87 protein-coding genes and 2 pseudogenes (2 of these 89 only partly in view) are annotated in these 115,343 nt (G+C 55.9%); 48 read left to right on the forward strand and 41 right to left on the reverse strand.

Features of this window, described 5'->3' with window-relative positions; translation table 11 throughout:
- The 10 genes from RGU70_RS06985 to pgi all read right to left on the reverse strand — a co-directional run.
- Nucleotides 1-553, reverse strand: partial view of a hypothetical protein gene (locus RGU70_RS06985; protein ID WP_322208671.1) — the 5' portion only. The gene continues 380 nt to the left of window position 1, outside the view; the window shows 553 of its 933 coding nt (coding positions 1-553); its start codon is at nucleotides 551-553; the stop codon falls past the left edge of the window.
- Nucleotides 550-3,273 carry a DNA mismatch repair protein MutS gene (gene mutS, locus RGU70_RS06990; protein ID WP_322208672.1) on the reverse strand — a complete coding sequence of 908 codons (2,724 nt, stop codon included), beginning with the start codon at nucleotides 3,271-3,273 and terminating at the stop codon, nucleotides 550-552. The genes RGU70_RS06985 and mutS overlap by 4 nt, the downstream gene beginning before the upstream one ends.
- Nucleotides 3,274-3,564: 291 nt before the next feature.
- Nucleotides 3,565-5,079, reverse strand: a complete 1,515-nt coding sequence (locus RGU70_RS06995) for an ATP-binding protein (RefSeq protein WP_322208673.1) — start codon at nucleotides 5,077-5,079, stop codon at nucleotides 3,565-3,567.
- A gap of 2 nt (nucleotides 5,080-5,081) precedes the next feature.
- Complete coding sequence (locus RGU70_RS07000; protein ID WP_322208674.1) at nucleotides 5,082-6,029, reverse strand: hypothetical protein; 948 nt, start codon at nucleotides 6,027-6,029, stop codon at nucleotides 5,082-5,084.
- A gap of 225 nt (nucleotides 6,030-6,254) precedes the next feature.
- A complete protein-coding gene (locus RGU70_RS07005; protein ID WP_322208675.1) occupies nucleotides 6,255-7,016 on the reverse strand; it encodes a YdcF family protein in 762 nt (253 codons plus the stop codon).
- A 72-nt stretch (nucleotides 7,017-7,088) separates the two neighbouring features.
- Entirely contained in the window at nucleotides 7,089-7,742 is a 654-nt protein-coding gene (locus RGU70_RS07010) for a response regulator transcription factor (protein WP_322208676.1), read from the reverse strand.
- Nucleotides 7,743-8,660: 918 nt separating this feature from the next.
- A complete protein-coding gene (gene tal / locus RGU70_RS07015; protein ID WP_322208677.1) occupies nucleotides 8,661-9,596 on the reverse strand; it encodes a transaldolase in 936 nt (311 codons plus the stop codon).
- Between the two features lie 71 nt (nucleotides 9,597-9,667).
- On the reverse strand, nucleotides 9,668-10,522 hold the full coding sequence (locus RGU70_RS07020) for an SIS domain-containing protein (protein WP_322208678.1): 855 nt from the start codon (nucleotides 10,520-10,522) through the stop codon (nucleotides 9,668-9,670).
- Entirely contained in the window at nucleotides 10,522-11,994 is a 1,473-nt protein-coding gene (gene zwf / locus RGU70_RS07025) for a glucose-6-phosphate dehydrogenase (RefSeq protein WP_322208679.1), read from the reverse strand. The genes RGU70_RS07020 and zwf overlap by 1 nt, the downstream gene beginning before the upstream one ends.
- Nucleotides 11,995-12,003: 9 nt before the next feature.
- Nucleotides 12,004-13,680 (reverse strand): glucose-6-phosphate isomerase, encoded by a 1,677-nt coding sequence (gene pgi / locus RGU70_RS07030; protein WP_322208680.1) that lies wholly within the window; start codon nucleotides 13,678-13,680, stop codon nucleotides 12,004-12,006.
- A gap of 406 nt (nucleotides 13,681-14,086) precedes the next feature.
- Between pgi and edd the strand changes: the two genes are divergently transcribed.
- Both edd and eda read left to right on the forward strand, forming a co-directional pair.
- Nucleotides 14,087-15,937, forward strand: a complete 1,851-nt coding sequence (edd, locus tag RGU70_RS07035) for a phosphogluconate dehydratase (protein WP_322208681.1) — start codon at nucleotides 14,087-14,089, stop codon at nucleotides 15,935-15,937.
- Between the two features lie 93 nt (nucleotides 15,938-16,030).
- A complete protein-coding gene (gene eda, locus RGU70_RS07040) occupies nucleotides 16,031-16,660 on the forward strand; it encodes a bifunctional 4-hydroxy-2-oxoglutarate aldolase/2-dehydro-3-deoxy-phosphogluconate aldolase (protein WP_322208682.1) in 630 nt (209 codons plus the stop codon).
- Nucleotides 16,661-16,756: 96 nt separating this feature from the next.
- Here eda and RGU70_RS07045 read toward each other — a convergent pair whose 3' ends face one another.
- From RGU70_RS07045 to RGU70_RS07065, 5 genes are all read right to left on the reverse strand, one after another.
- Complete coding sequence (locus tag RGU70_RS07045; RefSeq protein ID WP_322208683.1) at nucleotides 16,757-18,565, reverse strand: hypothetical protein; 1,809 nt, start codon at nucleotides 18,563-18,565, stop codon at nucleotides 16,757-16,759.
- Nucleotides 18,566-18,948: 383 nt separating this feature from the next.
- Nucleotides 18,949-26,838, reverse strand: coding sequence for an ESPR-type extended signal peptide-containing protein (locus RGU70_RS07050; protein WP_322208684.1), 7,890 nt, complete (start codon nucleotides 26,836-26,838; stop codon nucleotides 18,949-18,951).
- A 614-nt stretch (nucleotides 26,839-27,452) separates the two neighbouring features.
- Nucleotides 27,453-28,280 carry a prolipoprotein diacylglyceryl transferase gene (lgt, locus tag RGU70_RS07055; RefSeq protein WP_322208685.1) on the reverse strand — a complete coding sequence of 276 codons (828 nt, stop codon included), beginning with the start codon at nucleotides 28,278-28,280 and terminating at the stop codon, nucleotides 27,453-27,455.
- 41 nt (nucleotides 28,281-28,321) lie between these two features.
- On the reverse strand, nucleotides 28,322-29,272 hold the full coding sequence (locus RGU70_RS07060; RefSeq protein WP_322208686.1) for a LysR family transcriptional regulator: 951 nt from the start codon (nucleotides 29,270-29,272) through the stop codon (nucleotides 28,322-28,324).
- 303 nt (nucleotides 29,273-29,575) lie between these two features.
- The gene (locus RGU70_RS07065; protein ID WP_322208687.1) at nucleotides 29,576-30,781 is read right to left on the reverse strand and encodes a dienelactone hydrolase family protein; all 1,206 of its coding nucleotides are present in this window, start codon (nucleotides 30,779-30,781) and stop codon (nucleotides 29,576-29,578) included.
- A gap of 380 nt (nucleotides 30,782-31,161) precedes the next feature.
- Between RGU70_RS07065 and ilvD the strand changes: the two genes are divergently transcribed.
- Nucleotides 31,162-32,835, forward strand: coding sequence for a dihydroxy-acid dehydratase (ilvD, locus tag RGU70_RS07070; protein ID WP_322208688.1), 1,674 nt, complete (start codon nucleotides 31,162-31,164; stop codon nucleotides 32,833-32,835).
- A 74-nt stretch (nucleotides 32,836-32,909) separates the two neighbouring features.
- Entirely contained in the window at nucleotides 32,910-33,233 is a 324-nt protein-coding gene (locus tag RGU70_RS07075) for a c-type cytochrome (RefSeq protein ID WP_322208689.1), read from the forward strand.
- Nucleotides 33,234-33,332: 99 nt separating this feature from the next.
- Here RGU70_RS07075 and RGU70_RS07080 read toward each other — a convergent pair whose 3' ends face one another.
- A complete protein-coding gene (locus tag RGU70_RS07080) occupies nucleotides 33,333-34,478 on the reverse strand; it encodes a branched-chain amino acid ABC transporter substrate-binding protein (RefSeq protein WP_322208690.1) in 1,146 nt (381 codons plus the stop codon).
- A 495-nt stretch (nucleotides 34,479-34,973) separates the two neighbouring features.
- On the opposite strand from RGU70_RS07080, the gene RGU70_RS07085 reads away from it, so the two are divergent.
- The 11 genes from RGU70_RS07085 (at nucleotide 34,974) to RGU70_RS07135 (ending at nucleotide 48,244) form a co-directional block, all read left to right on the forward strand.
- Complete coding sequence (locus tag RGU70_RS07085) at nucleotides 34,974-36,734, forward strand: cation:proton antiporter (protein ID WP_322208691.1); 1,761 nt, start codon at nucleotides 34,974-34,976, stop codon at nucleotides 36,732-36,734.
- A gap of 30 nt (nucleotides 36,735-36,764) precedes the next feature.
- Nucleotides 36,765-37,439: a ribose-5-phosphate isomerase RpiA gene (gene rpiA / locus RGU70_RS07090; RefSeq protein ID WP_322210730.1), complete on the forward strand. Its 675-nt coding sequence runs from the start codon at nucleotides 36,765-36,767 to the stop codon at nucleotides 37,437-37,439.
- A gap of 1,205 nt (nucleotides 37,440-38,644) precedes the next feature.
- Nucleotides 38,645-39,808 carry a methyl-accepting chemotaxis protein gene (locus tag RGU70_RS07095; protein ID WP_322208692.1) on the forward strand — a complete coding sequence of 388 codons (1,164 nt, stop codon included), beginning with the start codon at nucleotides 38,645-38,647 and terminating at the stop codon, nucleotides 39,806-39,808.
- Nucleotides 39,809-39,834: 26 nt separating this feature from the next.
- The gene (locus tag RGU70_RS07100) at nucleotides 39,835-40,212 is read left to right on the forward strand and encodes a response regulator (RefSeq protein ID WP_322208693.1); all 378 of its coding nucleotides are present in this window, start codon (nucleotides 39,835-39,837) and stop codon (nucleotides 40,210-40,212) included.
- A 20-nt stretch (nucleotides 40,213-40,232) separates the two neighbouring features.
- Entirely contained in the window at nucleotides 40,233-40,526 is a 294-nt protein-coding gene (locus RGU70_RS07105; protein ID WP_322208694.1) for an STAS domain-containing protein, read from the forward strand.
- Entirely contained in the window at nucleotides 40,523-42,784 is a 2,262-nt protein-coding gene (locus RGU70_RS07110; RefSeq protein WP_322208695.1) for a chemotaxis protein CheA, read from the forward strand. Before RGU70_RS07105 ends, RGU70_RS07110 begins: the two co-directional genes overlap by 4 nt.
- Complete coding sequence (locus RGU70_RS07115) at nucleotides 42,784-45,225, forward strand: methyl-accepting chemotaxis protein (RefSeq protein WP_322208696.1); 2,442 nt, start codon at nucleotides 42,784-42,786, stop codon at nucleotides 45,223-45,225. Before RGU70_RS07110 ends, RGU70_RS07115 begins: the two co-directional genes overlap by 1 nt.
- Before the next feature lie 3 nt (nucleotides 45,226-45,228).
- A complete protein-coding gene (locus RGU70_RS07120; protein ID WP_322208697.1) occupies nucleotides 45,229-45,768 on the forward strand; it encodes a chemotaxis protein CheW in 540 nt (179 codons plus the stop codon).
- 96 nt (nucleotides 45,769-45,864) lie between these two features.
- A complete protein-coding gene (locus tag RGU70_RS07125; protein ID WP_322208698.1) occupies nucleotides 45,865-46,686 on the forward strand; it encodes a protein-glutamate O-methyltransferase CheR in 822 nt (273 codons plus the stop codon).
- A complete protein-coding gene (locus RGU70_RS07130; protein ID WP_322208699.1) occupies nucleotides 46,683-47,189 on the forward strand; it encodes a chemotaxis protein CheD in 507 nt (168 codons plus the stop codon). The genes RGU70_RS07125 and RGU70_RS07130 overlap by 4 nt, the downstream gene beginning before the upstream one ends.
- Nucleotides 47,186-48,244 (forward strand): chemotaxis response regulator protein-glutamate methylesterase, encoded by a 1,059-nt coding sequence (locus RGU70_RS07135; RefSeq protein ID WP_322208700.1) that lies wholly within the window; start codon nucleotides 47,186-47,188, stop codon nucleotides 48,242-48,244. Before RGU70_RS07130 ends, RGU70_RS07135 begins: the two co-directional genes overlap by 4 nt.
- Nucleotides 48,245-48,355: 111 nt before the next feature.
- Here RGU70_RS07135 and RGU70_RS07140 read toward each other — a convergent pair whose 3' ends face one another.
- Together RGU70_RS07140 and argA are read right to left on the reverse strand one after the other, a co-directional pair.
- On the reverse strand, nucleotides 48,356-48,628 hold the full coding sequence (locus tag RGU70_RS07140) for an oxidative damage protection protein (protein ID WP_322208701.1): 273 nt from the start codon (nucleotides 48,626-48,628) through the stop codon (nucleotides 48,356-48,358).
- Nucleotides 48,629-48,785: 157 nt separating this feature from the next.
- Nucleotides 48,786-50,096 carry an amino-acid N-acetyltransferase gene (gene argA, locus RGU70_RS07145; protein ID WP_322208702.1) on the reverse strand — a complete coding sequence of 437 codons (1,311 nt, stop codon included), beginning with the start codon at nucleotides 50,094-50,096 and terminating at the stop codon, nucleotides 48,786-48,788.
- 130 nt (nucleotides 50,097-50,226) lie between these two features.
- Here argA and hrpA point away from each other — a divergent pair, with 130 nt between their 5' ends.
- The 4 genes and pseudogenes from hrpA to RGU70_RS07165 form a co-directional block, all read left to right on the forward strand.
- A complete protein-coding gene (hrpA, locus tag RGU70_RS07150; protein WP_416186487.1) occupies nucleotides 50,227-54,366 on the forward strand; it encodes an ATP-dependent RNA helicase HrpA in 4,140 nt (1,379 codons plus the stop codon).
- 148 nt (nucleotides 54,367-54,514) lie between these two features.
- Nucleotides 54,515-56,233, forward strand: coding sequence for a methyl-accepting chemotaxis protein (locus RGU70_RS07155; RefSeq protein ID WP_322208703.1), 1,719 nt, complete (start codon nucleotides 54,515-54,517; stop codon nucleotides 56,231-56,233).
- Nucleotides 56,234-56,489: 256 nt separating this feature from the next.
- A complete protein-coding gene (gene dcd, locus RGU70_RS07160; protein ID WP_322208704.1) occupies nucleotides 56,490-57,056 on the forward strand; it encodes a dCTP deaminase in 567 nt (188 codons plus the stop codon).
- Nucleotides 57,057-57,069: 13 nt separating this feature from the next.
- A pseudogene (locus RGU70_RS07165) lies at nucleotides 57,070-57,819 on the forward strand (YoaK family protein); the annotation flags it as partial.
- A 105-nt stretch (nucleotides 57,820-57,924) separates the two neighbouring features.
- Here the strand turns inward: RGU70_RS07165 and RGU70_RS07170 are convergent.
- Nucleotides 57,925-60,189 (reverse strand): arginine/lysine/ornithine decarboxylase, encoded by a 2,265-nt coding sequence (locus RGU70_RS07170; RefSeq protein ID WP_322208706.1) that lies wholly within the window; start codon nucleotides 60,187-60,189, stop codon nucleotides 57,925-57,927.
- Between the two features lie 44 nt (nucleotides 60,190-60,233).
- Here RGU70_RS07170 and RGU70_RS07175 point away from each other — a divergent pair, with 44 nt between their 5' ends.
- The gene (locus tag RGU70_RS07175; RefSeq protein ID WP_322208707.1) at nucleotides 60,234-60,371 is read left to right on the forward strand and encodes a hypothetical protein; all 138 of its coding nucleotides are present in this window, start codon (nucleotides 60,234-60,236) and stop codon (nucleotides 60,369-60,371) included.
- Here the strand turns inward: RGU70_RS07175 and RGU70_RS07180 are convergent.
- A complete protein-coding gene (locus tag RGU70_RS07180) occupies nucleotides 60,363-60,872 on the reverse strand; it encodes a dihydrofolate reductase (protein WP_322208708.1) in 510 nt (169 codons plus the stop codon). The genes RGU70_RS07175 and RGU70_RS07180 overlap by 9 nt on opposite strands.
- A gap of 222 nt (nucleotides 60,873-61,094) precedes the next feature.
- Between RGU70_RS07180 and RGU70_RS07185 the strand changes: the two genes are divergently transcribed.
- From RGU70_RS07185 to RGU70_RS07240, 12 genes are all read left to right on the forward strand, one after another.
- Nucleotides 61,095-62,678 (forward strand): glucan biosynthesis protein G, encoded by a 1,584-nt coding sequence (locus RGU70_RS07185; protein WP_416186554.1) that lies wholly within the window; start codon nucleotides 61,095-61,097, stop codon nucleotides 62,676-62,678.
- Nucleotides 62,651-65,059 (forward strand): glucans biosynthesis glucosyltransferase MdoH, encoded by a 2,409-nt coding sequence (gene mdoH, locus RGU70_RS07190; RefSeq protein ID WP_322210733.1) that lies wholly within the window; start codon nucleotides 62,651-62,653, stop codon nucleotides 65,057-65,059. Before RGU70_RS07185 ends, mdoH begins: the two co-directional genes overlap by 28 nt.
- Entirely contained in the window at nucleotides 65,028-66,680 is a 1,653-nt protein-coding gene (locus RGU70_RS07195) for a glucan biosynthesis protein D (RefSeq protein WP_323505490.1), read from the forward strand. Before mdoH ends, RGU70_RS07195 begins: the two co-directional genes overlap by 32 nt.
- A 58-nt stretch (nucleotides 66,681-66,738) precedes the next feature.
- The gene (locus RGU70_RS07200; RefSeq protein WP_322208710.1) at nucleotides 66,739-67,881 is read left to right on the forward strand and encodes an efflux RND transporter periplasmic adaptor subunit; all 1,143 of its coding nucleotides are present in this window, start codon (nucleotides 66,739-66,741) and stop codon (nucleotides 67,879-67,881) included.
- Nucleotides 67,878-69,284 carry an efflux transporter outer membrane subunit gene (locus RGU70_RS07205; RefSeq protein ID WP_322208711.1) on the forward strand — a complete coding sequence of 469 codons (1,407 nt, stop codon included), beginning with the start codon at nucleotides 67,878-67,880 and terminating at the stop codon, nucleotides 69,282-69,284. Before RGU70_RS07200 ends, RGU70_RS07205 begins: the two co-directional genes overlap by 4 nt.
- Before the next feature lie 215 nt (nucleotides 69,285-69,499).
- Nucleotides 69,500-70,315, forward strand: coding sequence for a GntR family transcriptional regulator (locus RGU70_RS07210; protein WP_322208712.1), 816 nt, complete (start codon nucleotides 69,500-69,502; stop codon nucleotides 70,313-70,315).
- A complete protein-coding gene (locus tag RGU70_RS07215; RefSeq protein ID WP_322208713.1) occupies nucleotides 70,312-71,094 on the forward strand; it encodes a transporter substrate-binding domain-containing protein in 783 nt (260 codons plus the stop codon). The genes RGU70_RS07210 and RGU70_RS07215 overlap by 4 nt, the downstream gene beginning before the upstream one ends.
- A gap of 60 nt (nucleotides 71,095-71,154) precedes the next feature.
- Nucleotides 71,155-71,826: an amino acid ABC transporter permease gene (locus RGU70_RS07220; RefSeq protein ID WP_322208714.1), complete on the forward strand. Its 672-nt coding sequence runs from the start codon at nucleotides 71,155-71,157 to the stop codon at nucleotides 71,824-71,826.
- Nucleotides 71,823-72,479, forward strand: coding sequence for an amino acid ABC transporter permease (locus tag RGU70_RS07225; RefSeq protein ID WP_322208716.1), 657 nt, complete (start codon nucleotides 71,823-71,825; stop codon nucleotides 72,477-72,479). Before RGU70_RS07220 ends, RGU70_RS07225 begins: the two co-directional genes overlap by 4 nt.
- On the forward strand, nucleotides 72,460-73,191 hold the full coding sequence (locus tag RGU70_RS07230) for an amino acid ABC transporter ATP-binding protein (RefSeq protein WP_322208718.1): 732 nt from the start codon (nucleotides 72,460-72,462) through the stop codon (nucleotides 73,189-73,191). Before RGU70_RS07225 ends, RGU70_RS07230 begins: the two co-directional genes overlap by 20 nt.
- A 96-nt stretch (nucleotides 73,192-73,287) precedes the next feature.
- The gene (gene pgl, locus RGU70_RS07235) at nucleotides 73,288-74,013 is read left to right on the forward strand and encodes a 6-phosphogluconolactonase (RefSeq protein WP_322208719.1); all 726 of its coding nucleotides are present in this window, start codon (nucleotides 73,288-73,290) and stop codon (nucleotides 74,011-74,013) included.
- A complete protein-coding gene (locus RGU70_RS07240) occupies nucleotides 74,004-74,501 on the forward strand; it encodes a nucleoside 2-deoxyribosyltransferase (protein WP_322208720.1) in 498 nt (165 codons plus the stop codon). Before pgl ends, RGU70_RS07240 begins: the two co-directional genes overlap by 10 nt.
- A gap of 107 nt (nucleotides 74,502-74,608) precedes the next feature.
- On the opposite strand, the gene RGU70_RS07245 is transcribed toward RGU70_RS07240, so the two are convergent.
- The gene (locus RGU70_RS07245) at nucleotides 74,609-75,076 is read right to left on the reverse strand and encodes an Lrp/AsnC family transcriptional regulator (RefSeq protein ID WP_322208721.1); all 468 of its coding nucleotides are present in this window, start codon (nucleotides 75,074-75,076) and stop codon (nucleotides 74,609-74,611) included.
- 148 nt (nucleotides 75,077-75,224) lie between these two features.
- On the opposite strand from RGU70_RS07245, the gene RGU70_RS07250 reads away from it, so the two are divergent.
- On the forward strand, nucleotides 75,225-78,788 hold the full coding sequence (locus RGU70_RS07250; RefSeq protein WP_322210734.1) for an indolepyruvate ferredoxin oxidoreductase family protein: 3,564 nt from the start codon (nucleotides 75,225-75,227) through the stop codon (nucleotides 78,786-78,788).
- A gap of 146 nt (nucleotides 78,789-78,934) precedes the next feature.
- Here RGU70_RS07250 and pcaF read toward each other — a convergent pair whose 3' ends face one another.
- The 11 genes from pcaF to paaY all read right to left on the reverse strand — a co-directional run bounded on the left by pcaF (nucleotide 78,935) and on the right by paaY (nucleotide 89,188).
- Nucleotides 78,935-80,137 carry a 3-oxoadipyl-CoA thiolase gene (gene pcaF / locus RGU70_RS07255; protein WP_322208722.1) on the reverse strand — a complete coding sequence of 401 codons (1,203 nt, stop codon included), beginning with the start codon at nucleotides 80,135-80,137 and terminating at the stop codon, nucleotides 78,935-78,937.
- Nucleotides 80,138-80,177: 40 nt separating this feature from the next.
- Nucleotides 80,178-81,527, reverse strand: a complete 1,350-nt coding sequence (paaK, locus tag RGU70_RS07260; protein WP_322208723.1) for a phenylacetate--CoA ligase PaaK — start codon at nucleotides 81,525-81,527, stop codon at nucleotides 80,178-80,180.
- Nucleotides 81,528-81,667: 140 nt separating this feature from the next.
- A complete protein-coding gene (gene paaI / locus RGU70_RS07265; protein WP_322208724.1) occupies nucleotides 81,668-82,174 on the reverse strand; it encodes a hydroxyphenylacetyl-CoA thioesterase PaaI in 507 nt (168 codons plus the stop codon).
- Nucleotides 82,167-83,750 carry a 3-hydroxyacyl-CoA dehydrogenase PaaH gene (gene paaH / locus RGU70_RS07270; RefSeq protein ID WP_322208725.1) on the reverse strand — a complete coding sequence of 528 codons (1,584 nt, stop codon included), beginning with the start codon at nucleotides 83,748-83,750 and terminating at the stop codon, nucleotides 82,167-82,169. The genes paaI and paaH overlap by 8 nt, the downstream gene beginning before the upstream one ends.
- Nucleotides 83,751-83,752: 2 nt before the next feature.
- Nucleotides 83,753-84,544: a 2-(1,2-epoxy-1,2-dihydrophenyl)acetyl-CoA isomerase PaaG gene (paaG, locus tag RGU70_RS07275; protein ID WP_322208726.1), complete on the reverse strand. Its 792-nt coding sequence runs from the start codon at nucleotides 84,542-84,544 to the stop codon at nucleotides 83,753-83,755.
- A 159-nt stretch (nucleotides 84,545-84,703) separates the two neighbouring features.
- Nucleotides 84,704-85,777: a 1,2-phenylacetyl-CoA epoxidase subunit PaaE gene (paaE, locus tag RGU70_RS07280; protein ID WP_322208727.1), complete on the reverse strand. Its 1,074-nt coding sequence runs from the start codon at nucleotides 85,775-85,777 to the stop codon at nucleotides 84,704-84,706.
- A gap of 21 nt (nucleotides 85,778-85,798) precedes the next feature.
- Nucleotides 85,799-86,329, reverse strand: a complete 531-nt coding sequence (gene paaD, locus RGU70_RS07285; protein WP_322208728.1) for a 1,2-phenylacetyl-CoA epoxidase subunit PaaD — start codon at nucleotides 86,327-86,329, stop codon at nucleotides 85,799-85,801.
- On the reverse strand, nucleotides 86,323-87,126 hold the full coding sequence (gene paaC, locus RGU70_RS07290; RefSeq protein WP_416186488.1) for a 1,2-phenylacetyl-CoA epoxidase subunit PaaC: 804 nt from the start codon (nucleotides 87,124-87,126) through the stop codon (nucleotides 86,323-86,325). Before paaC ends, paaD begins: the two co-directional genes overlap by 7 nt.
- A 2-nt stretch (nucleotides 87,127-87,128) precedes the next feature.
- Nucleotides 87,129-87,413, reverse strand: a complete 285-nt coding sequence (gene paaB, locus RGU70_RS07295) for a 1,2-phenylacetyl-CoA epoxidase subunit PaaB (protein WP_322208729.1) — start codon at nucleotides 87,411-87,413, stop codon at nucleotides 87,129-87,131.
- Between the two features lie 74 nt (nucleotides 87,414-87,487).
- The gene (paaA, locus tag RGU70_RS07300; RefSeq protein ID WP_322208730.1) at nucleotides 87,488-88,480 is read right to left on the reverse strand and encodes a 1,2-phenylacetyl-CoA epoxidase subunit PaaA; all 993 of its coding nucleotides are present in this window, start codon (nucleotides 88,478-88,480) and stop codon (nucleotides 87,488-87,490) included.
- Nucleotides 88,481-88,537: 57 nt separating this feature from the next.
- On the reverse strand, nucleotides 88,538-89,188 hold the full coding sequence (gene paaY / locus RGU70_RS07305) for a phenylacetic acid degradation protein PaaY (protein WP_322208731.1): 651 nt from the start codon (nucleotides 89,186-89,188) through the stop codon (nucleotides 88,538-88,540).
- Nucleotides 89,189-89,614: 426 nt separating this feature from the next.
- On the opposite strand from paaY, the gene RGU70_RS07310 reads away from it, so the two are divergent.
- The 6 genes from RGU70_RS07310 to RGU70_RS07335 all read left to right on the forward strand — a co-directional run bounded on the left by RGU70_RS07310 (nucleotide 89,615) and on the right by RGU70_RS07335 (nucleotide 97,518).
- Entirely contained in the window at nucleotides 89,615-90,268 is a 654-nt protein-coding gene (locus RGU70_RS07310) for a TetR/AcrR family transcriptional regulator (protein WP_322208732.1), read from the forward strand.
- 57 nt (nucleotides 90,269-90,325) lie between these two features.
- On the forward strand, nucleotides 90,326-91,471 hold the full coding sequence (locus RGU70_RS07315; protein WP_322208733.1) for an ABC transporter substrate-binding protein: 1,146 nt from the start codon (nucleotides 90,326-90,328) through the stop codon (nucleotides 91,469-91,471).
- Nucleotides 91,472-91,666: 195 nt separating this feature from the next.
- Nucleotides 91,667-93,724: a phenylacetic acid degradation bifunctional protein PaaZ gene (gene paaZ, locus RGU70_RS07320; RefSeq protein ID WP_322208734.1), complete on the forward strand. Its 2,058-nt coding sequence runs from the start codon at nucleotides 91,667-91,669 to the stop codon at nucleotides 93,722-93,724.
- A gap of 179 nt (nucleotides 93,725-93,903) precedes the next feature.
- Entirely contained in the window at nucleotides 93,904-94,956 is a 1,053-nt protein-coding gene (locus RGU70_RS07325) for a branched-chain amino acid ABC transporter permease (RefSeq protein WP_322208735.1), read from the forward strand.
- Between the two features lie 10 nt (nucleotides 94,957-94,966).
- Nucleotides 94,967-96,766 carry a branched-chain amino acid ABC transporter ATP-binding protein/permease gene (locus tag RGU70_RS07330; protein WP_322208736.1) on the forward strand — a complete coding sequence of 600 codons (1,800 nt, stop codon included), beginning with the start codon at nucleotides 94,967-94,969 and terminating at the stop codon, nucleotides 96,764-96,766.
- Nucleotides 96,763-97,518 (forward strand): ABC transporter ATP-binding protein, encoded by a 756-nt coding sequence (locus tag RGU70_RS07335; protein WP_322208737.1) that lies wholly within the window; start codon nucleotides 96,763-96,765, stop codon nucleotides 97,516-97,518. Before RGU70_RS07330 ends, RGU70_RS07335 begins: the two co-directional genes overlap by 4 nt.
- 9 nt (nucleotides 97,519-97,527) lie before the next feature.
- Here the strand turns inward: RGU70_RS07335 and prpR are convergent, their stop codons facing one another.
- Nucleotides 97,528-99,189, reverse strand: coding sequence for a propionate catabolism operon regulatory protein PrpR (prpR, locus tag RGU70_RS07340; protein ID WP_322208738.1), 1,662 nt, complete (start codon nucleotides 99,187-99,189; stop codon nucleotides 97,528-97,530).
- A gap of 307 nt (nucleotides 99,190-99,496) precedes the next feature.
- On the opposite strand from prpR, the gene prpB reads away from it, so the two are divergent.
- From prpB to RGU70_RS07370, 6 genes and pseudogenes are all read left to right on the forward strand, one after another.
- Entirely contained in the window at nucleotides 99,497-100,393 is an 897-nt protein-coding gene (prpB, locus tag RGU70_RS07345; protein ID WP_322208739.1) for a methylisocitrate lyase, read from the forward strand.
- 9 nt (nucleotides 100,394-100,402) lie between these two features.
- Nucleotides 100,403-101,557, forward strand: a complete 1,155-nt coding sequence (gene prpC, locus RGU70_RS07350; protein WP_322208740.1) for a 2-methylcitrate synthase — start codon at nucleotides 100,403-100,405, stop codon at nucleotides 101,555-101,557.
- 119 nt (nucleotides 101,558-101,676) lie between these two features.
- Nucleotides 101,677-102,072 carry a hypothetical protein gene (locus RGU70_RS07355; protein WP_322208741.1) on the forward strand — a complete coding sequence of 132 codons (396 nt, stop codon included), beginning with the start codon at nucleotides 101,677-101,679 and terminating at the stop codon, nucleotides 102,070-102,072.
- Between the two features lie 66 nt (nucleotides 102,073-102,138).
- Nucleotides 102,139-103,590, forward strand: coding sequence for a bifunctional 2-methylcitrate dehydratase/aconitate hydratase (locus RGU70_RS07360; protein WP_322208742.1), 1,452 nt, complete (start codon nucleotides 102,139-102,141; stop codon nucleotides 103,588-103,590).
- A 267-nt stretch (nucleotides 103,591-103,857) separates the two neighbouring features.
- Nucleotides 103,858-105,777: pseudogene (locus RGU70_RS07365) on the forward strand (propionate--CoA ligase); the annotation flags it as partial.
- Between the two features lie 165 nt (nucleotides 105,778-105,942).
- Nucleotides 105,943-106,212, forward strand: coding sequence for a hypothetical protein (locus tag RGU70_RS07370; RefSeq protein WP_322208743.1), 270 nt, complete (start codon nucleotides 105,943-105,945; stop codon nucleotides 106,210-106,212).
- Here RGU70_RS07370 and xth read toward each other — a convergent pair whose 3' ends face one another.
- The 4 genes from xth to RGU70_RS07390 all read right to left on the reverse strand — a co-directional run bounded on the left by xth (nucleotide 106,213) and on the right by RGU70_RS07390 (nucleotide 108,830).
- Nucleotides 106,213-106,986 carry an exodeoxyribonuclease III gene (xth, locus tag RGU70_RS07375; protein ID WP_322208744.1) on the reverse strand — a complete coding sequence of 258 codons (774 nt, stop codon included), beginning with the start codon at nucleotides 106,984-106,986 and terminating at the stop codon, nucleotides 106,213-106,215. It abuts the gene before it with no gap.
- Between the two features lie 297 nt (nucleotides 106,987-107,283).
- A complete protein-coding gene (locus RGU70_RS07380; protein WP_322208745.1) occupies nucleotides 107,284-107,538 on the reverse strand; it encodes a helix-turn-helix transcriptional regulator in 255 nt (84 codons plus the stop codon).
- Nucleotides 107,539-107,638: 100 nt separating this feature from the next.
- A complete protein-coding gene (locus tag RGU70_RS07385) occupies nucleotides 107,639-108,241 on the reverse strand; it encodes a nucleotidyl transferase AbiEii/AbiGii toxin family protein (RefSeq protein WP_322208746.1) in 603 nt (200 codons plus the stop codon).
- Nucleotides 108,234-108,830: a DUF6088 family protein gene (locus RGU70_RS07390; RefSeq protein WP_322210736.1), complete on the reverse strand. Its 597-nt coding sequence runs from the start codon at nucleotides 108,828-108,830 to the stop codon at nucleotides 108,234-108,236. Before RGU70_RS07390 ends, RGU70_RS07385 begins: the two co-directional genes overlap by 8 nt.
- Before the next feature lie 406 nt (nucleotides 108,831-109,236).
- Between RGU70_RS07390 and RGU70_RS07395 the strand changes: the two genes are divergently transcribed.
- Both RGU70_RS07395 and RGU70_RS07400 read left to right on the forward strand, forming a co-directional pair.
- Entirely contained in the window at nucleotides 109,237-109,581 is a 345-nt protein-coding gene (locus RGU70_RS07395) for a type II toxin-antitoxin system RelE/ParE family toxin (RefSeq protein WP_322208747.1), read from the forward strand.
- Complete coding sequence (locus tag RGU70_RS07400) at nucleotides 109,578-109,910, forward strand: helix-turn-helix domain-containing protein (protein WP_322208748.1); 333 nt, start codon at nucleotides 109,578-109,580, stop codon at nucleotides 109,908-109,910. Before RGU70_RS07395 ends, RGU70_RS07400 begins: the two co-directional genes overlap by 4 nt.
- A 422-nt stretch (nucleotides 109,911-110,332) precedes the next feature.
- On the opposite strand, the gene RGU70_RS07405 is transcribed toward RGU70_RS07400, so the two are convergent.
- The 4 genes from RGU70_RS07405 to RGU70_RS07420 form a co-directional block, all read right to left on the reverse strand.
- Nucleotides 110,333-111,187 carry a tyrosine-type recombinase/integrase gene (locus RGU70_RS07405; protein WP_416186555.1) on the reverse strand — a complete coding sequence of 285 codons (855 nt, stop codon included), beginning with the start codon at nucleotides 111,185-111,187 and terminating at the stop codon, nucleotides 110,333-110,335.
- Between the two features lie 289 nt (nucleotides 111,188-111,476).
- Nucleotides 111,477-111,818 carry a hypothetical protein gene (locus tag RGU70_RS07410; RefSeq protein WP_322208750.1) on the reverse strand — a complete coding sequence of 114 codons (342 nt, stop codon included), beginning with the start codon at nucleotides 111,816-111,818 and terminating at the stop codon, nucleotides 111,477-111,479.
- A 249-nt stretch (nucleotides 111,819-112,067) separates the two neighbouring features.
- A complete protein-coding gene (gene argE, locus RGU70_RS07415; protein ID WP_322208751.1) occupies nucleotides 112,068-113,258 on the reverse strand; it encodes an acetylornithine deacetylase in 1,191 nt (396 codons plus the stop codon).
- Between the two features lie 156 nt (nucleotides 113,259-113,414).
- Nucleotides 113,415-114,707, reverse strand: a complete 1,293-nt coding sequence (locus tag RGU70_RS07420) for an MFS transporter (protein ID WP_322208752.1) — start codon at nucleotides 114,705-114,707, stop codon at nucleotides 113,415-113,417.
- 174 nt (nucleotides 114,708-114,881) lie between these two features.
- Here RGU70_RS07420 and RGU70_RS07425 point away from each other — a divergent pair, with 174 nt between their 5' ends.
- On the forward strand, nucleotides 114,882-115,343 hold the beginning of the coding sequence (locus RGU70_RS07425) for a LysR family transcriptional regulator (protein WP_322208753.1). 465 nt of this gene lie beyond the right edge of the window; the window shows 462 of its 927 coding nt (coding positions 1-462); the start codon lies at nucleotides 114,882-114,884; its stop codon lies off the right edge, out of view.

The following is a 115,343-nucleotide window of genomic DNA, read 5'->3' on the forward strand; positions in this document are numbered from 1 at the left end:
ATTCGCTGTTGCGTCCACCAGCGGAAAGGTAATGGTTATTGTCGGAGGGCAAATGAATCGTTGCAAACAGGACTCCACCGACTTCCCATCGGGCATTTTCCGCATAGGCCCGGAATTTCGGGGTGGCCGACTGCCGAATGAGCGGCAACCTGCTTGCTCCCAGCGAAAACGAATCGGCAAATAATAATTCGCGCAACTGGTTCAGACGCTCAATCGCCGCCGGTTTTCCTTCGCTGTTTTTGCAAGTGGTCCAATCGCTTGCGGCAATCGACACAATTAAACCGTTCTGCGCTTCTTGCAGCAGAGCGAGTCGCTGCTGGTACAGGGCATCGCTGCAGTCTTCGCTACGCGCCTTGATGCCATTGACGACGACGAAAGCCAGATTGGCGGCATCGCTTGCTGCGATCGCGTTGCGCAACACGATTTCTCCCTTGGCGGAGGAGGCATGGCCGATGACGCCGAAGCGGAATGCCTCTGCCTGTGCTGCCGTCATGATGGTTGCCGTTATCGCTGCCAGCAGGCCAGCAGCGAGGCTATGCTGCCAGCGTCTCATACAATACTCGCGCGTTCGCTCAACTGTTTCAGGTGATACAGCGCCTCCAGTGCCTGGCGCGGCGAGAGGGCGTCAGGATCGAGCTCTTCCAATGCCTGTTGCAGCGCCGGCGAGAGGGTCTTGCTGTCCTCTGCAAAAACAGGTGATGGATTTTCTGCGTGTGCTGCGAATAAATCGAATTGCGGTGTCGCTTGCAGCGATTGGGTTTCAAGCATGGTCAGATGCTTGCGTGCGGCGCGGATCACGGAAGGCGGCACACCGGCCAGCTGCGCTACTTGCAAGCCGTAGCTTTGCGAGGCCGGTCCCGGTTGCACGGCATGCAAAAAGACAATGCTGTCCTTATGCTCGACTGCCGACAAGTGCACATTGCGCGCGCTGGGCGTCGATTCCGGCAATTGCGTGAGTTCAAAATAATGGGTGGCAAACAGCGTGAAGCTGCGCGTATTGTCGAGCAGATGACGGGCGATTGCCCACGCCAGTGCCAGGCCGTCGAAAGTCGAGGTGCCACGCCCGACTTCATCCATCAATACCAGGGAATGTTCGGTGGCATTGTTGAGGATGGCGGCCGATTCGGTCATTTCCACCATGAAGGTCGAGCGGCCGCCGGCCAGATCGTCGGCCGCACCGATACGCGTAAAGATACGGTCGATTGGCCCGATGACGGCGCGGGCAGCGGGGACATAACTGCCGATATACGCCAGCAAGGTAATGAGCGCCACTTGCCGCATGAACGTCGATTTACCGCCCATGTTGGGGCCGGTGATCAGCAGTAGTTTGTGTTCAGCGTCCAGTTCGCAATCGTTGGCGATGAAACGCTCTATCTGATTTTCAACGACCGGATGACGGCCTTGCTCGATCAGAATGCTCGGCTCGCTGACCAGTTGTGGCGCGCACCAGTTATGACGCGCCGCATGGGCCGCCAGTGCCGTTAGCGTATCGATCTGCGCCAGCGCGCCGGCAATGGTTTGCAGCGTTCCTATATGCGCAGCCAGTTCCAGTAGCAACAAATCGTACAGGCGTCTTTCGCGTGACAGAGCGCGGTCTTGCGCGGACAAGGCTTTGTCTTCGAAGGCCTTGAGTTCCGGTGTGATGTAACGCTCAGCATTTTTCAGCGTCTGGCGGCGTCGATAATCGTCCGGTACTTTATCGGTCTGACCATGCGTGACTTCGATGTAAAAGCCATGCACCTTGTTGTATTCGACGCGCAGGTTGGCGATGCCGGTACGTGCGCGTTCGCGCAATTCGAGGTCGCTGAGATACTGCCCGGCGTTTTCCGATAAGCCGCGCAATTCATCCAGCTCGGCGTCATAGCCGCGTGCAATCACGCCGCCATCGCGTGCCAGTGCTGCCGGTTCCAGTTGCACCGCCCGTTCCAGCAGGTCCAGACAATCGGTCGGTGTGGCCAGCATCTGTTGCAGACTTGCCAGCAGCGGCGCGCGATCATCGTGTGCATCGTGTGCATCGTGTGCATCGCGCGCGGCGACCGCGACATATTCTCGCAAGGAACCGAGCTGTTGCAAACCGCCGCGCAATCCTGCCAAATCACGCGGACGTGCCGATTGCAGTGCGATGCGGGTGGCGATGCGTTCGATGTCGGGTACGGCGGCTAAGGTAATCGCCAGTCCTGCGCAAACATCATTGCGTAACAGCGCGTCAATTGCGGCATGACGTTGCCGTGCGATATTTTGGTCACGACGCGCATGGTGCAGCCAGTGGCGCAATAGTCGGGAGCCCATTGACGTGCGGCAATGGTCGAGCAGCGAAAACAGGGTCGGCGCGTTGGTGGACGAATCCTGTGCGCGCAGCGTTTCTGTTAACTCAAGATTGCGGCGGGTGGAAGCGTCGAGGCCGATGAATTCATTTTCTGATTCGACTGTCAGCATCCTGACATGCTGCAATCCCTTGCCCTGCGTCGCTTGGGCATAACGTAGTAGTGCTCCGGCGGCACCTAATGCGGCGCTCAGGCCGTCGGCACCGAAACCGCTTAATGTTGCTACCGACAATTGCTCCAGCAAGGTTTTTTTGCCGTGGGCAAGATCGAAGTGCCAGTCAGGTAACGCAGTGGGGGAGGGCGTTGTCAGCGGTATGCGGTCGCGCGTTTCGCTTTGCAATATTTCAGCAGGAGCGATTCTTTCGAGTTCCTGTTTCAGGCGCGTATCGAGGTCGGCAGCGTCGACCGTAAACTCCATCAGCTTCAGTGCGCCGCTGGCCATCGATAACCACGCCAGACCGACCGTCACGTTTTTACGATGGCTGACTGCATGGAGGGCCAGCAGCGGGCGTTCCGATTTTTCCGGTAACAGATCGGTATCGGTCAGCGTACCCGGTGTAATGACGCGGACTACTTTGCGTTCTACCGGCCCTTTGCTGGTGGCAGGATCGCCGATCTGTTCGCAGATGGCGACCGATTCACCCAGCTTGATGAGTTTCGCCAGGTAAGTTTCCAGCGAGTGGAATGGCACGCCGGCCATCTTGATCGGCGTGCCGTTGGAAGTGCCGCGTTGCGTCAGGGTGATGCCTAATTGCCGCGATGCCTGTTCGGCATCCTCGAAAAAAAGTTCGTAAAAATCTCCCATCCGGTAAAACACGAGTGTGTCAGGATGATCGGCTTTGATGCCGAGATATTGCTGCATCATCGGCGTGTGACCAGCTGGTGCTGCAATGGCGCGCGTCGGTTTTTCTGCGGATGATTTGATAGGCTTGATATTGTTCGGGGGCATGATCGACTAGATTGTTGCAGGCGTGTCGTGCATAGGCACGATGGCGCACTGGAGGTGTTGGTGCGATGGCGGGAGATTGCTCTGCGCCGGATCGAGTGGAATGGTGACTAGTCTACCAGTGTAGAGGGCGATCCCATTACTGAGGTCGATTGAATTTGAGTTTCATTTAAGTTGCCATCGTCGCCTGGGGTTGTTGCGACTCCTTGGGGGAACCTACGCGACGACGCATCGCTGCGCGAGGTAGTCAAGGTCTGCTGCGCATTGGTGCTTGCAATGGAAGGTCAACAGCTACTAGGAGCATTGACGGTCGATTGTTGACGTTAGTGGGACTTCTCGATGCGATTTGGGTAAATCGATGATGATTCTGGTGCCGTGCTTTTTATCGCTTTCGATATGTAATTGCCCCCCTGCGCCATGTACGCGCTCTTTCATGCCGATCAGGCCGATGCCTGAGCCGGTCTGATCGGGGTTGAAACCTTGTCCGTTATCGCCGATATGGATACGTACTTTGCTGACCTCAGGCAAGCATTCAATATGGATGAGGCAGAGGGTGGCGCCGGCGTGCTTCACGATATTGGATAAGCCCTCCTGAATCAGTCGGTAGATGGTGATTAATATATCGCCTGCACAAGCTGAAAAATCTCCCTCGGATGTCAAGCTGAAATGGCATTCCGGATGGAGGGCATCATAGTTTTGCACCATCTCTTCAACCGCCGCCTGCAATCCCAGTGTGTCGATAATTTCCGGACGCAGGCGTCTGACGATGTTGCGACCCATGACATATAAATCGGCGGTTAAGCGAATGATGGCGTGGGCTTTTTCCTGGATTGCTTGCTTTGCTGCGCCGGCTTGTTCGGCCAGACTGAGGATGTATTGTGACTCTAGCCGTACGACTATGAGAGAGGCGTTGATATGGTCGTGCAATTCGATAGCGATGCTTTTTCTTTCTTCTTCCACAACGGAGTTCAGTTTTTTAATTAATTTCTTTTTTTCTTCATTGGATTTTTCGGACTCTTTTTTGGCAATCTCGAGGTCTTGCGTGCGTGCGGATACTTTGGCTTCCAGATTGATTTTCGCCTGTTGCAGGCTGTCGACCATTTGTCTGATCGAGGCCTGTAGTTCGCCAATCTCCCCGCCCGTAGTGACGTCCAGCTTGACGCCATAGTTACCTGCCCGGATCTGACGCAAATTCCCAATTGCCTGTGCCAGTGGTTTGGTAAAGGTCAGTGCCATCATCAATCCCAGTGCCACGCTGAGGAATAAGACCACTGCAGAAATAACCGAGCCGAGAATGATGCGTTGATATTCCTTGCGAATGGCGACCGACGGTGACATTTCAATCAGGATGTAGCCGATGACGTCGATGCCTGACTCAAGTGCAGGATGTGCTGAACTAGGCTGTTTTTTATTATCAGAATAATCGTAGTAATCAATGGGTATGCGTTCCTGCTGAATAGCTTTTTCAAAAATAATTATATTTTTTTCGGGTGCGTTCTTTTCCTCTGTATCAACCAGAACTTTTCTTGTTTTATCCAATATGATGATTCTGTGTATGCTTTTATCCAAATGCAAAAACTCCCGGGCAGTACGCTCCATATATCCGGTGTTTCCGGAAATGACCCCGTAGAGACTACTTTCAGCCAGGGTGTGTACCAGGAAATCTCCGCGTTCTTTCAGCTCTCTTTGTACTTCTGCATCGCGTGAGTAACAGGAATAGAAAATTTCAGAGAAAAACATCAGTATGACGGGGATCACCGCCATAAAAATAAGGCGATATTTAATGTCCCACTTTTTCCAGGTCAGCATGTTTACGACTCGTCAGAAGGGGGCGGATAGCTAAATTTTCTGACATCGTTTTCGATGGTGATGTTGAACGATCTGGCGACGTCCTCATTAACGACAACATGAAAATATTTGGGGAATTGGGGTGCTGGCCATTTTCCTGTCTTATCGTACTCAGTCAATTGCTCATCCATTTGCGTAATGATTTCGGAAATGTCTGAATGTATGGAGGCCAGGGCCCCCGCTTTTACTAGCGCACTGGAGTAGCCAATCATTGGCTGATTATGTCTGTAAGTTGTTATCAGTATGTTTTTTATTGATTCCGGGCTGTAAATATTCTCATCGGGAATGGCTAATAAAAAAGGGATATATTTTATGTTATTAAGTGCATAGTTAATATTATTTCTTCCGGAAATATTTTCCAAAATAAGAGATAGAGAATTCTTTTCCGCAGCCTGAATCAGCGCCGGACGTAAATATTCTGTTTCATCGCTGATCAGAACGGCAGCGCTCAGTATTTTTTTATGGAGAATTGAAATCAGTTTGAATTGATTTTCTGGTGCTGGATCAGCGTAGATGGCGGTAATAGACGATATATTTTTTTCATTTTCATTATGGATAATTCTTCTAAAATTATCGCTAGTAATGTAAATGGAAAAGATAGGCGCGCTTACATTTTTTTCATACAAAAATTTTAGCGCGAAAGGGCCTATGGCCAGATAAATTGGTTTCAGTTTTTCCGTTGGTGGGAGGTTGGTACTATCGATTGTTTTTGCAGATGGAAAATAAAACTGTATTTTTTTTATTATATTTTTGGTGAAGTCATTATCGTCTGTTGCCACGATGTAGACGTCATGATTTTTCAAGTCTGAGGCAAGACAATTCACCATGCCTAAGGTGTAGCAGGTGGTTGCTACAACTACGATCAGATAAAAGATTAAATTAATTTTTATTGAACAAGAATGGGGAGGCATGGGACTCGAGGAACAATTTCACAGCCAGAAAAACTACAGCAAGTTGTTATAGATGCGATCTCCGGGACTGTTGGTAGAACTGAACCAGTGAATCAATTTTTTTACCTGAGTATGAGGTGATGAAGTGATGCAACTCCGCTTGGTTGCTATCAAGTAACTGGCGATCTGATGTTATTTTATTTATTAAAGGAAATTCGCCAATCTATGGCGAAAGTGAGTATTTTTTTAAATGTCACCTGGATTCGCGGAATTGTTATTCAGTCCAAGCTGGTGATAAAGCCAATACCGTCCAATCCCTGCGTATTCATGAAGTGCCAGATCGGTTACCAGGAAATTATAGGAAATGGGTACCCACGACATGATTGCCGATATATAGTCGGCGCGTACCGGAATAGGTGTTTTTCCGTAATGAGAAAAATACAGAAGACTGCGTCGCAAGTGAAGGCCGGAAGTCACCAGCCAGAGATTGTTCCAATCGTCGCGGGGAAGCATTCTGGCAATGTTTTTTGCGTTTTGCCAAGTGTTCATGCTTTCGGTGTCGAGTATCAGGTCACTTTGTTTGATACCCAGATTTTGCAGGTATTTCCCATATACAGCAGCTTCCGATATGCCGTGATGCTGTGGATCTCCCCCGGAAATAAAGATGCTGCAATCGCCCCCACTTTTTTTGCAGGACGTATAAAGTGCGGCAGTTTTGGCGATGCGTCCATATCCGAATGTACCTGCCTCAACTTTGCCCGTACTCAATAATTTTTCCGTGCCTCCACCCAGCAGAATAATGTTACTCACGCTGCCCCATCGGATGGGTGGCATTTCTTCAATGGGAGATTGGAGCTCTTCGAGCAGCCACTGTGGCACGATGCCACAGCCGATCCCCATGAATAAAATGAAGATGCTGGCGAAGAGAGTCCGACTGACAAATCGCCATTTCATGGTATGGAATATCGTGGCAAAAAATGTGAGCAGGAGAAAAAAAATAGTGGTCATGTTGTCGGATCGGCTTGTCGGTCGGGAGTGGCTTGTGCGCTCATTTTTTCTGGAAGCATTATTTTTATTGGCCTATGGCTCAACCAGTCCATATCTGACCGCGAGTTTAGTGATGTCGGCTGATCGGTAAATATCGAGTTTCTCTTTGATTGTTTGGCTGATATGGCTGATCGTTCTTGGCGATAAACTGAGTCTGTCTGCCATTTCGGCGTTGGTAAGTCCTTCTGCCATCAGCGTAAAAATATCGATTTCCCTCGCATCGAGCAGAGTTTGTGGCGCCTTGTCTCCTTTGATCGCGATTGTTGCCAGGCGCTCTGCAATCTCCGGGAGGAAGTAAGAGGCACCTTTGGCGGCTGCTTTTATTGCGTTCGCCAGATCGACTGCATCACAATCTTTAGTGATGAACGCTTTTGCTCCGATTTTGTAGCATTCTTTCACCAGTGAATTTTGATCGAACTGCGATAGAAAAATAATCCTGGCATCCGGGTATTGACTGAGCAATTCTCTTGCCACATCCAGGCCGGTCAGTTTCCCGCCAAACCGGATATCGAGAATAACAACCTGTGGATTACATTTTTCGTATTCGGGCAGGACGGATTCCGCTGTCTTAACTTGTGCAGCAATACTGATGTGATGTTTTTCCAGGGAGGCAGAAAATCCTTGCATGACAATGGGGTGATCGTCTGCCATCAATATACGAATTTTCTCTGTCTCGTCTGTCTGCATGTTCCTGCTCCCAAAGCATCTCGTTGTTACTTTCACCACTGCACTAAAAATTCGTTTTCTTGCCCGTAGTCAATAAGGACTATTAAGGAAATTGCAGGGAGCGTTCGTTTTTTCTTTCCAATACATCGGACGAACGTATCCAGCGTATTTCCTGTCAGCGATGCGGATGGAATTTTACATTCCATTAAGTAGTTAAAACAACGTATATATATGTGTAATTAAAAGTGTTATTCACAATGTCGTTCTTGTACCAAATAAATACATAATTTCTCAGACTGTGAAATTGCATTTTTATGATGCACGCCACATTTATTTATCTATTTATTTTTATAGTTTTAATTTAATTTAATTTATAAAAATAATTGCATTGGATCATTATTAATGAATAAGCATTGTCGCCAAATTGATGTGATTGGCTCATGTACTTAGTCAGTAAAGAGGGCAGGTTTTGATTGTGAATGTCAATCATTGATGGGGTGATGGAGAAATGCTGGGAATGCGGTCGTCCGATAATGTTTTCGGATGGATGCGTTATCTAGCGATCACGGTGATTGATGCGCACAAGCGTCGCGATAATGCCTCTCGGTGAAAGGGAATTATGGCTCGCGAATGGCATTATTTTTCAGATCGGGGGGACGTCTGTGAAACCAGATCGCAAAGAACGGCAGGTTTTGGCGAACATGGCTTTCCGGCAGGTCGCTGATGCGTTGAATCTTGAGTTGATATGCGATGGCGAACAGTCAACTGCCGGTCCATAAAATGAAGGCTGGTGCGAAAGGGCTTTGCATTGGATCTAAGAACGCGCTGACTTTTTTTATTTTGAGTCTGCGAGTTGTTCTGCATGCAGTGAGTCTGAAGCTGGATCAGGTGCGGTGTGCCGCACCCAATCCCTGGGGACTATCGACTATCGACTATCGCCTAGCGGGCAGCATCAATCAACTGTTCCAATTTAACTGAATCAGCACAAAACAGGCGTATGCCCTCCGCCAGTTTTTCAGTTGCCATTGCATCGGTGTTCAGCTGAAAGCGAAACTGTTTTTCGTCCAGCGTGATTTGTTGGATGTCGGCTGCTTGCGCATGCTCCTGGCTGAGTTTGCGTTCTACCGTTGCATCGCTTTGCGCGAGCTTTTGTAACAAATCAGGGCTGATGGTCAGCAGGTCACAGCCCGCCAGTTCAAGGATTTGCGAAGTATTGCGGAAACTCGCGCCCATCACTTCAGTGGAATGCCCGAACTTGCGGTAATAGTTGTAGATAGCTTTGACTGATTGCACGCCAGGATCGTCCGGGCCGGTATAGTCCAGGCCGCTGGATTTTTTATGCCAGTCGTAGATGCGACCGACAAATGGCGAGATCAGTTGCACCCTGGCTTGCGCGCAGGCAATCGCCTGGGGCAGCGAAAACAGCAGAGTCATGTTGCAGCGTATCCCTTCCTGTTGCAGCACCTCCGCTGCGCATATGCCTTCCCAAGTGGCGGCGATTTTGATCAAAATACGCTCGCGCGCAACGCCGGCCGCTTCATACAGTGCAATCAAGGTGCGACCCTTGGCGATCGTACCTGCGGTGTCGAATGACAGTCGGGCATCCGTTTCAGTAGAGACCCGTCCCGGCACCAGCTTGAGGATTTCCAGCCCGAACGCGACCAGGATGCGGTCGGTAATATCAGCAGTCGTCGACTGGCGATGATCGCGCACGGCTTGTTCCAGCAGGGGCTTGTATTCGTCTTTTTGCACCGCCTTCAGGATCAGCGAAGGATTGGTAGTCGCATCGCGCGGAGTAAATGCCTTCATCGTCTGGAAATCGCCGGTGTCGGCGACGATGGTGGTGTATTGCTTTAATTGATCCAGCTGGTTCATAGGAAAACCTCGACAGTGGTGGAAGGGGATAGCCAAAGCGACAGGGGAAAATGTCTGTCCGGGAAAAATTTTTAGCGAAAGAAAGAATCGAACTGCATATCGAATTTTTGCAGCGCTTTTTGTGCTTTTTGCATTTTCTTGCGGAATTCAGGTCCACGCTTGAGTGCCAGTCCGACCGCCAGAATATCGATCACAACCAGGTGCGCCAGACGAGCCGAAATCGGCGTATAGGGGTCAATATTAAAACTGAGATCGATAGGCACCAGCACCGTCGCCAATTCGGCCAGCGGTGTGCCGCTGGGACCCAGCACGATGATATCCGCGCCGCTCTTGCGCGCCAGTTGCACACTGCGCAACAGCGCCGCATTGCCGCCGCGCTGAGAAATGGCGACAACAGCATCTCCCGGTTGCAGCAACGTGGCCGCAATACTGTGGATATGCGGATCGGAATAGGCCACCGTCGGCACGCCGGAACGGAAAAATTTATGTTGCGCATCAATGGCGACGATGCCAGACGTGCCTTGTCCATAAAACTCGATCTTCTTAGCCAGGGTCAGCACTTCCAGCGCTTTCTGGATTGCTTCCGGTTTCAAATGATTGCGCAGTTCAAGCAGCGTATTGATGGAGCGGCCGCAAATCTTCCCGATCAATTCCTCCGCCAGATCATCCTGATCGGGCGACTGGTCGGCACCGGTCATGGCCAGCGCCAGACTTTGCGCCAGTTTCATCTTGAAATCCTGCCAGCCTTCGTAACCCAGTGCGCGGCAGAAACGAATGACAGTCGGTTCAGAGACCTGCGAGTTGCGGGCCAGCGTCGCAATATTTTCCGATAAGGTGAGTTGCGGATTGGCAAGGATGGTAACGGCCACTTTTTTCTCGGATTTCGAGAGCGAACCGAGATTGGCGCGGAGCGAATCGATCAACATTACAGCTCCGGCAGCGCTTCTTCGCGCCATTGCAAACCGTCGCGTCCGATCAGGGCGTTGGCGGCGGCAGGGCCCCAGGTGCCGGCGTTATAGGGGAAGGGATCGCTGTCTTGATGGTCCCAATGATCAAGCACCGGCTCTATCCACTCCCACGCGGCTTCCAGTTCATCGCTGCGCATGAAGAGCGTCAGTTGTCCGCGCAGCACATCGAGTAACAGTCGCTCGTAGGCATCCATGCGCGCCGCCTTGAATTTTTCGCGGAAGTCCAGTTCCAGTTCGACCGGTTTGAGACGCATGCCATCGCCCGGCATTTTGGCCATCAGATTCATGTGCAGGCCTTCGTCCGGTTGCAAGCGAATCACCACGCAGTTAGGCGCAGAGTGGCTGTTATTTTGCGCGAAAATCGAATGCGGCACCGATTTGAAACGCACCACGATTTCGGCTAGAGAGTCCGCCATGCGCTTACCTGTGCGCAGATAAAACGGCACACCGGCCCAGCGCCAGGTATCGATTTCCGCTTTCAGTGCGACGAAAGTTTCGGTGCGCGACTCTGGATTGGCGTCAGCTTCCTTGCGATAGCCGGGAACGGCAACGCCATCGACGTGGCCGCCGCGATACTGACCGCGCACTACATTGAGGCCTAATGTCGTGGGCGTGAAGCGTTTGAGCGAACGCAATACCTTGAGTTTTTCATCGCGCACCGCATCGCCGGAATTGGAGACGGGCGGTTCCATCGCCACGATGCATAGCAGTTGCAGCAAGTGGTTTTGCAGCATGTCGCGCAGCGCGCCGGAGTTGTCGTAATAACCGAAGCGGCCGCCTACACCGAGTTCTTCGGCAATGGTGATTTGCACATCTGAAATCCATTCGCGCCGCCACAGTGGTTCAAACAGGATATTGCCAAAGCGCAGTGCCAGCAGGTTTTGCACTGCTTCCTTGCCCAGGTAATGATCGATGCGAAAAATTTGCGATTCCGTAAACACCCTGCCAACTTGCGCATTGATTTCTTTGGCGCTGGCCAGATCGCGGCCCAGCGGTTTTTCCAGTACCACGCGGGAATGCGGCGTGGCCAGACCATTGGCTTGCAAATTTTTGCAGATGGTGGAAAACAGGCTGGGCGGTGTCGCCAGATAAAAAATATGGTTGATTTCACCGCTGCCGCGCAAGGCCGCCTTCAGAGCCTGATAGCTGTCGGCCTGACTCGCATCCAGCGTGACATAAGCAATGCGTGCGCAAAACCGTACCCAGGCAGCCGATTCCAGCGAGTTTGCCGTGATATGCGGACGCGCTTTTTCTTCGATCAGAGCGCGAAAGTCTTCCTGACTTTTCTTATCCCGACCCAGGCATAGAATGCGTGCTGTGTCGGGCAGATCGCCAGCGCGGTCGCGCGCGTACAGCGCCGGCAGTAGCTTGCGCATTGCCAGGTCGCCGGTGCCACCGAATAAAACCAGATCGAAATCGGTAATCGTCATTGCATCTCCTTATGGGATGGCGGGACCTGCCGCCAGAGCCTTGCGTGCGCGCGCGATCAGCGCATTGGTCGAGGCGTCGTGATCTGCCGGGCGAGCGCCGGTTAGTAGTTCCGATTCAATATTTTTAGCCAGTACTTTGCCAAACTCCACGCCCCACTGATCGAAGCTATTGACGTTCCAGATCACGCCTTGTACGAAGGTCTTGTGCTCGTAGAGCGCGATCAGCGCGCCCAGCGTGGCTGGCGTCATCGCTTCCATCGCAATGGTATTGCTGGGGCGATTGCCGGTAAAAGTCTTGTGCGGCAGAAGGGCTTTCAGTTCGGCGTCGCTGATTCCTTGTGCTTGCAGTTCGGTACGCGCTTCGTCGGGCTGTTTGCCGCGCATGAACGCTTCTGACTGGGCGAAACAATTGGCCAGCAGGATGGCCTGATGTCCCGGTAGCGCATGTGTTGGTCGCAGCACGGCGATGAAATCGATGGGCGTGATATCCGAACCCTGATGCAGTAACTGAAAAAAAGCATGTTGACCATTGGTGCCGACTTCGCCCCAGATGAAGGGGCAAGTTACCACCGACACGACCTCACCGTCTTTGGTGATGCGCTTGCCGTTGCTTTCCATTTCCAGCTGTTGCAGGTAAGCAGTGAAGTGGCGCAGGTCCTGATGATAGGGGGCGATTGACAAGGATTCACTGTTGAAGAAATTACGGTTCCAGATGCCGATCAGGGCTTGAATAACCGGCATGTTACGTTCCAGCGGAGTGTCGCGGAAATGCGTATCCATGGCATGTGCGCCGGCCAGGAAATCACTGAAGTGGTCGAAACCGACGGCCAGCGCGATGGGCAGCCCGATGGCCGACCAGACCGAATAACGGCCGCCGACCCAGTCCCAGAAGGGAAACATATTGTCGGTATCGATGCCGAAGGCGCTCACCGCTTCCTTATTCGTCGAGACCGCGACGAAGTGTCGCGCCAGATCGGGCACGGTGCCTTGTTGCAGGAACCAGTTGCGCGCCGATTGCGCGTTCATCATCGTTTCGCGCGTGGTGAATGTTTTGGAGGCAACGATGAACAAGGTGGTGGCCGGATTGAGTCCGTGCAGCGCTTCTTGCAGATCGTGGCCATCGACATTCGAGACAAAATGCATGTGCAGACGCGGATGCAAAAAGCTGCGCAGCGCCGTGCAGACCATTTGCGGCCCGAGATGGGAGCCGCCTATACCCAGGTTGACGATATCGGTAATCGGCAGGCCGGTATAGCCTAGCCAGCGACCATCGCGCACACGGTCGACGAAATCTTTCATCTGGTCCAGCACCGCATGCACGTCATGGCCGACATCCTGTCCATCTAGCAACAGTGCCGGAGCGCCAGGTGACTTAGGAGGGGCGCGCAAGGCAGTGTGTAATACCGCACGATGTTCTGTGGAGTTGATTTTTTCACCGCGAAACATGGCGTCGCGCTGGGCTTCGACGCCGCGTTCACGGGCCAGATTCAGTAGCAGCGCCACACTGTCGCTGGTAATGCGGTTCTTTGAATAGTCGAAAAGCAGACCGGCAGCTTCGAGCGAAAAAGCATCGAAGCGCTGTGGATTGGCCGCGAACAGATCGCGCATGTGCCAGTTTTTTGCAGCGGCGTGATGATGTTGCAAGGCGCGATAAGCGGCAGTGTCGTTGAGAGCAGTCAAAGGCATGGGCGATCGGTAAGTTGAACGTAAGCAGAAAAGGCGGGGAGGCAGCCTTGGCGCGGCAAATGGACCAGCAGATTCAAAATAAAACTATACAGTATTTATAAACATTTAACGTAGTTTAACTACAAATTGCTAATGAGGCAGTCTGCAATTTGTCCGGACTTCTCCCCTCTGTATTTTCGCCTTAGCCATTGAAAAACAAAGAAAACGTGTTCTTTTGCGATTGAAAACAAGCCGTTTCGATAGCGGTTAATTGTTCCTTTTTTTTATTGCTCTTTCAGAATAGGTAGTAAAATTACATTTTGGAGGGCGAAAGCTTGTTCGGTCACGCTCTCAAATCCAACTGGCAAGCGCTATGTGCCCTGGTTAGCGGCACCGACACGCATTCCCTATCACTCAGGATTTCACTATGTCTATTCACCCCACCGTGGACGCTGTCACGCGTCGCATCATTTCCCGCAGCCAAGCTTATCGCCACGCCTATCTGACCCGACTGGAGCGCGCACGTCATGCCGGGGTACAGCGCACAGCCCTGTCCTGCACGAATCTGGCGCACGGTTTCGCGGCATTTCCTGCCAATGACAAATTAAAACTCAAACAGGACCGCGCCCCCTCGATAGCGATCGTTTCCGCCTATAACGACATGCTGTCGGCGCATCAGCCGTTTCAGGGATTTCCCGACATCATTCGCAAAGCGGTGCGCGACGCAGGCGGCGTGGCTCAGTTTGCCGGCGGCGTGCCGGCCATGTGCGACGGGGTCACGCAAGGTCAGCCGGGCATGGAGTTGTCGCTTTTCTCCCGCGATACCATCGCCATGGCGACCGCGGTCGCCTTGTCGCATAACATGTTCGACGCCGGGCTTTATCTGGGTGTGTGCGACAAAATCGTGCCGGGTCTGTTGATCGGGGCGCTGCATTTTGGCCATCTGCCCGCCGTGTTTGTGCCGGCCGGACCGATGACCAGCGGCATGAGTAATGGCGAAAAAGTCAGAATTCGCCAGTTGTACGCCGAAGGCAAGCTGAGTCGCGCCGATCTGTTGGAAGCTGAATCGCAGTCCTACCACGGTGCAGGCACCTGCACGTTTTACGGCACAGCCAACAGCAATCAGATGCTGATGGAAGCGATGGGACTCCATCTTCCCGGCGCGGCCTTCATTACTCCCGGCACACCGCTGCGTGATGCACTGACCGCAGCCGCCGCGCGGCAAGCGCTGAAAATAGCCAGTGGCGAGGACTACACCCCGGTCGGTCGTCTGGTCGATGAAAAAACCATCGTCAACGCCATCGTTGCACTGCTGTCCACCGGCGGCTCCACCAATCACACGCTGCATCTTGTGGCAATTGCCAAAGCGGCCGGGATCGTCATCGACTGGGATGATTTTTCCGCGCTGTCTTCTGCCGTGCCACTGATTGCCCGCATTTATCCCAATGGCGGCGCTGACGTCAATCATTTCCACGCCGCCGGCGGCACCGGGCTGGTGCTGCGCGAATTGCTCGACGCCGGATTTATGCACGACGATGTGGCGACCATCCTCGGTCGCGGTTTGCGCGCCCATTGCGCCGAGCCTTTTCTGGAAAACGGCGCAGCGGCATGGCGTCCTGCGCCTGCGGTCAGCGGCGATGCCGCAGTGTTGTCGACCGTGGCGGCTCCTTTTTCCATTGATGGCGGATTGAAACTGCTGCAAGGTAATCTGGGCCGGGCAGTGATCAAGACTTCGGCGGTCAAGCCGGAACATCGCAAGGTACAGGCACCGGCGCTGGTATTCCATTCGCAGGAAGCGTTCATGCAGGCGTTCAAGGCAGGAGAGCTGGAACGCGACTTTATTGCGGTCCTGATGCATCAGGGTCCCCGCGCTAACGGTATGCCGGAGTTGCATGCGCTGACACCGGCGTTGGGCGTCCTGCAGGATCAGGGGCATCATGTGGCCTTGGTCACCGATGGACGCATGTCGGGCGCATCGGGCAAAGTCCCGGCAGCGATCCATGTGACGCCGGAAGTGCTGGCAGGTGGCCCGCTAGGATTGCTGCGTGACGGCGACATGATGCTGCTCGATGCCGAGGCCGGTATTCTGGAAGCGCAAGTGCCTGCCGAAGAATGGGCGTTGCGTCAGCCTTTGCCAGTCGTTCTCCCGGTACAGACCGGTATGGGACGCGAATTGTTTGCGATGTTCCGTGCCACGACTGGACCGGCAGAGGAGGGCGCCGCCACGTTCAGCTTGCCGCCGTTGCTGCAAGAGCATGAAGTGCAGCACGCGCCATGAGCGACAATAGTGCTGATAGCGACAATAGCGGCACCTCTAAAAACGACAACTGAACACCTATCTCATCGAAGCAAACCAAAAGCGAATCGCCCAATGAAAACTATTTTAGAAATCATGCGTACCTCCGCAGTCATCCCTGTCATTGCCATTGAGGACATCGACCATGCCGTGCCATTGGCCAGGGCGCTGGTCGCCGGCGGCATTCGGGTACTGGAAGTCACTTTGCGCACGCGCCACGGGCTGGCCGCGATTCGCGCGATGGCAGAGCAGGTGCCGGAAGCGATTGTGGGTGTCGGTACGCTGACGGCACCGGAAGAATTCAAGGCGGCGCGTGATGCCGGTGCCGTATTCGGCGTCTCGCCCGGATTGACTGCGGCGCTGATCGAGGCCGCCAGAAGCAGCGGTTTGCCCTTGCTGCCCGGCGTCATGACACCGTCCGAAGTGATGGTGGCGCGCGAGGCGGGCTTTCGTCAACTGAAACTGTTTCCGGCTGTGCCGGCCGGCGGCGTCGGCATGCTCAATGCGCTGGCAGGGCCTTTGGCCGACGTGATGTTTTGTCCGACTGGCGGGATTTCACTGGCGACCGCACCGCAGTTCCTTGCCTGCAAAAACGTGGCTTGCGTGGGCGGTTCCTGGCTGACGCCGGCGGACGCGCTGCAAAGCGGCGACTGGGCGCGGATTACTGCGCTGGCTACTGCTGCCAGCGCATTGCGCAATAGTTGAGCAGAGGATGAAATGAGAGGGTGAAACCAGATGGCGAAACCAGAGGATGAAGTGAGACAGTAAAACGCGACGAAGCCGTCGCGTTATCTGTTCTTTTTATAGCAGGGTGACTGTCATCCCGGTCTCGACCAGCAACTGCGCCGACAGGCTGCCGAAGTCGTAAACCTGATAATTCACGCCATCGATATGCAGGAGATCATCCTGCGATTGCCAATGTTCCATACCGATTTCATTACCCTTGTCATCCAGCAAGCCTTGCAAACACACCGTGTCATCGCCATCGCCGTGCACAGCGATTTGTAGCTTGCCATCGTTGCTGAACGCGTTGCGGGAGCCGATGCTTAGCACGTCGTTGGCCGACAGCGTGAGCTGGTTCGCTCCCTGTCCCTGCATCTCGACTATTTCGATTGAATGCAGGACATTGCCGTAAGTCGATTCATCAGTCCGTGTGCTCAGATCGAGCTGCATACCGGCAGCATTGAATTTCAGCGTGTCTATTCCCTCTCCTCCGTAAATGCCGGCGCTCGACTCGGTAAAGTAATAAGGATCCGACAAGGTGAAGACATCGTCGCCGGCGGTGCCCGCTATCGTGTGGAATTGCGCTATGCCGATATCCAGATCCGGTGCTGCGACGGGCAAATGCGGTGAGTTGTCGGTGAAGGTCAGGTTATCTAGCGCCACGCCGGAGGTGAATACGCGCAGCTCCATTGCGGTAAAACCTTTCATCTCGGCGGGCAGGGTGTATTCATAATGTGACACAGCGTAGGCGGCTCCGTGATCGTTCAGGGTGTGGCTTTCCTTCATGATGTGTTGACCTGCATCGAGGTAGGAATAATTGACCTCGATTGTTGTGGCAATCGTGTCCTTTCCATGGGGCCGCAGGTTGATGAGATCGAAATTAAACTGATTTTCCGTCCCGGATAGCTGCATGCTCATGAGGACTCCGCCATCGTCCATCTGGGCACTGGGTTCGGAGGTCGCAGTGGCAATGTTGTTTTCAACACGGCTAGCTGGTACCGCCATGGTCTGGTCGCTGAAATAGAGTTTGCTATCTCCATCATCCCAGAGCATTACTTTGGGTAAGTAGCTTGCGGGATTGGTGTTAGCGGTGGTCAAGGTAATCCACTCCGGGATTTTCTCATCGTCGAAAGTGACTACACGTTGCGGCAGGCGCACATCCTTGTACTGCGGTGCCGAGACATTCCCTTCGGTATCAATGTGTTGCGCACTCAGCGATATGCTGCTGGCGTTCGCATAGCTGCTGGTGGCCAGAGGAACGATCATCGTAGTTTCGCCGGCATTGTCGGCCATGACGATGCGCTCGAAGGTCTTGGTTTCACCCTCCTTGAGTACGGTGACGCGCACGATATCGCCCTCAAGCGCGACCTCTTTGGACCCCAGCGTGACGAGGGCTTCAGCGCTACCGTCTGCCGGGTTGACGCACAAGCTCACGCTGGAAGGTGCCGCCAAGGCTTTCTTCAGCCTCACTTCTTGCATCGCGATGAAGGCGCCAATGTCGCCTGCGCTATTGACTGTGCGCGCCAGGATGAGCCAGTCGCTGGTATGTTCCAACTGATCGAGCGCGACCCATTTTCCATCCTTGCTAGTGGCATCAATCCAACTGATGCCGCCATCGCAGCTGCATTGCAATTGCTCGCCCGGAGGTAGCGGCTCGACAAAACTGCCGTACACCAGCCGTCCTGATGCGCCGTCTGCGGTGAAAAAATCGGCCGGCGAGCCGGTGTTTCTCGACATGCTGTCTATTGTTTGCGAGGCGTTCGACAAACTGACTGAGGAAAGAGATGAGAGGGGAAGAGCGTCGCGAGAGGCGGACGACATTGTCGCCAGTTCTGAGTAAAAAAAATGAGGGGTAGTTTTTTCAATGCGGGAAGCAGGAGTTGTCATGGGAAGCTTTCTGAAAGGAAAACACAGATTGAGGAACCGCCCGGGTGCCGCAAAAAACGCCATGAGAAAACGGCACCAGGGCAAGGGCGTGTTGACGTTTGATTTGGGAAATGGGTTCGACCCGGAAAGCACGCCCTGGTACGATAATCTGGGAGATTGATTCCGCTGGCAACGAAATTAAAGCTTCGCTTGTTAAAACGGAAGTCCTTCTATCGCGATGTCGTCAATAGTGTGGAGTCCACATTTTCTGTGCTGATGTGCAGACTTTAAAATTGACATGGGGAAGCCGCAATTGAGGCTTGCGCTGTCGTGCAGGGATATTAAAAATCACATCGATTTGACCGGTGCCATCCTGTTTTTGTCCTGTTTTTATGCTGTCCATGTCATGGAGAATTCAAGTCATTACTGATAATAATCACTTCATCCTGTACGGAAAAAAGCCGATTACCGTCTCCGCCACGGCCTTCTGCTACCGAATTTTTGAGTAAGGAAGGCGACGTCATGCCGTCGCTTATTTTAATGACCAGCAGATTGACATCTCCCGCTAATTTTGTCGTCAGCGCATCCGTATTCGTCCGCGTAATTCCCTCAAATCCTTGTTGTATAGACAGCCCAATTACCTCCCCGATTGCCACGCTGCTGAGGGTAGTCGCCGGGGCGGTGCCAATAACCGGAGGGGCATTAATGAAACTCGCAACAGTAAGCTCCTGAGGTGTCGCCATCACGGTGACGGTGTCGTTCTGCATATTGATGACGAGGTTATCGGCACCATTCACAATCGCTACGCCGTTGGCGCTGACATTGACCGTAGTCAGACCTGCCAAATAGTTAGTCAAGCCCGGTAAATTGACCCCGCCTTGCATCGCGTTGAGATTGCTATTGCCGGTCACCATCAAACTACTGCCAAGCGACCCCGTAATATTTCCTGTCGTGCTGTTGAGCACTAACTGTCCGGCGCTCAAATTTCCATTGAGCGCCACGCTACCGTTCGCAGACAAGGTCGCGTTGCCGGCCACCTGCGCATTGCCGATCATGTTCAAAGCTTTGTTCGTCACCACGTTGAGGTCGAGGGTACTGACATTGCCGATCGTCAGGTTGCTCACCGCATTGAACGCGGCCGAACCGCTGTTACTGGTGCAAAGATTGACGGTGCCATTAAGTAGGTTGCCGCCGAGCAGATTAAGGCTGCCATTTGGTGCCATCGCATCCAGCACAGCAGCGATGTTCAGCGTGCCGTTTGCCAGTTGCGTGACATTCGCAAAGATACTGAGAAGCGACAGGTTGCCCGCGCTAAGATTACCGCCCAGGCTCAAATTCCCGCCGGCAATCAGACTGGTGTTGCCACTGCTGGTCAGGTTCCCCGCAGTGACCAGAGTCCCGTTGGAAGAAATCGTCAGATTGCCAGTGCTGATATTGGCGACCGTCAAATTACCGTTACTCGCCAGAGTCAGCTGATTCGCTGCGCTGAAATTGCCGTTGAAATTGAGTGATCCGTTACTCGAATGCAGGCTTAAATTCGGCGCAGATATATTGCCCCCCAAGCTTAAATTACCTCCAGACGATAAATTAATACTGCTCCCAGCCGTCAAATTTCCTGTCGTTGTTAAGGTCGTGTTCGACGTTACCGTCAAATTGCCAGTACTAATATCGCCAATCGTCAAATTGCCATTACTTGCCAGATTCAGGCTGACCGGCCCACTGAAATTCGCACCTGGATTCAATGAGCCGTTAATCGAACTGAGGCTCAGATTCGGCGCACGGACATTGCTCCCCAACGTCACATTGCCGCTGGCGGACAAGCGTGCATTATTGCCAGCAGTCACATTCCACGCCGTGTCCAGTGTCCCATTGCTCGTCACATTCAGATTAGCGGTACTTACATTACCCAGCGTCAGATTGCTGGCACTGGCGATAGAGGCCGAACCGCTGCTGCCGGTATTCAGATTAACGAGACCGTTGAGCGTATTGCTGGCGCCCGTCAGATTGACGCTACCGTTACCGGCAGTGGCATTGAGCATCCCGCTGAGATTCAAGGGGCCAGTTGCCAGTTGCGTCACATTGGCCGTCGTACTGACCAGACTCAGGTTGCCGGTGGCGAGTGTGCCGTTGAGCGTCAAGTCGCCATTTGTGTTCAAGGCCGTACTGCCCACGGCCACGATTACGCCGTTAGTGGTCAGAGTCGCATTACTGGTTGCCGTCAGGTTCCCCGTGCTGATACTGCCCAGCGTCAGGTTACTGGCACTGGCGATAGAGGCTGACCCGCTGCTGCTGGTGTTCAGATTAATGAGACCGTTGAGCGTATTGCTGGCGCCCGTCAGATTGACGCTACCGTTACCGGCAGTGGCATTGAGCATCCCGCTGAGGTTCAAGGGGCCTGCCGCCAGTTGCGTCACATTGGCCGTCGTACTGACCAGATTCAGGTTGCCGGTGGCGAGTGTGCCGTTGAGGTTCAAGCCGCCATTCGCGTTCAAGGCCGTACTGCCCGTCGCCACGATTGCGCCGTTAGTGGTCAGAGTCGCATTACTGGTTGCCGTCAGGTTACCTGTGCTGATACTGCCCAGCGAGAGGTTGCTGGCGCTGGCGATGGTCACGTTGCCACTCGCGCCGGTATTCAGATTGGCCGCACCATTGAACGTGTTGCTACCTACCAGATTGATGCTGCCGTTGCTGGCCGTGGCGTTGAGTGTGCCGCTGACGTTTAATACTCCCGTCGCCAGTTGCGTCACATTGGCCGTCGTACTGACCAGATTCAGGTTGCCGGTGGCGAGTGTGCCGTTGAGGTTCAAGTCGCCATTCGCATTCAAGGCCGTACTGCCTACGGCCACGCTTGCTCCATTAGTAGTCAGCGTTCCATTACTCGTTGCTGACAGGTTAACGGTACTGATATTGCCTATCGTCAAACTGCCATTGCTGGCCAGCGTCAGACTCGTTGGCGCACTAAAATTTGTCGCGAGATTCAATGATCCGTTACTCGAACTGAGGCTTAGATTCGGCGCACTGACATTACCCCCCAGCGTCACATTAGCGCGGGCAGACAAGCTGGCGTTGCTACCCGCAGTCACATTCCCCGCTGTGCTCAGGGTCCCGTTTGAAAATGCCGTCAGATTGCCAGTGCTGACATTGCCCAGCGTGAGGTTGCTGGCGCTGATGAGGGCTGCGCTGCCATTAGCGCTGGTATTCAGATTGGCCGCAGCATTGAACGTGTTGCTACCCACCAGATTGATGCTGCCGTTACTGGCCGTGGCGCGGAGTGTGCCGCTGACGTTTAATACTCCCGTCGCCAGTTGCGTCACATTGGTCATGGTGCTGAGCAGATTGAGGTTGCTGGTGGCGAGTGTGCCGTTGAGTGTCAGGTCGGCGTTCGCGTTCAGGGAAGTACTGCCCGTGGCCAAGATTGCGCCGCTGGAGATTAGCGTGCCATTACTCGTGACGTTCAGATTGCTGGTGCTGATATTGCCCAGGGTCAGATTGCTGAAGGTATTGATGGCAGCCGAACCGCTGCCGCCGGTGTTCAGATTGACGAGGCCGTTGAGCGTGTTGTTGCCGGACAAATTCACGCTGCCGTTAGCTGCCGTGGCGTTGAGCGTGCCGCTGACGTTCAACATCCCTGCCGCCAGTTCCGCGACGCTAGCCGTGGTACTGAGCAGACTCAGGTTGCTGCTGGTGAGCGTGCTGTTGACTGTCAGATTACCGTTTGCGCTCAGGGCGGAAGCCCCCGTCGTCACGATCACGCCGCTGGTAGTGAGCGAGCCATTGCTGCTGGCATTCAGAGTGCCGGCACTGACATTGCCCAGTGTCAGACTGCTGAAATCATTGAGGAAAGCCGAACCGCTGGCGTTGATACTGACCAGTCCGTTGAACGTATTGTTGCCGGTCAAATTAATACTGCCGTTACCTGTCGCGACGTTGAGTACGCCGCTGATGTTCAACACTGCCGCGGCCAGTTCAGTGACCATGCCTGCCGTACTACCCAGACTGAGATTGCCGGTGCTGAGCGTGCCGTTCAGTGTCAGGTTGCTATTGCCGTTGAATGTGGCACTGCCGGTTGCCGCGATCGTGCCGGTGGTGGTCAGCGTGCCATTACTCGTCGCCGACAAATTAACGGTAGTGATATTGCCTATCGTCAGATCGCTATTGCTTGCCAGGGTCAGACTCGTCGGGGCGCTGAAACTGGTACCGAGATTCAATGCGCCGTTGCTGGAACTCACGCTCAGATTCGGTGCGCTGATAGTGCTCCCCAGCGTCACATTACCGCTGGCGGACAGGCTCGCATTACTGCCTATCGTCAGATTTCCGGTCGTGGTCAGCGTGCCATTACTCGTCGCGGACAAATTGACGGTAGTGATATTGCCTATCGTCAGATCGCCATTACTCGCCAGGGTCAGGCTGGTCGGGGCGCTGAAACTGGTACCGAGATTCAGTGAGCCGTTGCTGGAACTGATGCTCAGATTGGGCGCGCTGACAGTGCTCCCCAGCGTCACATTAGCACTGGCAGAGAGGCTGGCATTGCTGCCCGCAGTCACACTTCCCGTCGTGTTCAGCGTTCCGTTCGACAGCACCGCCAGATTGCCCGCGCTGATAATGCCTAGTGTCAGGTTACTCAAATTATTCAGTGCGACCGAACCGCTGCCGGTGGTGTTAATGCTCACTACGCCGTTGAGCGTATTGTTGCCGGTCAGGCTGACGTTGTTACTGGTCACGACGATAGTGGTAGTGCCAGTGACATTCATTTGTGCGGTGGATAGCTCGGTGATGCCGGACGCATTACTCGTCATGCTCAGGTTGCCGACGCTCAGATTGGCGGTGATATTGATGTAGCCGTTGCTGTTCAGGTTCAGATTGCCGGAGCCGCCGCTCAGGTTTCCGCCTAAGTTACCGCCTAAGTCGAGGTTGCCGGTATCGCTGATGTTGAGGCTGCCTGTCAGCGCAAGTGCATTGTTGCTGCTGAGGAGCACATTGCCGGAGGCGTTGAGTGTCGTCGTGCCGGCCAGAGAGGAGCTGTTGGCGCTTGCCAGCAGGATGGCGGGTGCGTTGAGGCTGACGTTGCTGTTGGTGCCGGTGATATTTAAAACGCCGGTCGCATTCTGGGTAATGTTCGCTGTCCCCGTCAGTTGCACCCCGATGCCCGAAGTGGCGACCCCCGTCAGGTCTATCTCGCTGGTGCTGTTTTGCGTCAGCGGGGCGGTGACGCTCACCCCTGCGCCGGTCGCGCTATTGCCTGTGACCTGCAAGGTGCTTCCGGCGCCCACCGTCATGGGCGCGCTAATCAATACGCCTGCGCCATTCGCGGTGGAGCCATTGATGCTGATGAGGCTGCCGGTGCCGCTCTGTGTCACCGCGGCCGCAATTTCCACGCCGTCGCCGCTCCCGCCGGTGGTGCCATTGATGACGATGCTTCCCCCACCGCTCTGCGTCAATGCCCCTTCTATCCTGGTTCCTGCATTGGCCACACTGGTCCCGTTGAGCGTGATATGGCTCAGGTTGCCAGTTTGCGTCAACGACCCTGCGATATCCAGTCCGACATTGCCGGAACTCTTTCCGAGGATGTTAACCGTGCTGTTATTGACCGTGAGACTGGCGTTGCTGCCCAGGATGAATCCGGGGGAAGTGCTTGCGTTGGCGCTTGAATTGAAGCTGCCTGAACCGTTCATAGTGAGGCTGCTATTGCCTGCAAAGATGACGGCGCCCGGCCCGGTACCATTAATCACCAGCAGGCTTGAACCGGTCTGGTTCAGGTTCGCGTTATTCAAGTACACCCCGGCCAGGGAGGACACATTATGCGCAACGCCATTGAGTACCAGCGACCCGCTGCCCGTTTGAAGCAGGCTGGCGCCAGTATCGGCATAGATGCCTGCGGTGCTGGTGGTATTGGTGCCAAAGGCGTCGCCAGTCATTGTCACGCTGCCACTGCCGCTGAGGAGCAAGCTCCCCTGCATATACACGCCCTGATCGAGGCCGGTCGCAGCGATGATCAGGACGGAGGAAGAGGATTGGTTAATCGATCCGGAAATGTTGATTCCCATGCCTGCGCTGGAGCTGGCATTCAAGGTCACGCAGCCAGTGCCCGATTTGCTCAGATTGCCGGCCATCAACAAGGCGGTGGAAACTGCGTTGGCAGAGATCGTGATGTTGCGCGTCCCCAATTCCTGCACATTGACACCGGCTGCAATCGATATCCCATAAGGACCGCTTGCGGTGGCGTTGCCGATCAGGTTGAGTGTTCCGGTGCCGTTTTCCACAATATTGCCGGAACTTACCAGAACTGCATCGTTTGTACCGCTGATGTTGCCGGTGCTGACGCCGCTGATATTTAAGATATTTAATACACCGACGGCCGTACGGGTAAAGGCGGTACTCGCATTGCCATAAAAGGCCACGCCATTTGCCGCAGAGCTGTTGCCGTTGATAACACCGTTGGAATTGCTGAAAGTATTGTTGTTGTAAAAAACCACCCCATCACCACCACTGTTGCCGTTGCCGTTCACAACCACATTACCGCCATTGAGGTTCACCACGGAATTGTTGAACGTGATGGTGCCGGACGCATTCATAAACAGGTTTATTCTGTTGGAGCTAGACGTGATGCTGGCGGTTTCGGTGATGTTGTTGCCGGCGGTGAACGACAGAGTAGTGCTCACCCCTGCGGACTTGATGATGTCGGCGTTGATGATGATGTTGCCGGCTCCACTGCCACTGGAATTGGCGGTACTGAGGATGACGCCGGTACCGGCGTTGAGAGAAGTCTGGATGGTGGCGTTGTTGACCGTCGCGCTGCTATTGGCTCCAGCGGTGAAACTGCCGCTGACGCCGCCGGTGTAATTGGCATTGCTCCCCGAACTGATGGTGATGTCGACCGGGTCCAGTAACCAGCTACCGGCATTGCCCATCGCTGCGCTGGCATCTACCAGGCCGAAGGCTTGCAGGTTGTTGTGGCTCGACGTTTCAACCGTGCCGCCGTCACCGCCCTGCGGGCCGCCATGCGCCGTAATGTTGCCGTAAAAACCTGTGAAATTATCCGACCACAGCACCACTCTGCCGCCATTGCCGGTATCAGTGGCAGAGGCGTCAATGCTGGCGCTGGCCGCCATGACCGTGGCCTGTGCGTGCGCAACCTTGCCAGCGTTACTGCCCTGATAATCGCCGCCGATCAGCACCGTGCCGCCGCCAGTAGTGCCGCTGGCATCGATGAAGGTTTGACCGAATAATCCGACCTGTTGCCCGGTCAGTGTCACGTTGCCGCCGACGCCGTTGGGATTGGCCACACTAATCGTGGCGCCCGATAAATTCACGGTCCCTGCCGCACCGCCATCGACAATCACGCTGCCCTGACTGCCGGAGACATTCATCACGCCGGTCAGATTGATGACGTCGTTGAGCAGGGCATTGGCCGATTGCGCGGTAATCAAGACCTGCCCGTTGGCAGCGTTAATCGTGCCGCTTTGTTCGACTAAAGCATTGGCGCTGGCGTTGGTCAGGATGAAATTGATCAGTTGCCCGTTCGACAAACTGATGGTGGCCTGATCGCCCGCCGCCAACACCACGCGGCCAGCAGCGGCATTGATGACGCCACTGTTCCTGACCTGATCGCCCATCAGGACGACATAGCCGCCTGCCGCATTGAGACTGCCACTATTTTGGATTAAGCCATTGCTGGTGCCGGCACCGCCGAAAATCAGATCCTGATTGCCGCTCATGAATGCGGCATTGCCAATGTCCTTGGTAGACGCCATCAGCCCTGCGACATTGACCATCGCGCCATTGCCAAAGACGATGCCTTGCGGATTGACCAGGAATACCTGACCGTTGGCGGTGAGCGTGCCCATAATCTGGCTGCTGCCGGTCAGTCCGGTGACGCGATTGAGTACCGCTGCGCTGCTGCCCGGTTGCTGGAATTGCACGCTGTTGCCTGCGCCGATATTGAAACTGTTCCAGTTAAGGACGGCGCGGTTGCTGCTCTGATTGATGAGGAGGGAATTGGCATTGGTTTGCGCGATGCTGGCGGCACCGGCGGCCACCACGCCGCCTTGCGGCAAGGTTTGCGCGAATGCTCTGGAGGCTTCGGGCAGCAACAGCGCTGAGCCGGTCAGTACTGCGCTGGCAAGAGCAATGTTGCGCATGGAAACGAAGAAAATATCCCACACGGGACCGCGATGAATACTACTGGCGCTGCCATTGCCTCTGCCGGCCTTGCTGTCACTGGTTGCGTTTTCCGCCACCACCATCAGCATGCCGCGTTTTTGATTAAAAATAATCCGATAAAGAAGCTGGTTCATGCGCGCCCTGTATCTGAAAATAATCAGCCTGTATTTTTGAAAATCAGCGATACGCTTCAGATGGAACCTATTGCGTTCGAGATTTATTTCTCTCTTATAAATTATTAAAAATAACAGGTGGGCTGGGTGGTTTCATGAGGACTTGCGTTATCTTTAAACGCTTATTTCACAAATCAGGATTCGTTTCCGTGAGGGTCTGTTCCAGTGAGGTATCGTCGAGAGAAAATGCCATGGAGTATCCCTTCTGAAAGATGAAGAATATTATGGTTGAATTAATGAAACACTAAAACACTAAATGAGAAAATACAATTATTTATTAAATATATAATTTATGGATAGAAATATTATTAAATATAAATTTAATTGAATAATTTTTTAAAAATAAAATTTATTGTTTTTAGTTAATATTATTTTCTCGTATTCAATTAAACATGAGTAATTAATAAGATTATTCGTGCAGTTTATTTTGCAATATTGGGTTGTCAGAAGTCGGTACGGTGATCCGGTGAGATGGCGTCTGTGGCGGGCGCACATGAAAAATGCCGTTCGACGCAAGGTCAAACGGCATTTTTTCTGCCGGCGCATGAGCGGCCGGAGAGAGGGAGTGCTGCTGGTTATTTGGCCGCTACGACGGGGGGTGTCGTATCAAATTTCGGATTCCTGTAGGCCACGATCAGCAAGACAATACCCAGCACGATCATGGGCACCGACAGCATTTGCCCGGCTGAAATGGTGATGCCGCCGAAACTGACGTTGTAATCCGGCACGCGGAAATATTCGGTGAAAAAGCGGGCGCATCCGTAGAGCAGCGAAAACATGCCGGACACGGCCATGCGTGGCCGTGGATGACGTGCGTATAGCCACAGCAGAATGAAGAGCAGGATGCCATCCACCAGCATCTGATAAATCGGCGAGGGGTGGCGCGGCAGGTTATCGACATTGGGCCAGATCATGGCCCAAGGCAGCGAGGCATCGGCCACCCGGCCCGGCAATTCGGCGTTGATGAAATTGCCCAGACGTCCGGCGGCATAGCCCAGCGGTACCAGCGGCGCGATGAAATCCATAATCTGCATCAGCGGACGTCCCTTCTTGCGGCCCCACCAGTACATGGCGACCAGTACGCCGAGAAATCCGCCGTGAAATGACATGCCGCCTTTCCATACCGCGAAGATATCGGCTGGATTGTGAAAATAGTAGACCGGGTTATAAAACAGCACTTCGCCCAGACGACCGCCCAGGACGACTCCCAGTACGCCGTAAAACAGCATGTCGTCGAGGTCTTCCTTTTTCCATCCGGCGGCGGCGATATGCGCTTGCCGGATGCGCACGCGTCCCAGCGCGATGAAGAAGACAAACGCTAGCAGGTACATCAGACCGTACCAGTGCACGGCCAGCGGACCGATGGATATGGCGATCGGATTGGGCATCGGGTGTATCAGCATGAGAGGGGCTTTCTAATGTATATGAAGGGGGCTGGAGGAGCCTAGGGAGAATCGGAGAGGACGTCAGGGGGTGTGGCGGCTTGTTCTGCGGGAGAGGGCGGGATGGCTTGCTCCCGGATCAGGTCAAGGAAGGCGCGCAGCACGGGTGAGGGGTTGTCGCGTCGCCAGGCCAGTCCGGTTTCTATCAGCGGCGTTGCCCCGCGCAAGCTGCGATAGTCGACTCCCGGACGGCGCAAGTTGGACACAGATTGTGGCACAAGTGCCATGCCCATGCCGGCCGATACCAGACCGACGATGGTTTGCATCTGGATCGCTTCCTGGCCGATGTCCGGCACTACATCGGCGTCGCGGAAGCAACTCATGATGGTGTCGTGGAAGCCGGGCGCGATCCGGCGCGGAAAAATAATCAGCGGCAGGTCAGCCAGTTGTCTGAGCGCAATCGGGCCTGTGCCGGGCAGCGCGCCGGTGGGAACGACGGCGATCAGCGGTTCTGACAGTACGGGCAGGTAGTCCAGGGTGCGCTTGATTTTGTCCGACAGGGGCGGCAGCAGCAGACCGGCGTCGATCTTGCCTTCGCCCAGCTGATCGAGCTGCACATCGCTGGTGGCTTCGCGCAGTTCGATGCGGACTTGGGGGTAGCGCGCCCGGAACTGTTGCAGCAGCGGCGGCAGGATGCTGTAGTCGGCGCTGGAAATGAAGGCCAGCGAGAGTACGCCGGCCGCTCCGCCAGCGGCGCGGCGCACCAGATCGGGCAGGGCGGCGGTTTGCAGCAGCAGGCGCTGCGCCTCCGGTAGCAGTGCTTCACCCGCAGCGGTGAGGCTGACGCTGCGTTTGGTGCGGGTAAATAACAGCGTCCCCAGCGCGTCTTCCAGCGCCTGAATGGTTTGCGACAGCGGCGGTTGGGTCATGTGCAGGCGCACGGCGGCGCGGCCGAAGTGTTTTTCTTCGGCGACGGCAATGAAGTAACGCAGCTGACGCAGGTCGATTTGCATGGCGGTGCATCAACGTAAAAGAGATGGAAAAGGAGGGGTAGTGAAAAAGGCGCTTGGGCCAGTCAATCGGATTATAGATGAATCATATGCAAAAAATATGAATTGCCGCTGAGTCATATATTTAACCGCCGGTAAGTGGCAATGCACTTTGCGCGGCATTTTTCTGTATCAAGCGATGGCTTCGCTGCTCTTGCTGGAAAAAAAAGGGGAGGGCCCGGCAGGTCGTCGTTGCAAGGGACATGGGTGAAAGATCGACATACCGACTCCCCTTGCTGATCTCACTGCCCGGCATTCAGCCTGCCGTCATTTCATCAAGGTGTTGGACGGCAGTGTTTCATCGAGGAGTTTTTTGGCAGTGTTGATGCCGACCACGGGCAAGGTGTTTTCATCGAGCAAACCCACTTGCACCAGTACGGACGCCTGATCCCAGTAAATATGTTCGTGGTAGAGCTTATCGCCACGGAAATTGACGATGGCAATCAACGGAATTTCGACATATTTGCCGGTGGGTTTAATCCCCGGAAGCATCCAGTCGATTTCGCAGGTGTGGGTGAAGCAAAACAGGCATTCATCCACAATCTGGGAGGCCCCTTCGGTGCGGGAAATCGGAATCAGACGGGTATCCGGCGGATTGCTGTGGACGAAGTGATTGGTATAGAAATGATGCAAGTTTTTATACCCTACGCCACCCGTCATGGTGGGGATATGGTTGACATAGGGTTCGGCCACCATCGTCGCCATCGTGTCATCCACGTTGCGGGTCGTAAATTCATATTCACAATGCTTATCCCACAAGGCGGAAAGATTGTAGTGCGGGCCGATGGCCTTGCGGAAGGCGTCGATCGATCGGCCATGCGCCATTAAGGCGGAGGATTTGTCGTAGTGTTCTGAAACGGGGCGGGCAAAGGCGTGATCCACATCAGGATACAAGTACATTCTGACGTTCGGCTTATCCTGCAAGCCAGCGACTATTTTCTCTCGCACTGCTGCGGGCGAAAAATGATCCAGGGCCGCGAAGTGCAATACCAAATTGCCTTTTATATGGTTTGCTTCATTCAGGTTTTCTTCGATGCCGACGCCGTAATAGGCGACCGCTACATCGATATCGCAACGACATGCGGCCAGATAAGCCAACTTCCCGCCGAGGTAATAACCCAGCACACCGGCTTTGCCCTCAAATTGCGGAAGCTGACGTAAGACCTGTAAGGTGGCATCAATGTCTTCAACGGCCAGATCCTGATCGCAGCCGGTAAAGAGGGCGAAAGCGCGCTCCAGGTCTGCCGGCGTATAGCCCAGTTGCACTCCCGGTTCCTGCCGCCAGAACAGATCGGGTGCCAGCACGACATAGCCTTCCTCTGCGTAATGATCGGCAACTTCACGGACGAAATCATTAACCCCGAAAATTTCTTGCGCCAGCACAATGCCAGGCCCCTTGCCGGAGGCCGGTACCGCTAAATAGGCGCTAAATGTTCTACCGTCTGCGGCCTTGATGCTGATATAGCTTCCCATTTGCGTTCCTTCTGAGGTGATGAAGAGGGGTATGTCCCTTCTGAAAATAGCCGCTGGCACAGGGGGATGTTGCCCGGAGACAACCACTATAGTCGGTAGCAACTTCCCCTACTATCCGGATCTGGCAATTTATGCGTCGGTCGGGAGATTAAATTCGCCGGCGGCAAGATATGGATAGTGGCGGACAGGGACGCCCCTTATTGCTGCCGCCAGTCAATGAACAGAGCGATGAGTCATATCTAAAAAATATGAATTGCGTCTGAATCATATATTTGACAGCAGGTTGGAGGCAAGGCACTCTACGCGCACGCATTTGTCATCCGCATACCATTCGCCACTCATTTAGTTGCTCACTTAGCCCCACCCCTACGGAGATCGCCATGTCCTTCAACCGCCGTTCCAAAAATATCACTCAGGGCATCTCACGCAGCCCTAACCGCTCCATGTATTACGCCATGGGATATGAGAAGAAAGACTTCGACAATCCGATGATCGGCGTGGCGAACGGGCATTCCACCATTACTCCTTGCAATTCCGGTTTGCAGAAGCTGGCGGACATCGTGATTTCTACGATTAAAGCAGAAGGCGCCAATCCGCAAGTGTTCGGCACACCGACCATTTCCGACGGGATGTCGATGGGGACGGAAGGCATGAAGTATTCGCTGGTGTCGCGCGAAGTGATTGCCGACTGCATCGAAACCGCCGTCATGGGGCAGTGGATGGATGGCGTGGTCGTCATCGGTGGTTGCGATAAAAACATGCCGGGCGGCATGATCGGCATGGCGCGCAGCAATGTGCCCGGCATCTACGTCTATGGCGGCACCATCAAGCCGGGCAAATGGAAGGGCAAAGACCTGACCATCGTGTCCTCATTTGAAGCGGTGGGTGAATTTTCGGCGGGCCGCATGTCGCAGGAAGATTTCGACGGCATCGAAAAAAATGCCTGTCCTTCGTCCGGTTCGTGCGGCGGGATGTACACGGCCAACACCATGTCTTCTTCGTTCGAGGCGCTGGGCATGGCACTGATGTACTCCTCCACCATGGCCAATCCTGACGATGAAAAAGTCGGCTCCGCTGCTGAATCGGCGCGCGTGCTGGTCGAAGCCGTTAAGCGCGACCTCAAGCCGCGTGACATCATCACCCGCAAGTCGATCGAAAATGCCGTCGCGCTGATCATGGCGACCGGCGGCTCCACCAACGCCGTGTTGCATTACCTGGCGATTGCCCATGCCGCAGAAGTCGAATGGACCATCGATGACTTTGAGCGCGTGCGTCAGCAAGTGCCTGTCATTTGCAATCTCAAGCCTTCCGGCCAATATGTGGCGACCGACCTGCATCAGGCCGGCGGCATTCCGCAAGTCTTGAAAATCTTATTGAACGCCGGCCACATCCACGGCGATTGCATCACCATTACCGGCCGCACTTTGGCGGAAGAACTGGCAGGCATTCCCGATCTGCCACGCGCCGATCAAAAAGTGATTCATACCATCGACAAGGCTCTGTACGCGCAAGGCCATCTGGCGATCCTGAAGGGCAATCTGGCACCGGAAGGCTGCGTGGCCAAGATTACCGGTCTCAAGAATCCGGTCATCACCGGCCCGGCCCGGGTGTTTGACGATGAGTACACCGCGATGGATGCCATCCTGGCCGATCAGATCAAGCCCGGCGATGTGCTGGTGATGCGTTACCTCGGCCCTAAGGGTGGCCCTGGCATGCCGGAAATGCTGGCACCGACTTCGGCGCTGATCGGCAAGGGTCTGGGCGAATCAGTGGGTCTGGTGACCGATGGCCGTTTCTCCGGCGGCACCTGGGGCATGGTGGTGGGTCACGTTGCACCGGAAGCGTATGTCGGCGGACTCATTGCACTGGTCGAGGAAGGTGATTCGGTCACGATCGATGCGCATCAGCAGTTGCTGCAACTGAACGTGGCGGACGAGGAAATCGCTCGTCGTCGTGCCTTGTGGAAGCAGCCTGCACCGCGTTATACGAGTGGCATTCTGTACAAATTCGGCGTACTGGTTTCATCGGCCAGTAAAGGCGCGGTGACCTGCTAGTATCTGGCTGCTATCCGGTGTGGTGATGTGCTTGCCGGATAGTTGCTGCGGGTCTGGATTTTATGGAGGGCAAGATGAAACAATCGATATTGCAAGGCATGTTGCTGACCGGCGCATTGACGTTGGTGTCGGGCGCAGTCATGGCGCAGGCCTCGTCACTTGATCTGGCGCGGACTAAAAATTGCATGGCGTGCCATGCGATTGGCAATAAGGTGGTCGGTCCGGCGTATAAGGATGTCGCTAAAAAATATGCCGGACAAAAAGGCGCTGAGGATATGTTGGTGCAGAAGGTCATGAAGGGTGGCGGTGGCGTGTGGGGTGCAGTGCCGATGCCAGCCAATACCCAGGTTTCTGCGGCTCAAGCGCACACACTGGTCAAATGGGTGCTGTCACAGTAAGTCGGCTGAACCAGAAGCAAGTAATGAGAATGAAAAAAACGCCACGTATATTTTACGTGGCGTTTTTCATTACAGCATTGGTTTGCCGTTGCGTAGTACTTACTTGACGACTTCCAGCAAAGTACGGATGCCTGCCTTGTAAGTGTAGAGCGTCAGGGAACCGTCCTTGATATCGCCCTTGGCATCGAATGCGATCATGCCGGTAATGCCCTTGTAGTGGGTCTTGGCGATTTCAGGCAGGAATTTCGCAGGGACGGTGGAGTTGGCTTTCTTCATTGCCTCAGCAACGACCATGGTGGCGTCGTAAGCATAGGCAGCGTTATAGACAACGTCGATACCGAAGCGTTTCTTGTACGAAACCTTGAAGTCTTCCATGGCTTTCTTGCCCGCTTCAGGGACGCCGCCTGCTTCAGCGCAGACGACCTGATCGTCACGCAAGCCATCGCCGGCCAGTGAGGCCAGTGAGCCGGTACAGATACCGTCGCCGCCCATGAACTTGGCGTCGATGCCGAGCTGTTTCATTTGACGCAGCATCGGGCCGCCGACTGCATCCATGCCGCCGAAGAAAATCACATCCGGTTTCTTGGATTTGATCGAGGTCAGGATGGCGTTGAAATCGGTAGCCTTGTCGTTGGTGTATTGCTTGGAGACGATAGTCGCGCCGGCTGCCTTGGCACCCTTGGCAAATTCTTCGGCGACGCCCTGGCCATAGGCGGTGCGGTCATCAATGACAGCGATATTCTTGCCCTTGAGATTCTTGACGGCATATTTGCCCAGCACGCTGCCGAGCTGCGCATCGTTGGCGACTACGCGGAAGGCGGTCTTGAAACCTTGCTGCGTGTACTTCGGATTGGTGGCGGAAGGCGAAATTTGCGGAATGCCTGCATCGCTGTAAATTTTTGAAGCCGGGATGGTGGTGCCTGAATTGAGGTGGCCGATCACTGCGGCGACTTTAGCGTCAACCAGCTTGGTGGCGACTGCGGTAGCTTGCTTCGGATCGGAAGCATCGTCTTCCGCCTGAAGGTCCAGTTTGATTTTCTTGCCGCCGACAGTAAAACCCTTCTGGTTCAACTCTTCGATGGCCATGCGGGCGCCGTTTTCATTATCTTTGCCCATGTGCGCGTTCGGACCCGAGATCGGGCCTACGTGACCAATGGTGACGGAGGACTCCTGCGCATAGGTTGCGCCGGCAAACATCAATGCAATAGCGCCAGCGAGGGGGATAATTTTGCTCTTGAGTTTCATTACTGAGGTCCTTTGTGTGAAAGAAAAATGGTGGGTGTGAAAGCTTGCTGTTGATGATTGTTATTTTCTGTTGGTACCGATCAGCGTCATCCAATATCGACAAAGAAGGTAACGGTCAAACCTGCATCGGACAACCCTGAGGGATCAGGTTACAAAAGGTACAACATAAAAAACCTGCGTGCAAAGTATATTTTGCCGTTGCCGGGATCAGTGAGGGACGGCGGTAAGCAATGCTGTGTGACAAGGCTGAGGTGCTGCGCAGTAGTGGGGCGAAGCGAGTGAAATAAGACGACGTAATGCGCGGTAACGGTGCAGATATGGTGCAGATATCGGCTCTAAGCGCCGTTTTGGATCGTCATACCGCTTGTAAAAATATGTCGATGGGGCTGCGTGTGTTATTTTCCACGGGGTTCAACAGGCGTTCTTTGTTCAAGGCCACAGGTCCAACGCAATGAGGGCACTGCCGCCAATTTTATTTTTTCGGGATAGCGCTTTATGGATGCAGTGGAACTATTTATTCAGGATCTGGCCGTCATCATGCTGGTGGCGGGTGTCGTGACGGTGGTGTTTACCCGTTTCCGGCAACCGTTAGTGTTGGGTTACATCGTCGCCGGCGTACTCATAGGGCCGCACACGCCGCCTTTCGCGCTGATCCAGGATTTGCATACCGTTCATATTCTGTCCGAGCTGGGGGTGATTTTTCTGCTGTTTTCTCTGGGACTTGAGTTCAGTTTAAAAAAACTGGCCCGCGTCGGTGCGACTGCGCTGATCACGGCGATGGCGGAAATCGCCATGATGATCTGGCTCGGTTACGAAATCGGCGTGTACTTCGGCTGGAAACCGATGGATGCTGTTTTCCTGGGCGCGATGCTGGCCGTTTCCTCGACCACCATTATCGTTAAAGCGCTCAATGAACTCGGCTTGAAAAACGAAAAATTTTCTCAAATCATTTTCGGCATTCTGATCGTTGAGGACATCCTCGCCATCGGCATGATTGCTTTGCTCTCCGGCATTGCCACCAGCGGCTCGGTGGCGCCGGCAGAAGTGGCGGGAACCATAGGCAAACTGCTGCTCTTTATGACCGTGTCGCTGGTGGTAGGCATTGTTGTGGTGCCGCGCTTGCTGAGTTATGTCGCCCGTTTTCGCAGTAATGAAATGCTGCTGGTGAGCGTGCTCGCTATCTTGTTCGGATTTTGCCTGCTGGTGATGAAATTGCAATACAGCGTTGCGCTGGGGGCCTTCCTGGTGGGCGCAATAATGGCCGAAGCGCGCCAGATTCATCGTATCGAACGTGTGATCGAACCGCTACGCGATATGTTCAGCGCAATTTTCTTCGTCGCAATCGGCCTGCTGTTTGACCCGACTGTCCTCAAGGATTATTGGCTTCCGATTACCGTGATTACGATAGCGGTGGTGTTCGGCAAGTTGGTCAGTTGCACTATCGGTGCGTTTCTTTCCGGCGAAACGGGCCGCACGCCGATGCGAGTGGGTATGGGGCTGGCGCAGATCGGTGAGTTTTCTTTCATCATCGCCGCGCTCGGCGTGAGTCTGAAAGTCACCAGCGACTTTCTTTACCCGATGGTGGTGGCGGTATCGGCCATTACGGCTTTGCTGACCCCCTACCTGATTCGTGCCGCCGATCCGTTGTCGAGCAAAGCCGCCAGCGTCTTGCCGTTAAAGCTCAGCAAGGCGCTGGGCCAGTATTCGACCTGGCTGCACAGTCTCCAACCGCAAGGCGATAAGGCAGCTCTGCGCAAAATCATCCTGCGCATTGTGCTGCAAGTCCTGGTGAATTTTGCGCTGATGATTGCCATCTTCATGTGCGCCTCGTTTTTCGAGAAAATCATCAGCGATAAAATGGTCGGCTGGGTGGATGATGTTGACCTCAAAAAGGCGCTGATCTGGGGCGGGGCTTTGGTGTTGTCGTTACCGTTTCTTATCGCGACCTATCACAAGTTGCAAGCGCTGAGCATGTTGCTGGCCGAAGTGATCGTCGGGCCGGAGTTCAACAGTGTCCGCGCCAAGCGCATGCGCCAAGTGATTTCGGAAGCAGTGCCAGCATTGTCGATCGTATTTTTTATGGTACTGATTTTCGGCTTGAGCGCGAATATCCTGCCGCCTTTGAAGTTGCTGCTCGTGGTGTTGCTGAGCGTTGCAGGTTTGTTGGCGCTGCTGTGGCAGCGGCTGATTAAATTGCATTCCCGCTTGCAGATCGCCTTGTTTGAAACCTTGAACGAGCAGCCGGAAGAGCATTGAATTATTTTTTAAGGCACTGACATGACACAAATGACACAAGATGAATTGAAACAGGCAGTCGCCAGAGCGGCCATTGAGTACGTGGTGGCGGGGGAGATTGTCGGCGTGGGGACCGGATCGACCGCCAATTTTTTCATTGATGAACTGGCCAAGATCAAAGATCGCATTATCGGTGCCGTAGCTTCGTCCGATGCCAGCGCGGCGCGCTTGCGCGGCCATGGCATTGCCGTTCTGGATTTGAATCAGGTCGAATCGATGCCGGTGTATATCGACGGCGCAGATGAAATCACGGCGCAGGGTGCCATGATCAAGGGCGGTGGCGCAGCGTTGACACGCGAAAAAATTGTGGCTTCTGTCGCCAGGAAATTCATCTGCATTGCGGATGGTTCCAAGCTGGTGGAGCGACTTGGACAATTTCCTTTGCCGGTGGAAGTGATTCCGATGGCGCATGCAAGCGTCAGTCGCAAGCTGGCGGCTCTCGGCGGTGAACCGCGTCTGCGCTTGAAAGACGGGCAGCCGCTGCTGACCGACAACGGCTGCTGCATCCTTGACGTATTCGGTTTGCAAATCGAAGATCCGCAAGCGCTGGAGCGGGAAATCAATCAGATCGCTGGCGTGGTGACGGTTGGCCTGTTTGCGCAGCAAGGCGCGACGGTGTGCTTGCTGGGAACGGCAGAGGGAGTGCGGCGGCTGGAGTTTGCGTAAAACCAGCCACAGCAGGCCTCAGAATCGACGAAACCATAAGGGCTGTTGCTTCCCAACTGACGTTGACCGCGCATGTTCAGTTCGTCCCCATCTTTCTTAGATTCCATGATGGAGCCAGCTATTGGCTGGCCGCAGCCCGTTAATGCAGTCGTGCGTGTTTGAGGCGATTGGCATAAGAAATAACTCTAAGAGCCGTGCGATGATTTTGCTTCATCGCATGGTCGTAATGGCGATCATTTTTCTCGACGAATGAATGATCCCGATCCTGCTTAATTTCATCGGCGCCACGCCGAATAAGCTCGAAATATCAGGATTTTCTCCCAAATATTTTTATTTTAAATGCCAATAATTTTTTTATTTATTTGTATATAGATAAATGACGATTAATTGAATTATATAAATTATTATTTAATTGGCGTAACCTTGTTTTTCCTGCAATTTAAAATCAGTAGGTACAATAACTAAATAATGATCGTTTTGACTCTATCTGTTACTTTGATTATTCATTAAATTAATATAAACAATAGCAGTATTGGTTGTGAAAATTATTTTCATAAATAATATTTTTTAAGCTGGTGAATTGGCTTGATCGTTAGTATTTTCATAGTAAAAATTCCTATGAAAGAGATGATGATTTAAAAAAACTGAGGATGTTTTTTTGATAAAGAAAATAAATTTAATCAAAAATAATTGTTATGAAGAAATTTGCATGCTATTGTAAATAAAGCCAACCAAAATATAAAAACTGCTAGCAGTTAATATTTTTATGCGGATGAAAAATGCCAAGTAAATCTACGTGCAATAAGTCAGAAGCCGACAGAGTTTTTATCTGCTTCCTTTCGATCATTTTATTCGGTTGTTTCTTTCCAATACTGCGCCGACTAAGGCGCGTCATAAGCTGCACTAATCAATGGTTCTTCATTGACACGATGGGCTGCCGAAATCGCCTGTTCGCTGACCGTGCCACTCATTTCTAATGTGATGCCGGCCTGACTCCTGTTTCCGTATATTTTCATTCGCAAGCGTTGCATGAATGCGCGCTGTTCACTTTTTTAAAAAATCATCAGAGTACGTGCAGGGAGGCATGCAAGAAAAAATAAGGCTGCAATGCACAGACCGCATTACAGCGGCTAAAAATGTAGACCGATGCACTGGCATTGAGCATCAGTTCCATAGCGGATTTATTTCAGGGAGTGCCGGACAACATGGCATCAAGCACCTCGCCCCGCGTGAATATTCCGCGTCAACAGATACGTATCGCCCTCATGCTTTGCGCTGCTGCTACCGCTCTCTCGGGATTACCATTGCTGGAGCATACGGGCGTCTTGCAGATCCTTGTTTTCGTCAGCGTCGCACTTGCCGCGGGCAGTGTGGCATGGCTTGTCATCGGAGATTTCCGGACTGCGAATAAAGACCAGGCGGTCAGTGTTGATCCAAGTCCCTCGCAGCTTAGGGAGTTGGTCATCAGTGTCCTTGCGATCTGGCAACCGCAGACGGGATCAGTAAAGACGCAGACGGAGGCCGCAGGCCTGCAAATGGTGGAGCATTTCAGTTCCATTATCAAAGAATTCGATACCGCCGGATTCGGTGGTGTCAGCGGCACGAAAGATTCCAGCGCGGAAGATTCAACGCGCAATTTGCTTTCCCTTTGTGACAGGGAATTGAAGCCGCTCATTGAGTCACTCGGAGACATCGTCATAAGCAAGGACGCCTTACTTGGCAGCGTGCGTGAGTTGGTGAAGGCAACACTGGAATTGAAGGAAATGGCATCAGAAGTCAGCATGATTGCCGCGCATACCAATCTGCTGGCCATCAATGCCTCGATTGAAGCGGCCCGCGCTGGTACGGCCGGGCGCGGTTTTGCCGTCGTCGCAGCAGAGGTGCGCAAGCTGTCGCTTCTCTCGGCGGATACGGGGAAACATATCAGTCAACGAGTGCAGCAGATCGGCGTCATCATGGAGTCCACACTCAAATCAGCAACCGACTCCGCTGAGTCGGATAAAAAAGCAATAACAGAAGTGGGAGAAGTCGTCGGCCATGTGCTGACGCATGTCCGCACATTAGGCGGTTCAGTCGACAACATGCGGCAGCACGGCAATGGTATTCGTAGTGCGGTAGAAGAGGTCATGGTCACCCTGCAATACCAGGACCGGGTCTCGCAAATTCTCGAAGTGCTCAATGTGGACATGACGCGTTTGCGAGAAGTTCTGCTCAAACCCGATGCCATCTTACCCAATGCAGATGAGTGGATGCATGGCAGCGGCAGTTCATACAAACGCAGGGAAGGCATCATGCACGATGCGCCGGTAGCCAAAAAGGCCCGCCAGGAATCGATCAGCACAGATGATGGAGACGTCACTTTTTTCTAGTTCACTTCTCTTTAAGGGCGGGTTGCATGGCGAAACTTATTTTGATCGTAGACGATTCCGCATCACTCCGACGCGTGGTCAACCTGGCGCTGAGCGCAGCGGGGTACGAAGTGATCGAAGCGGAAGACGGTCTCGATGGCCTGTCTAAACTGGATCAACTGGCAGGGAAAAAAGTCCACCTCATCATCAGTGACGTCAACATGCCACGCATGGACGGCATTGAATTTGTGACCCAGCTCAAGCAAAAAGTCGCTTTCAAATTCACTCCGGTAATTATGCTGACGACCGAAGGTGACGATGAAGTCAAAGCCGCAGGACGGACAGCAGGTGCCAAAGCCTGGATTATCAAACCGTTCAATCCGCCGCAAATGCTCAATGCGGTCTCCAAACTGATTCTCCCTTAACCAGCGTGAACGGAGCAGTCATGACGATGCAAACAGTTACTTTAAACGGGTCGCTGACGATCGAACGGGTCGCTGAGATAAAGGCACTCATGCAGATCGCATTAACTGACCATACTGGGACCGAGGCGATAGAAGTAGACCTTGCGACGGTAGGGGAATTTGACGCTGCAGGCTTGCAATTGTTGATGGCATTTGCGCTTGCGGCAAAGAGTGCAGGAACGTATGTGAAATTATGCAATACGTCTGATGCCATCGATGCAGTGCTGACCTTGTATGGCGTGCGAAATCGCTTTGCAGAGGAGGAGGCGGCATGAGTCAACAGGACAGCATGTTCGACGAAGCACTTCTGATTTTCTTTGATGAAGCGCGTGAAATGCTGCAGCAAATGGAAGATTCTTTGCTGTGCCTGGAGCAGAAACCGCAAGACCAGGAGGCAGTCCACGCCTTATTCCGCGCGGCGCATACGATCAAGGGTACCAGTGGAATTTTCAATCTCACCCGCGTAGTCAACTTCACGCATCAACTGGAAAGCGTGCTTGACCGGTTGCGCAAGGGAGGTCTCGCTATCGATACCTCCCTGAGCGAAGTATTGTTCGCCAGTTGCGACATGATGGCCAAGCTCCTGGAACAGACTGAGCAGCATTGCGAGGCAGAAGACGAGCTGGCGGAATGTGATCGTGTTGCTGAGGCGCTGAAAGAAAAACTCTCCGGCTTCATGGGCAATGTTCCCGCACGTGCCGTTCCCTCAGTCGATGTTTCTGCCGGTGCCGACCTGAAAAATTCCGGTGCGGAGAGCGTATGGCATCTGTCGCTTCGATTTCATGGGGATACCTTTCGTAATGGATTTGATCCGCTGACAGTCATCGAATATCTCAAAACAATCGGCGAGATAAAAACCATTGCAACGGTCGACGAAGTTGTGCCGGAATGGAGTGTATTTGATCCTGAAACCTGTTCGCTCGGTTTTGAAATCCGCTTAAAAACGGATGCCGGTAAATCAGACATTGAGGCCGCGTTTGAATTCGTAGGGGACGATTGCGAGGTGCATATCATTGCGCCCACCCGCCGCGCAGCCGACTTCATCCAACTGATCCATGACTTGCCACATGAACAACGTCTGGGCGATATTCTGGTCGCTTGTGGTGCTGTGACACGCGAAGATATTAACGAAGCCCTGGCGCAACAGGAAGAATCGGAAGATGGCACACCGCGATTGGCATCGCAAGCGGTGGGTCAGATATTAGTGGCGAACGACAAAGTCGCCAGTGAAGTGGTGGATGCCGCTGTAGAGCGGCAAAGCAACAATGCTGCATCCCGCCATGAAGGAGGCTCGTTTGTCCGGGTGCCGTCCGACAAACTCGATGAACTGATCAATCTGGTTGGCGAGCTGGTGATTTGTGGTGCCAGCGCCAGTTTGCAGGCGGTCAAATCACGCGATCCGGGCCTGATCGGTACCACTGAACAGTTGAGTCATCTGGTCGAGGAAATTCGTAATGGCGCGCTTGGTTTGCGCATGGTTCGCATCGGAGAAACCTTTGTGCGCTACCGGCGCGTGGTGCATGACATATCGAGCGAGCTGGGTAAAAAAGTCAGCCTGGAAATTCAGGGTGCGGACACCGAACTCGACAAATCTGTAGTGGAAAAAATTGGCGATCCTCTGATGCATCTGGTGCGTAATGCCCTCGATCACGGGATTGAAATGCCAGCGGTACGACAGGCTCTGGGCAAACCTGCCGATGGCACCATTCGACTTTCGGCGCGGCATGATTCCGGCAATATTGTGATTGAAGTCAGTGATGACGGACGCGGGCTTGATGGAGACATGCTGCTTTCTAAAGCACGTGAGCGTGGTCTGGTCAGTGAAACGCAGACATTCAGCGAGACGGAAAAATTCGACCTGATATTTACCCCTGGATTTTCCACGGCAGAGAAAGTCACTAACCTTTCCGGGCGCGGCGTCGGTATGGATGTCGTCCGCAAAAATATTGAAGCCCTGCGCGGTTCGATCAAAATTCACAGCGTGTTGGGACATGGCACGACGATGGAAATCCGACTGCCGCTGACGCTGGCGATCATCGATGGATTCCTGGTCAAAATTGGTGATGGCACCTTTGTGATCCCCTTGCATGCGGTGCTGGAGTGCATCGACGCGGATCCTGATCGCATGAACCTCAACGACAAATCGGCCGGTTTCATTAAATTGCGCGGCGAAGTCTTGCCGCTGCTGGATTTACGCTCCGTCTTCGCATGCGATGGGCCGCCACCCGACAAGCGTCGTATCGTCGTGATACAGAGCGGTGGTGATGACAAGGCTGGCATGGTGGTCGATTTTCTTGAAGGTGAGTATCAGACCGTCATCAAACCATTGGGAAAGTTATTCCGCTATTTGCGCGGTATCAGCGGATCGACGGTGCTCGGTTCGGGGGAGGTGGCGTTGATATTGGATGTTGGCGCGCTGGTCAAACTGGCGGTGAATCAAAAAACCGATGAGGCAATCGACAGGCAAAAGGCCCTGCAGCGTGATTTGCAGGCAATCGGCATGGGGCAGGGCAATGTTAACCGGGAGATATGATGTTGAAACGATTTGGCGTAGCGGAAAAGACGATGGTGTCAATGATTGCACTGATCGCAATGGGATTGAGCCTGGCCGTGCTGGAACCGGGCCGTCCTGGTGTGCTGCATGGTGTTTTTCTTGTCGCAGGAGTCGCTCTGGCGGGTTGGACTTTTTATGCGCAACGAGCAGTTCTCAACGACATTTTGTCGGTAGCACAGGCGCTGGCGAGTGGTAATTTTTCGCTTCGCTGCAAGGATGGTGATGGCAATGGTGGTCGCGCTGGAATTGCCGGTGCCTTGAATGGCATCGGGATCACCTTGCAACGCCTAAGCACCGCGCAACAGACGATGATTGAGCGCCATTCTGAAGGATGGATTGATGATCATATCGATACTGCCGGGCTGGCCGGTGGCTTTGGCGAAATTGGTGATGCGATCAATCGTCTGGTCCGTTCGCATATTGACGTCAAGATGCAAATTGTTGATGTGGTGACCGCCTATGCCAGAGAAGATTTCTCACGCGATATAGAGCGTTTCCCGGGCAAGAAGGCGGTCATTACGACAGCAATCGACATGGTGCGTGACCGGTTTCAGGCAACGATCAAGTCGAACGTCATTAACTCGCGCATTAAGTTGGCGCTCGACGCCACCTCGACTTCGGCCATGATCGCCGACGCTGACGGACAGATTCTCTATATGAATAAATCTGTCACCACGCTGCTGAGCGAAGCCGAAAACGATATCCGTAAGGATTTGCCCGACTTTCGTGTCGACGATGTGGTCGGCGGCAGTTTTGATCGCTTCCACAAAAATCCGGCGCATCAGCGCAACATGCTGGGCCGACTGCACAATTCTCACGCCGTCGATATCAAGGTGGGTGGCCGTACCTTCGGTCTGATTGCCACGCCGATGCTGAATGATAAAAATGAACGGCTTGGAACGGTCGTTGAATGGAAAGACCGTGAAGCGGAAATAACGGCCGAGCTGGTTGCCAACGATAATGCGCGCGTACGTCAGGCGCTGGACAAATGTTCAACCTCGGTCATGATTGCCAATATCGACGGCGATATTATTTACATGAATGATTCTGTTTTTGGCATGATGAAAAACGCCGAGAACGATTTCCGCAAAGACCTGCCACAGTTCCGCGCCGATCAGATTCTGGGTGGCAGCTTTGACCGCTTCCATAGGCATCCGCCGCATCAACGCAATATGCTGTCATCACTGAGTAGTCTGTACCGGACGCAGATCAAGGTGGGCGGCCGCACCATGGCTTTGTTCGCTAGTCCGATTATTTCCAAAGATGGCACGCGGCTTGGCACGGTGGTCGAATGGAAAGATCGCACCAATGAAGTTGCCGTCGAAGTGGAAATTGCCAGTGTGGTGGAGGGGGCGGTCAACGGTGATTTCACACGACGTATCGATCCGGCAGGCAAGGAGGAATTTTTTGCTGTACTGGCAGCCGGCATGAACAGTCTGATGATGACTAGCGAAACCGGTTTGAGCGAAGTAGTCAGCGTACTCAAAGCGCTTTCTAACGGTGATCTGACGCAGCGTATTACCACTGAATATGCTGGTACTTTCGGTGAACTCAAAGAATATACAAATACAACGAACGAAAAATTATCCGACATCATTTGCGAAGTATTAAATGCGGCAGAGGCGCTCACCTCGGCTTCTGCGCAGGTGAGTTCAACGGCGCAGAGTCTATCGCAGTCTGCCTCTGAGCAAGCGGCGGGTGTGGAGCGCACTAGCAGTTCGGTGGAAGAACTGTCCAGTTCGGTCATCCAGAATACAGAGAATGCCAAGGTCACCGATAGCATGGCCAGCCAATCGGCGACTGAAGCAGTGGAGGGCGGTGATGCTGTCAAACGCACTGCCGACGCCATGAAACAGATTGCTAATAAAGTCGGCATCATTGATGACATTGCAGACCAGACTAATTTGCTGGCCCTGAATGCGGCGATTGAGGCGGCACGCGCAGGTGCTTCCGGCAAGGGTTTTGCGGTGGTCGCGGCGGAAGTGCGCAAGTTGGCGGAGCGCAGTCAGGTGGCATCGAGAGAAATCGGCGAGCTGGCCGCTAACAGTGTGGCCATGTCGGATACGGCGGGGCGTTTGCTTACCGCAATGATTCCTTCCATTCGCAAAACCTCGGATCTGGTGCAGGAAATTACGGCTGCATCGGAAGAGCAAACCAGTGGTCTGGCGCATATTAGCACGGCGATGAATCAGTTGAATCAGGCGACGCAGCAAAACGCTGCCGCGTCGGAGCAACTGGCGGCAACGGCAGAGGAAATGTCCGGGCAAGCCGGAGCGCTGCAGCAGCTGATGGACTTCTTCAAGGTCGATGGTCCGGTTCAGCACAAGGTGATACGTGAACCGGTTCCGCAAAAGATCGTCGGCCCGCGCAAAGCGCCGCCGGTTGCGCTGCTCGATGAGTCGCAATTCAAGCGTTTCTGATCCATGATGACCTCCACCACAACACAGCTGTCGCACGGACGATCTGCGGCCGACGGCGACGATGAAGAGGGCAGGGAAGACGCGAAGCAGTACTTGACGTTTTCTCTGGGAAAAGAGGTTTTCGCTTTGGAAATTTCCTCGATCAAGGAAATTCTGAGGAATGTTCAGTTGGCTACGGTGCCACTGATGCCGGCGCACATGCGTGGTGTCATTAATTTGCGCGGGGCAGTGGTGCCGGTGATTGATCTGGCCGTGCTGTTTGGACGAGATGCTCTTGAAGTCAGTAAACGCACTTCGGTCATCGTTCTGGAAATTACGGATGCCGGTGATGTGCTGGATATTGGCATCATGGTCGATGCCGTATCGGCGGTCATCGAAATAGGTGCAGAGCTGATCGAGCCTGCGCCGGGTTTTGGCACGCCGGTCCGGGCAGAGTTCATTGATGGATTGGGAAAACTGGAAGATGGTTTTGTCATCATCCTTAACGCCGAGCGTACTTTCTCCTTACATCAGATGGCACCGGAACAGACGGAAACGCCATGAGAAGAGAGGGAGTCGCCGAAATCGAAAATGCAGGTGGCTTCGATTAAGTGTTGATGCTTGTTGCGACTTTCTTTCTCTATTTTTTGGTATCGCCGCATGGAATTAAATAGCCTCGATGAGCTGGAATTTGCCACGATCCGTGATTGGCTGTTTGACAAGGTCGGCATTGCGCTGACCTCCTCCAAAAAAGCATTGATCTGTAGCCGCCTGTTCAAGCGGGTGCAGACGGCAGGGCTTGATTCTTACGGGGCGTATTTCGCACAACTTGTGTCGGACCAGTTTCCTGAGGAAGCGCAGGTCGCGATTAATCTTTTGACGACCAATGAAACGTATTTCTTTCGTGAGCCTAAGCACTTCGACATGCTGTCCGAGATTGTGGAGAAGGCGCCAAGAAGCAGCATTTTCCGCGTATGGAGCGCGGCCTGTTCTACCGGCGAAGAGGTGTATTCGATCGCGATGACGCTGGCCGAATTGCAGCGTGTGGCGCGTGCGCCGAAATGGGAGGTGCGCGGATCAGATGTCAGTACCCGTGTGCTGGAAGTGGCTCAGGGCGGGCATTACGGACTTGAGCGAACGGAGAGTATTTCTCCCACCATGCTCAAGCGTTATTGCCTTAGTGGTACCGGCCCTTATGAAGGGACCTTACTGATTGATCGCAGCCTGCGCGACAAAACCGCATTTGCGCAGATCAATCTGATTGAACCTTTGCCCCATCTGATTCCCTTCAATGTCATTTTCTTGCGCAACGTGCTGATTTATTTCGATCCGCCGGTCAAGCGCAAGATCGTGACCCAGTTGCTTGACAGCCTGACCCCGGATGGGGTGTTGTTCGTGGGCATGGCGGAAACATTGAATGGGCTGATTGACGGTCTGGTTACGGTAGGGCCGGGTGCTTACCGGCGCGACCGTCGCGGATGAACAAACCCTGCTTCAAAGATTTGGTGGCCCGCGAACTGTTTCTTAACCCCGGAGATACTGGAGTTGGTTTTCGTGGAGAAGTATTCGGAACCCTGCTCGGCTCCTGCGTTGCCATTACCTTGTGGCATCCGCGCCGGCGTTTAGGCACGATCTGTCATTTTGTTTTTCCTTTTGCTCCCGGATTGAGTGACCGCGATGGGCGCTACGGCATCAGCGCTTTTGCCAGGATGCAATCCGACCTGATTCGCAATGGGGTGCATTTGCATGAATGCACCGCCAAAATATTTGGAGGTGGTCGTATGTTCGCCAGCTCATCGAGTCAGGATATCGGTGCGCGCAATATCGCTATGGCACGCCAGCTTGTAGCAGATGCAGGCTTGACAGTGGCGGCAGAGAACGTAGGAAAGGATGGTTATCGGCGCCTGTATTTCGATGTGGAAAGTGGCGATGTCTGGGTGAAATTCGATTGGCTTGACGGTGAACAGGAAGATGAAATTTTATGAGCAAACCCATCAAGGTTTTGATTGTGGATGACTCCGCCGTTGTGCGGCAGGTGCTGACAACAATCTTTTCTGCTGATCCGCAATTGGAGGTGATCGGCGCTGCAGCCGATCCCATTCTTGCCCAGGAAAAAATGGCGCTTGAATGGCCGGATGTGATTGTTCTCGATGTAGAAATGCCGCGGATGGACGGCATCACCTTTCTTAAAAAAATCATGGCCGAGCGACCCACGCGGGTGCTGATCTGTTCCACTTTGACGGAAAACGGAGCAGCCACGACCATGCAGGCGCTGGCAGCCGGCGCGGTCGGTTATGTCACCAAGCCCAAGCTGGGACTCAAAACTTTTCTGTCGGACTCTGCGGCAGAGCTGATTCGCGACGTGAAGCAAGCGGCACTGGCGACACCACGTGATTTTGGCCGGGTTGCCAGTCCGGGCGTGGCGACTGCCCGGCCGGTTCATTCGGTACCGGGATTATCGATGGCGGAATCGTCGAATAAAATTGTGGCGATTGGCACTTCAACCGGAGGCACTCAGGCACTCGAGATCCTTCTGACAGCCTTGCCAAGAGTGTGTGCGGGGATCGTCATCGTGCAGCACATGCCTGAAAAATTTACCGCGCTGTTTGCTGAGCGCCTGAACGGTTTGTGCGCGATTGAAGTGCGGGAGGCGCGTAATGGTGATCGCGTATCGATAGGACGCGCCTTGATTGCGCCGGGAGGCATGCATATGCGTCTGGTGCGCAGCGGCGCATTTTTCGCTGTAGAAGTGTTCGATGGACCGCCGGTCAATCGGCATAAACCATCGGTGGATGTGTTGTTCCGCTCAGTTGCCACGGTATCGCGGGACAATGCCATGGGCATCATCATGACCGGGATGGGCGACGACGGCGCACGCGGTTTGCGTGAAATGCACGACGCTGGCGCGCAGACGGTTGCTCAGGATGAAGCCAGTTGCGTGGTGTTTGGTATGCCCAAGGAGGCGATCCGGCACGGTGCGGTTGATCGTGTCGTGCCGCTGGACCGGATAGCGTCTGAAGTCATTGGATTCAGACATTGAACTGATTGTTCGTCATGAATGGAGGCGGTAGCTGCACTACCGCAGGGCGTTCAAATTGCTCAATCGGCCCACTCCACTCAATTATGAAACGATAGAGTCGATTGCCTCGAATCAATCTGCCGGCGGCACATACCCTTGCGCGGCATCGGCACCTTCGCCGAAGAAATGCTTTTCCATTTGCGTTGCCAGATACTTGCGAGCGCGGGCATCGGCCAGCATCAGCCGGTTTTCATTGACCAGCATGGTTTGATGCTTGAGCCACGCCGCCCAGGCTTCTTTGGAAACGCTTTCGTAAATGCGCTTGCCCAACTCACCTGGGTACGGTGCAAAATCCAGTCCTTCGGCTTCTTTGTTCAGTTTGATGCAATGGACCATGCGAGCCATGAGAATTCCTTCAAGGGTGTGTCGATCAAGATGATCGATGAAAAGTAGCAATGAAAAGCAGCGATAAAAATACCTGGCCATGCCGCTGCACGGCAATCCATGCAAACCTTGCGGTATGACTGGGCGGGAAGAGTTACAGATTCTTTTACAGTTTTTTTTATAGATTCTTGATCAGTACCAGCGATTTGCGTTGCCAGTTGTACAGATGCTGGCGATCCTTTGGCAAGGCATCCACGCCGGCAAGCGTGAAGCCGCGTCGCAAGAACCAGTGCGAGGTGCGGGTAGTCAGCACGAATAGTTTGGTCAGCCCGGCTTCGCGCGCGCGTGCTTCCAGATGTTTCAGGATGCGCTCGCCGTCGCCCTGTGCCTGCACTTCTGGATTGACGGTCAGGCAGGCCATTTCGCCCATTTTTTCTTGCGGGAATGGGTACAGTGCCGCGCAGCCGAAAATCACCCCGTCATGCTCGATGACCGAAAAATAATGAATTTCGCGTTCGAGCAGCTCGCGCCCGCGCTTGACCAGTGTGCCGTCCGCTTCCAGTGGTTCGATCAGCTTCAGAATGCCGCCCACGTCTTCGATGGTGGCCACACGCAGGCTTTCCACGTTTTCGTAAGTGAGCATGGTGCCGATGCCATCATGCGTAAACAATTCCAGCAGCACCGAACCGTCGGTCTGGAACGGAACCATGTGCGCGCGCGAAACCCCGGCATTACAGGCCTTGATCGTGCTGCGCAGATAGAACGCCGCCTCTGGCGAGAGAAAGCCGGCTTGCAGCACGGCTTCGGCCTGATGCGAGGCCAGTTCGCGGATAGGCACATCGGCAGCGTCGCTCATGAGCGGCGTTTCCGTCAGGAAGATCAGTTTCTCGGCGTGCAGCGCGATGGCGGCTGAAACAGCGACGTCTTCCATCGTCAGATTGAATGCTTCGCCGGTCGGCGAAAAACCGAGCGGCGAGAGCAGCACAATACCGCCGGCTTGCAGAATCGGGTGGATGGTGTCGCTGTCGATCTTGCGCACCTGTCCGGTCAGTTGCAGATCGACGCCATCAATCACACCCAACGGACGGGCAGTGACGAAATTGCCGGAAATGACACGAATGGTGGCGTGCGCCATCGGCGTGTTCGGCAAACCCTGGCTGAAAGCGGCTTCGATATCGAGTCGCAGTTCGCCAGAAGCTTCTTTCGCGCATTCGAGCGCGGCGCTATCGGTGATGCGCAAACCGTTATGAAAGCGCGCCTCGACATTGCGCAGCGCCAATTGTTCTTCCACCTGTGGCCGCGAACCATGCACCACGACAATACGGATGCCCAGCGCGTGCAGCAGCGACACATCCTGCGCCAGAACAGTCAGATCGCCGGCCGTGACGAGTTCGCCGGGAAAGGCGACCACGAAGATTTTTCCGCGAAACGCGTGGATATACGGCGCGACAGAGCGCAGCCATTGAACGAAGTCGGTCGAGTTTTCCATGTCGGGCATTATATAGGTGTGCGCTCGTATGCGGGGAGCGTGTGCAGATGCGTGTTCGCCCTCAGTCCGCGTTGCTGCTTGCCTTTGATCTGGCTGAGGCTCGCCTTCCTATTGGCGCAAGGCCGGTATAATGCGACCCTCCATGCCCGACTCCACATCCCCCCCCCATCCCCCGCGCCAGCCAGGCGCTCCACGCAATCCACGCAACCCACGTGCTACAGGCGCGCCAGCGAGTAGTGGCGGAAAGAGCGGTGGCGGAAAGAGCAGTGCGGGAAATTCGGGTGCTGCATCCCATGTGTCTGTGCGGCCGTCTCGTCCTCCGCGCGAGGCATCTGCGCCATCGACAGCGCCTGCGCTGCCTTTTCGCAATCCCTTGCCGACCATCACTTATCCCGAGGATTTACCGGTTTCGGGACGCCGTGAGGAAATCGCAGCGGCGCTGCGCGCGCATCAGGTCTTGATTCTCAGCGGCGAAACAGGCTCAGGCAAGACCACGCAGCTACCCAAGATTTGCCTGGAACTGGGACGCGGAGTGACCGGACTGATCGGACATACCCAGCCGCGCCGGATTGCCGCTTCTTCGACCGCCAAGCGCATCGCGTTTGAACTGGGATCGCCGGCGGGCGAGCATGTCGGTTTCAAGGTGCGATTCAACGACACCCTTTCCAGGGGCGCGTGGATCAAGCTGATGACCGACGGCATCTTGCTGGCCGAAACGCAGTCCGATCCGCTCTTGCGGCAGTACGACACCATCATCATCGATGAAGCGCACGAACGCAGTCTCAACATCGACTTCCTGCTCGGCTATCTGAAGCAATTGCTGCCGCGCCGCCCGGATCTGAAAGTCATCATCACCTCGGCCACTATTGATGCGGAGCGCTTTGCCCGTCACTTTGGCAAGGAAGTGGGCGGCGTGCTGCAACCGGCGCCGGTGATTGAGGTGTCGGGTCGTCTGTATCCGGTTGAAGTGCGTTACCGTCCGGTCGATTCCATCGACCGCAGCGGTGTAACGCCGCCTGCCGCAGCCAAACCTGCGGCACCCACTGCCGGACAAAAAGCCCGCGAGCAGCGCGATCTGATGGATGCAGTAGTCGATGCCGTTGATGAGTTAGCGCGAGTGGGCAGTGGCGATGTGCTGGTATTTTTACCTGGCGAACGCGAAATCCGCGACGCCGCCGAAGCGCTGCGCAAGCACCATCCGCCGCATGTGGAAATTCTGCCGCTGTTTGCCCGCCTCTCGGCGCAAGAGCAGGAACGGGTATTCAAGATATCCAATGCCCGTCGCATCGTGCTGGCCACCAATGTCGCGGAAACTTCGCTGACGGTGCCGGGGATTCGCTACGTGGTCGATGCCGGACTGGCACGCGTCAAACGCTATAGCTACCGCAACAAGGTCGAACAATTGCAGGTCGAGCCGATCGCACAGTCGGCAGCTAACCAGCGGGCAGGGCGTTGCGGTCGGGTCGCTGCCGGGGTGTGCATACGCCTTTACGAGGAACAGGATTTTTTAAAACGTCCCGCTTTTACCGAGCCGGAAATTTTGCGTTCCTCGCTGGCCGCTGTCATTTTGCGCATGAAAACGCTGCATCTGGCCGACGTGGAAACCTTCCCGTTCATCGAACCGCCACCCGGCCGCGCCATCGCCGACGGTTATCAGTTGTTGCAGGAACTGGGCGCGATGGACGAGGCCAACGCACTCACGCCGCTGGGCAATAAGCTGGCGCGTTTGCCGCTCGATCCCCGCGTGGGACGCATGATTCTGGCCGGACTCGATAACGCCTGCCTGACCGAATTGCTGATTATTGCCGCCGCCTTGTCGGTGCAAGACCCGCGTGACCGGCCCATGGAAGCGCAAAGCGCTGCCGACGCCGCGCACAAAAAATTTGCCGATGAAAAATCGGAATTCCAGAGCTATCTGAAAATCTGGAAATGGTTTGAAGACGCTATCGCGCATAAGAAAACCAACCGCCAGTTGCAGGACGATTGCCGTGGCAATTTCCTGTCGCAAATGCGCTTGCGTGAATGGCGCGACGTGCACAGCCAGTTGCTGACCATCGTGCGCGAGCAGGGCTGGCGGCTCAACGAAGCCCCTGCCACCTACGAACAATTGCATACCGCCTTGCTCACCGGCCTGCTGGGCAACGTCGGTTTCAAGGCGGAAGACGAGCCGCAATACCTCGGGCCGCGCGGCATCAAATTCCATATCTGGCCCGGTTCCTCGTTGATCAAGAAACCCGGTAAGTGGATTACGGCGGCGGAACTGGTCGATACCAGCCGTCTTTTTGCGCGCTGCGTGGCGCAGATTCAGCCGGAATGGCTGGAACGCGTCGGCGCGCATCTGCTCAAGAAAACCTGGGGCGAGCCGCGCTGGGAAAAACGCGGTGCGCAAGTTACCGCCTCCGAGCGCGCCACGCTGTACGGGCTGGTGGTGTACAGCCAGCGGCGGATTCATTTCGGCCAGATCGATCCCGAGCAGGCGCGGGAAATTTTTATCCGCGATGCCTTGGTCGGCGGCGAATACGACACCCGCGCCCCGTTTTTTGCGCACAACCAGAAGCTGATACGCGAAATCGAAAACCTGGAACACAAGTCGCGTCGCCTCGATGTGCTGGTTGACGATGAGTTGATTGCCGCCTTTTACGACAAGCTGATTCCGGCCGATGTCTGCAACGGACTGGGCTTTGAAAAATGGCTCAAGGACGCCACGGCGCGTGAGCCGCGCCTGCTGTTCCTGGATCGCGACGACCTGATGCGGCACGAAGCGGCCGGTATCACCACCGACCTGTTCCCCAAAGTGCTGCGCATGGCCAGTATCGAAATGGGACTGAGCTATCACTTCGAACCGGGCGCGCCGCGCGATGGTGCGACCCTGACGGTGCCGCTGTATGCGCTCAATCAGGTCTCGGCCGATCGTTGCGAATGGCTGGTGCCGGGGATGTTGAAAGAAAAAGTGCAGTTGCTGCTGAAATCGCTGCCGCAAAAAATACGTCGTCACTGCGTGCCCTTGCCCGATTACGCGGCCGGATTTTGCGAGCGCGTGCAGACCAGCCAGACCTTCGGGCGAGGCAGTCTGGGCGAGGCGATCATTGCCGATATCCGCGAGCAATTGACGCAGCAGGTCAAACTCAGCGATTTCAAACAGGAAACGCTGCCGGCGCATCTGGCGATGAATTTCAAGATCGTCGATGAGCATGGACGGCAACTGGAGCTGGGGCGCAATCTGGCAGCCTTGCAAGCGGAATTCGGCGGGCAGGCGCGGGAAAGTTTCCAGAAGCTGGCCGATCTGAGCGTGAGTGTGAATGCGAATGCGAATGCCGAAAGCGGCACTACTTCCCCGGCTGTCGCGCCGGTGGGTGCCGGTTCACGTCCTGCCGCTCCGGCGATGGGGGCAAGCAGCACGGCCAAGACGGGTAGCACGTCCTTTTCTGGTTTGCAGGACTGGACCTTCGGCGCTTTGCCGGAACTGCTCGAAATCCAGCAGGGCAAGCAAACCCTGATCGGTTTTCCGGCGTTAGTCGATCGCGGCGCGCATTGCGATCTGGAAGTGTTCGACGATCCGGCCGAAGCGGCGCGCTTTCACCGGCTCGGTTTGCGCCGCCTGTTTTCCTTGCAAATGAAAGAGCAGCTGAAGTATCTGGAGAAAAATATTCCCGGCTTGCAGCAGATGGGCATGCAATTCATGGCGCTGGGGTCGCAGGAGGAATTGCGCGATCAGATCATCGCTGCCGGACTCGAACGCGCTTTTTTACAAGCACCGCTGCCGACCGACGCCGCGCAGTTCGCCCGTCGCAAGGAAGAGGGCAAGGCCCGTCTCGGTTTGCTGGTCAATGAGCTGGCGCGGCTGACGGCGCAGATACTGGCCGAGCACGCCAGCCTGCCCAAGAAATTGCAGGGCGCAAAAGCCTACCCGCAAGCGATGGCCGATATGCAGTCGCAGTTGCAGCTGCTGGTGGGCAAGCGTTTTATTGCCGACAACGATTACGCTGCGCTGGCGCATTTCCCGCGTTATCTGAAGGCGATCAATGTGCGGCTGGAAAAACTGCGCGCCGATCCGCTGCGCGATACGCGTCTGACCGCCGAATGGTTGCAAGTCGCCACGCCGTGGCAGCGCGCCCAGAAAGACCGTGCCGGCAGCCATGATCCGAAAATGACGGAATTCCGCTGGCTGCTGGAGGAGTTGCGTGTATCCCTGTTTTCGCAGGAATTGAAGACGCCTATGCCGGTGTCGGTCAAGCGTCTGCAAAAAATGTGGGAAACCATGCAGCGGTGAGCGACACCTTGAAAGCGGGCGAGGAGTTGCATTGGGAAAACAAGGGAATCGTGGCGAGATAATTTAATCTTTGTGTATATTGTTGCATTCCAAAATAAATGATAAAAATGCTAAGCATATTTTAAAATTTATTTTAGGAAAAAATCTAATGAAATGGTTCTACAACTTAAAAATCGCGAAGAAACTGATCGCCACATTTTTCGTAGTTATTCTGTTGGTCTTTGCTCTCGGTTTTTTCGCAATACAGCAGCTCTCCAAGGTTAATGCCGCCTCCAGCGATCTGGCCGTCAACTGGCTGCCTTCAATCCGTACTTTGTCCAGCATACAGCTCACGATGGCGCGTATTCGCGGCAGTGAAGCGCAGCAGATATTGTTGCAAGACCCTGCGCTCATGGGAAAAAACCGGGACGGAACGGTTAAGCTGATCGCGACTTTGCAGCGTTTGCAAAAAACGTACGAGGGCTTGATTACCCGTACTGAAGAAAAAAATATTTACCAGGGCATTGCCACCAGCATCGATAACTTCCTCGTCACTCACAACAAAATCATCGAGTTGTCGATGGGCGGCAAAAAAGACGAGGCGCAAGCGGTCAATGTGGGCTCATCAGCCGCTTATGTCGCGGCAATTGCTTCCATCGAGAAGGCGGTCGGACTTAATGAGACCGGGGCTGAAGACTCGAACGCTGCTGCCGGCGTCATTTACGACCGAGCCATTACCGGCATCATCGTGTTGCTCGCCGTTTGTGCCGCACTCGCCCTCTTCCTTTCTTTGTGGCTGGCGCGTTTGATTTCCCGCCCCTTGAATGATGCCGTCGCTGCCGCGCAGCGCATTGCCGAAGGCGATCTCAGCACCACCATTGAATCTTCCAGCAAAGACGAGACCGGGCAGCTGATGCACGCGCTCAAGGCCATGAACGACAGCCTGTTCAATATTGTCGGCGAAGTGCATCAGGGTACGGAGGCAATCGATGTTGCCGCCCGCGAAATTGCCCAGGGCAATCTGGACCTGTCCTCCAGAACCGAAGAACAGGCCGGCTCACTGGAAGAAACTGCAGCCGCCATGGAAGAATTGACCTCAACAGTCAAGCAAAATGCCGAGAATGCTCTGCAGGCCAATGTGCTGGCCGAGTCGGCGTCGGAAGTCGCCAGTCGGGGTGGCAGTGTGGTGGATCAGGTGATCAGCACCATGAATGAGATCAACAGTTCGTCGAACAAAATCGTGGAAATCATCAGTGTCATCGACGGCATTGCATTTCAAACCAATATCCTTGCCCTCAATGCCGCAGTCGAAGCGGCGAGGGCCGGTGAACAGGGGCGCGGTTTTGCGGTAGTCGCTTCAGAAGTGCGCAGCCTGGCGCAGCGTTCTGCTGCGGCAGCTAAGGAAATCAAAGAACTGATCAATGCCTCGGTGGCGAATGTCGGCAATGGCAGCAAGCTGGTTGAGCAAGCCGGCGAAACGATGAAGGAAGTGGTCGCCAGTGTGCGCCGCGTTACTGATATCGTGAGTGAGATATCGGCGTCGAGCCGCGAGCAAAGCACCGGTATCGAGCAAGTCAATCAGGCGGTGATTCTGATGGACGACGTCACCCAGCAGAACGCCGCATTGGTCGAAGAAGCCGCCGCCGCGGCAGGTTCTTTGCAGGATCAGGCGCAGCGGCTGACCGGTACGGTCAGCGTTTTCAAGCTCAGTTCCAGCGCCATTGCTGTTGCTGGCGCAGTGAAAAAATTCGCGCCGAAAATTGCACCGGCAGTCGCCGCATCCCCACGCAAACCCGCTGCCCCAATCAGGAAACAGACCGCTGTCGCCTCGTCTTCCGGTTCGGCGGCCATGAAAAAAGACGAGAAAGAATCTTGGGAGGAATTCTGATTCTGGAAGAGGGGTTCAGATCAGCTGCTTCCCGGAGAAATGCGGCGCTACTTCAATAGGAGAGGGGGAGCTGAAAGCGTGGCGGCGGCTCGCCATGCTTCTCATGCAATATTCTCATGCAATATTCTCAGGCAAGCTTCCACCCCAATCTTCTCAAGCAATCTTTTACTGCCAACGATAGGCCGACTCCGCTTTGTCTGGGGCTATATGGCGTAAAATCGCGCCATATCGTAACTATTTCCAGGAAAGCATCACCATGACGATCAAATCAGACAAATGGATACGCCGCATGGCGCAGGAACACCAGATGATCGAGCCCTTCGAACCGGGGCAGGTGCGTGAAAGCAATGGCAACAAGATCGTCTCTTACGGCACGTCTTCCTACGGATACGATATCCGCTGCGCCAATGAATTCAAGATTTTCACCAATATCAATTCCACCATCGTCGATCCCAAGAATTTCGATGAAAAATCCTTTGTCGATTTCAAGGGCGATGTCTGCATCATCCCTCCCAACTCGTTTGCGCTGGCGCGGACCCTGGAATATTTCCGTATTCCGCGCAGCGTGCTGACCATCTGTCTCGGCAAATCGACTTATGCGCGCTGCGGCATCATCGTCAATGTGACGCCCTTCGAACCGGAATGGGAAGGTTACGTCACGCTGGAGTTTTCCAACACCACGCCTCTGCCCGCCAAAATTTATGCAGGCGAAGGATGCGCGCAGGTCCTGTTTTTCGAAAGCGACGAAATCTGCGAAACCTCCTATAAGGATCGCAACGGAAAATACCAGGGTCAGCAAGGGGTCACACTGCCACGCGCGTAAGCGGCATACCGCCGTGCTGATTGCTTATTTGCGTCGTTTAAGCGGCAAACATCGCAGCGAAGCGGGTAACCGCGAGCTCGGGTTTGTGCTGGCTTTCATTGCGGGCGCGGCGAATGCCGGTGGCTTTCTGGCTGTGAGTCAATACACTTCCCACATGAGCGGCATCGTGTCCGCGATGGCCGACAATCTGGCCGCCGGCGATATTCTGCTGATGCTGGCCGGTATCGGGGCTTTTCTGTCTTTTGTGGCCGGAGCGGCTTGTTCATCGATACTGATTAACTGGGCCAGGCATCGTCAAATGGAGAGCGAATACGCGCTGCCGCTGATGGTGGAAGCCTTGCTGATGCTGTGCTTCGGGCTGGCTGGCGGTAATCTGGCGCGGCATATCGGCTTCTTCGTCTCGATTACCGTGATGCTGTTGTGCTTCATCATGGGCCTGCAAAATGCGATCAGCAGCAAGATGTCCGGCGGTTCAATCCGCACGACCCATATGACCGGCGTTGTGACCGACATCGGTATCGAATTGGGCAAGCTGTTCTACTGGAATCGCACTGGTGTGCGGGGCGACCCTCACTACGTCGCCGCCAACCGGCGCAAACTGCGCACGATCATCATTCTGGTGTCGATGTTTTTCAGCGGCGGGCTGGTCGGCGCGCTGGGGTTCAGTCATATCGGATTTTCCTCCACCATTCCGCTGGCGCTGATGTTGATGCTGCTGGCGTTCGAGCCCTTGGCGGAAGATCTGGCGACGTACTTGCAACGCTAGGCTTTTCTGCTCTTCGTATCAGACTCCGCATAAAAAAACCGGCTTAAAAAAGCCGGTTTTTCTCACCACCCAATCTCTCACTTGTCATTGCAAAGCGGTGCCTTACTGCCGCACGCAATCCACAAAATAATCGCGTCGGCCATCCACTTCCCGTTTGACCAGTCCATGCACGTCGGTTTCAAAACCGGGGAATTTCTCGTTGAAATCGCGCGCGAATTTCAGGTAATCGACGATGGTCTTGTTGAAGCGTTCGCCCGGAATCAGCAGTGGAATGCCCGGTGGATAAGGCGTCAGCAGGATCGAGGTTACGCGGCCTTCCAGTTCGTCGAGCGGCACGCGTTCGATTTCGCGGTGGGCCATTTTGGAAAACGCATCCGAAGGCTTCATCGCCGGTTGCATGTCGGACAGATACATTTCCGTGGTCAGACGGGCAACGTCGTAGGCCTTGTAGGTTTCATGGATTTGCTGCGACAGATCGCGTAAACCCAGCGGCTCGTAGCGGGTATTCCTGCCTTCATTGCCAGCGGCAAATTCGGGCAGGATGCGCCAGATCGGCTGGTTCTTGTCGTAATCGTCCTTGAACTGTTGCAGCGCCGTCAGCAACGTGTTCCAGCGACCCTTGGTGATGCCGATGGTGAACATGATGAAGAACGAGTACAGGCCGCATTTTTCGACAATGACGCCATGCTCGGCCAGATATTTGGTAACGATCGAAGCCGGGATGCCGCTGTCGCCGAACTTGCCATCCAGCGACAGGCCGGGCGTGACGATGGTGGCCTTGATCGGATCGAGCATGTTGAAATTCGGTGCCAGATTGCCGAAGCCGTGCCAGGTATCTTCTGCTTTGATGACCCAGTCTTCGCGGCTGCCGATGCCGTCTTCGACCAGCACGTCCGGTCCCCAGACCTGGAACCACCAGTCCTGACCCCATTCTTCGTCAATCTTGCGCATGGCGCGACGGAAGTCCATCGCCTCCAGAATGCTTTCTTCCACCAGCGCGGTACCGCCCGGCGCTTCCATCATCGCTGCGGCAACGTCGCAGGAGGCAATGATGGAATATTGCGGCGAGGTCGAGGTGTGCATCAGATAGGCTTCGTTGAAGGCGTCTCTGTCCAGTTTGACGCTTTCCGATTCGCGCACCAGAATCTGCGAGGCCTGCGACAGGCCGGCCAGCAGTTTGTGCGTCGATTGCGTGGAAAAAATCATCGACTTCTTGGCGCGCGGCCGGTCCTTGCCGATGGCGTGCATGTCTTTATAAAAATCGTGGAAGGTGGCGTGCGGCAGCCAGGCTTCGTCGAAGTGGAGCGTGTCGATTTCACCGTCGAGCAGGGCCTTCAGCGTTTCGACGTTGTAGATGATGCCGTCGTAAGTCGATTGGGTGATGGTCAGGATGCGTGGCTTCTTGTTCAGCGCTTCACGGGCGAAGGGATTGGCTTCGATCTTGCGCTGGATGCTTTCGACCGTGAATTCATTGAGCGGAATCGGGCCGATGATGCCCAGATGGTTGCGGGTCGGCATCAGGAACACGGGAATGGCACCGGTCATGATGATCGAATGCAGGATCGATTTGTGGCAGTTGCGGTCAACCACGACGATATCGCCGGGCGCGACGGTCGAATGCCAGACCATCTTGTTCGAGGTCGAGGTGCCGTTGGTGACGAAGTAGCAGTGGTCGGCATTAAAGATGCGCGCCGCGTTGCGTTCGGATTTGGCGACCGGGCCGGTGTGATCGAGCAACTGGCCGAGTTCTTCGACCGCATTGCAGACGTCGGCGCGCAGCATGTTTTCACCGAAAAACTGATGGAACATCTGGCCGATAGGCGACTTCAGGAAGGCCACGCCGCCCGAGTGACCGGGACAATGCCAGGAATAGGAACCGTCGTTGGCGTAATGCACCAGCGCGCGGAAAAACGGTGGCGACAGGCCATCCAGATAAGAGCGCGCTTCGCGGATGATGTGGCGCGCCACAAACTCCGGCGTATCTTCGAACATGTGGATGAAGCCGTGCAGTTCGCGCAGGATATCGTTGGGGATATGGCGCGAAGTACGGGTTTCGCCGTACAGATAGATAGGGATGTCGGCGTTCTTGTGGCGGATTTCTTCGACGAAAGCGCGCAGCGACTTGAGCGCGTGATCGGTTTCCTCGAAGGAACCGGCGCCGAATTCTTCATCGTCGATCGACAGAATGAAGGCCGATGCCCGTGACTGCTGCTGGGCGAACTGCGACAGATCGCCGTAACTGGTCACGCCCAGTACTTCCATGCCTTCTTCGGCGATGGCGTCGGCGAGGGCGCGAATGCCCAGACCGGAGGTGTTTTCGGAACGGAAATCTTCGTCAATGATGACGATGGGGAAGCGGAATTTCATAGTTTCTCCGAAGAGCAGGTGGGAGCAGCCGAAAGGGAGCGTCGGTGGATCAAGAAAAACGGGAGAAAGGCGGCGGCAGCTTCACGCCACATCCTGAAAACAGGCAGGCGAATTTTCGCAGATATGCCACGGCATGGGGCGTTTTGTCGATTAAAACAACAAATTATTTCGACTTATTGTGAATCGTCAGAACGTCTTTCGTAGGTCACAAAACTGTAGTCGAGATTCTCTTTTTCATCATGCTGGGCGGTGCGGCCTGTTTCCTGCCACTGCTGGCTATCGATGGCGGGGAAAAAAGCGTCGCACTCGAAGCGGCGCTCAATCTGCGTGACGATCAGACCTTGCGCGCGCGGCAAGCTTGCCGCATAGATTTCTGCGCCACCGATGACGAAGGCGGTCGCGCCAGCCGTCAGGGCGAGGGCCGCGTCGATGGAGGCGGCGGTTTCAACGCCTTCATGCCGCCATTGCGGATTGCGGCTGATGACGATATTGCGTCTGCCGGGCAGCGGCCGGCCGATGGATTCGAAGGTTTTGCGTCCCATGACGATGGGATGGCCCAGCGTGGTGCGCTTGAAATGCGCCAGATCTTCCGGCAGACGCCACGGCAGCGTGTTGCGGATGCCGATGCCGTTGCCGGCGTCGATGGCGACGATGAGGGTCAGACCTGGGGTGGGGAGGGGCATGGAGGGATATCTCGGTGGCAGCTGGCGAAGGCGTCATATTACTAGAACCTGCCGGTGATGGCCGGGGGAAGGGCGTATCAGGAGCGTATTTCTCCACGGCAGCGCGTCGATTCGGCGTGACCCCTTATAATGGTGTCGGCGCCATTTGCTGTAGCCGCGACGCCCAGGGCGTCGAACAAGCATCCGTCATGCCACTCCACACCTGAGGGAAATTCCCCGTTGCTGACTCAAATTGACTCTCCCAAGCCCGCATTTCCTGCGGCAATCTCCCTTTATTGCGTCGCACGCGCACGTGTGCCGCGTCTGCTGCTTGGCGCGTTGAGCGCCTTGTTGTTGCTGCAGGCCTCGACTGCCGGCGCGTTTGACCTGGATGACGTGGCCAAGCGCGCCCGCACTCTGGCCGGCAAGTCCTATCAAAAACCCGATGAAGGCATTCCCAAGGATCTCGCCAGCATCAGTTATGAGCAGTACCGCGATATCCGCTACCGGCCGGAAAGAGCCTTGTGGAAAGTCGAAAAACTGCCGTTCGAGGTCAGTTTCTTTCACCCCGGCTCTGCATACACCGCGCCGGTCAAAATCAATGACATCAGCGGTTCGGTCTCGCGGGAAATCCGCTTCAGTCCCGCGCTGTTTGATTACGGCCACAACAAACTGGATACCAAGCAATTCGGCAAACTCGGTTTTTCCGGCTTGCGTATCGCCTATCCGCTGGGCGCAAAAGGCAAGGGCAAAGAGGATGTGATGTCGTTTCTCGGCGCGAGTTACTTCCGCGGCGTTGGCAAGGCCCAGTCTTATGGCGCTTCGGCCCGTGGTCTGGCGATCGATACCGGCTTGTATTCGGGCGAGGAATACCCGCGCTTTGTCGAATTCTGGCTGCAACGCCCCAGAGCCAACGATAAAGAGCTGACGATCTACGCGCTGCTCGATTCACCGCGCGCGACCGGTGCTTATCGCTTTGTGCTCAAGCCCGGTGCGGATACGGCTATCGAAGTCAAGGCGCAACTGTTCTTGCGCAGCAATGTCAGCAAGCTCGGCATTGCTCCGCTGTCGAGCATGTTTTACTTTGGCGAAAACCAGAGCGGCCCGGACGACGACTACCGTCCTAAAGTCCACGACTCCGACGGTCTCTCGATTCAGTCCGGCACCGGCGAATGGATCTGGCGGCCGCTGGTCAATCCCAAGCGTTTGCTGACCACCTCGTTCGAGCTGACTAATCCGCTCGGCTTCGGCCTGATGCAGCGCGACCGCCAGTTTTCCAGTTACGAAGATTTGACGGCGCGTTTTGAAACCCGCCCGAGCGTCTGGGTCGAACCCAAGGGCAAGTGGGGCGCGGGCCGGATCGAACTGGTGCAAATCCCTACGCCTAACGAAGCCAACGACAACATCGTGGCCTACTGGATTCCCTCCGTCATGCCGGTGCAGGGCAAGCCGCTCAACATCGAATACCGCTTGCTGTGGCAAAAAGAAAAAGACACCCGGCCACCGCTGGCGTCGGTGATGCAGACTCGCTTCGGCCACGGCTATCGCACCAAGGACGACGGCATACTCTCGCTGAAGGTCGATTTCGAAGGCGCATCGCTGAAGAAATTGGCGGCCAACGCCAAACTCGACGCCGCCGTGGATATTGACGGCAACGGCAAGCTGGTCGATGTCCGTGTCGTGCGCAACGATGTTACCGGCGGCGTCCGGCTGGCCTTGCGCCTGCGTCGCACCGAAGAGAACAAACCAGTCGAATTGCGCGCTTTCCTGCGCAGCGGCACCACTACCCTATCTGAAACCTGGAGTTATATATTACCGCCCAACTGACGCCGCATCCTCTGACCGGCGCTGCGCTGGAAGCCTATCTTGAGCGTCTGCCGCTATCGCCGCAGGCCCGCATCGAACTTGCCGAACGCCTCTGTGCAAAAGGCGGCGGCGTCGCCGATTTGCAAAGCTGGCTGGCGGCCGAAGCCGAAGAACTCGGTTTGCCGCAGGCACCCGCTGCCGGATCGACCGCTACGCCAAGCACCCCTGTCATTCACCGCCGCTCGATGGTGCCGAAACCCTGGGGCAAGCTCAATCCGCTGGCGCGCTGGCTGGACGACGCCACCCATCGCCTTGAAAGACGCAACGCCGCGCAGGAATCTCCCGTCGCCCCTGTTCCCGTCAGTTACTGGCAAGAACGCGGCCACACGCGGCGCATGGCGCTGCTGCTGCTGATGGTGCTGCAAACGGCACTGGCCACCTATTTCATGCGTGAGGTTTTGCCTTACCACGGCGAACCGCTGCTGGAACGGATGGTACTGGCCATCTTCGCCTTGCTGTTTTGCTGGGTCTCGGCCGGTTTCTGGACGGCGATGATGGGCTTTCTGGTTCTCATGCGCGGCGGTGACGAATATCTGGTCTCGCGCGAAGCTGCCGGCCCGCAATGGATTTCCCCGGAAGCGCGCACCGCCATCGTCATGCCGATTTGCAATGAAGATGCGGTACGTGTCTTTGCCGGTTTGCGTGCCACCTATGAATCGGTCGCCCGCAGCGGCCAGCTTGAGCATTTCGACTTTTTCATTCTCAGCGACAGCGGCGACGCCGATATCTGCACCGCTGAAGTGTCGGCCTGGTCGGCCTTGTGCGAAGCCGTCGGCGGCGCGGGTCGCATTTTCTATCGTCACCGACGACGACGGGTCAAGCGCAAGAGCGGCAATCTCGATGATTTCTGTCGTCGCTGGGGGGGCGATTATCGCTACATGATCGTGCTCGATGCCGATAGTGTAATGAGCGGCCAGTGTCTCTCTACGCTGGTACGCCTGATGGAAGCGCATCCCACGGCCGGCATCATCCAGACCGCGCCACGCGCAGCCGGACGCGACACCCTGTATGCGCGCATCCAGCAATTCTCGACCCGCGTCTATGGCCCCTTGTTTACCGCCGGACTGCATTACTGGCAACTGGGCGAATCGCATTTCTGGGGGCATAACGCCATCATCCGTCTGGCACCTTTCATGGAGCATTGCGTGCTGGCGCCCTTGCCCGGCAAGGGGTCGTTGTCGGGGCCGATCATGTCCCACGATTTCGTCGAAGCGGCGCTGATGCGGCGTGCCGGCTGGTCGGTCTGGATTGCCTACGATCTGGACGGCAGTTACGAAGAAATGCCGCCTAATCTGCTGGAAGAACTTGGTCGCGACCGTCGCTGGTGTCAGGGCAATCTGATGAATTTCCGGCTGTTCCTGGTGCGCGGCATGCACGCGGTGCATCGGACAGTGTTCGTGACCGGCGTGATGGCCTATCTGTCGGCTCCGATCTGGCTGCTATTCCTGATCGTGTCGACCATGATGCTGGCCGCGCATACGCTGGTCGATCCGCAATATTTCGTGGAGCCGCGCCAACTGTTTCCGATCTGGCCGCAATGGCACCCGGAAAAGGCGCTGGCGCTCTTTACCGCGACGGCTACCTTGCTGTTTCTGCCGAAGATACTCAGCGTCTTGCTGGTCATCGTCAAGGGCGCAGTCGGCTATGGCGGCGCGCTGCGGCTGACCGTCAGTCTGATGCTGGAAGTCGTGTTTTCCATGTTGCTGGCACCGGTGCGGATGATGTTCCATACGCGCTTCGTGGCTGGCGCGGTGCTGGGTTGGACCGCCGGCTGGAAATCGCCGCCGCGTGCCGACAACCAGACCGGCTGGCTCCAGGGTGTGCAGCGACATGGCTGGCAGAGCCTGTTCGGGCTGGCGTGGGCTATTGGCGTCTACTGGCTTAATCCCGGCTATCTGTGGTGGTTGCTGCCGATTGCCGGTTCGCTGGCAGTCTCGATTCCGGTATCGGTCTTGTCGAGCCGGGTGAATTTCGGTCGCGCCTTCCGGCGTCTGGGACTGTTCCTGATCCCGGAAGAAAAGCAGCCGCCGCTGGAATTGCAGGAAACAGTGCGCTTTCTGGCTGCTTCGACAGCGCTGCCCGGTTTTGTCGATGCCGTGATGGACCCGCTTTGCAACGCGCTGATCTGCGCCACGGCGCACCACCGGCCCCTGCGGCCAGTCGCTAGTCTGGCGGCCGATGCCGTGTTGATCAAACGGGCGCTGCGGCAGGGACCGGGAGGATTGAGCGCGCATCAGAAAATGCAGATTCTGGATAATCCGGGTCTGCTGGCGCAATTGCACGCGGAAATCTGGAGCACCTCGCAGGCGCATCCGGCGTGGCTCATCGCCGCAAGGAAATAAAATGGACAGACGCGATTTTCTCAAAGCCGGTGCCGCACTGACCGCTGCCGGATTTCCCGGCGCCAGCTTGCTAGCCGCTGCCGATGTGGCCGCTGCCGATGTGGCCGAGCAATGGCCGCATCGCGGTGCGCCGACCCCCTTCGACTATGCGAGTCTGAAAGGTCAGGCCCGCGCCTTGGCGGCTGCCGCGTATCAGGCCTCGCCACAACAGACGCTGCCGGAACTGGAAAACCTGAGCTGGGACCGATATCAGGCGCTGCGTTACCGCGACGATCGCGCTTTGTGGCGTCAGGAACACCTGCCGTTTCAGGCCCGGTTGTTCCATGTGGGACGGCAATTCACCCACCCGGTACGGATCGATGAAGTGATCAACGGACAGGCGCGGGAGCTGATTTACGATCCGGCCTTGTTCGATTACGGCAGCAGCGGCATCAATGCAGAGCGTCTGCCGCGCGACCTCGGTTTTGCCGGTTTCCGTCTCAATCTGCAAAAAGATATCGCGCGCCGTGTCGATGCCGATGTGGTCGCCTTTCTCGGTGCGAGCTATTTCCGTGCCGTTGGCAGCGAATATCAGTACGGCGTGTCAGCACGCGGACTGGCCATCAATTGCGGCATGCCGCAGCCCGAGGAATTTCCCGTTTTCACCCGCTTCTGGCTGGAACGTCCGGCGGCGGATGCCGGCCGCCTGGTAGTCTATGCCTTGCTCGATTCCCCCAGCATTAGCGGCGCTTACCGCTTCGACATCCGACCCGGCGAACCGCTGGTGATGGAAGTGGATGCCGCGCTTTATCCGCGCAAGCCGATTGAACGCTTGGGCATCGCGCCGCTGACCAGCATGTTCCTGCGTGGTGAAAACGAGCGGCACGGAACGCCTGACTGGCGTCCTGAAATCCATGATTCGGATGGCTTGTCCATGTGGCGCGGCAATGGCGAATGGCTATGGCGGCCGCTGGTTAATCCGAGTACCGACGTGCATGTCAGCGCATTTCAGGATGAGCAGCCGAAAGGCTTCGGACTGATGCAGCGCGACCGCGATTTCGACCACTATCAGGACGACAATTTTTATTATCACCGCCGCCCCAGTCTGTGGGTGGAGCCCAAAAGCGGCTGGGGCAAGGGATCGGTGCAACTGCTTGAAATTCCAACCGCCGATGAGACCTTCGACAACATCGTCGCCTACTGGGCTCCGCAGGCAACGCCGCAGGTCGGGCAGGAAATGCTGTTTTCCTACAGACTGTACTGGGGCGTCCGCATGCCGGCCGAGTCTGCGCTGGCTAAAGTGGTCGCCACCCGCACCGGTGCCGGTGGCGCGGTAGGCGTGGTAAAGATTGAGCGGCATTATTTTTCCTGGCGCTTCGTCGTCGATTTTGCTGGCGGTGCCTTGGCCAAACTGAGCCGCGACAGCCGGGTGCAAGCGCAAGTCTCCGCCTCGCGCGGCACTATCGAATCGGTGACGGCCAAGCCGCTGGAGGCTTTGCATGGCTATCGCGCCATGTTCGATCTCAAGCCCGATGCAGCGGCCGCACCGGTGGATTTACGCCTGACGATGACGCTGGACGGCAAGACGCTGACCGAGACCTGGCTCTACCAATGGACGCCGCCAACTGATCGTTCTTTTTAATCGTTTTTTCTGATCGTTTTTCTACCTTTTTGCCGCCCGGAACTCTGGAACCTATTGTATGGACACTGAAACCCAAGCCGCATCTCCCCGTTCTGCTTTGCTGCGCGGCAGCGTGCTTGCGCTGGCAGTATTGGTAGTCGTGGCAGCGGGCGGCGTTGCCCTGTGGTGGCGTCGCCCGCCGCCAGTAGTGGCGCCGGTCAAGCCGGCCACCGTCATCGTGGAACGCAGCAACATCGAGCAAACCGTGACCGCCTCTGGCCGTGTAAGGATGCAAAGCTACGTCGATGTCGGCGCGCAGGTATCCGGGCAGGTCAAGAATGTATTTGTCGCGATCGGCGATACGGTCAAGGCAGGCAAGGTGCTGGTGGAAATCGCCCCGACCGAGCAAACCGGGCGGCAGGAAAGCAATCGTGCGCAACTGGCGCGCGCCAAGGCAGAACTGGCAGGGCAGAATGCGCAACTCGATTTTGCCCGCTTGCAGTTTCAGCGGCAGATGCAGTTGAAGGCCGCCAATGCCACGCGTGAAGAGTCGGTGGAATCGAGTCGCATGAATGTGGCTTCCGCCGAGGCGCAGGTGGCGGCAAAGCAGGCGCAAATCCAGCAAACCCAGGCCACCATGCAGGAAGATGAAACGATACGCCGCCAGACACGCATCAGCGCACCGATCAGCGGTACGGTGGTGACCTTGCCGGCGCGCCTCGGACAGGCCGTGACTGCCAATCGCGACGTCTTGCTGCGCATTTCCGATCTGACCAATATGACGGTGGAAGTACGGGTAGCGGAGTCCGATGTCACACGGCTGCGCAAAGGCATGATCGCGTATTTTTCTACCCCCGGTTTCCCCGGCAAACGCTGGAGCGGCAAGCTGCGGCAGATACTGCCGCTCTCCGATACGGAGGCAGGCAAGCCAGGCGCGCCGGTGTTTTACACCGTCCTGTTTGATGTCGCCAACACCACGCACGAATTGATGAGCGGCATGAGCGCCGAAGTCTCGTTTGTGCTGGCGCGCGCCGATGCGGCGATTGCGATTCCGGTCGGCATGGTCGGCAAGGCCGATTCATCCGGCATGCAAACGGTGCGCGTGATGGAAGAGGGCGGCAAACTGACTCCACGCAAAATCAAAACCGGCATCCGCGACGCGCAGCAAGTACAGGTGCTGGAAGGTTTGAAGCCCGGTGACGAGATCGCGGCCGCGCCATGAAGATCAAGACCCTTGCCCGCGTTCCTTCACTGGCTTTGCTGGTTTTACTGCTGAACGCTTGCGGCGGGCCGGTAGTGGTGGAAAGTACCTTGCCCGAAGTCCCGATGCCGCCCGGTTGGGACGGCGCGGTTGAGCAAAAGGGAGCGGTTCGGCCTGACCCATCATGGTGGCGGCAATTTGGCAGCACTGAGCTGAGTGGCCTCGTCGTGGCCGGGCAAAGCAGTAATTTCGAAATTGCCGCCGCCATGTCGCGGGTGCGGCAGGCGCAGGTGCAGGCGCGTATTTCAGGCGCGCCGCTACTGCCGAATGTCGAGTTTGCCGGCAGCGGTAGTCATGATTTCCCTATGAGTAGCGGGGTGCCCAACACCACCGTCAGCGGCATGCTGCAAATCGGTTATGAAGTCGATTTCTGGGGGCGCAACCGGGCCGGTGTCAGCGCTGCGCAAGCCGCGCTGCGCGCCAACATCTATGACCGGGAAACGGTCGACCTGACCGTTACCAGCGGCATTGTCTCGACCTTCCTGCAAGTGCTGTCGCTGCGCGACCGGCTGACTATTGCGCGGCAAAACGTGAGCAATACCGAGCGCGTGCTGGTGCTGGTCGAATCGCAGCAACGCGCCGGTGCCGCCTCGCCGCTGGATCTGGCGCGGCAGCGCTCGGCCGTTGCCAGTCAGCGCGCGGAAATTCCTGATCTGATCCAGCAGCAGCGCGATGCGCAAGCGACGCTGGCGATTTTAATGGGCCGTCCGCCGCAAGCGTTCAAGGTGGAGGAAGCCGGTCTGGCGGGCATCCTGATGCCGCGCATCGCCCCGGGCTTGCCGTCGGAGTTGCTGGCACGCCGACCCGATGTCCGACGCGCCGAGGCGCTGTTGCTGCAAGCGAACGCCAATGTTGCCGTGGCCCGCGCCGCCTTGTTTCCCCGCATTAACCTGACCGGTTCAACCGGCGCGCAGAGCAGTGCCTTGCTGGCGCTGTTCAACGGCCCGGCCTTGCTTGCCAATATGGGGGCATCGATTGTCGCGCCGATTTTCGATGGCGGCTTGCTGAAAAATCAGCGCGATCTGGCCAAGGAACAAGAGCAGGAGCTGGTCGAGGTCTACCGTTCTACTGTCATCAATGCTTTGCTCGAAGTCGATAAGGCGCTGGGCGCGATCACCAGTCTGGAACAGCGCTATCAATTGAAAACCCAGGAAATGGAACAGGCCCGCTACGCTTTCGGTCTGTCGGAAATCCGTTATCGCAACGGTGCCGAGGATTTAATGACGGTGCTCGATACTCAGCGCAGTCTGGCCGATGCGCAAACTCAGCTGGGGCAGATCAAATTACAGCGCTTGCAGGCCACCGTGTCCCTGTACAAGGCGCTGGGCGGCGGCTGGATCGACAATGAGGCTGGCAAGCTCTAGTTCCTTCCTCTCGCTCTGGTTTTCATGGCATTCCCGATTCCTGCCCGTTTGTGGTGAATCGCACCGAACTGGTGAAGCCGGCCTGCGCACTATCATGGCTTTCAGCGAGTCACCCAGTCCGCCATTTCTCTCTAAACATCTGATTGCTTCAGTACTTCAATCTGATATATCAGATTGAAGTACATTCTGGCACGCATATTGCTGATAGTGCTGGCATGAACACTGCCCAGCCTCATCCTCTTCCCAGCCTGTCTTCCGCGCAGATCGCTCTCCGAATTCTGGAATCGATACTGGCAAGGCAACTCGCGCCCGGTACGCGTCTGGGCGAGCAGCAGTTAGCGGAATTGTTCGGCGTCAGTCGCACCTTGATTCGTGAAGCGCTCACCCGGCTGGTGACACGCGGCGTGGTGACGGTCAGCGCCCGGCGCGGCTGGTTCGTGATCGAACCCACGGCCAGCGAAGCGCGTCAGGCATTCGAGGCGCGCCGGGTGATCGAAATGGGCTTGTTGCGCCAGGCGCTTCCGCTGACGGCATCGGCAGTGACCCGGTTGCGGGAACACATCGCCCGCGAACAGGCCGCTATTGCCAGTGACGATGTCGGCGCGCGCAGTTACCTGCTCGGCGATTTCCACGTTTTCCTGTGCGAGTGCCTGGGCAATACGCTGTTATCCGACATGCTGCGCGACCTGACCGCGCGCACCACGCTGACCGCCATGCTGCATCAGTCGTCGGAGCAGGCCGAAGAATCGTGCGGCGAACATCTTGGTATTGTCGCTGCGCTCGAAAACGGCGATCTGGAACAAGCTGAGGCGCTCATGCTGCACCATTTGCAGCACGTCGAAGCAGGTCTTCAGCAGGACAGTACGAGCGATACCGATCCCCTCAATGCGCTGCGTCAGGCGCTGGCTCCGGTATCGGCAGCACCTCCTTCCTTTTCCATTGCGCCGGTGCGATCCACCACCAGCGCCCCCCCTATCCCGGCTCCCGCAGCCGCTTTCCCACTCCCTTCCCGACCTGGAGAATCAACATGAAAATTTCTAAACTGCTGCTTGGACTCATGACCGGCATGTTATTGCTCAGCGCAAGCGCCGCTCGCGCCGATACGCTCGATGACATCGTGAAAAACGGCGTGCTCAGAGTCGCTGTGCCGCAAGACCTGCCGCCCTTCGGTTCGGTGAGCGCCGAGATGAAACCGCAAGGACTCGATATCGACGTCGCGGCGCTGGTCGCGAAAAAAATGGGAGTTCGGCTGGAGCTGATACCGGTCACCAGCGCCAACCGCGTGCCGTATCTGCAAACCAAAAAAGTCGATCTGGTGGTTTCCAGTCTGGGGAAAAATCCTGAGCGCGAAAAAGTCATCGATTTCAGCGCGGCCTATGCGCCCTTCTTCAATGGCGTGTTCGGCCCTGCCGATCAAAAAGTCGGCGGCGCTGCGGATCTGGCCGGCAAGACGGTGGGCGTTACCCGCGGTTCGGTGGAAGATCTGGAACTGAGCAAAATCGTTCCGGCCAGCGCCACGATCAAGCGCTATGAAGACAATAACGGCACCATCAGCGCCTTCCTTTCGAATCAGGTGCAACTGGTCGCTACCGGCAACGTCGTGGCTGCGGCGATCATCGCCAGAAACCCGCCCAAAAAACCGGAAACAAAATTCCTCATCAAGGACTCGCCTTGCTATATCGGCCTGAACAAAGAGGAAAAGAAATTGCAGGACAAGGTCAACGCTATCCTGGCGCAATCGAAAAAAGACGGCTCCCTCAATACCCTGATCGAAAAATGGTTGGGTCTGCCGCTGCCGGCCAATCTGTAAGCGATATCTGCACAGCAACGCGCAGTTTAATCAGGCACTCATTACAAGAAACGGTCCCTCATGGCCTATCAATTTGATTTCATTTCCACCTTCGACTACACCGGCGTGCTGGTCAAAGGCGTGCTGACGACGATAGAACTGATCGCCGTCGGCGGCGTCCTTGGAGTTGCTGTAGGCATCTTCGGAGCCTGGGCCCGCACACAGGGGCCGCGCTGGTTGCGGCCGCTGGTGAGTGCCTACGTCGAGCTGATCCGTAATACGCCGTTTCTGGTGCAATTGTTTTTCATCTTCTTCGGCCTGCCCAGCATCGGCGTGCAAATCACGGAGATGCAGGCGGCGATCCTGGCGATGGTGATTAACCTCGGGGCCTACGGTACCGAAATCATCCGCGCCGGCGTCAATGCGGTGAGTCGCGGCCAGATCGAAGCGGCGCAGAGTTTATCGATGTCGCGCATGCAAGTTTTCCGTCACATCATTCTGCGTCCGGCGCTGCAAAAAATCTGGCCCGCGCTGTCGAGCCAGATTGTGATTGTGATGCTGGGGTCGGCGGTCTGTTCGCAAATCGCCGTCGAGGAATTATCGTTCGCGGCTAACTTCATCCAGGGTCGCAATTTCCGCGCCTTCGAAGCGTATCTGGTAGCGACCGCTTTGTATCTGATACTGGCGATCCTGTTACGACAATTGCTGCGCTTGATAGACCGGCGCTTCATTTCGGCACGGAGGGCAGCATGACTACTTTTTCCTTGTGGGACATCGTGCGCAATCTGCTGCTGGCAGGGCGCTGGACTATCCTGCTGTCGCTGATCACCTTTGTGACCGGCGGTCTGATCGGCTTGCTGGTGCTGTTTCTGCGTACCTCAAAGCGCCCGCTGCTGCGCCGCGCCGCCATGGTGTATATCGAAGTGTTTCAGGGAACGCCGCTGCTGATGCAATTGTTTCTGGCGTTCTTCGGGCTGGCGTTGTTCGGTTTCGATGTGCCTGCCTGGTTTGCGGCGGGGCTGGCGCTGACTTTGTGGAGCGCATCTTTCCTCGCTGAAATCTGGCGCGGTTGCGTCGAAGCGATTCCGCGCGGGCAGTGGGAAGCTTCTTCGGTGCTGGCCATGGGCTATGTGCAGCAAATGCGCTACATCCTCTTGCCGCAGGCGCTGCGTATCGCCATTGCGCCTACCGTCGGTTTCGGCGTGCAAATCATCAAGGGTACGGCGCTCACTTCCATTATCGGCTTCGTCGAATTATCGAAAGCGGCCACCGTCATTACCAATGCCACCTTCATGCCCTTCACGGTGTTTGCCGTGGTCGGATGCTTTTATTTTGTGCTCTGCTGGCCTTTGTCCAAGTACAGCCAATTTCTAGAAAGGAAATTCAATGCCTCTCATCGCCATTGATGATGTCAAGAAAAGCTACGGCGCTAACCAGGTGCTCAAGGGCATACGGCTTGATGTAGAGCCGGGCGAAGTCATTGCCATTATCGGTAAAAGCGGTTCCGGGAAAAGCACGCTGCTGCGCTGTATCAACGGACTGGAAAGCATAGACGAAGGCGCTATCCGCGTTGCCGGTGCCTACCTTGGCACCAGCGAACTGGAACTGCGCACGCTGCGCTTAAAAGTCGGGATGATTTTCCAGCAGTTCAATTTATTTCCCCATCTGAGTGTGGGCCGCAACGTCATGATTTCACCGATGGTGGTCAAGGGCGTCACGGAAAAAGATGCCCGCGCACTGGCTGTGAAAAATCTGGAACGGGTCGGTCTGGGTGAGAAATTCGACAGTTTTCCCGACCAGCTTTCCGGCGGCCAGCAGCAGCGCGTCGCCATCGCCCGAGCGCTGTGCATGGAGCCGCAAGCCTTGCTGTGCGATGAAATTACCTCGGCGCTCGATCCTGAACTGGTCAATGAAGTGTTGAGCGTGGTGCGCGGTCTGGCCGAGGAGGGCATGACGCTGATCATGGTCACGCATGAAATGCGTTTTGCACGCGAAGTCTGCGACCGCGTGGTCTTCATGCATCAGGGTAAGGTGCATGAAATCGGCCCGCCGGAAGCGATTTTCAGCGATCCGCAAACGCCTGAACTGAAACAGTTTCTGGGAGTGGCACGCGCCTGATAGCCCTGGGTTTTCTCTGTAAAAGCACCGTCCTGGCGGCATTCGCTGGCATACTCTGCATTCAGACAGACATCGCCCGCGAGAAGGAACTCATGCATGACAAGCGCCGTTAAAAAAATCTACCCGGATCAATCCAGTCTGATCCGCCATCTTGCCGAATGGCTGACGGCGCGTATCGAAAACAGTAGCGGGCCGTTTGCGCTGGCGTTGTCGGGTGGTTCTACGCCGCGTCCTTTGTACGCTTTACTCGCCACGCCGGACTATGCGCGTCGCATCGACTGGGCGCGATTGCATCTGTTTTGGGGCGATGAACGCTGCGTTCCGCACGACCATCCCGACAGCAATTACCGCATGGTGAAGCAGGCGCTGATCGCGCATGTGCCGCTGCCGCAAGCGAATGTGCATGCGGTGCAGACCGGACTCACGCCGCAAGCCGCAGCGCGAGACTATGCCTTGCGCTTGCAAGCGTATTACGGTGCCGAGATGATCGATCCGGCGCGTCCCTTGTTTGATGTCAATTTGCTGGGAATGGGCGATGACGGCCATACCGCGTCACTGTTTCCCGGCACGGCTGCGCTGACGGAAGAAAAAGCGTGGGTCGTAGCCGTCGAAGGCGTCAAGCCGGAGCCGCGCATTTCGCTGACCTTTCCGGTGCTGGGAAGTGCGGCGGCAGTGGTGTTTCTGGTGGCCGGTGCAGCGAAAAGCAAAGTGGTCGAGGAGGTGCTGAACGGCGACCTGCGTTTTCCTGCGGCGCAGGTGCAGACCGATGGCGATTTGCTGTGGTTCATGGATGAGGCCGCCGGCGGGAAACCATGCGTATGAAAAAAATCTATCTCGCGGGGCCGGATGTATTTCGCGCCGACTACGCCGCGCACAAGGACAGACTCAAGCAGCTCTGTCAGGCGGCGGGTTTATTGCCGCTTTGTCCGGCAGATGATGAGATTCCTGATGATCCTGATAGTCCCGATAGCCCCTTCTCGCAACGCATTTACGAACAAAACATCGCCCTCATCAATGCCGCCGATATCGTCATGGCGAATGTGCAGAATTTTCGCGGCAGCGAGCCGGATTCGGGAACGGTGTTTGAAATCGCTTATGCCATCGGCAAAGGCAAAAAAGTCTGGTGCTATAACGTCCCCGTCATGAGTCTCCGGCAACAGATTCCCTGCGACAGCGCGGGTCGCGATGCGGACGGTTACGCCGTCGAAGATTTCGGCCTGTCACGCAACCTCATGCTGGCGCATTCCAGTGTGCAGATTAGCGGCGATGCACAGGCGTGTATCGCGGCCATCCAAGCCTATTATTCTTGAATCAGTAATTCTTGAATCAGTAATTCTTTAATCAGTAACTCTTGAATCAGCAAGGCGATTGCTGCGCTTGTCGTTTGGAAAATGACGACAAGCGAACGCGTGCTTTTTTATAGCGGCAAAGCCGTTTCATATTTCACTTCACGCAGCGCCACGCTGGTGTTGACCTGCGACACGCCGGGCAGTTTAAACAGCACGTTATGCTGAAAGTCGTGGTAAGCCTCCATGTCCGCCAAGACTACCTTGACCAGATAATCCGACGTGCCGGTCACTTCATAGCATTCCATCACTTCAGGCCGCAGTTTCATGGCCTCCTCGAAATTGCTCACCACCCCTTCGGCGTGGCGCGTCAGTGATATATGCAGCATGCAGCACAAGGGCAAGCCGACCTTGCGACGGTCCACCAGGGCCGCATAGCGCACGATGAAACCCTTCTCTTCCAGTTCTTTCTGACGACGCCAGCAAGGCGTTGCCGACATCCCGATTTTCTCCGCCAGATCGTTATTGGAAATATGGCTGTCGCGCTGCAATTCCTTCAGGATTTCAATCGAAGCAGCGTCAAGAGTGGAATTTTCCATAAAGGCCTAAAAATAAAAATAGTTTTTCTGTGTGGACGAATTTGAGCGGCAGATAGGAATAATTTTTCTGGCTGCGAATCCTAACATTAGCCATCAATAATACAAGCTGCCTGCATCTCATGGGCGGCGATGAGGAGACGCAATGGATATGTCCACCAGGCAACTGCACACGCACGCTACCGCACTCAATACAAACGACGGTTTGTCACCGCTGGCCGATGCCGCCTATCAACTCGACGACAATCTGCGCCGTCAGGAAGGTCATGTTTTTCTGACCGGAACGCAAGCGCTGGTGCGTCTGATGGTCATGCAGAAACTGTCCGACGTCGGGCAGGGCCTCAATACCGCCGGTTTCATCAGCGGCTATCGCGGTTCGCCGCTGGGTGCGGTGGATCAGGAAGTCTGGCGCGGCAAGGCCCTGCTGGAATCGCACGGCATCGAATTTTTACCTGCCATCAACGAAGACCTCGGCGCGACGGCAGTGCTTGGTAGTCAGCAGGTCGGCAGCGACCCGCAGCGCAAGGTTGATGGCGTGTTCGCCATGTGGTACGGCAAGGGTCCCGGCGTGGATCGCGCCGGCGATGCCATCAAGCATGGCAACGCCTACGGTTCTTCTCCGCTAGGCGGCGTGCTGGTGGTTCTGGGCGACGACCACGGCTGCGTTTCTTCTTCCATGCCGCATCAGAGCGAGCAAGCGCTGATGGCGTGGAGCATGCCGGTCCTCAATCCCGCCAATATCGAGGAATATCTGGAGTTCGGTCTGTATGGCTGGGCGCTGTCGCGCTTTTCCGGCAACTGGGTCGGCTTTAAAGCGATTTCAGAAACGGTGGAAGGAGGTGCCGTGGTGCGCCTGCCGCAGAAAACTACCTATGTCATCCCTGACGATTACACCTATCCGAGCGACGGTTTGCATTACCGCTGGCCCGATCTTCCCAGTCTGGCGCTGGAAGAACGACTGAGCGAAAAACTTCATGCGGTGCAAGCCTTTGCGCGGCGCAATTCCATCGATCGGCTGGTCGTTGCTGCACCGGGTGCCACGCTGGGCATCATCAGTGCTGGCAAAGCCTATCTCGACCTGATTGAAGCCTTGCAGCGCATGGGTTTGCCGCAGCAACGGCTGGAAGAACTCGGCGTGCGGCTGTACAAACCCGGCCTGACTTATCCGCTGGAACGCAGTCGTCTGCTCTCGTTTGTCGCCGGGCTGGACGAAGTGCTGGTGGTCGAAGAAAAAGGCGCGGTGATCGAAGATCAGCTCAAGCAGATTCTGTACAACCTGCCGCAAGCAAGCCGTCCGCAAATTCTCGGCAAGACCGATGCGCACAACCAGCCGCTGCTATCGGCACTCGGTGAATTGCGGCCTTCGCGTATTGCGCCTGCGCTGATTCGTTGGCTGGGGCCGAAACTGCCGGCGCTCAAACTGCACGAACAGCAGCCGAAATTTTGCGCGGCCGATTTGCTCTCGAACGCGGCCGACGCCGTCAAACGCACGCCCTATTTTTGTTCCGGTTGCCCGCACAATACCTCGACCCGCGTGCCGGAAGGCAGTCGCGGACTGGCCGGTATCGGCTGTCATTTCATGGCGACCTGGATGGACCGCAGCACCTTCAACTTGACGCAGATGGGCGGCGAGGGCGCGCCCTGGGTGGCGGCGTCGCGTTTCACCAATGAAAAGCATGTCTTTCAGAATTTGGGCGACGGCACCTACTTCCATTCCGGCTCACTGGCGATCCGGCAAGCGATTGCCGCACGCACGAATATCACTTACAAAATTTTATATAACGACGCCGTGGCCATGACCGGCGGTCAGCCGGTGGACGGTACCTTGACGGTGTCGCAAATTGTGCAGCAAGTCAGTAGCGAAGGTGCGGCGAAAGTGGTGGTGGTGAGCGATGAACCAGAAAAGTATGCCGCCGTACCATTGCTGACCGGCGTCACGGTACATCATCGCAGTGAACTCGATTTTATCCAGCGCCAGTTGCGCGAAACCGAAGGCGTCACTGTCCTGATTTACGACCAGACCTGCGCGGCGGAAAAGCGCCGGCGGCGCAAGAAAAACAAACCGGGAAACATCGCTTTCCCCGATCCGCAACGACGCATGATGATCAACCCTGCCGTGTGCGAAGGCTGCGGCGATTGCGGCGTGCAATCGAATTGTCTGTCTATTCTGCCGCTGGAAACCGAGCTGGGCCGCAAACGCCACATCGAGCAATCTTCCTGCAACAAGGATTATTCCTGCGTGGAAGGTTTTTGCCCCAGCTTCGTCTCGGTGTTGGGTGGGCAACTCAGAAAACCTGCCGCTGCCAAAGTTTCACTGGCCGATCTGGAACAGCAACTGAGTGCCTATCCTTTGCCTGCGGTCTGGTCTTTCGATAAACCGTTTGAAATGCTGGTGGCGGGTGTCGGCGGTACGGGCGTAGTGACGGTCGGTGCGCTCATTACCATGGCGGCGCATCTGGAAGGCAAGGGCGCGTCCACCCTCGATTTCATGGGCTTTGCGCAGAAGGGCGGCGCGGTCATGTCGCATGTACGGATCGCCGCTTCGCCAGCCGGACTCAATCAGGTGCGCATCGATTTGCAACAGGCAGATGCAATTCTGGCCTGCGATCTGGTAGTGGCAGCGATGACGGATTCGCTATCGGTCATGCGTCACGGACACACGCAGGTGGTCGCCAATGATAGAGAAATCCCGACAGCGGAATTCACGCATAACCCTGACGCCAGCGTCAACAAGGCAGGTCTGTTCGAGAAAATCCGCGCGGCCGCAGGCGATACCAATGTGGAGTCCATCGACGCGCAGGATGTGGCGGCGCAAGTGCTGGGCGAGCCGATTGGTGCGAATATTCTGATGATGGGCTATGCCTGGCAAAAGGGTCTGGTGCCGGTGAGTCTGGCGGCGATGATGCGGGCGATTGAATTGAATAAGGTCGCGGTCGACATGAACAAGAAGGCGTTCACGCTGGGTCGTCTGGCGGCGGCGGATGCAGCGGCATTGAGCGGACTGGTTAAGCCGAGCGCGCAAGTGATTCAGTTTACAGCGCCGAAGTCATTAGAAGAGATGCTGGCGTTCAGGCAGGACTTACTGACCAAGTATCAGAATGCCAGCTATGCCGGACGCTATCTGGAGATAGTCCGTCGCGTGGAGCAAAAAGAACGCGAAGTTGATGGTGTGGAATCGAAAAAAACTTTATCCAAAGCTGTGGCGCGTTATCTGTACAAAGTAATGGCCTACAAGGATGAATATGAGGTTGCCCGCTTGCATAGCGACCCGGTTTTCATGGAGCAGATCGCCGCGCAATTCGAAGGCGATTACCGCTTGTCCTTCCATCTTGCTGCGCCGCTGGTATCGAAGAAGCGCAAGGGTTCCACGCTGGCTTTCAAGCGCGACTTTGGCGGCTGGATGCTGTCTGCCTTCAAGTTGATGGCACCGCTCAAGATCGTACGCGGCACACCGCTGGATATCTTTGGCTACACCGAAGAACGCAAGCGCGAGCGCGACTGGCGCGATGCCTATATTTCTTTGATCGACGACATTTGCCGCGATTTAAGCAAGGACAACAAGGCCGCAGCGCTGAAGCTGGCGCAATTGCCGGAGAAAGTGCGTGGTTACGGCCACGTCAAACTGGCGAACCTGGAACAAGTGCAGGTGGAGATGCGCCTGTTGAAGAGGCAGTTCAATGCGGTAGGGGAAGTAATGACGTTCAAGCGCGCTTGACGGTTTTGATTTGAATTGCCACTGATCAGTGGCAATTCATCTCACAACAGTTCTGGCAGAAACAATCTCAGAATAGATCGTAAGAAGGATATCGAAAAAGCCAGAGGTATCCGCCATGGCCTCCGTTCAGGAGGCCATGTTGTTTATCACACGCGTTCGATAATGATGGCAATGCCCTGACCCACGCCGATGCACATCGTGCATAGCGCGTAGCGGCCGCCAATCCGTTCCAATTGATTCAATGCGGTCGTGATCAGTCGCGCACCGGAGGCCCCCAGCGGATGACCGATGGCGATTGCACCGCCGTTAGGATTGACATGCGCGGCGTCGTCGGCCAGACCGAGGTCGCGTGTCACTGCCAGCGCTTGTGCAGCGAACGCTTCATTGAGTTCGATCACATCCATCTGCCCCAGACTCAGACCCGTCAGCGCCAACACCTTGCGCGAGGCGGGCGAAGGGCCGAATCCCATGATGCGTGGTGCCAGACCGGCCGTTGCCATGCCCAGCACGCGCGCGCGCGGCGTCAGGCCGTATTTGCCTGCAGCCGCTTCAGAAGCCAGCAAGATGGCGCATGCGCCGTCGTTCACGCCCGAGGCATTACCGGCGGTGACGCTGCCGTCAGGACGCACTACGCCTTTGAGCTTGCCCAGCATTTCGATAGTCGTGTCAGGACGTGGATGTTCATCTTGCGTAAATAATTTCGGATCGCCCTTTTTCTGCGCGATCTGCACCGTCACGATTTCCTTATCGAAGAAACCGGCCGCCTGCGCTACTGCCCAGCGTTGCTGACTGCGAATGGCCAGGGCATCCTGGTCGGCGCGGTTGATGCCGAATTGCTGCGCCACGTTTTCCGCTGTTTCCGGCATGGAATCGATACCGTAGGCGGCTTTCATCAGAGGATTGACGAAACGCCAGCCGATGGTGGTGTCTTCGATTTTCGCTGCGCGGGAAAAAGCGCTTTCGGCCTTGGCCATGACGAAGGGCGCGCGGGTCATGCTTTCCACGCCGCCGGCGATCACGAGTCCGCTTTCACCGGCCTTGATGCCGCGTGCGGCAATGCCGACTGCATCCATGCTGGAACCGCACAGGCGGTTGATGGTGGTGCCCGGCACTTCCACCGGCAAGCCGGCGAGCAAGCCCGCCATACGTGCCACATTGCGGTTGTCTTCGCCAGCCTGATTGGCGCAGCCGTAGAACAGATCGTCGATGGCAGCCCAGTCAACACCGGGATTTCTTTCGATCAGTGCGCGGATCGGGATTGCGCCCAGATCATCGGCGCGCATGCTGGCCAGAGCGCCACCAAAGCGGCCGAAGGGGGTACGGATGGCGTCACAGATAAATGCGTTCATGCAAATCCTTGTTTAAATAGTTGGGCTGGCGCGTCAGCGATCAGATCGAACCCTTGGGTTGCTCATCCGTCAGCTTCGGGCGCTGGTCTAGTATGCGCTTAGCCTTGCCGACCGCAGAACGTTCGATCTTACCGGTCGTGACGATGGTGATGGTGGTAGTGACGCCGACATGCGTTTTCACATGATGCTGCAATTCACGTTGCAGCAGGCTGACTTCGCTGTCCGATAGCGCGTCCGGCAGATCAGGACGCAGCTCGACCGTGACGCTCAGCGTATCCATGTGGCCGTTACGGCCCACCACCAGCTGGTATTGCGGTGCCAGTTGCGGCATCTTCAGAATCAGTTCCTCGATTTGCGTCGGAAATACATTGACGCCACGGATGATCAGCATGTCGTCGGAACGGCCGGTGATTTTGCCGATGCGGCGCATGGAACGCGAAGTTGCCGGCAGCAGGCGCGTCAGATCGCGTGTGCGGTAGCGGATGATAGGCAAGGCTTCCTTCGTCAGCGAAGTAAATACCAGTTCGCCCGGCGAGCCGTCAGGCAATACCGCGCCGGTTTCAGGGTCGATGATTTCGGGGTAAAAATGATCTTCCCAGATCACCGGACCGTCTTTGCTTTCTATGCATTCGCTGGCCACTCCCGGCCCCATCACTTCCGACAAACCGTAGATGTCGACGGCGTCGATGCCGGCGCGGGCTTCGATTTCAGAGCGCATGGCATCGGTCCAGGGTTCGGCACCGAAGATGCCGATCTTGAGCGAGCTGTCGACCGGATCAAGTCCCTGACGCTGAAACTCTTCGATGATGTTGAGCATGTAGGACGGCGTGACCATGATGATGTTGGGCTTGAAATCCTGGATCAGTTGCACCTGTTTTTCAGTTTGGCCGCCGGACATCGGGATGACCGTGCATCCCAGTTTTTCTGCACCGTAATGCGCGCCGAGACCGCCGGTAAACAGGCCATAGCCGTAGGAGATATGCACCATGTCACCGGCTCTGCCGCCAGCGGCGCGGATGGAACGCGCGACCACGGTGGCCCAGGTATCGATGTCATTTTGCGTATAACCGACTACCGTCGGTTTGCCGGTCGTGCCGCTGGAAGCGTGGATGCGCACCACTTTTTCACGCGGTACGGCAAACATGTTGAACGGATAGTTGTCGCGCAAATCTTTTTTTCCGGTGAACGGAAACTTGGCGAGATCGGCCAGCGTTTTCAGATCTTCGGGATGCACCCCTGCCGCGTCGAACGAGGCGCGATAGTGCGGCACATTGTCATAGGCGTGTTTCAGTGACCACTTGAGACGCTGCAATTGCAGGGCTTGCAATTCGTCCTTGCTTGCCAGTTCGATGGCTTCGAGTTCGCCGGGTTGGGGGGTGCGTTGGGTCATGAAAATCTCCTTTTATTGGTAGGACTTACGCAAAATCTCGCTGGCGTTGTTGTCTCGCCTTGCCGTGCTGCTTGCACTGTCTGCGGCAATGCGCCTAGCCAGCGGGTTTTTGCGTAAGTCCTAATTGATGTTGAATAGGGTCAGCTACGCGGTCGTAGGGCAGAGACGTCGGCAGCAGCAGCCAGTCCGGCGATCACCTCGCCCTGGATGCGGTAGGAGCGGCCACGGAACAGAGCGATGCGCTTGCCGTCCTGATTGGTAACGGTCACGTCGTAGATGCCGGTGCGTCCGCCCAGCGATTGCTCGAAGGCTTCGGCGGTCAGCACATCGGCCAGTTTGCCCGGGGACAGGTAATCGATGCTGCAACCGGAGCCGACCGTATTCTGGTTGCGGCTGTTGCAGGCAAAGGCAAAGGCGCTGTCGGCCAGCGCAAAAATGAAACCGCCGTGGCAGGTGGCATGGCCGTTGAGCATGTCGCTGCGGACTGCCATCGACAGCCGCGCATAGCCGGGTCGCATTTCCACAATATCCATGCCTAGCGATTGGGTGGCATTGTCGCGGGCGTGCATGGCTTGCGCGGTGGCTTCTGCCAGCGCTTGCGGATCGTCGGGCAGTGTTGCGGTAGAGATCAGTGCGGAATCAGACATTGAACAGTTCTCCGTTGGCATTTTTACGACGGATCAGTGGCGACACGCGATAGCGGTCTTCGCCGTAGCTGTCTGCCAGATGGAATAGCACGCGGCTCAGATAAGGCACGCCAATGGCATTGGCCCAGGCCAGCGGACCGCAGGGGTAGTTGACGCCCTTGCGCATGGCCAGATCAGCATCGGCGGCGCTACAGACGCCTTGATTGACTGCGTCTGCGGCTTCATTGGCGAGCATGACGACGGTGCGCATGACGGCCATGCCCGGCACGTCGCCGATCAGCGATACCGTCAGGCCGGCGGCTTGCAGCAGCGACAGCAGCGAGCGATAGGCCGCGTCGCTGCATTGATCGGCGCGGGCCAGTGCCACGCGGGTGGCAGTGTTGAGATCCAGTGTCAGATCAAGCAGCACGGTGTCGTTATGCGCATGGTCGCGCGCGCGTTCGGTGGCGCTGCGGCCATCGGTCAGGTAGAGCCGGGCAGAGCCGCATTGGAGCAAGGCGTCATCATCGGTGTCGCCGGTCTCGCTGACGATGCCGGATGCCGTCAGACGTTTCTGCAGCGCCTGTGCCAGAGGATTGCCGTGTTGAAACAGGATACGGTGCTTGACCGCTGCCATCGTGCTTTCGCTCGATTCGGTTTGCGGCAGCGGCCTGACGGCATCCGGCGCATACGAATAAAATCCGCGTCCCGATTTGCGGCCCAGATAACCGGCGTTGAGCAGTTCTTGCTGGATCAGCGAAGGCGTGAAGCGGGGATCGGTAAAGTAGGCCTGGAACACCGATTGCGTGACGGTGAAATTGACGTCGTGCCCGATCAGGTCCATCAGTTCGAACGGTCCCATTTTGAAACCGCCGGCTTCGCGCAGGATGGCATCGATGGTGGCCGGTGTGGCGGCTTGTTCGTTGAGGATGCGCAAGGCTTCCGCGTAATAGGGACGCGCCACGCGGTTGACGATGAAGCCCGGCGTGGATTTGGTGTACACCGGACTTTTGCCCCAGGCCAGTGCGGTGGCGTACACGCTTGAGGCTACAGAACTGTCGCTGGCCAGTCCGCTGATGACTTCGACCAGCGCCATGAGCGGCACCGGATTAAAGAAGTGCATCCCGACCAGCCGCTGCGGCAGGCGCAACAAGGCACCGATGCTGGTAATCGAAATCGAGGAAGTATTGCTGGCGAAGATGCAATCGTCTGCCACGATCTCTTCCAGATCGGCAAACAGTTTGCGCTTGATGTCGAGGTTTTCCACAATCGCTTCGACGATCAGTCCGGCATCGCCAAGTTCCGCCAGCGAGGCGGCAGGATGCAGGCGATTGGCGGCGGCCATTGCCTCTTCTGCGCTCATGCGCTGTTTTTGTACCAGCGTGTCGAATACCTTGCGGATGTCTTGCAAGGCCTTGTCTACCGCTTGCCGGCGCGTATCGTAAAGTTTGACGGTGTAGCCGGCTGCGGCCGCCACCTGCGCGATGCCGGCACCCATTGCGCCGCTGCCGATCACGGCCACCACGCAAGAGTGGGGCAGGGCAGTAGGGGTGCTTGCACCAGGGGTGTTCACAGCAGACGTGCTTGCAGTAGACATGATCACTTTCCGGTAAATTGTGCTGCGCGTTTTTCGAGGAAGGCGGCAACGCCTTCTTTATAGTCGTGCGTATTGCCCAGCGTGCGCATGCTGTCGCGTTCCAGATGGAGTTGCTGTTCCAGCGTGTTGGCCGGACTCTGGTAGAGCGCTTGTTTGGTGTGCGCCAGACCTTGTGTCGGCGCTTTGGCGAAATGCTGTGCCAGCGCATCGACTTCGCTGATCAGTTGGTCATCGTCCACGCACTTCCAGATCAAACCCCATTGCTCGGCTTTTTCGGCGCTGATTTTGTCGCCCAGCATGGCTACGCCCATGGCTCGCGCCGTACCCAGCAGGCGCGGCAGGAAGTAAGTGCCGCCGGTGTCGGGCAGCAGGCCGAGTTTGCAGAACACTTCGACGAAACTGGCGGAGCGGGCGGCAATCACGATATCGCAGGCCAGCGTGATATTCGCGCCGGCACCAGCGGCGACGCCGTTGACCGCACAGATCACAGGGAAGGGCAGGGCGCGTAAACTCAAGACTAGCGGGCCGTAATATTTTTCTATCGATTCACCCAGATCGACGGCTGAATCGCCCGGCTTGACGGCGCGGTCGGATAAATCTTGTCCAGCGCAAAAGCCGCGTCCGGCACCGGTCAGCACCAATACGCGCACGCTGCTGTCGGTTTTGATCCGTTCCAGTGCATCGCGCACTTCGCCATGCATGGCGGCGGTGAAGCTATTGAGTTTTTCCGGGCGGTTCAGGGTCAGGCGGGCAATGCCGCTGTCGATGCTGAACAGGATGGATTCGTAGGGCATGTTTGTCTCCGGGAGGATCATGGTGAAATGGCTTCACGCTTTTGTACGATGCAAAAACGCGGGACGACGACAACAGCAGCATCGGTCAGCAGGGTATTCGCAGCGGGGTGTGACGATGCTTGCAAAAGACCTGTATCCGATGCGGCAGGCATCGTTTCCTTAATTGTCCTGGTCGAAATCGACGCGCAAGGTATCTGTAACGGGGAAGCTCTGGCAGCTCAACACGAAGCCGCGGGCGATTTCGTAATCTTCTAAGGCGTAGTTGAGATCCATGTCGACTTTGCCGTCCACCACTTTGCAGCGGCAGGTGGCGCATACGCCGCCCTTGCAGGAGTAGCGCATGTCGATGCCTTGCTTGAGTGCAGCGTCGAGCAGCGATTCTTTTTCTTTTTCCATGGTGAAAACGGTGTGATAGCCGTCGATGACGACGGTCACTTCGCATTCCTGCTTGCCCACCACCGGACGCACAGAGGCGGCTCTCGGCGCATGGTTGCCGGCGGCAAACAGTTCGACCTTGATGTGGGATTTTTCCATGCCGTGTGCCTGGAGCGAGGCGCTGACAGCCTGGATCATGTCTTCCGGGCCGCACAGGAAGGCGGCGTCGATATCAGCGATTTCGACCCAGGACTGCAAGAGCTGATCGCATTTGTTTTTATCGATGCGGCCGTTGAACAGTTCGATGTCTTGTTGCTCGCGGCTCATGACATAGACCAGGTTGAGGCGTTCCATCCAGGTGTCTTTCAGGTCGGTCAGTTCTTCCTTGAAGATCACGCTGGAGGAGGCGCGATTGCCGTAGACCAGTGTGAAACGGCTTTTCGGCTCGCTCAGCAAGGTGGTCTTGATGATGGACATGATGGGCGTGATGCCGCTGCCGGCGGCGAAGGCCAGGTAATGTTTTTCATTTTCACTCGCCAGCGGCAGGTTGAAAGTGCCGGATGGCGGCATGACATCAATGCTGTCGCCAGCCTTGAGCGTGTCGTTGGCCCAGGTTGAAAACACGCCGCCCGGCGTGCGCTTGATCGCCACGCGCAGTTGCCGGTCTTGCACGGCCGAGCAGATCGAGTATGAACGGCGCAAGTCTTCGCCATTGATGGTGGCGCGCAGGGTCAGATGCTGGCCTTGCTGGTAGTGATAGGTGTCCTGCAGCTCTGCGGGAACGGCGAAGGACACGACGATGGTGTCGCGTGTTTCATTCTTCACGCGGTCGATTGTCAGGGAATGGAATTGGCTCATGATGCTTCCTGCCGGATGGGGCTAATGGGCTTTGAAATAATCGAAGGGTTCCAGGCAATCCTTGCACTGGTACAGGGATTTGCAGGAGGTGGAACCGAATTCGCTGAGGCAGACGGTGTTCATCGAATGGCAACGCGGGCACGGCACTTCGGCTTGCAGACGGTGTTTGCGGCTGATGCCGCTGATGTCGATGACTTGCTGTGCCGGTGGAGCAATGCCGTAGCCTGAGAGCTGACTTTTACCGTATTCACTCATCCAGTCGGTAGTCCACGCCGGAGACAGTTGCGTTTCTATCTCGACGTGCGCAATGCCGTGCGCTTGCAGCGTTTCGGTAATGGTCTGGGCAATGACTTTCATCGCGGGGCAACCGGAATAGGTCGGTGTAATGACCACGGTGCAGGCAGTTCCCGCTGCGGTCATGCGCAGACTGACGTTGCGCACGATGCCCAGGTCTACCACCGAAATGACCGGGATTTCGGGGTCGGAGACGTCGGTGAGCCAGAGCCAGACCTGGTCTGTCTCGGGCAACACGACAATTTCCTTGTTTACCATTTCGAGTCCGGATAGGCGCGTTGCAGGAATTGCATTTCCGCCAGCAGATAGCCGAGATGCTCGGTATGTTGCCCTTGCTTGCCGCCTTTTTGCATCCAGGCATCGACTGCCGGCATGGTCAGCGTTGCTTCGCTCAGTATCTCTTGCACATGCGAAACCCAGAGCGCGTGCAGCTTGCTCAGGTCGGGTGCGGCACCGCATTCCTGCATGGCGCTGTCGATGGCGTCAGGACGGAACATCTCGCCGGTGTACATCCATATTTTGTCGATCGCGGTTTGCATCATGCGATGGCTGAGTTCGGTACCGTCGCCCAGTCGCACCATCAGGTCGCCACTGCGGCGCAGATGATAGGTGACTTCTTTCAGCGATTTTTCAGCGATATCGGCGATGCGCGTATCGTTTGACTTGCACAGTTCCAGCAGCAGGTAATAGTGCCAGCTGTCGAAAAAGAACTGGCGCGCAATGGTGTCGCCGTAATTGCCGTTGGGCAGTTCGATCAGCAGCAGATTGCCGAATTGCGGTGCGTCGCGCAGGAAGGCCAGTTTGTCTTCGTCGCTTGTGCCGCCTTCCAGCTCGGCGGCATAACCCAGCCACAGGCGGGCCTGACCGATCAGGTCGAGGGCGACATTGGTCAGCGCCATGTCTTCTTCCATCGCCGGCCCTTTGCCACACCATTCGGAGAGGCGCTGGCTGAGGATGAGCGTGTTGTCGCCGAGCCGGCGGACATACGTGGCGCGCTGCGTCTGCAGTTCTGCCGGTGTCATTGGTGTCGATGGTGTCATGGTCGTGTTTTCCATGATTAAAGGTTCTTCACTTCTTCCGGCATGGGGAAGAATGTCGGGTGGCGGTAGACCTTGTTGTTGGCCGGCTCGAACAGTGCGGTCTTGTCGGCAGGGCTGCTGGAGACGATGTTGGTAGCCAGTACGACCCAGATGCCGACGCCTTCATTGCGTCGCGTGTACACATCACGGGCGTTATTGACTGCCATTTCGGCGTCGGGAGCGTGCAGGCTGCCTACATGCTTGTGCGCCAGTCCATGCTGGCTGCGGATGAAAACTTCCCACAATGGCCATTCTTTGCTCATAGTCTTGTCCTCTTTGCTTGATGTGATGCGGCGGTCTTGTCTGCGCCGTCATCACGGATATGGGGTGTTTTATTTCACGCGACTTGTTGACGCGCCGCGTGCTGTTTTTCGGCATGGGCATTCAAGGCGTCGCGGAACCAGGCACCGTCTTCGCTGGCCTGTTTGCGGGTTTCCAGCCGTTCCTTGTTGCAGGGGCCGTTGCCGCGCAGGACGTTGTTGAATTCGTCCCAGTCGATGGCACCGAATTCGTAATGCTCGGTTTCGGCATTCCATTTGAGGTCGGCGTCGGGGACGGTCAGACCCAAGTAATGGGCTTGTGGCACGGTCTGGTCGACCATGCGCTGACGCAATTCATCGTTGGAAAACAGTTTGATGCGCCATTGCGCTGACTGCGCGCTGTTGACGGAGGTGGCATCCGATGGGCCGAACATCATCAGCGACGGCCACCACCAGCGGTTTAGTGCGTCTTGCGCCATCTGCTTTTGCGCCGCCGTGCCTTTGCACAGCGACATCATGATGTCGTAGCCCTGACGCGCATGGAAGGATTCTTCCTTGCACACGCGCACCATGGCGCGCGCATACGGGCCGTAAGAACAGCGGCACAGCGGAATCTGATTGATGATGGCGGAGCCGTCGACCAGCCAGCCGATGGCACCCATATCGGCCCAGCTCAGGCTGGGGTAATTGAAAATGCTGGAGTACTTGGCTTTGCCGGAATGCAAGTCGGCCAGCAACTGATCGCGCGAGACGCCCAGTGTTTCGGCAGCGCTGTACAGGTAGAGACCGTGACCGGCTTCGTCCTGGATTTTGGCGAGCAGGATGGCTTTGCGTTCCAGTGTCGGCGCGCGCGTGACCCAGTTACCTTCCGGCAATTGGCCGACGATTTCCGAATGTGCATGTTGCGAAATCTGGCGGATCAGCGTTTTACGGTAGGCCTCCGGCATCCAGTCTTTTGGTTCGATCTTCACGCCGCGATCGATTTTCTGTTGGAAAAGCTGCTCTTCCGCGCTCATTTCCTCCAGAGAGCGTACGTGCTTGGTGCCTGTTTCTACCAGTTGTGCATACATGATGGTTATCTCCAGAAAGAAAATTAAAAAGAATCGCTGATGAAGCTGCGCAGCTCACTACGCTTGTTCAGCGGTTCCGGTGTTAACAGGATTGGTTGCAGATGGGGTAGCGAGTTTGGCGGCGATCAATGGTTTGACATCCGGCGCTTTCAACGATGGCCGGTTCGCTTCCAGTTCGGCCAGCGGTAATACTTCGACCATGCTACCGAGGCAGCGCTTGGTCAGGTCCTGATAAGTCAGCGTGCCTTCCAGTTTCCAGGCAATTTCCTGCTCACTGAGTTCGCGAATGATTTTGGCTGGCACACCCGCTACCAGTGTGCGCGGGGGAATCTGCATGCCTGCGCGCACAAAGGCGCAGGCGGCGACGATGGCTTGTTCGCCGACGACGGCGTCGTCCATTACGACGGCATTCATGCCGACCAGCGCATCACGCTTGATGATGCAGCTGTGCAGAATGGCGCCGTGTCCGATGTGGCCGTTTTCTTCCACTACTGTGTCGTGGCCGGGAAAGCCGTGGATGACGCAACTATCTTGTACGTTCGAGCCGCGCTCCAGAATGATGCGGCCAAAATCTCCGCGCAGACTCGCCAGCGGGCCGACATAGCAGTCAGGGCCGACGATGACGTCGCCTATCAGTACCGCTGTAGGGTGGACATAGGCGCTGGGCGCGACAACGGGTATGACGCCTTCGATTGCATAGCTGGGCATTGCCATCTCCTGACTGCACACCCTGGATTGAGCGCACGCTTGTTTGCTGTTAGTCGTTATTGTTTTTGATATTGATTACTGCCTTGACGCCTTGGATCGGGAAAGTCGCACCTGCAGCAGAAACTTGCCGCGTCCCGTTACCAGCAAAAAACGATTGCTTGCCGTCAAAATTTAGTTAATAATAAATCCAACCGACCGGTCGGTCAACAATGTTTTGCATCTGTTTTGCATCTTTCATGCAAAGCTTGCTGACAGGCAACGCAGCGCCTTGAATTCGATTTCCTCTCTGTTTTTGTCTGGTGCGATATGCGGCGTGATGTGTGACGTGATATGCCGGTTGCACGGTGTCTGAATTGAAATTGGGCAACTGTGCGGCGTAATTGCGGCACAATCACGTTTTTTTCGACATCGATAGGGTAGGAAAATATGCCACGCAAGCGTGCAGCAGGATTTGACAGTCAGCGCGAACTCATCATCAAACAGGCTGCGGCCTTGTTTGCGTGTAATGGTTTTACCGCCACGACCATGAATGAAGTGGCGCAGGCGTGCAGTTTGTCGAAAGCGTCCTTGTATCACTACGTTTCCGACAAGAATGAATTGCTGGTCTATATCTGCGAAGGCCATATCGAGCGTCTGTGTGCGCTGGTGGATGAAGTGGCGCAGCAAACGCTGGAACCCGAAGCAAGGCTGCGCCTGCTGGTGCAGCGGTTTGTTGAGGAATATGCCGATGCGCAAAACGAGCATCGGGTACTGACGCAGGATGTGAAGTTCCTGCAAGCGAAGGATCAGAAGCGGATTCTCAGCGGGGAACGCAAGGTGGTCGATGCAATGGCGCAGGCAATGGTCGGCGTGCGGCCCGAGTTAGAAGCCAGCCGCATGGCAAAGCCGCTGACGATGCTGCTGTTTGGCATGATCAACTGGATGTTCATGTGGCTCAAGCCGGACGGCGGGCTGACGCATGAAAAGATGGCCGGAGTGGTATCGGATTTGTTGTTCGGTGGAATGGGCGCGGTCAACGTGGATATTCCGGGTCTGCGCAAGCCGGCCGTAAAGAAGAAAAAGGCAGTACCCGCAGGCTGAAGAGATTTCGAGTCTCCAGGCCGGCAATAAGAAATCAAACCAATAAGGAGACAGACAATGAAATCCATTCGACGACTGGCATTACTGCTGGCGATTACCGGTAGCAGCGCCGCCTACGCCGACATCACGGTCGGGGTAACACTATCGACCACTGGCCCAGCCGCTTCGCTGGGCATTCCCGAAAAAAATACGATCGCACTGCTACCGACCAGCATTGCCGGTCAGAAGATCAATTACATCGTGCTTGACGATGCGTCGGACACCACGCAAGCAGTCAAGAACACGCGCCGTTTCATTACTGAAAACAAGGCCGATCTGGTCATCGGATCGACCATCAGTCCCAACTCCTTGTCGATGACGGAAGTCGTGGCAGAAGCGCAAACACCGATGATCTCGCTGGCAGCTTCGGCGCGGATTGTCGAACCGATGGACGCCAAGAAAAAGTGGGTGTTCAAGACGCCGCAAAACGACAGCATGATGTCGTTGATGATTGTGCAGAGCATGGTCGACATGGGCGTCAAGCGCGTCGGTTTCATCGGTTTTGCCAATGCCTACGGCGAGGGCTGGTACACCGAATTCAGCAAGGCAGCGGCGATCAAGAAACTGGAAATCGTTGCCAACGAACGGTTTTCTCCAAGCGACACGTCGGCCACCGCGCAAGTATTGAAGGTGATGTCCGCCAAACCGGACGCCATCCTGATCGCCGGTTCCGGTACGCCTGCCGTAGTGCCACAGCGCGCGCTCAAGGAACGTGGATATCAAGGGAAAATTTACCAGACGCATGGCGTTGCCAATGCGGACTTCTTGCGACTAGGCGGGAAAATGCTGGACGGTACGCTGTTGCCATCCGGCCCGGTGTTAGTGGCGGCGCAATTGCCTGCCGATCATCCGGTGCGCAAAGTGGCGCTGGAGTATGTGCAGAAATATGAAGCGGCCTACGGCAAAGATTCCGTATCGTTGTTTGGCGGTTACGCCTGGGATGCCGGACTGCTGCTTCAGGCAGCCTTGCCGCAAGCATTGAAGAAGGCCCAACCGGGCACGCCTGAATTCCGCGCCGCCTTGCGTGAAGCGCTGGAAAACGTGAAAAATCTCAATGGCGTGCATGGGGTCTACAACATGTCGGCCACCGATCATCTGGGTCTGGATCAGCGCGCCCGGGTCATGGTCAAGATTGAAAAAGGTGCCTGGAAATACCAGCCCTGAAATCAGCCTTGAAACATCAGCCTTGAAACATCAGCCTTGAAATATCAGCCCTGAAACATCAGCCCTGAAACATCAGCCTTGATTCAGATTCAATTCTGTTTTTCAGCAATAACGCCAACCATCTCATTTTTACTTGCGGCGGGGAGGGACGTCAGGACGACGCCGCTCCCTGCCACATGACGTCACGGAGCAACGATGAATCCCAACCACAGTAATACCTTGCAGAGTTTTATCGGCGGTCGCTGGATCGGCAGTACCGCTGCGCTGGCACTCAATAGCGCCATTGATGGCCGGCCTGTCGCGCATACACATGCCGAGCGCATCGATTTCGACGAAGCGCTGACGCATGCGCGCAAGCAGGGTTTGTCATCGTTGCTGGCGCTGGATTTTCAACAACGGGCGACGCTTCTGCGCACGCTGGCCAAATATCTGAATGAGCACAAGGAAGTCCTGTACGCGATTTCGCTGCATACCGGTGCAACGCGCAGCGATAGCTGGATCGATATCGAAGGCGGTACCGGCACTTTGTTCGCGTATGCCAGCATGGGTAGCAACGAGCTGCCTTCCGGCAATCTGGTGCATGAAGGTCCCGCGTTTCCATTAGGTAAACTGGGCCAGTTCGTCGGCAGCCACATTCTGGTGCCGCGTGGCGGCGTGGCAGTGCATATCAATGCTTTCAATTTTCCGGTGTGGGGCGTGCTGGAAAAATTTGCGCCGACCTTCCTTGCCGGCATGCCGTGTATCGTCAAACCGGCAACTGCTACCAGCTATCTGACCGAAGCGCTGGTGCGGCTCATCGATGCGTCCGGTATTTTGCCGGTCGGTAGCCTGCAACTGATTATCGGCAGTTCCGGCGACTTGCTGGATCGCTTGTTGGGACAGGATGTCGTGACCTTTACCGGCTCGGCCGATACCGCGGCCATGCTGCGCGTGAATCCGAATCTGATTCGCCATTCGGTGCCCTTCAATGCGGAAGCCGATTCCCTCAATTGCGCCATTCTCGGGCCGGATGTCACGCCCGACGATGAAGAGTTCGATCTGTTCGTCAAGGAAGTGGCGCGCGAAATGACCACCAAGGCCGGACAGAAATGTACGGCCATTCGTCGCGCCATCGTGCCGCGTCAGCATATCGATGCACTGACGGAGAAGCTCAGAGCGCGGCTGGCGAAAGTGACGGTGGGCGATCCGCATCTGGACAATGTGCGCATGGGCCCGCTGGCCAGCAAAGCGCAGCAAAACGATGTGGCCGAGCGACTGGCGTTGCTGGCGCAAGGTAACGAAATCGCATTTGGTGCGAGCGATGGCTTTAATCCGCTCGGTGAGGGCGTTGCCAACGGTGCTTTCTTTGCGCCGACGCTGGTCGTTTGCCGCAATCCGCTGCTCAACGATGCGGTGCATGATCTGGAAGCGTTTGGCCCGGTCAGCACCCTGATGGCTTACGACGATTTCGACGAAGCGCTCAATTTGGCGGCACGCGGACGCGGTAGTCTGGTCGGTAGTTTATTCACGCACGATCCAAAAGTGGCGGCAAAAGCCATTCCGGCAATGGCAGCCTGGCATGGTCGTTTGCTGATTCTCGACAAGGCCGCAGCGGCCGAATCGACCGGACATGGTTCTCCTTTGCCGCAACTCAAGCACGGCGGTCCGGGTCGCGCCGGTGGCGGCGAAGAGCTGGGCGGCGTGCGCGCCGTCAAACATTATTTGCAACGCGCAGCAGTACAGGGCTCGCCAACCATGCTGGCGGCGGTCGTTGGCGAGCATGTGCGCGGCGCTGTGGTGCGCGAATCGGCAGTCCATCCGTTCCGTCATCATTTTGAAGACTTGCAGATCGGCGACTCCTTGCTGACGCACCGCCGTACCGTGTCGGAAGCCGACCTGGTGAATTTCGGCGGCGTCTCCGGCGATTATTTCTACATGCACTTCGATGAAGTCGCTGCGAAAGAATCCCCGTTCGGCAAGCGCATTGCTCACGGCTATTTTGTGTTGTCTGCGGCAGCAGGCTTGTTTGTATCGCCCGCGCCGGGACCGGTGTTGGCCAATTACGGACTGGATACCTTGCGCTTCGTCAAACCGGTCGGCATCGGCGACACGATACAGGCGCGTCTGACCTGTAAGCGCAAGATTGATCGCAACCGGAAAGATGTTAACGGCGTCGGTCAGGGCGTGGTCGCCTGGGATGTTGAAGTGAGCAACCAGCTCGGTGAGCTGGTGGCTTCGTATGACATTTTGACGCTGGTCGCCAAGCACAACTAAACGCTGTCTGGCGTAGTCATCGGGACAATCAAACTGCCCCCGGAGTCTCTGATTGAATGTGGCGTGCGTAGCCATTACATCAGAGGCTCTTTTAATTCAGTATAAAAAATACAGGCTGACGGCATCCCCCCGGATGCACGTTGACTATGCTTCATCAAGAAGCTCATAGGGAGGAAGACGTGGATCTGACAATTGTTGCCGCTCTGGTGCAGGACGGCATGACAACCGGTGCGATTTATGCGCTGCTATCGCTGGCGCTGGTACTGATCTTTTCAGTCACACGCGTCATTTTTTTACCGCAAGGCGAGTTTGCCGCTTACGGCGCGTTGACTCTGGTGGCGATACAAAGTGGCCAGACACCGCTTACCGTGTGGCTGCTGTTGGCACTGGGAGCGGCAACCTTCGTCGCTGAAATTTCAGCCGCACTCAAATACCCGGAACGCCGTCTCCGACTGCCTCAGCGCTTGCCGCTACTGTGCGGAAAATTTCTACTGTTCCCTATCGCACTGGCCCTGCTGGCGCAATTTCTGCCGCTGGCGGCCTTGCCGATGCCGCTGCAGATTGCGCTGGCACTGGCTATCGTCGTGCCAATGGGACCGATGATTTATCGCGTCGCCTATCAACCGCTGGCGCATGCCAGCGTGCTGGTGCTGCTGATTGTGTCGCTGGGTGTGCATCTGGCGATGGTCGGTCTGGGACTGCTGATGTTCGGCCCTGAAGGATCGAATACCAAACCCTTTACCGATGCCCAGTTGACGATCGGCGATCTGGTGATTTCGGGGCAGAGCATCGCGGTGGTCGCCACGGTGATTGCGCTGGTTATCGCCATCTATTTTTATTTTGAACGCTCATTGTCGGGCAAGGCTCTGCGCGCCACGGCCGTCAACCGGCTCGGTGCGCGGCTGGTGGGCATCGGCACCAATCAGGCGGGCAAGCTGGCTTTGACGCTGGGGGCCGGCATCGGTGCGGTGTGCGGCATGTTGATCGCGCCGTTCACCATCATCAGTTACGAATCGGGATTCCTGATTGCGCTCAAAGGTTTCGTCGGCGCGATTTTCGGCGGACTGGCCAGTTATCCGCTGGCAGTGGCCGGTTCGGTGGGCGTCGGTTTGCTGGAAAGCTTCTCTTCGTTCTGGGCCAGTTCGTTCAAGGACTTGATTGTATTCACCGTGATTATTCCCGTATTGGTGTGGCGTTCGCTCTCCAGCACGCATATGGATGAAGAAGCTTAAAGGCGCGCACATGAAAAAAAATACTCTGTTGTCCGCTGCATTGGCGGCATTGCCGGTGGCGGTCTTTTTGCTAGTCCTGTTGCTGCCATTGCTGCCGGTACCGGCGTTCTGGATCACTTTATTGTCGTATGTCGGCTTGTACAGCATCGTTACGCTGGGGCTGGTGTTGCTGACCGGTGTGGCTGGCCTGACTTCGTTCGGACAGGCTGCGTTCGTTGGTATCGGCGCGTATGCAACGGCGTATCTGACCACGCAATACGACTTGTCGCCGTGGCTCAGTCTGCTGGCGGGTTTGCTCATTACCGGCGTCTCGGCCTTGCTGATTGGCGCGTTTACCATGCGCTTGTCGGGCCACTATCTGCCCTTGAGCACGATCGCCTGGGGCCTGTCCCTGTATTACCTGTTCGGCAATCTCGATAGTCTGGGCAAGTACGACGGCATCGGCGGCATTCCCTCGATTGCGCTGTTTGGCTTTGAATTCAATAGCGTCCGCTCTATGTATTTCCTGATCTGGTGCGCGGTGATTCTGTCGCTGGTATCGGTCAAGAATTTTCTGAATTCCCGGCCGGGCCGCGCGGTGCGTGCGCTGAAGTCGGGCTATGTCATGCCGGAATCGATGGGCGTCAATACGCCCTGGATGAAAATCGTCATCTTCGTCTATGCCGCGATGCTGGCGAGCGTGTCTGGCTGGCTGTATGCGCATTTACAACATGCGGTCAATCCCACGCCCTTCGGTTTGAAATACGGGATCGATTATTTGCTGATGGCGGTCGTCGGCGGTGCCGGTTTCGTGTGGGGCGCTTTGCTCGGGGCCGGAGTCATTACGGTGCTCGGTTATTTCTTGCAGGAGTATTTGCCGGGCTTGCTGGGTTCCGGCGGCAATTTCGACATGATCGTCTTTGGCGTCTTGCTGGTGCTGTTTTTGCAGTATGCCAATGAGGGGTTGTGGCCTTTTATCCAGATGCGCTTTCCCGGCAAACCGCCGGCACTGGCACCGGACGATGCTCCGCCATTACTGCAAAAGACCAAGCCCGAAAAAGGCGAAATCATTCTGGAGCTGGTGGCAGCGCGCAAGCAGTTCGGCGGACTGGTGGCGGTCAACGACGTCAGCTTCTCGGTCAAGGCTGGCGAGATCGTGGGCCTGATCGGCCCTAACGGCGCGGGGAAATCGACCACGTTCAACTTAGTAACCGGCGTATTGCCCGCGAGTGGTGGAAAGATTCATTACCGGCAACAGTCGATTGCAGGCCTGTCCTCGCGCCAGATCGTGCGACGTGGATTGGCGCGAACATTCCAGCATGTGCGTCTGGTTGCGGGCATGAGCGTGCTGGAGAATGTAGCGATCGGGGCGCATCTGCGCGGCGATCATGCAGCGCAGGGCGGCGTGCTGGCGAGCATTTTTCGCTGTAACCGAGAGGAAGAACGCAAAATTTTGTTCGAAGCGCGACGGCAGCTGGAGCGCGTCGGTCTGGGTGATTTGCTCTATCGTCCGGCGGGTAGTCTGGCGTTGGGTCAGCAGCGGATTGTCGAAATCGCACGCGCCTTGTGTTGCGATCCGGCGCTATTGCTGCTTGACGAGCCAGCGGCTGGTTTGCGTTATCAGGAAAAGCAGGCGCTCTCCGATTTGCTGAAAAAACTCAGGGGCGAAGGCATGGCCGTGTTGTTGGTGGAGCATGACATGGATTTCGTGATGCAACTGACCGACCATATCGTCGTCATGGAATTCGGCGCGAAAATTGCCGAAGGTTCGCCCGCGCAAATTCAAGTGCATCCGGCCGTGCTGGAAGCGTATCTCGGAGGTGTGGAATGACGACCCCAAAAATCTTGCTGGAAGTCAGCGATCTGCACGCCCATTACGGCAAAGTCGAGGCCCTGCACGGGGCCAGTATCCGCATTGCGGAAGGGCAGATCGTGACCGTGATCGGGCCTAACGGCGCGGGTAAATCGACCTTGCTCAATGCCATCATGGGTTCCTTGCCGGCGACTGGTACGGCCAGCGGTTCGGTGGTGTATCTGGGCCATAACCTCAATGGCATGGAGATCGAGGAGCGCGTGGCGTTTGGGCTGAGTCTGGTGCCGGAGCGGCGCGAATTGTTTGCCAGCATGAGCGTGGAAGTCAATCTGGAACTCGGCGCGTACAAGCGTAAAAAGAATGGCGAGAAAAACTATATGGATCAGTTGGAGATGGTCTACGCCTTGTTCCCCAAACTCATGCAGCGTCGCAAGCAAGCGGCCGGCACCATGTCCGGCGGCGAACGGCAAATGCTGGCAGTGGGACGGGCGCTGATGGCCAAGCCGCAGGTGCTGATGCTCGATGAACCTAGCCTGGGACTGGCACCGCTGATTACCAAGGAAATTTTCCGCATCATCAGCGAATTGCGCAAGACCGGCGTGGCGACTTTGCTGATCGAACAAAATGCGCGCGCAGCCTTGCAGGTGGCCGATTATGCCTATGTGCTTGAAATGGGCGCGCTGGCAATGGAAGGCCCGGCAGCGGAGCTGGCGTCGAATCCGCAGATTATTGAAAGTTATCTGGGCTTTGCGAAAAAGGAAGCGGCGTAAGATTCACCATCACTGCGCTTTCAGCTTGCGCCATAAGGTAGTGCGGCTGATGCCGAGGAAGGCGGCTGCCGCAGCGCGGTCGCCATCGAAGCGCTTCAGGACGTCATTCAGGTTTTCCGGTATGCCGGTTGCTATTGCAGGGGGCGCTTCGGTTGAGATTCCTGCTGCGTTGTTGGCGGCATGCCCCACATCAGCCTTCACGGCAGTGGTCAGAATTTCCGGCGCGATGCGCGCAATCAGGTTCGGCGTCAGTGCCTGCAAGGGTTCTGCCGCCAGGAATAGCGCCAGACGTTCCATCACATTGCGCAGTTCGCGCACATTGCCGGGCCAGTTGTGCGCTGTCAGCAGAGTCTGGCAATGGACGATTTCAGCGGAGAGGTTGGGGTGCGGTCGCACATCCAGCGCCGCCATGGCGTTTTTGAGGCACCACTCGGCCAGCGGCACGATATCTTCGCGTCGTTCGCGCAGGGGCGGCAGTCTTAGCCGCAACACTGCCAGCCGGTAAAACAGATCAGCGCGAAAACGTCCGTCGCGCACCCGTTGTTCCAGATCGCAATGGGTGGCGCTGAGGATGCGCACATCGACCGGAATCGGCCTTGAGCTGCCGACCCGCACTACTTCCCGTTCTTCCAGCACGCGCAGCAGCCGTGTTTGCAGTCCCAGCGGCATTTCGCCGATTTCATCGAGGAACAGGGTGCCGCCATGCGCGGCTTCAAACAATCCGGCGCGACCGCCCCGGCGCGAGCCGGTAAAAGCGCCTTCTTCGTAGCCGAATAATTCGGATTCCAGCAAGGATTCTGCCAGTGCGCCGCAATTGACGGCGACGAAGGGCCGATGCTCCGAGGCCCGGCCTTGCGTGCGAGGATGTTCGCGATGGATGGCCTGCGCCACCAGTTCCTTGCCGCTGCCGGTTTCGCCCTCAATCAAGACCGTGGCAGGCGAGCGGGCGAATAGCGTGACGGCGTCGCGCACGGTGTCCATGGCAGCCGAGGTGCCGCGCAGATCGCTGAGGCGGTGGCGGGTGCGCAGAGCGGCGGCGACCGGCACATTGCGTCCGCGTTGCACTTCCAGTTGCGTGAGTCTGGCCAGTTCCAGTGCATCGTCGAAGGCCTGGCGTATGGTGGCTGGGGAGTAGACGAAGATACCGTGTAGTCCTGCTTCTTCGGCCAGATCGGTAATCAGCCCGGCGCCGACGATGGCCTTGATTCCGGCCGCTTTCAATTCAATGAGCTGGGCGCGCGCGTCTTCTTCGGTGGCATAGGTGCGTTGCACGATGTCGAGTTCGAACGTGGCCTGGAAGTCGGCCAGCTCGGGCAGGGTGCGCTGGTACATGATGAGGCCGATATGCGGTGTCAGGCGACGCGCCTGCGCCAATGCGCGCAGGATGTCGAAACCGCTGGCCTTGGCGGTGATGACCGGTACCGACAGCCGGTTTTTCAGGTAAGCGCCGTTGGAACCGGCGGCGATGATGGCGTCGCAGCGTTCGTGATCGAGCCGTGCGCGGATATGCCGTACCGCGTCGTCGAAGCCGAGATTGATCGGTTCGATGATGGCCTGATCGTCGTATTCGAGGCTGATGTCGCGGAACAAGTCGGACAGGCGCGATACCGATACCGTCCAGATGACGGGTTTGTCGGTTTGCTCATGGGTGAAGGAGTTGGGTTGTTTCATTTTTGTTTCAGGTGTTTCATTTTAAATTCAAGTTGAAACATTGTAACGCACTATGCAACGTCGGCTGGCTCGTGCGTGGAATGTGTTTTTCACCGGTTTTTCGCGGTAAGCGATTGATTTTTATCATCAAATTTTTTATGGCGGCGAAATCGGCTTGCCTGGTCGACGTCTGATTCAACGATGGCACGCCGTTTGCAATAAGAACGGGGAGCAGATAGTCGCGCCGCAATGCCTCATCGGATTTGCAGTGATGAAGCAACGGGTGCCGTCATTTGACACTGCTCTCTATTTTCTAAAGGTATCTCTCATGCCCATCGAATCTCCAGGCGCAGCTCTGCGCAAAGCGGTACGCGAAGAATCCCCCTTGCAAATTGTCGGTGCGATTAACGCTAACCATGCGCTGCTGGCCAAACGTGCCGGTTTCCGCGCCATTTATTTGTCCGGCGGCGGTGTGGCTGCCGGTTCGCTCGGTTTGCCCGATCTCGGTATTTCCAATCTGGATGATGTGCTGACCGATGTGCGGCGTATTACCGATGTCTGCGATCTGCCCTTGCTGGTCGATGCCGATACCGGTTTCGGTTCGTCTGCTTTCAATGTGGCGCGCACGGTCAAGTCGATGATCAAGTTCGGCGCAGCTGGCCTGCACATCGAAGATCAGGTCGGAGCCAAGCGCTGCGGTCACCGTCCTAACAAGGAAATCGTCAGCAAGCAGGAGATGGTTGATCGCATCAAGGCGGCGGTCGACGCCCGTACCGACGATCAGTTCGTCATCATGGCGCGTACCGATGCGCTGGCGGTGGAGGGGCTGGAATCGGCGCTGGAGCGGGCGATTGCCTGCGTCGAAGCCGGTGCAGACATGATCTTCCCGGAAGCGATCACCGATCTGGCGATGTACCGCCAGTTCGCCGCCGCCGTCAAGGTGCCGGTGCTGGCCAATATCACTGAATTCGGCGCCACGCCTTTATTTACCGTGGAAGAGCTGAAAAGCGCCGATGTCGGCATCGTGCTTTATCCCTTGTCGGCGTTTCGCGCCATGAACAAGGCGGCGGAAAATGTGTTCACCGCCATCCGCCGCGACGGTACGCAAAAGAATGTTATCGATTCCATGCAAACCCGGATGGAGTTGTACGACCGCATCAATTACCACTCGTATGAGCAAAGCCTGGATGCCTTGTTCGCGCAGCAAAAACAGAACCACGTTTAGGAGATGACGATGACTGAACCACAAGCAACTGCTTTCAAGCCTAAAAAATCGGTGGCGCTGTCGGGTGTGACCGCCGGTAACACCGCGCTGTGCACCGTCGGCAAAACCGGCAACGACTTGCATTACCGCGGTTACGACATTCTCGATATCGCCGATAGCTGCGAATTCGAAGAAATCGCCCATCTGCTGGTGCATGGCAAACTGCCGACCACGGCCGAACTGCGCGCTTACAAAACCAAACTCAAGGCACTGCGCGGCATACCGGCCGCCGTCAAAGCGGCGCTGGAATGTCTGCCTGCTGCCTCGCATCCTATGGATGTGATGCGCACCGGCGTGTCGGCGCTGGGTTGCGTGCTGCCTGAAAAAGACGACCACAAAGCCCCCGGCGCGCGCGATATTGCCGATTTGCTGATGGCTTCGCTCGGTTCCATGCTGCTGTACTGGTACCACTTCAGCCATAACGGCAAGCGCATCGAGACTGAAACCGACGATGAGTCTATCGGCGGGCATTTCCTGCATCTGCTGCATGGAGAAAAACCCTCCGAGCAGTGGGAAAAAGCGATGCATACCTCGCTGATTCTGTATGCAGAACATGAATTCAATGCTTCCACATTCGCCAGTCGAGTGGTGGCGGGTACCGGCTCTGACATGTATTCGGCAATTACCGCCGGTATCGGCGCGTTGCGCGGCCCCAAGCATGGCGGTGCCAATGAATTCGCGTTTGAAATTCAGAAGAGCTATGACACGCCTGACGAAGCCGAAGCCGACATCAAGCGTCGCGTCGACAACAAGGAAGTCGTGATTGGTTTCGGCCATCCGGTCTATACCATTTCCGATCCGCGCAATGAAGTCATCAAAAAAGTCGCCTATCAGCTGTCGCAAGAAGCGGGATCGACCAAGATGTATGACATTGCAGAACGTCTGGAAACGGTGATGTGGGACATCAAAAAAATGTTTCCTAATCTGGACTGGTTCTCTGCCGTGTCCTACCACATGATGGGGGTGCCGACGTCCATGTTTACCCCCTTGTTCGTGATCGCCCGCACCTCCGGCTGGGCGGCGCACATCATCGAACAGCGCATCGATAATAAAATTATTCGCCCCTCCGCCAACTATGTTGGCCCTGAGGATTTAGAATTCATCCCAATTAACAAGCGCAAGTAAGCGCCCCTCCCCTGGGCAGCAAGCTCAGGGGAGGGGCCTTCGGGTCCGGTATCGAGGCCACCGGCAGGCGATTCGCCGCGTTTGTATTGGCGGCCTCGACTACCAAGATGGGTGAATACATGCGTTTATGCACACTGGCTTCGGCTCTGATATTGACACTCCCGGTTCTGCTGGCGGCTTGCGGTGGCGGTGGAATGGCCGTGACACAAACCGTTTCTGCCGTGTCGGCACTGACTTCTTCGGCGCCCGACTGGAACAAAAATCTGGTGACCGGAAATTTTAGCTGCGAGCTGGACGACAGCGTGCAGGTCAAGCTCAACGGAGCCAATGCCGACAGCATTACCGTTGACTGGAAGGGCAGCGCATATACATTGCAGCCGGTCTCCACTTCCACCGGCGCGTTGCGCTTCGAGAGTTCGAGCGCCGGGCTGGTCTGGATTCAGATTCCCTCGAAGTCGTTTTTGTTGAACTCGAAACTTGGCAAGCAACTGGCCAATAACTGTCACGCCGCTTAATCCGACGCCCTGTCGCTTGCGCTGGGCCGGACATTGATTTTTGATTTTTTCTTAACAGGAGCTCGCATGTCCGCAACTATTTCCAACGTCCGCCCCAAATTCGACAAAGTGCTGGTCGATATCGTCGATTACGTCACCAAATACACCATCACCTCCAAGGTGGCCTACGACACGGCGCGCAATTGCCTCATCGATACGCTGGGTTGCGGTCTGGAAGCGCTGGAATATCCTGCCTGTAAAAAACTGATGGGCCCTATCGTTCCGGGCACGATCGTGCCGAACGGCGCTAAAGTGCCGGGCACGCAGTTTCAGCTCGATCCGGTGCAAGCCGCATTCAATATCGGCATGATGATTCGCTGGCTCGATTTCAACGATACCTGGCTGGCTGCCGAATGGGGTCATCCATCGGATAACCTCGGCGGCATTCTGGCTACTGCCGACTGGCTCTCGCGCAATGCCGTGGCGGCGGGCAAGAAGCCGCTGACCATGAAAGACGTGCTGACCGGCATGATCAAGGCGCATGAAATACAGGGTTGTATCGCACTGGAAAATTCCTTCAATAAAGTCGGCCTCGATCACGTTGTGCTGGTGAAAGTCGCTTCCACAGCGGTAGTGGCTGAAATGCTCGGTCTGACACGCGAAGAAATTCTGAACGCCGTTTCGTTGGCGTGGGTCGATGGTCAATCGCTGCGTACTTATCGTCACTCGCCGAATACCGGATCGCGCAAGTCGTGGGCCGCAGGCGACGCCACTTCCCGCGCAGTGCGTCTGGCGCTGATGGCCAAGACCGGTGAAATGGGTTATCCGTCGGTGCTGACGGCCAAGACCTGGGGTTTTTACGACGTGCTGTTCAAGGGCCAGCCTTTCAAGTTCCAGCGCAAGTATGAATCGTATGTGATGGAAAACGTGCTGTTCAAAATTTCCTTCCCGGCTGAGTTCCATTCGCAAACGGCAGTCGAGGCAGCGATGACTCTGCACGAGCAATTGGCGAAGGCAGGCAAGAGCGTTGACGACATCAAGAAAATCACGATCCGCACACACGAAGCCTGCATCCGCATCATCGACAAAAAAGGCCCGCTCAGCAATCCGGCCGATCGCGATCACTGCATCCAGTACATGGTCGCCGTGCCGCTGATTTTCGGTCGCCTGACGGCCTCCGATTATGAAGACCATATCGCCGCCGACAAGCGCATCGATGTGCTGCGCGACAAGATCGTTTGCGTTGAAGATCCAGCATTCACCAAGGATTATCACGATCCTAAGAAGCGCTCGATTGCCAATGCCCTGACGGTGGAGTTCAAGGACGGCAAGAAACTCAAGGAACTGGTGGTTGAATTTCCTATCGGTCATGCGCGTCGTCGTGTCGATGGCATTCCTTTGCTGGAAGACAAATTCCGTACTAACCTGGCGCGTCAGTTCCCGGCGAAACAGCAACAGAAAATCCTGGCAGTCTCGCTGGATCAAAAGAAGCTGGAAGCAATGGCGGTGCATGAGTATGTGGATCTGTACGTGATCTGATCTGCCTGTAATCAAGCTTAGGTAAAGATAGGCAAGGAAAAAACAGGACGCCCTTATCGCGTCCTGTTTTTCAAAGCTTGCCCATGTTGCAGTGAAGATTTTTTCTTTGATCTTTTCAAAGATTTTATGTTGTTAAAAAGTATTTTCAGGTGGCTGTAAGTTCTCTCTGCGATAGTCAGATTGAGTTGTTCAATTATAAAAAATAATAAAAATTCCTGGCGCAACAAGTTGCGCTACGCATGCTTGAAATAACAATGCGCCTTCCGGCGTGCACAAGGAGACAGCATGAAATTTGCCGACCTGTATCGCGAGTCGATAGAACAACCCGATATTTTCTGGGCGCGTGAAGCGCGTCGCATCGAATGGCAAACGCCATTCACCCAAACGCTGGACGACAGCCATCCGCCGTTCAATAAATGGTTTGTCGGCGGCACTACCAATCTTTGTCACAACGCAGTGGATCGCCATTTGGCCGCACGCGGCGATCAGCCCGCGCTGATTGCGGTATCGACCGAAACCGGCACCGAACTCACTTACACTTTTTCGCAGCTGCATGAGGAAGTCAATTACATGGCGGCCTGCATGCAGACGCTGGGAGTACTTCAGGGCGATCGTGTGTTGATCTACATGCCGATGATTGCCGAAGCGGTGTTTGCGATGCTGGCCTGCGCCCGCATTGGCGCGGTGCATTCGGTGGTGTTCGGTGGTTTCGCTGCGAACAGTCTCGCGACTCGCATCGACGATGCGCAGCCGGTGCTGATTGTTTCCGCCGATGCCGGTTCGCGCGGCGGCAAGGTCATGCCATATAAGCACCTGCTGGATGAGGCGATTCATCTCGCGGCCCACAAACCCGCTCACGTCCTGATGGTCAACCGCGGCCTCGCGCCGAGCGCGATGATGGCCGGGCGCGATGTCGGTTATGCGGAATTGCGGCAGCAACATTTGCAGTCGAAAGTCGCCGTGACCTGGCTGGAATCGAATGCGCCTTCCTATATTTTGTATACCTCCGGCACGACCGGCAAACCCAAGGGCGTGCTGCGCGATGTCGGCGGCTATGCGGTGGCGCTGGCGACTTCAATGGATTATCAGTTTTGCGGCAATCCCGGCGAAACGTTTTTTTGCACTTCCGATATCGGCTGGGTAGTCGGTCACTCCTATATCGTCTATGGCCCCTTGATTGCCGGCATGGCGACGATCCTGTACGAGGGCTTGCCGATTCGTCCCGATGGCGGCGTGTGGTGGAGCCTGGTCGAAAAATACAAAGTAACGCGCATGTCGTCCGCACCGACGGCGATTCGCGTGCTGAAAAAACAGCCGCCGGAACTGCTCAAGAAATACGATCTGTCCTCGCTCAAGGCCCTGTATCTGGCCGGTGAGCCGCTTGATGAAACCACTTCGCAATGGATTTCCGGAGAACTCGGTATTCCGGTGATCGACAATTACTGGCAGACCGAAACCGGCTGGCCGGTGTTGTCCATCGCTAAAAATATCGAAGACCTGCCGAGTAAACTGGGCAGCCCTGGTTTGGCTCTGTACGGTTATAAAGTGCGGATCATCGACGAAGCCACAGGCACCGTCTGCGCCCCGAATACAAAGGGCGTGGTCGCCATCGAAGGCCCGCTGCCACCCGGTTTCATGCAAACCATTTACGGTGATGATGAGCGCTTCGTCAACACCTACTGGTCGAATTTCGCTACGCCGATGTACTCCACTTTTGATTGGGGCATCTGCGATGAGGACGGCTACTACTTCATTCTCGGGCGTACCGACGATGTGATCAATGTCGCCGGTCATCGGCTTGGAACGCGGGAAATCGAAGAAAGCATTTCCAGTCATCCGAATGTTTCAGAGGTGGCAGTGGTGGGTGTGGAAGACCCATTGAAAGGGCAGGCTGCCGTGGCCTTTGTGATTGTGAAAAACACGGAGGGACAGAACCTCGATACCAGCGCCGGACGCAAGCTGCTGGCGACGGACATCATGGGCGTAGTGGACCGGCATCTGGGCGCGGTGGGTCGGCCATCGGCGGTGTATTTTGTGAGCGCGCTGCCGAAAACCCGTTCCGGTAAATTGCTGCGCCGTTCTATTCAGGCTATTTGCGAAGGACGCGATCCCGGCGACCTGACGACGATTGAAGACCCGGCTTCGCTACAACAAATCCGCACGGCAATTGAGGTGGAGCGCGGCTGAGGCGGGATTGTTGTTGAGTTGTTGTCGGCTTGTTTTTGCGTTATTGCTGCATTGTTGGCAAGGCATCGTTTGTATTTGTCGTTTGTGTTTGTCGTTTGCGTTGCACCCAGCGCAGGGCAGGGCATTTGGTTACACTAGTCCCTTTGCACGTATGAGGAACCTTCTATGAGATCGACCCGTGCCACCGCCGCCGTTGAGCGTTTAAATACCCGCAGCGGCGTGCGGCAATACACCATGCTGAAAACCGCCGACGACCGTTTTCTTCTGGCGCGACGCGAAGCCGGTCAGCCGTCTGAGAAATTGTGTGAAGCGCTGGAGCTGGATGCCTTCGTTGTTTTTGTCAACGGTTGCGGCCCGCAAGCGGTCCGGCGCGTGACCAAAAATGATGTGGCGTTTGAAAAGCAACTGAGCCCGAAGTCAACTTCCAAGCCCTGATCAGGCAGCCGCTTCCAGCGTGGCGATGACCGGTGCGTGATCCGACGGTTGTTCCCACTTGCGTGGCAGCTTGTCGATGACGCAGCCGGTGCAGCGTGCCGCCAGCGGCGGCGACAGCAGAATGTGATCGATCCGCATGCCGCGGTTCAGACGGAAGCCCATCTGCCGGTAATCCCACCAGCTAAACAGTTTGTCGGCCTGTTCAAACAGGCGAAACGAATCTTTTAACTCCAGATCCTGCAAGCGCACGAAAGCGGCGCGTTCTTGCGGCGAGACTAAATTTTGTCCCACCCATTTTGCCGGATCGTAGACGTCGCGGTCTTCCGGTGCGATGTTGTAATCGCCCAGCAAGGCCAGTTGCGGGTGCTGCGCCTGTTCTCCCTTGAGCCAGTCGTGCAGCGCATCGAGCCAGCGCAGTTTGTAGTGGAACTTGTCGGTATCCGGTGCCTGCCCGTTAGGAATGTAGGCACAGACAATGCGCATTCCTTCAATGGTGGCGGCTAACACACGCTGCTGCTCATCCTCGAATCCCGGAATATTTTTGACCACGTCGCGAATCGGATGCCGCGACAGAATCGCCACGCCGTTATAAGTTTTTTGCCCGGAGAAGGCGACCTGATAGCCGGCCGCATTGATTTCAGCGACGGGGAATTTGTCGTCCGTCATCTTGGTTTCCTGCAAACACAGCACATCGACCGGGTTGGTCTCCAGCCATTGCAACACTTGCGGCAGGCGGACTTTGAGGGAGTTGACGTTCCAGGTGGCAATTTTCATTATTGAAGTAAGTAATTGATTATATTGAATTTAATTTTCTTGTTCTTTGATGGTACCCCCACGCATACCCCCAAATGAATTTGATCTGAAACACAGCTTATCGAGTGGGTTCCGGCTTGCGCGACGCACGCCGGCTGCTACAGATACGTACCACGATTTTCTCAGCGCAACGATGCCGGGTGAGTCTTCGGGGCGCGCTTGTGGCTCTATGTGTCGCATTATCCCATCATCACATCGCAATCGTGTACGAATCCAGTACAAGGCTGGCCGCTTGGGCGGTAAGCCAATTTCAGTCGATCACGTGTTGAGTGGGGCAATCGCGATCGAATAGCCTGCCGGATCATCGATCCAGGCTTGTAACGCTGTCGGCGTCCAGCCGCATGCCCGTCCCCCGAGGTGAACGGGTGGCGGGAATTTCCCTTCTGCAATGCGTCGGTACAAGGTGGCGCGGCTTAACGCAGTAATGCGTATCACGTCGACCATGCGGAAGAATGCCGGGGCTACCATCGGTATGTTACGGCCGTAGTTGTCGGCAGGTTGTGCGAGAGGCATGGCGAATCCTGAGAAAGTGACCATGCCCTCAGATTGACTCAGAAGGTCTCGACTGGAAACTCACGTAGGCGTAGTGTGGCGAAGCCAGCCAGCGTATTTTTCATTTCTTCGAATGAACTGGTTCTGGTGTATCCGAATCGCTCACATGATTCATCGGCTTGGCATGGATGATCAGGGGGCTGGATTGGCCTGACCGACTGGATCGCTTGAACACTCGATCACGCTCCATGAACGCTTCCAGCATGTGTGGGATTAGCGTGGTGGTGTCGATGGGCTCGCCCTCGGCCCGCACGGTTGCCGGCAAGCCGTTTTGCTCAAGATCGTGTTTGAGGCGCGGCACGATCTCGGCGCCGACCCAGTCCGACAGGCGCGCACGAATCTCCTTGCTCCACTTTTTCTCCTGGCTCTTGCTGGCTGGCAGCGGCGCATTCGCTTCACCCACCAGATCGGCGGCGATGGCACGGATGTCGTAAGTCAGGTCCACGTCTTCGGAGAAGCGCCTGATGACGCCATAGGCCTTCGACAAGGACGTGCCACCCTTGAATACCAAGTGGTCAGCGTAAGGGTCGGCAAAGAGGTGCCGCAGCGACCAGACTACCCAGATGTTTTTTTCCAGCAGATGGGGCAGTAGGCCCGACGTGTTCGCTGCGAGGTCAAGCGCCTCCAGGCGTTCGGCGGTGGAGAGCTGGAAGAATTCAGCCATAGGCCACCAGGGCGCTGATTTCTTGGGCCATCCACGTCGGCAGGCGCGACCGCGCCGACACGACTTCTTTCAGTTCGGACGGTGGCAGTTTGGCGCGCAGCTTCTGGATCGCTTCCCCGGCTTTTTCCGGGCCTAGCCAAGCCAGTGCCCGCACCACCTCGCCCGCAGCTCGCCCAGGAAAAATCAGTTGCCAAATTGGCGCGTGTCGGAACTCGATCATCTGCGCACCCAATTTTAAGCGGCGGCTGGGGCCGGACGTGAGATAGACCGCTCGCATTGGCACCTGCGTGGTCAGGCCTAGCGCGTTGGCGGCGGCGGCACCGTGCGGCACGATGGTTTCCCCGCGCTGGTTCGCCAAGCCTTCGACCATCTTGACGGCCGACGGTGCGCGGGTGCCGAAGCGGCTTTCGACGGGCAGGACATAGATGCCGCGACCGGCGCGCAATAGGGTGCCGCGCTGCACCAAACGGGACAATACTTGATCCACCGCTGCGCGACTGCCCAGATGCAGTAGTTCTTTGGCGACCAAAGGCGTACCTTCCGGCGCTCCGGTGGCGTGTTCCAAGACTTGTTTGGCGAGGGTCTGCATGGCGATATCTCCTGACTGGAAGAAGTGTGACGTTATTTCTGACACTTTTTAAGTCCCAAAGCTCGGGAGAGTAAAGTCGAACGGAAAACAGCAAGACCACCCCACATACTCCACTGTCTTAATGGCAAGCGGAGCGCGCAGGACGGAAGGGTCGTAGGGGTCAGGGATCAATGCTGAATGGTTGTGACTAGGCACGAGGTGCGTGGCAACGTCATATTAAAGTCACATGATCCTAATTCGGTGTGATGCGCCTGTGGAGCTTTTTTCATCAACAGCTTCTAGCCGCTAAAACACCATGCCGCATACCTTTGATTCTTGGCGCTGGTCTCTTACAATCTAATGTTGAGTTAGCAGATGTTGACTCGTTCAATTTCAGAGTATAAAATTTTATACGTAGCGTGTCTTTATGAACCGGGAAAAAGAGATTCAGTGGGTCGGATCAGCCTATGATGATGTGCTTGCGTTTCCGGAGGAGCCGCGCAGGCAAGCGGGCTTTCAGTTGGGCAAGGTACAGGCAGGTATTGAACCAGACGACTGGAAGCCGTTCGACGATGTTGGAGCGGGTGCGAAAGAAATTCGTATTCGAGAAAGCAGTGGCATTTATCGCGTCATGTATGTCGCCAAATTCGAGGAAGCCCTTTATGTGTTGCACTGTTTCCAGAAGAAGACTCAGGCAACCAGTAAGCACGATAAGGAAATTGCCGAGGCGCGTTATCGTGCCGTGATTAATGCAAGGAAAATGAAGACATGAAAATTGATACTGAAATTCGTCATGTAACGAAGCAGGGAGCAAATCTGTTCTTGGAGCTAGGGTTTTCGGTTGAGGAAGCCAAGCGTCTGCAGGCCGCTTCTCGAAAGCAGATCAATGACACGCATTTGTTGAAAGAGCAACTGATGTCTGAATTGGTCGAATGGATCGAACAGCACCATCTGAAGCAAGCTGAAGCTGCGGAGATACTGATGGTGTCCCGGCCGCGTGTATCAGATGTCGTGAATAAAAAAACAACCAAATTCACTATTGATACTTTGGTTGAGATGCTGAGTCGGATCGGTAAACCGGTGAAATTAGCCATCGGATAATACGGATTTATTTATTGTGGTGTCGACTTGCTCGACATTTCAACGTCCAAGAGAATATCGAAATGAGCAAGCTGCGTGCGCAGTTGGCTCGAGTTAAAAAGTAACGCGATAGTATAAAAGAGCCCGCGCCGTTTTGAACTCATAAAGTGCATTTAAAGAAAAGCATCCGCAGGAAACCAAAAATCCTTTTTTTGTCCATAATTTCTATCAGCGAAATGGTTCGTTGCTTATAGGATATCCAGATGAAAAGTCCAATTGGAACAACAGCCCGTACCGGTCAAAAATATCCTGAAAGTGGCGTATGGGAATCGCAAGATACGCCGTCAACAACAGCACCCATTGCGCGAGGCAATACCATGCCACCGCATCGGGGAAAAGCTGTTACTTGGAAACTTATCTCCTACGCCTAAAATGTAGTTCGCTTATATCAGCGAGCGCATTGCTGCCACGATCATCGGCTCGGAACTTGCGCGTTCTTTTCGTAGCCGATCCAGATAGTCTGCCCACTGCTGGAGCATTGCGCGCCGCTCATCCTGGTATGCGTGGCGGTTGTAGGCTGCGCGGACCGCGTTTGCCGGCACGTGCGCCAGGCAGTGCTCGATCACGTCGATGTTCCCGCCGATGCTATTGAAATAGGTACTGAACGATGCTCGCATGCCGTGCGGCGTGCCTACACCGCTGAGTCCCAACCGCTCCATCAAGGCATTCAAGCTGCGGTTAGCCATCGGTCGGCGCGGGTCCACTCGGTTCGGGAACAGATACTCTCTGTCGGCTGGCACGAGGGCGCGCAAGCGGGTGAGTAACGCGACTGCTTGCGAGGACAGTGGAACCCAATGCACGCGTTTTGCCTTCATCCGTGCAGCCGGAATTTCCCACTTGGTACCGTCCAAATCTACTTCACCCCATCGGCCTTCGATGACTTCCGCCTTGCGGCAGGCAGTCAGAAGCACCAACAACATGGCGATGCGCGTTTCCTCGTTAATCTTGCCTGTGTTATCTAGCTTCAGCAGAAAATCGCCGATCTGCTTGTCGGACAGGGCTGGGTGGTTTTTCTGGTTGCGTTTCTTCATGACGCGCACGGGTGGCACGGGGTTGTTCTCGATCAGTCCAGAATCGATGGCGTACTCGAATATGCCCCACAAGTGATTGCGCAGATTGCGCGCCACCTCGGGCGCACGGTGCTCAACGCTTTTCAGCAGCGCGGTGAGTTCCAGGCGCGTGATGCTGCCGATCTGGCGACTTTTGAGCTTTATTGAAAATATTGATGTTTTATGAATTTTCGAGAAGTCATGAGATCGCTTGAAACATCAATGCTTAATTCCAGGTAGCGAGTTTCATTCTTTATTAATTTCTATTGTTAGTGGGCTTATCAGCGAGTTTTTCATTGTAAAAGGAAATCTGGCTGCAAGTCTGGCTTCAACTATTTAATGAGGCGGACGCACGTTGGGTCTGTCCATTCGCCTTAGTCACCAATGCCAACATCAGCCGGCTGTCGTCGCTGTCAACAAACCGGCAGATCATTCACTTTGCGCCCCAATTTTGTCATTGAAAGTGATTATTCCCACCTTAATTGTCAATAAGTCTGCGTATTTCATTCGGATGCAATAATTTGTGCTGGGTAATGTCGTCTGCAAAAGCATTGCATGCGGCCATCTGTTTCCAGGTAGCTGGGAAGCGAGCATAGTCAAATGCCGACGACCACGCCTGCGCCCGACTCATCGCCCGAAGAAATGGGACGGCCTCCGCATTTCTGGACAAGGCTTTGAGCGGCAACATACAGTCTTCGCGAAACGCAATAGGGATAATGATGAGCAAGCGCCCGCTTGGGTCAGATACCCGCTGCGCGTTCGCCTGGTCGTCGGCAGAGCTGAAAACGAGGGTGGCTAGGGTGTCAATATCTTTGCGCATTGGTGATTTCCCCCTCATTGTCAGCCTGATTTGTGCGGAGGGATATCCGAGACACGCTTACAGGGCGCGATGCGGCCAAGCGCGTTAAAGTCAGCGTAGCTCACTGAGCGCGTTTGATAGGTAAGGCAACCCGGATGAGCGAGTCTACAGGTCAGGTCAGGATTTTCTGGCCTGGCCCTGGTCCGTTTGTCTTATTTGTTCCGCTATCTATCTGACGTGAATCCGCTCAATGATTGATGCGACGCTTCTTTAAAAAGCAGTCGGCATCGGGTCCAGCAGACGCAGCATGAAGGCTTCGCATTGGGCAACCTGTTCCAGTGCAACGAATTCGTTAGGCCGATGCGCCTGTTCTATGCTGCCAGGGCCGCACACAATCGTCGGGATGCCCGCCAGCTGGAATAGCCCGGCTTCCGTGCCATAAGACACTGAGCCAGTCGTGTTGATGCGTGACAGCGACGCTGCCAATTGAGTGATGGCCTCATGCTCTTTGGTATTGAGGCCGGGTGCGGAGGCCAGCCATTCAAAGGCAATCTGCGCGTTCGGTTCCACTTGCCGCATCTCCGGCAGCAAATTGGCGGCGAAATCCTGCACTTCCTTGTACAGGCGTCCCGCGTCGGAACCCGGCATGGTGCGCGCTTCAAATTCAAAGATACATTCCTTAGGCACGATATTCGACGCCAGTCCACCCCGGATCAAACCGGTTTGCATCGTCGTGTAGGGAACGGTAAAGCCGTAATCGCGCGTTTCCAGTTGGGCAAACCGGTCTGCCATGTGGCGGATATAGGCAATGATGCGCGCTGCATATTCGATCGCGTTCACACCCATGTTGGTATAGCTGGAATGCGCTTCGCGCCCCGTGACGCAGCAGCGGAAACGATGGATGCCTTTATGCGCAATGATCGGTTGCATCGAGGTCGGTTCGCCGACGATGCAACCGGCCGGCTTCAGACCCAGTTCCTGCAAATCCTTAATCAGGCCCTGCACACCTATGCAGCCGACTTCTTCGTCATACGAAAAAGCGAAATGCAAAGGCATGTCCAGGTCCGCTGCCAGGAATTTCGGCGTCAATGCCAGTGCCGTGGCAATGAAACTCTTCATGTCCGCCGCGCCGCGGCCATACACCAGTCCATCCTTGATCGTGGCTTTGAACGGATCGGTATCCCAAGCCTGACCTTCCACCGGGACGACATCGGTATGCCCCGACAAAATCAGACCCGGCTTGCTGCCTTTGCCTAGCGTGGCGAACAGATTGGCTTTCTTGCCGGTAGCGTCGTAAGTCAGACGTGAACTCACGCCCATGCCGGCCAGGTAATCGCGTATCCATTCAATCATGCCCAGATTCGAATCGCGTGACACGGTGGGGAAGGCGATCAAGCGCTCGATCATGGAGACGACTTCGGGGGAAGGGCGGAGCAAGGCAGTTTTATCGGTATTGGGCATAGTGATTTTCTCGCCCGGAGCGATCCGGGCGATGGAGAGTAAATGACATTCAGGGAGTACTTAACAGGTATGACTGAAGAGCTATTACTGAAGAGCTATTACTGAGGAGATATTGCAAGGAAGCCCGGCACTTCCTTGCGCTAGTTCCGCGCCGGATTAAGGCAAGCGCAGTCGGTAGCGCGCTGCCAGCGTGGCAATCACACTGAGAAATGCGCCGGCGATCACATAGAAGGTGACGGCCAGTTTATTGTCCGTTACGGAGATCAGCCAGGTAATCGTCAGGCCGGCAAAACCGCCGAAAATCATTACCGCGATGTTATAGCTCAGCGACATGCCGGTACCGCGGATTTGTACCGGGAAGATGTCCGACAGCAGCGCTGGCATCGCGGCGAAATACATGGTCATCAGGATGCCGATAACGCCTTGTATCAGCAGCAGATTGAGAAAACTCGGATGCATGGACAGGTAGGCGAACAGCGGGTAGCTGACCAGCATGAACAAAATACTGCTTGCCAGCATGAACGGGGTTCTGCCGTACTTATCGGAGTAATGGCCGACGACTGGGGAGAACAGCATCATGATCACGCCCGCCAGCATCGTCGCCGAAAAGGAGGCAACCGAAGTCATGCCCAGTTGCTTGACCGCGTAAGTCGGCATGTAGATCACCAGATACACCGACACCGTGGCCATGATGACGCTGCCGGTACCGATCAGCAGGCGCTCTTTCTGGCTAGTGAAGATGTCGCGCAAAGGGGTTGCGGTGGTTTCTGCATTGGCAAATTCCGGTGATTCCTGAAGCTGTGTGCGGATGTAGTAGCCGACCGGGCCGATCAGCAAGCCGAAAAAGAACGGCAGACGCCATCCCCATGCTTCTATCTGCTCAGTAGTCAATTGCGACGACAACACAGCGCCGAATGCCGCTGCCAGCAGGATACTTACGCCCTGGCTGGCCACTTGCCAGCTGGAGAAAAATCCGCGTCGATGCGGGGCATGTTCCACCAGAAACGCCGTTGAGCTGCCGAATTCGCCGCCCGCCGAAAATCCCTGAATCAATCGTGCCAGCACAATCCCGGCCGGCGCCCACAGCCCAATCGAATTGTAGGTCGGCATGATTGCAATCAGCAGGGTGCCGACCATCATCAAGACGATAGACAGTGTTAACGCCGCTTTTCGGCCGACCCGGTCAGAGTAAGTGCCGATGATGATCGCGCCGAGCGGGCGCATGAAAAAAGAAACGCCGAAAGTGGCAAAGGTAATCAGCAGGGAAACCGTCGCATTTTGCGTCGGAAAAAATAATTTAGCGATCGTGACCGCAAAGGCGCCGTAAATCAGTACATCAAACCATTCCAGCGCATTGCCAATCGAGGAGGAAATAACGGCGCGCCATATTTGCGGGTGAGGCTTGTATGCGCTCGCGGCTGAAGCGGTGACGTCGATGCGATTATTCATTCGTAAATTTCCCTTTTTTGTTTTTGATCAGGCTTGTTTTTGTCTATGCCTAAACTTTATTTATATAGAAAAGAGGCTCTCTTCTCTGCTTTTTGTCTCTATGACGGAAAATATTAGTTCAGCATCGGCAAAAGATATAATAAATAATATTCACATAATGTATCAATATTATTTATGCAATTAAGTTTCAAGCAAATCCATTACTTTCTGGCCGCCGCCGAAACCGGGCAGTTTTCCGCTGCGGCTTCCAAGGCGCATGTCACGCAAACCGCGATTACCGCCTCCATCAAAGAGCTGGAGTCCGCGCTCGGGGTGCAGCTCTTCATTCGCCACCATGCTTCCGGGGTATCGCTGACCGTCGATGGACAGAAGTTCCTGCATCATGCGCACAATATCGCCGCAGCGGTCAATTCCGCCATTCATGATCCCGGCCTCATGCGGCAAGATGTAACCGGCGCGTTTCGCATCGGCGCGACCCATTCCATGCTCTCTTATTACGCCGTACCCGCCATCGCGCAGTTTGCCAAGGCCTATCCCCAAATCAAGCTGGATGTGATTGAACTGGAGCGTCCGGCTCTGGAGGCCGCGCTCTTGTCCGGCGAGATCGACATCGGGATTGCCTGGCTGGCCAATTTC

It is taken from the genome of Herbaspirillum sp. RTI4, from assembly GCF_034313965.1.
GTDB lineage: Bacteria > Pseudomonadota > Gammaproteobacteria > Burkholderiales > Burkholderiaceae_D > Herbaspirillum.

What these genes read in the sequence shown, in the direction of transcription:
- paaC (WP_416186488.1), bottom strand. Translation starts at nt 87,126, where the DNA reads ATGGAAAACACGACCATGACACCATCGACACCAATGACACCGGCAGAA.
- ilvD (WP_322208688.1), top strand. Translation starts at nt 31,162, where the DNA reads ATGTCCTTCAACCGCCGTTCCAAAAATATCACTCAGGGCATCTCACGC.
- RGU70_RS07420 (WP_322208752.1), bottom strand. Translation starts at nt 114,707, where the DNA reads ATGAATAATCGCATCGACGTCACCGCTTCAGCCGCGAGCGCATACAAG.
- RGU70_RS07125 (WP_322208698.1), top strand. Translation starts at nt 45,865, where the DNA reads ATGGAATTAAATAGCCTCGATGAGCTGGAATTTGCCACGATCCGTGAT.
- zwf (WP_322208679.1), bottom strand. Translation starts at nt 11,994, where the DNA reads ATGACGATTACCGATTTCGATCTGGTTTTATTCGGTGGCACCGGCGAC.
- RGU70_RS07000 (WP_322208674.1), bottom strand. Translation starts at nt 6,029, where the DNA reads ATGCCTCCCCATTCTTGTTCAATAAAAATTAATTTAATCTTTTATCTG.
- prpR (WP_322208738.1), bottom strand. Translation starts at nt 99,189, where the DNA reads ATGAAACAACCCAACTCCTTCACCCATGAGCAAACCGACAAACCCGTC.
- pcaF (WP_322208722.1), bottom strand. Translation starts at nt 80,137, where the DNA reads ATGAACGCATTTATCTGTGACGCCATCCGTACCCCCTTCGGCCGCTTT.
- RGU70_RS07370 (WP_322208743.1), top strand. Translation starts at nt 105,943, where the DNA reads ATGAGATCGACCCGTGCCACCGCCGCCGTTGAGCGTTTAAATACCCGC.
- RGU70_RS07005 (WP_322208675.1), bottom strand. Translation starts at nt 7,016, where the DNA reads ATGACCACTATTTTTTTTCTCCTGCTCACATTTTTTGCCACGATATTC.
- RGU70_RS07210 (WP_322208712.1), top strand. Translation starts at nt 69,500, where the DNA reads ATGAACACTGCCCAGCCTCATCCTCTTCCCAGCCTGTCTTCCGCGCAG.
- dcd (WP_322208704.1), top strand. Translation starts at nt 56,490, where the DNA reads ATGACGATCAAATCAGACAAATGGATACGCCGCATGGCGCAGGAACAC.
- RGU70_RS07390 (WP_322210736.1), bottom strand. Translation starts at nt 108,830, where the DNA reads ATGCAGACCCTCGCCAAACAAGTCTTGGAACACGCCACCGGAGCGCCG.
- RGU70_RS07315 (WP_322208733.1), top strand. Translation starts at nt 90,326, where the DNA reads ATGAAATCCATTCGACGACTGGCATTACTGCTGGCGATTACCGGTAGC.
- RGU70_RS07395 (WP_322208747.1), top strand. Translation starts at nt 109,237, where the DNA reads ATGAACCGGGAAAAAGAGATTCAGTGGGTCGGATCAGCCTATGATGAT.
- paaY (WP_322208731.1), bottom strand. Translation starts at nt 89,188, where the DNA reads ATGCCCAGCTATGCAATCGAAGGCGTCATACCCGTTGTCGCGCCCAGC.
- RGU70_RS07240 (WP_322208720.1), top strand. Translation starts at nt 74,004, where the DNA reads ATGCGTATGAAAAAAATCTATCTCGCGGGGCCGGATGTATTTCGCGCC.
- mutS (WP_322208672.1), bottom strand. Translation starts at nt 3,273, where the DNA reads ATGCCCCCGAACAATATCAAGCCTATCAAATCATCCGCAGAAAAACCG.
- xth (WP_322208744.1), bottom strand. Translation starts at nt 106,986, where the DNA reads ATGAAAATTGCCACCTGGAACGTCAACTCCCTCAAAGTCCGCCTGCCG.
- RGU70_RS07205 (WP_322208711.1), top strand. Translation starts at nt 67,878, where the DNA reads ATGAAGATCAAGACCCTTGCCCGCGTTCCTTCACTGGCTTTGCTGGTT.
- argE (WP_322208751.1), bottom strand. Translation starts at nt 113,258, where the DNA reads ATGCCCAATACCGATAAAACTGCCTTGCTCCGCCCTTCCCCCGAAGTC.
- RGU70_RS07075 (WP_322208689.1), top strand. Translation starts at nt 32,910, where the DNA reads ATGAAACAATCGATATTGCAAGGCATGTTGCTGACCGGCGCATTGACG.
- RGU70_RS07130 (WP_322208699.1), top strand. Translation starts at nt 46,683, where the DNA reads ATGAACAAACCCTGCTTCAAAGATTTGGTGGCCCGCGAACTGTTTCTT.
- prpC (WP_322208740.1), top strand. Translation starts at nt 100,403, where the DNA reads ATGACTGAACCACAAGCAACTGCTTTCAAGCCTAAAAAATCGGTGGCG.
- paaK (WP_322208723.1), bottom strand. Translation starts at nt 81,527, where the DNA reads ATGACCCAACGCACCCCCCAACCCGGCGAACTCGAAGCCATCGAACTG.
- paaG (WP_322208726.1), bottom strand. Translation starts at nt 84,544, where the DNA reads ATGCCCTACGAATCCATCCTGTTCAGCATCGACAGCGGCATTGCCCGC.
- pgi (WP_322208680.1), bottom strand. Translation starts at nt 13,680, where the DNA reads ATGCCTTTGACTGCTCTCAACGACACTGCCGCTTATCGCGCCTTGCAA.
- RGU70_RS07180 (WP_322208708.1), bottom strand. Translation starts at nt 60,872, where the DNA reads ATGCCCCTCCCCACCCCAGGTCTGACCCTCATCGTCGCCATCGACGCC.
- paaI (WP_322208724.1), bottom strand. Translation starts at nt 82,174, where the DNA reads ATGTCTGATTCCGCACTGATCTCTACCGCAACACTGCCCGACGATCCG.
- lgt (WP_322208685.1), bottom strand. Translation starts at nt 28,280, where the DNA reads ATGCTGATACACCCGATGCCCAATCCGATCGCCATATCCATCGGTCCG.
- RGU70_RS07140 (WP_322208701.1), bottom strand. Translation starts at nt 48,628, where the DNA reads ATGGCTCGCATGGTCCATTGCATCAAACTGAACAAAGAAGCCGAAGGA.
- paaE (WP_322208727.1), bottom strand. Translation starts at nt 85,777, where the DNA reads ATGAGCCAATTCCATTCCCTGACAATCGACCGCGTGAAGAATGAAACA.
- RGU70_RS07020 (WP_322208678.1), bottom strand. Translation starts at nt 10,522, where the DNA reads ATGTTGATCGATTCGCTCCGCGCCAATCTCGGTTCGCTCTCGAAATCC.
- RGU70_RS07215 (WP_322208713.1), top strand. Translation starts at nt 70,312, where the DNA reads ATGAAAATTTCTAAACTGCTGCTTGGACTCATGACCGGCATGTTATTG.
- RGU70_RS07080 (WP_322208690.1), bottom strand. Translation starts at nt 34,478, where the DNA reads ATGAAACTCAAGAGCAAAATTATCCCCCTCGCTGGCGCTATTGCATTG.
- RGU70_RS07330 (WP_322208736.1), top strand. Translation starts at nt 94,967, where the DNA reads ATGAAAAAAAATACTCTGTTGTCCGCTGCATTGGCGGCATTGCCGGTG.
- RGU70_RS07360 (WP_322208742.1), top strand. Translation starts at nt 102,139, where the DNA reads ATGTCCGCAACTATTTCCAACGTCCGCCCCAAATTCGACAAAGTGCTG.
- RGU70_RS07310 (WP_322208732.1), top strand. Translation starts at nt 89,615, where the DNA reads ATGCCACGCAAGCGTGCAGCAGGATTTGACAGTCAGCGCGAACTCATC.
- pgl (WP_322208719.1), top strand. Translation starts at nt 73,288, where the DNA reads ATGACAAGCGCCGTTAAAAAAATCTACCCGGATCAATCCAGTCTGATC.
- RGU70_RS07050 (WP_322208684.1), bottom strand. Translation starts at nt 26,838, where the DNA reads ATGAACCAGCTTCTTTATCGGATTATTTTTAATCAAAAACGCGGCATG.
- RGU70_RS07045 (WP_322208683.1), bottom strand. Translation starts at nt 18,565, where the DNA reads ATGACAACTCCTGCTTCCCGCATTGAAAAAACTACCCCTCATTTTTTT.
- RGU70_RS07085 (WP_322208691.1), top strand. Translation starts at nt 34,974, where the DNA reads ATGGATGCAGTGGAACTATTTATTCAGGATCTGGCCGTCATCATGCTG.
- RGU70_RS07120 (WP_322208697.1), top strand. Translation starts at nt 45,229, where the DNA reads ATGATGACCTCCACCACAACACAGCTGTCGCACGGACGATCTGCGGCC.
- paaZ (WP_322208734.1), top strand. Translation starts at nt 91,667, where the DNA reads ATGAATCCCAACCACAGTAATACCTTGCAGAGTTTTATCGGCGGTCGC.
- tal (WP_322208677.1), bottom strand. Translation starts at nt 9,596, where the DNA reads ATGAACCAGCTGGATCAATTAAAGCAATACACCACCATCGTCGCCGAC.
- RGU70_RS07010 (WP_322208676.1), bottom strand. Translation starts at nt 7,742, where the DNA reads ATGCAGACAGACGAGACAGAGAAAATTCGTATATTGATGGCAGACGAT.
- paaD (WP_322208728.1), bottom strand. Translation starts at nt 86,329, where the DNA reads ATGGTAAACAAGGAAATTGTCGTGTTGCCCGAGACAGACCAGGTCTGG.
- RGU70_RS07060 (WP_322208686.1), bottom strand. Translation starts at nt 29,272, where the DNA reads ATGCAAATCGACCTGCGTCAGCTGCGTTACTTCATTGCCGTCGCCGAA.
- rpiA (WP_322210730.1), top strand. Translation starts at nt 36,765, where the DNA reads ATGACACAAGATGAATTGAAACAGGCAGTCGCCAGAGCGGCCATTGAG.
- hrpA (WP_416186487.1), top strand. Translation starts at nt 50,227, where the DNA reads ATGCGACCCTCCATGCCCGACTCCACATCCCCCCCCCATCCCCCGCGC.
- edd (WP_322208681.1), top strand. Translation starts at nt 14,087, where the DNA reads ATGTCTATTCACCCCACCGTGGACGCTGTCACGCGTCGCATCATTTCC.
- RGU70_RS07245 (WP_322208721.1), bottom strand. Translation starts at nt 75,076, where the DNA reads ATGGAAAATTCCACTCTTGACGCTGCTTCGATTGAAATCCTGAAGGAA.
- RGU70_RS07155 (WP_322208703.1), top strand. Translation starts at nt 54,515, where the DNA reads ATGAAATGGTTCTACAACTTAAAAATCGCGAAGAAACTGATCGCCACA.
- RGU70_RS07410 (WP_322208750.1), bottom strand. Translation starts at nt 111,818, where the DNA reads ATGCGCAAAGATATTGACACCCTAGCCACCCTCGTTTTCAGCTCTGCC.
- paaH (WP_322208725.1), bottom strand. Translation starts at nt 83,750, where the DNA reads ATGTCTACTGCAAGCACGTCTGCTGTGAACACCCCTGGTGCAAGCACC.
- RGU70_RS07230 (WP_322208718.1), top strand. Translation starts at nt 72,460, where the DNA reads ATGCCTCTCATCGCCATTGATGATGTCAAGAAAAGCTACGGCGCTAAC.
- RGU70_RS07065 (WP_322208687.1), bottom strand. Translation starts at nt 30,781, where the DNA reads ATGGGAAGCTATATCAGCATCAAGGCCGCAGACGGTAGAACATTTAGC.
- RGU70_RS07400 (WP_322208748.1), top strand. Translation starts at nt 109,578, where the DNA reads ATGAAAATTGATACTGAAATTCGTCATGTAACGAAGCAGGGAGCAAAT.
- RGU70_RS07335 (WP_322208737.1), top strand. Translation starts at nt 96,763, where the DNA reads ATGACGACCCCAAAAATCTTGCTGGAAGTCAGCGATCTGCACGCCCAT.
- RGU70_RS07200 (WP_322208710.1), top strand. Translation starts at nt 66,739, where the DNA reads ATGGACACTGAAACCCAAGCCGCATCTCCCCGTTCTGCTTTGCTGCGC.
- RGU70_RS07100 (WP_322208693.1), top strand. Translation starts at nt 39,835, where the DNA reads ATGGCGAAACTTATTTTGATCGTAGACGATTCCGCATCACTCCGACGC.
- RGU70_RS07380 (WP_322208745.1), bottom strand. Translation starts at nt 107,538, where the DNA reads ATGCCTCTCGCACAACCTGCCGACAACTACGGCCGTAACATACCGATG.
- RGU70_RS07115 (WP_322208696.1), top strand. Translation starts at nt 42,784, where the DNA reads ATGTTGAAACGATTTGGCGTAGCGGAAAAGACGATGGTGTCAATGATT.
- RGU70_RS07225 (WP_322208716.1), top strand. Translation starts at nt 71,823, where the DNA reads ATGACTACTTTTTCCTTGTGGGACATCGTGCGCAATCTGCTGCTGGCA.
- argA (WP_322208702.1), bottom strand. Translation starts at nt 50,096, where the DNA reads ATGGAAAACTCGACCGACTTCGTTCAATGGCTGCGCTCTGTCGCGCCG.
- RGU70_RS07385 (WP_322208746.1), bottom strand. Translation starts at nt 108,241, where the DNA reads ATGGCTGAATTCTTCCAGCTCTCCACCGCCGAACGCCTGGAGGCGCTT.
- RGU70_RS07110 (WP_322208695.1), top strand. Translation starts at nt 40,523, where the DNA reads ATGAGTCAACAGGACAGCATGTTCGACGAAGCACTTCTGATTTTCTTT.
- RGU70_RS07095 (WP_322208692.1), top strand. Translation starts at nt 38,645, where the DNA reads ATGGCATCAAGCACCTCGCCCCGCGTGAATATTCCGCGTCAACAGATA.
- paaA (WP_322208730.1), bottom strand. Translation starts at nt 88,480, where the DNA reads ATGTATGCACAACTGGTAGAAACAGGCACCAAGCACGTACGCTCTCTG.
- eda (WP_322208682.1), top strand. Translation starts at nt 16,031, where the DNA reads ATGAAAACTATTTTAGAAATCATGCGTACCTCCGCAGTCATCCCTGTC.
- RGU70_RS07220 (WP_322208714.1), top strand. Translation starts at nt 71,155, where the DNA reads ATGGCCTATCAATTTGATTTCATTTCCACCTTCGACTACACCGGCGTG.
- RGU70_RS07170 (WP_322208706.1), bottom strand. Translation starts at nt 60,189, where the DNA reads ATGAAATTCCGCTTCCCCATCGTCATCATTGACGAAGATTTCCGTTCC.
- RGU70_RS07135 (WP_322208700.1), top strand. Translation starts at nt 47,186, where the DNA reads ATGAGCAAACCCATCAAGGTTTTGATTGTGGATGACTCCGCCGTTGTG.
- RGU70_RS07250 (WP_322210734.1), top strand. Translation starts at nt 75,225, where the DNA reads ATGTCCACCAGGCAACTGCACACGCACGCTACCGCACTCAATACAAAC.
- RGU70_RS07105 (WP_322208694.1), top strand. Translation starts at nt 40,233, where the DNA reads ATGACGATGCAAACAGTTACTTTAAACGGGTCGCTGACGATCGAACGG.
- RGU70_RS07355 (WP_322208741.1), top strand. Translation starts at nt 101,677, where the DNA reads ATGCGTTTATGCACACTGGCTTCGGCTCTGATATTGACACTCCCGGTT.
- paaB (WP_322208729.1), bottom strand. Translation starts at nt 87,413, where the DNA reads ATGAGCAAAGAATGGCCATTGTGGGAAGTTTTCATCCGCAGCCAGCAT.
- prpB (WP_322208739.1), top strand. Translation starts at nt 99,497, where the DNA reads ATGCCCATCGAATCTCCAGGCGCAGCTCTGCGCAAAGCGGTACGCGAA.
- RGU70_RS06995 (WP_322208673.1), bottom strand. Translation starts at nt 5,079, where the DNA reads ATGCTGACCTGGAAAAAGTGGGACATTAAATATCGCCTTATTTTTATG.